The organism is Streptomyces sp. NBC_01571 (assembly GCF_026339875.1).
In the GTDB taxonomy this organism is placed as follows: domain Bacteria; phylum Actinomycetota; class Actinomycetes; order Streptomycetales; family Streptomycetaceae; genus Streptomyces.
Window position 1 is genome coordinate 6167178 of sequence record NZ_JAPEPZ010000001.1, and the last position, 115343, is coordinate 6282520.

Annotated in this window: 87 protein-coding genes, 3 pseudogenes and 2 riboswitches (2 of these 92 cut by a window edge); of the genes and pseudogenes, 54 read left to right on the forward strand and 36 right to left on the reverse strand. The window is 72.2% G+C overall.

Annotated elements, in window-relative coordinates:
• The 4 genes from OHB41_RS27980 to groL form a co-directional block, all read left to right on the forward strand.
• Positions 1-196: the 3' portion of a hypothetical protein gene (locus OHB41_RS27980; protein ID WP_266700881.1), read on the forward strand. Its footprint begins 62 nt before the window's first position; only the last 196 of its 258 coding nucleotides appear in the window; its start codon lies off the left edge, out of view; it ends in the stop codon at positions 194-196.
• A 29-nt stretch (positions 197-225) separates the two neighbouring features.
• Positions 226-1002 carry a polysaccharide deacetylase family protein gene (locus OHB41_RS27985; RefSeq protein WP_266700882.1) on the forward strand — a complete coding sequence of 259 codons (777 nt, stop codon included), beginning with the start codon at positions 226-228 and terminating at the stop codon, positions 1000-1002.
• Positions 1003-1428: 426 nt separating this feature from the next.
• Complete coding sequence (gene groES, locus OHB41_RS27990) at positions 1429-1737, forward strand: co-chaperone GroES (RefSeq protein WP_060901476.1); 309 nt, start codon at positions 1429-1431, stop codon at positions 1735-1737.
• 114 nt (positions 1738-1851) lie between these two features.
• Entirely contained in the window at positions 1852-3480 is a 1629-nt protein-coding gene (gene groL, locus OHB41_RS27995; RefSeq protein ID WP_266700883.1) for a chaperonin GroEL, read from the forward strand.
• 184 nt (positions 3481-3664) lie between these two features.
• On the opposite strand, the gene OHB41_RS28000 is transcribed toward groL, so the two are convergent.
• Both OHB41_RS28000 and OHB41_RS28005 read right to left on the reverse strand, forming a co-directional pair.
• Positions 3665-4438: an SDR family NAD(P)-dependent oxidoreductase gene (locus OHB41_RS28000; protein ID WP_168529723.1), complete on the reverse strand. Its 774-nt coding sequence runs from the start codon at positions 4436-4438 to the stop codon at positions 3665-3667.
• A 129-nt stretch (positions 4439-4567) separates the two neighbouring features.
• Complete coding sequence (locus tag OHB41_RS28005) at positions 4568-5236, reverse strand: MOSC domain-containing protein (protein WP_266700884.1); 669 nt, start codon at positions 5234-5236, stop codon at positions 4568-4570.
• 79 nt (positions 5237-5315) lie between these two features.
• On the opposite strand from OHB41_RS28005, the gene OHB41_RS28010 reads away from it, so the two are divergent.
• On the forward strand, positions 5316-6212 hold the full coding sequence (locus OHB41_RS28010) for a LysR family transcriptional regulator (protein WP_266700885.1): 897 nt from the start codon (positions 5316-5318) through the stop codon (positions 6210-6212).
• A gap of 136 nt (positions 6213-6348) precedes the next feature.
• On the opposite strand, the gene OHB41_RS28015 is transcribed toward OHB41_RS28010, so the two are convergent.
• Positions 6349-6678, reverse strand: a complete 330-nt coding sequence (locus OHB41_RS28015; protein ID WP_153289078.1) for a WhiB family transcriptional regulator — start codon at positions 6676-6678, stop codon at positions 6349-6351.
• A 390-nt stretch (positions 6679-7068) separates the two neighbouring features.
• On the opposite strand from OHB41_RS28015, the gene OHB41_RS28020 reads away from it, so the two are divergent.
• The 4 genes from OHB41_RS28020 (at position 7069) to OHB41_RS28035 (ending at position 11757) form a co-directional block, all read left to right on the forward strand.
• Positions 7069-7680: a response regulator transcription factor gene (locus OHB41_RS28020; protein ID WP_003948568.1), complete on the forward strand. Its 612-nt coding sequence runs from the start codon at positions 7069-7071 to the stop codon at positions 7678-7680.
• Positions 7681-7936: 256 nt separating this feature from the next.
• Positions 7937-8512, forward strand: coding sequence for a sigma-70 family RNA polymerase sigma factor (locus tag OHB41_RS28025; protein WP_148010063.1), 576 nt, complete (start codon positions 7937-7939; stop codon positions 8510-8512).
• A 472-nt stretch (positions 8513-8984) separates the two neighbouring features.
• Positions 8985-10493 carry an IMP dehydrogenase gene (gene guaB / locus OHB41_RS28030; protein ID WP_266700886.1) on the forward strand — a complete coding sequence of 503 codons (1509 nt, stop codon included), beginning with the start codon at positions 8985-8987 and terminating at the stop codon, positions 10491-10493.
• Positions 10494-10632: 139 nt separating this feature from the next.
• Entirely contained in the window at positions 10633-11757 is a 1125-nt protein-coding gene (locus OHB41_RS28035; RefSeq protein WP_266700887.1) for a GuaB3 family IMP dehydrogenase-related protein, read from the forward strand.
• A 68-nt stretch (positions 11758-11825) separates the two neighbouring features.
• On the opposite strand, the gene OHB41_RS28040 is transcribed toward OHB41_RS28035, so the two are convergent.
• Both OHB41_RS28040 and OHB41_RS28045 read right to left on the reverse strand, forming a co-directional pair.
• Positions 11826-12449 (reverse strand): hypothetical protein, encoded by a 624-nt coding sequence (locus OHB41_RS28040; RefSeq protein ID WP_266700888.1) that lies wholly within the window; start codon positions 12447-12449, stop codon positions 11826-11828.
• 123 nt (positions 12450-12572) lie between these two features.
• Entirely contained in the window at positions 12573-13781 is a 1209-nt protein-coding gene (locus OHB41_RS28045; protein ID WP_266700889.1) for a nucleotide sugar dehydrogenase, read from the reverse strand.
• A gap of 261 nt (positions 13782-14042) precedes the next feature.
• On the opposite strand from OHB41_RS28045, the gene OHB41_RS28050 reads away from it, so the two are divergent.
• Positions 14043-15749 carry a glycerol-3-phosphate dehydrogenase/oxidase gene (locus tag OHB41_RS28050; RefSeq protein WP_266700890.1) on the forward strand — a complete coding sequence of 569 codons (1707 nt, stop codon included), beginning with the start codon at positions 14043-14045 and terminating at the stop codon, positions 15747-15749.
• Positions 15750-15818: 69 nt separating this feature from the next.
• Here the strand turns inward: OHB41_RS28050 and OHB41_RS28055 are convergent, their stop codons facing one another.
• Positions 15819-17093 carry a serine hydrolase domain-containing protein gene (locus tag OHB41_RS28055; RefSeq protein WP_266700891.1) on the reverse strand — a complete coding sequence of 425 codons (1275 nt, stop codon included), beginning with the start codon at positions 17091-17093 and terminating at the stop codon, positions 15819-15821.
• A 149-nt stretch (positions 17094-17242) separates the two neighbouring features.
• Between OHB41_RS28055 and OHB41_RS28060 the strand changes: the two genes are divergently transcribed.
• From OHB41_RS28060 to OHB41_RS28070, 3 genes are all read left to right on the forward strand, one after another.
• A complete protein-coding gene (locus OHB41_RS28060) occupies positions 17243-19516 on the forward strand; it encodes a serine/threonine-protein kinase (RefSeq protein WP_266706182.1) in 2274 nt (757 codons plus the stop codon).
• A 205-nt stretch (positions 19517-19721) separates the two neighbouring features.
• Positions 19722-23120, forward strand: coding sequence for a serine/threonine kinase C-terminal domain-containing protein (locus OHB41_RS28065; RefSeq protein WP_266700892.1), 3399 nt, complete (start codon positions 19722-19724; stop codon positions 23118-23120).
• 166 nt (positions 23121-23286) lie between these two features.
• Positions 23287-24963: a serine/threonine-protein kinase gene (locus OHB41_RS28070; RefSeq protein ID WP_266706184.1), complete on the forward strand. Its 1677-nt coding sequence runs from the start codon at positions 23287-23289 to the stop codon at positions 24961-24963.
• Between the two features lie 651 nt (positions 24964-25614).
• Here the strand turns inward: OHB41_RS28070 and OHB41_RS28075 are convergent.
• Positions 25615-26025: a hypothetical protein gene (locus OHB41_RS28075; RefSeq protein ID WP_266700893.1), complete on the reverse strand. Its 411-nt coding sequence runs from the start codon at positions 26023-26025 to the stop codon at positions 25615-25617.
• Between the two features lie 635 nt (positions 26026-26660).
• Between OHB41_RS28075 and OHB41_RS28080 the strand changes: the two genes are divergently transcribed.
• Together OHB41_RS28080 and OHB41_RS28085 are read left to right on the forward strand one after the other, a co-directional pair.
• On the forward strand, positions 26661-28334 hold the full coding sequence (locus tag OHB41_RS28080) for a serine/threonine-protein kinase (RefSeq protein ID WP_266700894.1): 1674 nt from the start codon (positions 26661-26663) through the stop codon (positions 28332-28334).
• 114 nt (positions 28335-28448) lie between these two features.
• The gene (locus OHB41_RS28085) at positions 28449-30326 is read left to right on the forward strand and encodes a serine/threonine-protein kinase (RefSeq protein ID WP_266700895.1); all 1878 of its coding nucleotides are present in this window, start codon (positions 28449-28451) and stop codon (positions 30324-30326) included.
• A gap of 52 nt (positions 30327-30378) precedes the next feature.
• Here the strand turns inward: OHB41_RS28085 and OHB41_RS28090 are convergent, their stop codons facing one another.
• Positions 30379-30792, reverse strand: coding sequence for a hypothetical protein (locus OHB41_RS28090; protein WP_266700896.1), 414 nt, complete (start codon positions 30790-30792; stop codon positions 30379-30381).
• Positions 30793-30825: 33 nt separating this feature from the next.
• On the reverse strand, positions 30826-32823 hold the full coding sequence (locus OHB41_RS28095; protein WP_266700897.1) for a glycosyltransferase family 2 protein: 1998 nt from the start codon (positions 32821-32823) through the stop codon (positions 30826-30828).
• A 471-nt stretch (positions 32824-33294) separates the two neighbouring features.
• Here OHB41_RS28095 and OHB41_RS28100 point away from each other — a divergent pair, with 471 nt between their 5' ends.
• Both OHB41_RS28100 and OHB41_RS28105 read left to right on the forward strand, forming a co-directional pair.
• Positions 33295-34932: a succinic semialdehyde dehydrogenase gene (locus tag OHB41_RS28100; protein WP_266700898.1), complete on the forward strand. Its 1638-nt coding sequence runs from the start codon at positions 33295-33297 to the stop codon at positions 34930-34932.
• A 68-nt stretch (positions 34933-35000) separates the two neighbouring features.
• Positions 35001-36854 carry a GMC oxidoreductase gene (locus tag OHB41_RS28105; RefSeq protein ID WP_526024969.1) on the forward strand — a complete coding sequence of 618 codons (1854 nt, stop codon included), beginning with the start codon at positions 35001-35003 and terminating at the stop codon, positions 36852-36854.
• A 226-nt stretch (positions 36855-37080) separates the two neighbouring features.
• Here the strand turns inward: OHB41_RS28105 and OHB41_RS28110 are convergent, their stop codons facing one another.
• Positions 37081-38100, reverse strand: a complete 1020-nt coding sequence (locus tag OHB41_RS28110; RefSeq protein ID WP_266700899.1) for an LPXTG cell wall anchor domain-containing protein — start codon at positions 38098-38100, stop codon at positions 37081-37083.
• A 215-nt stretch (positions 38101-38315) separates the two neighbouring features.
• Here OHB41_RS28110 and OHB41_RS28115 point away from each other — a divergent pair, with 215 nt between their 5' ends.
• On the forward strand, positions 38316-39521 hold the full coding sequence (locus OHB41_RS28115; protein ID WP_266700900.1) for a hypothetical protein: 1206 nt from the start codon (positions 38316-38318) through the stop codon (positions 39519-39521).
• A 654-nt stretch (positions 39522-40175) separates the two neighbouring features.
• Here the strand turns inward: OHB41_RS28115 and OHB41_RS28120 are convergent.
• Positions 40176-40469 (reverse strand): chorismate mutase, encoded by a 294-nt coding sequence (locus OHB41_RS28120; protein ID WP_266700901.1) that lies wholly within the window; start codon positions 40467-40469, stop codon positions 40176-40178.
• A 538-nt stretch (positions 40470-41007) separates the two neighbouring features.
• Between OHB41_RS28120 and guaA the strand changes: the two genes are divergently transcribed.
• A complete protein-coding gene (gene guaA, locus OHB41_RS28125; protein WP_266700902.1) occupies positions 41008-42588 on the forward strand; it encodes a glutamine-hydrolyzing GMP synthase in 1581 nt (526 codons plus the stop codon).
• A gap of 9 nt (positions 42589-42597) precedes the next feature.
• Here the strand turns inward: guaA and OHB41_RS28130 are convergent, their stop codons facing one another.
• Positions 42598-43074: a pyridoxamine 5'-phosphate oxidase family protein gene (locus OHB41_RS28130; RefSeq protein ID WP_266700903.1), complete on the reverse strand. Its 477-nt coding sequence runs from the start codon at positions 43072-43074 to the stop codon at positions 42598-42600.
• A gap of 376 nt (positions 43075-43450) precedes the next feature.
• Between OHB41_RS28130 and OHB41_RS28135 the strand changes: the two genes are divergently transcribed.
• Positions 43451-44245, forward strand: coding sequence for a class II aldolase/adducin family protein (locus tag OHB41_RS28135; RefSeq protein ID WP_153289062.1), 795 nt, complete (start codon positions 43451-43453; stop codon positions 44243-44245).
• Here the strand turns inward: OHB41_RS28135 and OHB41_RS28140 are convergent.
• The gene (locus OHB41_RS28140) at positions 44238-45131 is read right to left on the reverse strand and encodes a DUF4429 domain-containing protein (RefSeq protein WP_266700904.1); all 894 of its coding nucleotides are present in this window, start codon (positions 45129-45131) and stop codon (positions 44238-44240) included. The two genes, OHB41_RS28135 and OHB41_RS28140, sit on opposite strands and share 8 nt — an antisense overlap.
• Before the next feature lie 257 nt (positions 45132-45388).
• On the opposite strand from OHB41_RS28140, the gene OHB41_RS28145 reads away from it, so the two are divergent.
• Both OHB41_RS28145 and OHB41_RS28150 read left to right on the forward strand, forming a co-directional pair.
• The gene (locus OHB41_RS28145; RefSeq protein WP_266700905.1) at positions 45389-46702 is read left to right on the forward strand and encodes a hypothetical protein; all 1314 of its coding nucleotides are present in this window, start codon (positions 45389-45391) and stop codon (positions 46700-46702) included.
• A 357-nt stretch (positions 46703-47059) separates the two neighbouring features.
• Positions 47060-47599, forward strand: coding sequence for a DoxX family protein (locus tag OHB41_RS28150; RefSeq protein WP_266700906.1), 540 nt, complete (start codon positions 47060-47062; stop codon positions 47597-47599).
• 224 nt (positions 47600-47823) lie between these two features.
• Here OHB41_RS28150 and OHB41_RS28155 read toward each other — a convergent pair whose 3' ends face one another.
• A complete protein-coding gene (locus tag OHB41_RS28155) occupies positions 47824-48084 on the reverse strand; it encodes a hypothetical protein (protein ID WP_266700907.1) in 261 nt (86 codons plus the stop codon).
• Entirely contained in the window at positions 48071-49441 is a 1371-nt protein-coding gene (locus tag OHB41_RS28160; RefSeq protein ID WP_266700908.1) for a PspC domain-containing protein, read from the reverse strand. Before OHB41_RS28160 ends, OHB41_RS28155 begins: the two co-directional genes overlap by 14 nt.
• A gap of 142 nt (positions 49442-49583) precedes the next feature.
• Between OHB41_RS28160 and OHB41_RS28165 the strand changes: the two genes are divergently transcribed.
• Together OHB41_RS28165 and OHB41_RS28170 are read left to right on the forward strand one after the other, a co-directional pair.
• The gene (locus OHB41_RS28165; RefSeq protein WP_266700909.1) at positions 49584-50909 is read left to right on the forward strand and encodes an ATP-binding protein; all 1326 of its coding nucleotides are present in this window, start codon (positions 49584-49586) and stop codon (positions 50907-50909) included.
• Entirely contained in the window at positions 50906-51724 is an 819-nt protein-coding gene (locus OHB41_RS28170; protein WP_266700910.1) for a LuxR C-terminal-related transcriptional regulator, read from the forward strand. The genes OHB41_RS28165 and OHB41_RS28170 overlap by 4 nt, the downstream gene beginning before the upstream one ends.
• A 156-nt stretch (positions 51725-51880) precedes the next feature.
• On the opposite strand, the gene OHB41_RS28175 is transcribed toward OHB41_RS28170, so the two are convergent.
• Positions 51881-52513, reverse strand: coding sequence for a hypothetical protein (locus OHB41_RS28175; protein ID WP_266700911.1), 633 nt, complete (start codon positions 52511-52513; stop codon positions 51881-51883).
• Between the two features lie 117 nt (positions 52514-52630).
• Positions 52631-53701, reverse strand: coding sequence for a C40 family peptidase (locus tag OHB41_RS28180; RefSeq protein ID WP_266700912.1), 1071 nt, complete (start codon positions 53699-53701; stop codon positions 52631-52633).
• 405 nt (positions 53702-54106) lie between these two features.
• On the opposite strand from OHB41_RS28180, the gene OHB41_RS28185 reads away from it, so the two are divergent.
• Entirely contained in the window at positions 54107-54460 is a 354-nt protein-coding gene (locus OHB41_RS28185; RefSeq protein WP_266700913.1) for a hypothetical protein, read from the forward strand.
• Here OHB41_RS28185 and OHB41_RS28190 read toward each other — a convergent pair.
• Positions 54438-55415, reverse strand: a complete 978-nt coding sequence (locus OHB41_RS28190; protein WP_266700914.1) for a tellurite resistance/C4-dicarboxylate transporter family protein — start codon at positions 55413-55415, stop codon at positions 54438-54440. The genes OHB41_RS28185 and OHB41_RS28190 overlap by 23 nt on opposite strands.
• A 314-nt stretch (positions 55416-55729) precedes the next feature.
• Positions 55730-56890, reverse strand: a pseudogene (locus OHB41_RS28195) (C40 family peptidase).
• Between the two features lie 8 nt (positions 56891-56898).
• A riboswitch (cyclic di-AMP (ydaO/yuaA leader) is annotated at positions 56899-57070 on the reverse strand.
• A 317-nt stretch (positions 57071-57387) separates the two neighbouring features.
• Between OHB41_RS28195 and pcrA the strand changes: the two are divergent.
• Complete coding sequence (gene pcrA, locus OHB41_RS28200) at positions 57388-59952, forward strand: DNA helicase PcrA (RefSeq protein ID WP_266700915.1); 2565 nt, start codon at positions 57388-57390, stop codon at positions 59950-59952.
• Between the two features lie 98 nt (positions 59953-60050).
• On the opposite strand, the gene OHB41_RS28205 is transcribed toward pcrA, so the two are convergent.
• Positions 60051-61613 carry a peptidoglycan DD-metalloendopeptidase family protein gene (locus OHB41_RS28205; protein WP_266700916.1) on the reverse strand — a complete coding sequence of 521 codons (1563 nt, stop codon included), beginning with the start codon at positions 61611-61613 and terminating at the stop codon, positions 60051-60053.
• A gap of 277 nt (positions 61614-61890) precedes the next feature.
• A complete protein-coding gene (locus OHB41_RS28210; protein WP_266700917.1) occupies positions 61891-62766 on the reverse strand; it encodes an esterase/lipase family protein in 876 nt (291 codons plus the stop codon).
• A 494-nt stretch (positions 62767-63260) separates the two neighbouring features.
• Between OHB41_RS28210 and icmB the strand changes: the two genes are divergently transcribed.
• Entirely contained in the window at positions 63261-63677 is a 417-nt protein-coding gene (gene icmB / locus OHB41_RS28215; RefSeq protein WP_099942951.1) for a coenzyme B12-dependent isobutyryl CoA mutase small subunit, read from the forward strand.
• A gap of 151 nt (positions 63678-63828) precedes the next feature.
• Here icmB and OHB41_RS28220 read toward each other — a convergent pair whose 3' ends face one another.
• Together OHB41_RS28220 and OHB41_RS28225 are read right to left on the reverse strand one after the other, a co-directional pair.
• The gene (locus OHB41_RS28220) at positions 63829-65475 is read right to left on the reverse strand and encodes a DUF5691 domain-containing protein (protein ID WP_266700918.1); all 1647 of its coding nucleotides are present in this window, start codon (positions 65473-65475) and stop codon (positions 63829-63831) included.
• A gap of 88 nt (positions 65476-65563) precedes the next feature.
• Positions 65564-66919: an SWIM zinc finger family protein gene (locus tag OHB41_RS28225; protein WP_266700919.1), complete on the reverse strand. Its 1356-nt coding sequence runs from the start codon at positions 66917-66919 to the stop codon at positions 65564-65566.
• 134 nt (positions 66920-67053) lie between these two features.
• Between OHB41_RS28225 and OHB41_RS28230 the strand changes: the two genes are divergently transcribed.
• From OHB41_RS28230 to sucD, 6 genes are all read left to right on the forward strand, one after another.
• Positions 67054-68253, forward strand: coding sequence for an ATP-binding protein (locus OHB41_RS28230; protein ID WP_266700920.1), 1200 nt, complete (start codon positions 67054-67056; stop codon positions 68251-68253).
• 179 nt (positions 68254-68432) lie between these two features.
• On the forward strand, positions 68433-70964 hold the full coding sequence (locus tag OHB41_RS28235; RefSeq protein ID WP_266706188.1) for a DUF5682 family protein: 2532 nt from the start codon (positions 68433-68435) through the stop codon (positions 70962-70964).
• On the forward strand, positions 70961-72241 hold the full coding sequence (locus OHB41_RS28240) for a vWA domain-containing protein (protein WP_266700921.1): 1281 nt from the start codon (positions 70961-70963) through the stop codon (positions 72239-72241). The genes OHB41_RS28235 and OHB41_RS28240 overlap by 4 nt, the downstream gene beginning before the upstream one ends.
• Positions 72242-72397: 156 nt before the next feature.
• Complete coding sequence (locus OHB41_RS28245) at positions 72398-73660, forward strand: hypothetical protein (RefSeq protein WP_266700922.1); 1263 nt, start codon at positions 72398-72400, stop codon at positions 73658-73660.
• Between the two features lie 530 nt (positions 73661-74190).
• Positions 74191-75369 (forward strand): ADP-forming succinate--CoA ligase subunit beta, encoded by a 1179-nt coding sequence (gene sucC / locus OHB41_RS28250; protein ID WP_266700923.1) that lies wholly within the window; start codon positions 74191-74193, stop codon positions 75367-75369.
• 21 nt (positions 75370-75390) lie between these two features.
• Complete coding sequence (sucD, locus tag OHB41_RS28255; RefSeq protein WP_168529780.1) at positions 75391-76275, forward strand: succinate--CoA ligase subunit alpha; 885 nt, start codon at positions 75391-75393, stop codon at positions 76273-76275.
• A 54-nt stretch (positions 76276-76329) separates the two neighbouring features.
• Here sucD and OHB41_RS28260 read toward each other — a convergent pair whose 3' ends face one another.
• The gene (locus OHB41_RS28260) at positions 76330-77649 is read right to left on the reverse strand and encodes a helix-turn-helix domain-containing protein (protein WP_266700924.1); all 1320 of its coding nucleotides are present in this window, start codon (positions 77647-77649) and stop codon (positions 76330-76332) included.
• A gap of 126 nt (positions 77650-77775) precedes the next feature.
• Here OHB41_RS28260 and OHB41_RS28265 point away from each other — a divergent pair, with 126 nt between their 5' ends.
• Positions 77776-79473, forward strand: coding sequence for a cell division protein PerM (locus tag OHB41_RS28265; protein ID WP_266700925.1), 1698 nt, complete (start codon positions 77776-77778; stop codon positions 79471-79473).
• Between the two features lie 725 nt (positions 79474-80198).
• Here the strand turns inward: OHB41_RS28265 and OHB41_RS28270 are convergent.
• Entirely contained in the window at positions 80199-81065 is an 867-nt protein-coding gene (locus OHB41_RS28270; RefSeq protein ID WP_266700926.1) for a hypothetical protein, read from the reverse strand.
• A gap of 383 nt (positions 81066-81448) precedes the next feature.
• On the opposite strand from OHB41_RS28270, the gene purN reads away from it, so the two are divergent.
• Both purN and purH read left to right on the forward strand, forming a co-directional pair.
• The gene (gene purN, locus OHB41_RS28275) at positions 81449-82069 is read left to right on the forward strand and encodes a phosphoribosylglycinamide formyltransferase (protein WP_266700927.1); all 621 of its coding nucleotides are present in this window, start codon (positions 81449-81451) and stop codon (positions 82067-82069) included.
• Entirely contained in the window at positions 82066-83655 is a 1590-nt protein-coding gene (gene purH, locus OHB41_RS28280; RefSeq protein WP_266700928.1) for a bifunctional phosphoribosylaminoimidazolecarboxamide formyltransferase/IMP cyclohydrolase, read from the forward strand. Before purN ends, purH begins: the two co-directional genes overlap by 4 nt.
• A gap of 196 nt (positions 83656-83851) precedes the next feature.
• Here the strand turns inward: purH and OHB41_RS28285 are convergent, their stop codons facing one another.
• Positions 83852-84454, reverse strand: a complete 603-nt coding sequence (locus tag OHB41_RS28285; RefSeq protein ID WP_266700929.1) for a proline-rich domain-containing protein — start codon at positions 84452-84454, stop codon at positions 83852-83854.
• A 275-nt stretch (positions 84455-84729) separates the two neighbouring features.
• On the opposite strand from OHB41_RS28285, the gene OHB41_RS28290 reads away from it, so the two are divergent.
• The 8 genes and pseudogenes from OHB41_RS28290 (at position 84730) to OHB41_RS28325 (ending at position 94064) form a co-directional block, all read left to right on the forward strand.
• On the forward strand, positions 84730-85584 hold the full coding sequence (locus tag OHB41_RS28290; protein ID WP_037626775.1) for a bifunctional methylenetetrahydrofolate dehydrogenase/methenyltetrahydrofolate cyclohydrolase: 855 nt from the start codon (positions 84730-84732) through the stop codon (positions 85582-85584).
• A gap of 52 nt (positions 85585-85636) precedes the next feature.
• On the forward strand, positions 85637-86278 hold the full coding sequence (locus OHB41_RS28295) for a DUF3017 domain-containing protein (protein ID WP_266700930.1): 642 nt from the start codon (positions 85637-85639) through the stop codon (positions 86276-86278).
• 277 nt (positions 86279-86555) lie between these two features.
• Positions 86556-86870 (forward strand): annotated as a pseudogene (locus OHB41_RS28300) (helix-turn-helix domain-containing protein); the annotation flags it as partial.
• A 717-nt stretch (positions 86871-87587) separates the two neighbouring features.
• On the forward strand, positions 87588-88835 hold the full coding sequence (locus OHB41_RS28305) for an XRE family transcriptional regulator (RefSeq protein WP_266700931.1): 1248 nt from the start codon (positions 87588-87590) through the stop codon (positions 88833-88835).
• Positions 88836-89611: 776 nt separating this feature from the next.
• Positions 89612-90601, forward strand: a complete 990-nt coding sequence (locus OHB41_RS28310; protein WP_266700932.1) for a malate dehydrogenase — start codon at positions 89612-89614, stop codon at positions 90599-90601.
• 232 nt (positions 90602-90833) lie between these two features.
• The gene (locus OHB41_RS28315; RefSeq protein ID WP_266700933.1) at positions 90834-92639 is read left to right on the forward strand and encodes a collagen-like triple helix repeat-containing protein; all 1806 of its coding nucleotides are present in this window, start codon (positions 90834-90836) and stop codon (positions 92637-92639) included.
• On the forward strand, positions 92632-93009 hold the full coding sequence (locus tag OHB41_RS28320; protein ID WP_323138404.1) for a hypothetical protein: 378 nt from the start codon (positions 92632-92634) through the stop codon (positions 93007-93009). Before OHB41_RS28315 ends, OHB41_RS28320 begins: the two co-directional genes overlap by 8 nt.
• A 2-nt stretch (positions 93010-93011) precedes the next feature.
• Positions 93012-94064: a serine/threonine kinase C-terminal domain-containing protein gene (locus OHB41_RS28325; RefSeq protein ID WP_266700935.1), complete on the forward strand. Its 1053-nt coding sequence runs from the start codon at positions 93012-93014 to the stop codon at positions 94062-94064.
• 16 nt (positions 94065-94080) lie between these two features.
• On the opposite strand, the gene OHB41_RS28330 is transcribed toward OHB41_RS28325, so the two are convergent.
• Positions 94081-94920, reverse strand: coding sequence for a bifunctional helix-turn-helix transcriptional regulator/GNAT family N-acetyltransferase (locus tag OHB41_RS28330; RefSeq protein WP_266706190.1), 840 nt, complete (start codon positions 94918-94920; stop codon positions 94081-94083).
• A gap of 269 nt (positions 94921-95189) precedes the next feature.
• On the opposite strand from OHB41_RS28330, the gene OHB41_RS28335 reads away from it, so the two are divergent.
• The 5 genes from OHB41_RS28335 to OHB41_RS28355 are packed head-to-tail and all read left to right on the forward strand — an operon-like array spanning position 95190 to position 102315.
• Positions 95190-96710, forward strand: a complete 1521-nt coding sequence (locus OHB41_RS28335) for an aldehyde dehydrogenase family protein (protein WP_266700936.1) — start codon at positions 95190-95192, stop codon at positions 96708-96710.
• A 50-nt stretch (positions 96711-96760) separates the two neighbouring features.
• Complete coding sequence (locus OHB41_RS28340) at positions 96761-98284, forward strand: GMC family oxidoreductase (RefSeq protein ID WP_266706192.1); 1524 nt, start codon at positions 96761-96763, stop codon at positions 98282-98284.
• The gene (locus OHB41_RS28345) at positions 98284-99402 is read left to right on the forward strand and encodes a quaternary amine ABC transporter ATP-binding protein (protein ID WP_266700937.1); all 1119 of its coding nucleotides are present in this window, start codon (positions 98284-98286) and stop codon (positions 99400-99402) included. Before OHB41_RS28340 ends, OHB41_RS28345 begins: the two co-directional genes overlap by 1 nt.
• Positions 99402-101360 carry an ABC transporter permease gene (locus OHB41_RS28350; protein ID WP_266700938.1) on the forward strand — a complete coding sequence of 653 codons (1959 nt, stop codon included), beginning with the start codon at positions 99402-99404 and terminating at the stop codon, positions 101358-101360. The genes OHB41_RS28345 and OHB41_RS28350 overlap by 1 nt, the downstream gene beginning before the upstream one ends.
• A gap of 1 nt (position 101361) precedes the next feature.
• Entirely contained in the window at positions 101362-102315 is a 954-nt protein-coding gene (locus tag OHB41_RS28355; RefSeq protein WP_266700939.1) for an ABC transporter substrate-binding protein, read from the forward strand.
• 6 nt (positions 102316-102321) lie between these two features.
• Here OHB41_RS28355 and OHB41_RS28360 read toward each other — a convergent pair whose 3' ends face one another.
• Together OHB41_RS28360 and OHB41_RS28365 are read right to left on the reverse strand one after the other, a co-directional pair.
• On the reverse strand, positions 102322-103035 hold the full coding sequence (locus OHB41_RS28360) for an isocitrate lyase/PEP mutase family protein (protein WP_266700940.1): 714 nt from the start codon (positions 103033-103035) through the stop codon (positions 102322-102324).
• Between the two features lie 79 nt (positions 103036-103114).
• Positions 103115-103645 (reverse strand): carboxymuconolactone decarboxylase family protein, encoded by a 531-nt coding sequence (locus tag OHB41_RS28365; RefSeq protein ID WP_266700941.1) that lies wholly within the window; start codon positions 103643-103645, stop codon positions 103115-103117.
• A gap of 46 nt (positions 103646-103691) precedes the next feature.
• On the opposite strand from OHB41_RS28365, the gene pdxR reads away from it, so the two are divergent.
• Positions 103692-105107: a MocR-like pyridoxine biosynthesis transcription factor PdxR gene (gene pdxR / locus OHB41_RS28370; protein WP_266700942.1), complete on the forward strand. Its 1416-nt coding sequence runs from the start codon at positions 103692-103694 to the stop codon at positions 105105-105107.
• Positions 105108-105214: 107 nt separating this feature from the next.
• On the opposite strand, the pseudogene OHB41_RS28375 reads toward pdxR, so the two are convergent.
• Positions 105215-105562 (reverse strand): annotated as a pseudogene (locus OHB41_RS28375) (chorismate-binding protein); the annotation flags it as partial.
• 1 nt (position 105563) lies between these two features.
• Positions 105564-106403, reverse strand: coding sequence for a DMT family protein (locus OHB41_RS28380; RefSeq protein ID WP_266706195.1), 840 nt, complete (start codon positions 106401-106403; stop codon positions 105564-105566).
• 133 nt (positions 106404-106536) lie between these two features.
• On the opposite strand from OHB41_RS28380, the gene OHB41_RS28385 reads away from it, so the two are divergent.
• The gene (locus tag OHB41_RS28385) at positions 106537-106893 is read left to right on the forward strand and encodes a hypothetical protein (protein WP_266700943.1); all 357 of its coding nucleotides are present in this window, start codon (positions 106537-106539) and stop codon (positions 106891-106893) included.
• A gap of 58 nt (positions 106894-106951) precedes the next feature.
• On the forward strand, positions 106952-108136 hold the full coding sequence (locus OHB41_RS28390) for a glutathionylspermidine synthase family protein (RefSeq protein WP_266700944.1): 1185 nt from the start codon (positions 106952-106954) through the stop codon (positions 108134-108136).
• A 12-nt stretch (positions 108137-108148) separates the two neighbouring features.
• Here the strand turns inward: OHB41_RS28390 and rocD are convergent, their stop codons facing one another.
• The gene (rocD, locus tag OHB41_RS28395; protein ID WP_266700945.1) at positions 108149-109354 is read right to left on the reverse strand and encodes an ornithine--oxo-acid transaminase; all 1206 of its coding nucleotides are present in this window, start codon (positions 109352-109354) and stop codon (positions 108149-108151) included.
• 123 nt (positions 109355-109477) lie between these two features.
• Positions 109478-109565: riboswitch (ZMP/ZTP riboswitch) on the forward strand.
• A 31-nt stretch (positions 109566-109596) separates the two neighbouring features.
• Between rocD and OHB41_RS28400 the strand changes: the two genes are divergently transcribed.
• Positions 109597-111042, forward strand: coding sequence for a glycine hydroxymethyltransferase (locus tag OHB41_RS28400; RefSeq protein WP_266700946.1), 1446 nt, complete (start codon positions 109597-109599; stop codon positions 111040-111042).
• Positions 111043-111070: 28 nt separating this feature from the next.
• On the opposite strand, the gene OHB41_RS28405 is transcribed toward OHB41_RS28400, so the two are convergent.
• From OHB41_RS28405 to OHB41_RS28420, 4 genes are all read right to left on the reverse strand, one after another.
• The gene (locus tag OHB41_RS28405) at positions 111071-111646 is read right to left on the reverse strand and encodes a hypothetical protein (protein ID WP_266700947.1); all 576 of its coding nucleotides are present in this window, start codon (positions 111644-111646) and stop codon (positions 111071-111073) included.
• 640 nt (positions 111647-112286) lie between these two features.
• Positions 112287-113015, reverse strand: coding sequence for a hypothetical protein (locus tag OHB41_RS28410; RefSeq protein ID WP_266700948.1), 729 nt, complete (start codon positions 113013-113015; stop codon positions 112287-112289).
• Positions 113016-113121: 106 nt separating this feature from the next.
• Complete coding sequence (locus tag OHB41_RS28415; RefSeq protein WP_266700949.1) at positions 113122-114024, reverse strand: hypothetical protein; 903 nt, start codon at positions 114022-114024, stop codon at positions 113122-113124.
• Positions 114017-114631 (reverse strand): RNA polymerase sigma factor, encoded by a 615-nt coding sequence (locus OHB41_RS28420; RefSeq protein ID WP_266700950.1) that lies wholly within the window; start codon positions 114629-114631, stop codon positions 114017-114019. The genes OHB41_RS28415 and OHB41_RS28420 overlap by 8 nt, the downstream gene beginning before the upstream one ends.
• 117 nt (positions 114632-114748) lie before the next feature.
• Between OHB41_RS28420 and trpS the strand changes: the two genes are divergently transcribed.
• Positions 114749-115343 carry the 5' portion of a tryptophan--tRNA ligase gene (gene trpS, locus OHB41_RS28425; RefSeq protein ID WP_266700951.1) on the forward strand. 419 nt of this gene lie beyond the right edge of the window, so only the first 595 of its 1014 coding nucleotides appear in the window; the start codon lies at positions 114749-114751; its stop codon lies beyond the right edge, outside the window.

Below are 115343 nucleotides of genomic sequence, written 5' to 3' on the forward strand. Positions count from 1 at the left end.
CGCCGTCATCGGCCTCGCGTCGGGCTGTGCCGGCGGCGGGGCCGCGGGGGTGAGGCCCGCGCCCGGCCGGCGTCAGGCGCTGCCCGCGCGGGTCGCCGCGGCCTGGAGGGATGCCGGGCCGGACATGATCCGCCGGTTCCGGAAGAAGGTCGCGGGCGGGGGCTGCGCGGTGGCGCGACTGGAGGGCCACCTGTGAGAGGGGGGTGGCCGGCCCCGGGTGCCCGGGTGCGTGCGCGGGTGGCCGCCGCTCTGACCGCGGTGCTGGCCGCCGTCCTGCTGGGCGGCTGCGCCCAGTCGGTCGACCCGATCGAACGCCTGGGCAAGAAGGCCGCACAGGAGGTGGGCAGGGTCCGCCCGCACGGTCCGACCTCGGCGACGTACCGGCGCTGGGGGCTGTCCGCCCCGCTCGCTCCGCCGCCTCGACCGCCCGCGCGTGGCGGCGTGCGCCGCGAGCGGACGGGGCTGGTTCCGGTCGTCGGTCGGGTGCCCACCCGGGACAAGGTGGTCTTCCTGACGTACGACGACGGCGTCGAGCGCGATCCGAGGTTCGTCGACATGGTGCGCGAACTGCGGCTGCCGGTCAGCGTGTTCCTCACGGACAACGTCGTCGGGCCCGGCTACGGGCACTTCGCGCGGCTGCGGGAGGTCGGCGCGAGCGTGCAGAACCACACCCTCGACCACGCCTCGCTGCGCGGACTGCCGTACGCCGGCCAGCGGGCCGAGATCTGCGGCCAGCAGGAGAAGCTCAAGGCCCGCTTCGGCATCCGCCCGCGGCTCTTCCGGCCCCCCTACGGCACCTACGACGCCACGACCCTGCGCGCCGCCGCCGACTGCGGGGTCGCGGCCGTCGTCCTGGGCAGGGCGGCCGACGCCCGCCGGCTGCGCCCGGGTGACATCCTGTCCGGCTTCGAGGAGCCGAACCTCACCGCGGCGACCACCCGACTCCTCCGCCGCATCCAGGCGGAGGGCTTCACCCCGGCCCGCCTGGAGAACTACCTCTGAACTTCCGGCGCGGGCGGCCGTCTTCGGCGGGTCGGACTCACGGCGCGGACCGGGCATCCCCGGCCGGTGCGGCTTTCGGCGCGGGCCGGCACTTCGGCGAGCGGGCCTGCGCCTCCCGGCGAGGGCCGGCATCTTCAGCCCGTCCGGTGTTTGAGGACGAGGCCGTTCAGGCCGGAGCGGGGGCCTGGGGGCGGCAGCCCCAGAGGCGCTCACACCGGCGAACGGTGCCCGAACCCCACGCCACGCCGGAGGCATTTGGCACTCCGCTTGACCGAGTGCTAATCGCGGTCATAGTCTCAGGCCTGGCACTCCCCACTGGAGAGTGCCAATAGCGACGGGCAGGTCCGGCACCCGCGACGACGGATCCACCTGGTCGCCACCTCAGACAGTTAACCCCGTGAGATCTCCGAAGGGGGAGGTCGGATCGTGACGACCACCAGCTCCAAGGTTGCCATCAAGCCGCTCGAGGACCGTGTCGTGGTCCAGCCGCTGGACGCCGAGCAGACCACGGCCTCTGGCCTGGTCATCCCGGACACCGCGAAGGAGAAGCCCCAGGAGGGCGTCGTCCTCGCCGTGGGCCCGGGCCGCTTCGAGAACGGCGAGCGCCTGCCGCTCGACGTCAGCACCGGCGACATCGTGCTGTACAGCAAGTACGGCGGCACCGAGGTGAAGTACAACGGCGAGGAGTACCTCGTCCTCTCGGCCCGCGACGTGCTCGCGATCATCGAGAAGTAATTCACCACAGTTCTGCAGTGAACTGCGCCCCTGGCCCCCGCGACCTTATGAAGCCGGGCGCTGGGGGCGCGGTTCGTTTTCACCCACGTTTTCCGAGAGGGCTGAACCGCTCCCATGGCGAAGATCCTGAAGTTCGACGAGGACGCCCGTCGCGCCCTTGAGCGCGGCGTCAACAAGCTTGCCGACACCGTCAAGGTGACGATCGGCCCCAAGGGCCGCAACGTCGTCATCGACAAGAAGTTCGGCGCCCCCACCATCACCAACGACGGCGTCACCATCGCCCGCGAGGTCGAGCTCGACGACCCGTACGAGAACCTCGGCGCCCAGCTGGTGAAGGAGGTGGCGACCAAGACCAACGACATCGCGGGTGACGGTACGACCACCGCCACCGTGCTGGCCCAGGCGCTCGTCCGCGAGGGTCTGAAGAACGTCGCCGCGGGTGCCTCCCCGGCGCTGCTCAAGAAGGGCATCGACGCCGCGGTCAAGGCCGTGTCCGAGGAGCTCCTCGCGACCGCCCGCCCGATCGACGAGAAGTCCGACATCGCCGCCGTCGCCGCCCTGTCCGCCCAGGACAGCCAGGTCGGCGAGCTCATCGCCGAGGCGATGGACAAGGTCGGCAAGGACGGTGTCATCACCGTCGAGGAGTCCAACACCTTCGGTCTGGAGCTGGACTTCACCGAGGGCATGGCCTTCGACAAGGGCTACCTGTCGCCGTACTTCGTGACGGACCAGGAGCGCATGGAGGCCGTCCTCGAGGACCCGTACATCCTCATCCACCAGGGCAAGATCTCCTCCATCCAGGACCTGCTGCCGCTGCTGGAGAAGGTCATCCAGGCCAACGCCTCCAAGCCGCTGCTGATCATCGCCGAGGACGTCGACGGCGAGGCGCTGTCGACCCTGGTCGTGAACAAGATCCGCGGCACGTTCAACGCCGTCGCCGTGAAGGCCCCCGGCTTCGGCGACCGCCGCAAGGCCATGCTGGGCGACCTCGCCACCCTCACCGGCGGTCAGGTCATCGCCGAGGAGGTCGGCCTCAAGCTCGACCAGGTCGGTCTGGACGTGCTGGGCACCGCCCGCCGCGTGACGGTCACCAAGGACGACACCACCGTCGTCGACGGCGGCGGCGAGCACGACGCCGTCGTGGGCCGTGTCAACCAGATCAAGGCCGAGATCGAGAACACGGACTCCGACTGGGACCGCGAGAAGCTCCAGGAGCGCCTCGCGAAGCTGGCCGGCGGCGTGTGCGTGATCAAGGTCGGCGCCGCCACCGAGGTGGAGCTCAAGGAGAAGAAGCACCGTCTGGAGGACGCCATCTCCGCGACCCGCGCCGCGGTCGAGGAGGGCATCGTCTCCGGTGGTGGCTCCGCGCTCGTCCACGCCGTCAAGGTCCTCGAGGGCAACCTCGGCAAGACCGGCGACGAGGCCACGGGTGTCGCGGTCGTCCGCCGCGCCGCCGTCGAGCCGCTGCGCTGGATCGCCGAGAACGCCGGCCTGGAGGGCTACGTCATCACCTCCAAGGTCGCCGAGCTCGACAAGGGCCAGGGCTTCAACGCCGCCACCGGCGAGTACGGCGACCTGGTCAAGTCCGGTGTCATCGACCCGGTCAAGGTCACCCGCTCCGCTCTGGAGAACGCCGCCTCCATCGCCTCCCTGCTCCTCACGACCGAGACCCTGGTCGTCGAGAAGCCGGCCGAGGAAGAGGCCGACGCGGGCCACGGCCACGGCCACGGGCACTCCCACTAGGCACACGGCCGGACGTCCGCGACGGCGGACGTCCACACCGGGTGACAGCACTGAGGCCCAGCACCCTCCGGGGGTGCTGGGCCTCAGTGCTGCGGCAAGCCCGAACTCGCCTTACCTGCCGTACCGTCCTGCTGCTCTACCGCCTTGCTGCCCTACGGCCCGGCTGCCATGCGGCGCCGCTGCTCTACTGCGGCCCGTACTTGCGGCCCGTCTTCGAGGTGATCCCGCCCAGCAGCCCGCGCGGCGCCACCTTCACCACACCCATCAGCGCCTTGTAACGCGGGTCGGGGATCGACAGCGACTTCCCGCGGGCCAGGTCCGCGAGCGCCGCCGCGACCAGCTTGTCCGCGTCGAGCCACATCCAGTTCGGGATGTTGTCCGTGCCCATCCCGGCGCGCTGGTGGAACTCGGTGCGCACGAAGCCCGGAGCCAGCGCCATCAGCCGTACGCCGCTGCCCGCCAGATCCCTCGCCGCGCCCTGCGTGAACTGCACGACCCACGCCTTGGACGCCCCGTACGTACCCCGCGGTACGAACGCGGCCACCGACGCCACATTGACGACCCCGCCCCGGCCGCGCTCCCGCATGGCCGCGGTCGCCGCCGACGTCAGCCGCAGTACCGCCTCGCAGTGCACCTTGAGCATCGTCAGCTCGTCGGCCATCGACACCTCGAGGTAGCGGCCCTTGTTGCCGAAGCCGGCGTTGTTGATCAGCAGGTCGACCGGGTTCCTGCGGTCGCTCAGCCGCCGGGCCACCGTCTCGATGCCGTCGTCCGTCGCCAGGTCCGCCGTCAGCACCTCCGCCTCGATGCCGTGCCGGTCGTGCAGTTCCGTCGCCTGCTCGGCCAGGCGCTCGGTGTCGCGCGCCACCAGTACGAGGTTGTGGCCGTCAGCCGCGAGGCGGCGCGCGAAGGCGGCGCCGATGCCCGCGGTCGATCCCGTAATCAGAGCCGTTGTCATGGCCCAAGGCTAGTGACCTGACCAGGCCCACCGCGCCCCGCCTCCCGGTGCCCGGCCCCGCTCCGCACGCACCGCGCGGCCGGCACCGCGGCCGTCGCGGGGCGTGTCCCGCGCGTGCGGTCCCGGCCGCTACCCGCCCTGCTGCGCCACGTACTTCTCCGCCGCCGCCAACGCCTCCGGATGCAGTGCCCGGCCCGCGGCCAACAGCCCTGGCAGCAGGTCGCGTTCGGTCGTCATGGCGCGGAACTCGACCTCGACCGTCACCTCGTGCTCCGGCCGGTGCACGACCTCGATCGGGTCGCCCGCGCGGATCTCGCCGGGCTCGATCACCCGCAGGTACGCGCCGGGCGCGGCCTTCCGGGTGAACCGCTTCACCCAGCCCCGCTCCCCGAGATGTTCCTGGAACGTACGGCAGGGGATGCGTCCGGAGGTCACCTCCAGGACCAGCACGGAGCCGACGCGCCAGCGCTCACCGATCCGCGCGCCGGACACGTCCAGCCCCCGCGTGGTGAGGTTCTCGCCGAAGGCGCCGTTCACCAGCTTCCGACCGAGCTCGCGCTCCCAGTCGTCGAGGTCCTCGCGCGCGACCGCGTAGACGGCCTGGTCGTCCCCGCCGTGATGGCGCAGGTCGCACACCGTGTCCCCGGCCAGACCGCTCGTGCCGACCCCCTTGGGCCCAGGGGCGGTCACCCGCACCGGCCCGGCCACCGGCCGCTTGTCGATGGCGGTCACACCCGCGGGCTGGTCCGTGTACGGGACGGCGCGCGGGCGGCCCAGGTTCAGCGACAGAAGCTGCATGGCAGAACGCTAGGCGATGCAGGCCAAAGCGTCGACGCGATATTCGCCACCATGTCCAAGCCTCGCTTATGCTCTAGGGGTGATCGAGGCCCGTCATCTCCGTGTTCTGCGCGCCGTCGCCGCCACCGGTTCCTTCTCGGCGGCGGGACGCGAACTGGGCTGCACCCAGCCGGCCGTCAGTCAGCAGATGAAGGCGCTCGAATCGTCCGTCGGCACACCGCTGCTGATCCGCACGGGCCGTGAGATGCGCCTGACGCAGGCGGGCGAGGCGCTGGTCCGGCACGCGGCCGGCATCATCGCGGGGCTGACCGCCGCCGAGGAGGAGGTCGCCGCGATCGCGGGTCTGCGCGCGGGCCGGGTCCGGCTCGTCTCCTTCCCCAGCGGGAGTTCGACGCTCGTCCCCACGGCCCTGGCCGCCCTGCGCGCCGCGCATCCCGGCACCCGGGTCTCCCTGGAGGAGGCCGAGCCGCCCGAGTCCGTCGACAAGCTCCGCGACGGCGACTGCGACATCGCGCTCGCGTTCCGCTACGAGGGAGCGGCGGGCGTCGAGGAGTGGGACGACCTGGTCGTACGGCCGCTGCTGCGCGACCGGCTCGTCGGTCTGGTCCCCGAGGGGCACCGGCTCGCCCGCGCGGGGTCGGTCGCGATCGGCGAACTCGCCGGGGAACCGTGGATCGCGGGCTGCCCGCGGTGCCGGGGGCAACTGGTCGAGGTCTGCCGCCGCGAGGGTTTCGTGCCCCGCATCGACTTCGCCACCGACGACTATCCGGCGGTGGTCGGCCTGGTCGGCGCGGGTCTCGGGGTCGCGGTGCTGCCGGAGCTCGCGATCGAGTCCGTGCGCCCCAAGGGCGCCCGCGCGGTGTCCGTGGAGCCGCCGGTGCGGCGGGAGATCGTCGCGCTGACGCTGCCGGATCTCTCCCAGGTGCCGGCGGTGGCGGCGACGCTGGACCAACTGGCCCGGGCCGCGGCCCGCTGACGGCGGCGGACAGCCGGCGCCGCACACAGATCAGGGACGCGCGTGCGCGCGCCCGTACGAGGGCATGCCAACGCGCGCCCGTTCAGGGACACACCTGTGCGCCCTGCTCCGGACTCATCAACGCAGAAACGTTCCTTCAAGTGTTCGAAGCGGAACCGCTCCCGGTGGCCGACGCCGTCACCAGCCGGTTGCGTGCCCGTCCCATGAGTTCTTCGCGCTCGTCCTCGGTCAGGCCGCCCCACACCCCGTACGGCTCGCGCACCGCCAGCGCGTGAGCGGCGCACTGGGCGCGTACCGGGCATCGCATACAGACCTCTTTGGCCGAGTTCTCGCGAGCGCTCCGTGCCGCACCGCGCTCGCCCTCCGGATGGAAGAAGAGCGAGCTGTCGACTCCACGGCATGCCGCGAGGAGCTGCCAGTCCCAGAGATCCGCGTTCGGACCGGGAAGGCGGGAGAAATCTGCCATTGCGTGTCCCCTTGTTGCCGTTCTGGGATGCTCTGTGCCCACCGACCGTACATCTACGATCTAAGGAGATGAAAATATGACTCATTGCGAATCTAGCCGCAGACACCAGTAAATGGGAAGAAAACAGGCTGAATGGGGCATAGGTTGTGTTGAAAGATTGAGGGTCCGTTGCGCATGTCTGCACCGTGTCCGTGCCCTCACGTAGAGTGCCGAAGATGACCGGCTGCCCCGTAACTCTTTCGAGTGACCATCGTTGAGAGTGCGGAGGCGGTTGAAGGAACAAGCGCTCGGGCAGACGGCAGTTTCCGTCGGCGAGTGTCGACCGCACAGGTGACGATTCGTACCAGCCTGGAGGCTCAAGGTGACGCGCATCAGCTGCGGAGGGCGGCCATGACATCCGTCCTCGTCTGCGACGACTCCCCGCTTGCCCGAGAGGCGCTCCGCCGTGCGGTGGCGACCGTGCCCGGCGTCGAGCGCGTGACGACTGCGGCCAACGGAGAAGAGGTGCTCCGCCGCTGGGGCGCCGACCGTTCGGACCTGATTCTGATGGACGTACGCATGCCCGGTCTGGGCGGCGTCGAGACCGTTCGGCGGCTGCTGTCCGCCGACCCCGGTGCGCGCATCATCATGCTCACCGTGGCCGAGGACCTGGACGGTGTGGCGCTCGCCGTCGCCGCCGGGGCCCGCGGTTATCTGCACAAGGACGCCTCCCGGGCGGAGCTGCGCGCGACTGTGACCCAGGCGCTCGCCGACCCGACCTGGCGGCTCGCCCCGCGCAGACTGCGCTCGGCCGAGATGGGTGCCGCGCCCACACTCACCGCGCGCGAGATCCAGGTCCTCGAGGGCATGAGCCACGGCCGCTCCAACGCGGAGATCGGCCGTGAGCTGTTCCTCTCCGAGGACACCGTGAAGACGCACGCCCGGCGGCTCTTCAAGAAGCTCGGCGCCTCGGACCGCGCGCACGCCGTGGCGCTCGGTTTCCGGTGGGGTCTGGTCCGCTAGGTGAGCCGTCGCGGGGGTACGACGCACCCCGCCTGCCGTGTGGCGGGCGGGGCCGACAAGGGGGCGCGCCGGGTGCCCGCTGCTCGTTTCGCCGCCGATGCCGCATCCTTGAGGTGTGGAGTTCCTCGGGGACAAGTCGGTCGAGCGGAAGGGGAGGGCGCAGGAGATGAGTTCCGGCGCACCTGCTCATAACGCTTCGGTGCACAACTACGGACGCGGTGCCACGGACAGAACGACGCCAAGGCACCATGGACCGATGCGTGACGACGAGACGACGGTGATCGGCGCGCTCGTCCATCGCGCGGTCGACGGCGACGAGCAGGCCACGCACGACTTGCTCGCTCACGTTCACCCTCTGGCATTGCGCTACTGCCGCACGCGTCTGTCCCGGCTGCCGGGCGACGCGCGGCACTTCGTGGAGGACCTGGCGCAGGAGGTCTGCGTCGCGGTGCTCCTCGCCCTGCCGCGCTACAAGGACACCGGGCGGCCCTTCGAAGCCTTCGTCTTCGCAATCGCCGCGCACAAGGTCGCCGACCTGCAGCGCGCCGCGATGCGCCATCCCGGGTCGACGGCGGTTCCCTCGGACGAGATGCCCGAGCGCCCCGACGACTCCCTCGGCCCCGAGGAGCGCGCACTGCTCAGCAGTGACGCCGAATGGGCCAAGAAACTGATGGCCAATCTCCCCGAGAACCAGCGCGAGCTGCTTCTGCTGCGTATCGCGGTGGGCCTCACGGCCGAGGAGACGGGCCAGATGCTGGGGATGTCGCCGGGAGCGGTCCGGGTGGCCCAGCACCGGGCACTGAGCCGGTTGCGGGCGCTGGCGGAACAGTAGGCGCGGTCGTCGGCGTGCGCGCGAGTGGCCGGCGTGCGCGCGAGTGGACGGCGTGCGCGAGGGCGGTCGAGGGCGCGGGCGTGACGCGGGGAGTGCGGGCGTGCGCTCCGTGACGTTCGCCGCGCCGCTGATCTGCCGCGTCGGTGTCGGCGCGTGCTCGATGTCGCGCCGTGCGGCGGTGCTCGGTGTCCGGCTTCGCCGTGCCCCGGCACCAGGTCGCCGGTTTCTTGCCGCGAACGTGAGAACGGACACGGCGGAATGCGGCATGGCCGCCCGGGGAGCCGTACGGCACCGCGGTGGCGGAAAGGCGAACCCCGGGGACCAGGCTGTCGAGCCGACCGATGAACGGTCGCGGCGTGCCACCCGTAGGAACCTACGAAGCCAGAGGGCGATCCGAACCGTGGAATGGGAGACCCTTGCTTCCCGTTAGCATGGACATCCGCACCGATCAAGGCCATTTGGGGAAGGTGTCATGACTGCCAACGTCGACGGAGTGCCCGCCAAATTCGCGACACTCGGGCTGACCTACGACGACGTGCTGCTGCTGCCGGGCGCGTCGGACATGGCGCCCGACGAGATCGACACCGCCTCGCACATCTCGAAGAACGTGCGGGTGAACATCCCGCTGCTCTCCGCGGCCATGGACAAGGTGACCGAGTCCCGCATGGCCATCGCGATGGCCCGCCAGGGCGGTGTCGGCGTGCTGCACCGCAACCTGTCCATCGAGGACCAGGCCAACCAGGTCGACCTGGTGAAGCGCTCCGAGTCCGGCATGGTGACCGACCCGATCACGGTCCACCCGGACGCGACGCTCGGCGAGGCCGACGCGATCTGCGCCAAGTTCCGCATCTCCGGCGTGCCGGTGACCGACGGCGGCGGCAAGCTCCTCGGCATCGTCACCAACCGTGACATGGCCTTCGAGACCGACCGTTCGCGCCAGGTGCGCGAGGTCATGACGCCGATGCCGCTGGTCACCGGCAAGGTCGGCATCTCCGGCACCGACGCCATGGAACTGCTGCGCCGCCACAAGATCGAGAAGCTTCCGCTGGTCGACGACGCGGGTGTCCTCAAGGGCCTCATCACGGTCAAGGACTTCGTGAAGGCCGAGAAGTACCCCAACGCCGCGAAGGACGCCGAGGGGCGCCTGCTCGTCGGTGCGGCCGTCGGTGTGGCCGGTGACGCCTTCGACCGCGCCCAGGCACTCATCGAGGCGGGCGTCGACTTCATCGTCGTCGACACCGCGCACGGCCACTCCCGCCTGGTCGGCGACATGGTCGCCAAGATCAAGTCGAACTCCGCGGGCGTCGACGTCATCGGCGGCAACATCGCCACCCGTGACGGCGCGCAGGCCCTCATCGACGCGGGCGTCGACGGCATCAAGGTCGGGGTCGGCCCCGGTTCCATCTGCACGACCCGCGTGGTCGCCGGCATCGGCGTACCCCAGGTCACCGCCATCTACGAAGCCTCCCTCGCCGCCAAGGCGGCGGGTGTCCCGGTCATCGGCGACGGTGGCCTGCAGTACTCCGGCGACATCGCCAAGGCCCTGGTCGCCGGCGCCGACACGGTGATGCTGGGTTCGCTCCTGGCGGGCTGCGAGGAGTCGCCGGGCGAGCTGCTCTTCATCAACGGCAAGCAGTTCAAGTCGTACCGCGGCATGGGCTCCCTGGGTGCCATGCAGTCCCGTGGCGAGCAGCGCTCCTTCTCCAAGGACCGCTACTTCCAGGAGGGCGTCGCCTCCGACGAGAAGCTGGTACCCGAGGGCATCGAGGGCCAGGTGCCGTACCGCGGCCCGTTGTCCGCGGTCGTGCACCAGCTGGTCGGCGGCCTGCGCCAGTCGATGTTCTACGTCGGCGGGCGCACCGTTCCCGAGCTCCAGGACAACGGCCGGTTCGTCCGGATCACCTCGGCGGGCCTCAAGGAGAGCCACCCGCACGACATCCAGATGACGGTCGAGGCACCGAACTACAGCCGCAACAAGTAACGGTCACCAAGCAGCCGTACAGAGCTCCACGCGTGCGTGAAGCCCGAACAAGGGCGGTCCCGGAGGTTCCGGGGCCGCTCTCGTCGTAGGCGTCGGGGATACTGGAAGGCGCAGAACCGAAGAGGGAAAGGCCACACACGTGACTGAGATCGAGATCGGGCGCGGCAAGCGCGGCCGCCGGGCGTACGCCTTCGACGACATCGCCGTCGTCCCGAGCCGCCGTACGCGGGACCCGAAGGAGGTCTCGATCGCCTGGCAGATCGACGCCTACCGCTTCGAGCTGCCGTTCCTGGCCGCCCCGATGGACTCGGTCGTCTCCCCGGCCACCGCGATCCGCATCGGCGAGCTGGGCGGCCTGGGTGTCCTCAACCTCGAAGGCCTGTGGACGAGGTACGAGGACCCGCAGCCGCTGCTCGACGAGATCGCCGGGCTGGACGTGGACACCGCGACCCGTCGTCTGCAGGAGATCTACGCGGCTCCCATCAAGGAGGAGCTGATCGGGCAGCGCATCAAGGAGGTGCGCGACTCCGGAGTCGTCACCGCCGCGGCGCTGTCGCCGCAGCGCACGGCGCAGTTCTCCAAGGCCGTGGTCGACGCGGGTGTGGACATCTTCGTCATCCGCGGTACGACGGTGTCGGCGGAGCACGTCTCGGGCGCCGCCGAGCCGCTGAACCTCAAGCAGTTCATCTACGAACTGGACGTCCCGGTCATCGTCGGCGGCTGCGCCACGTACACCGCGGCCCTGCACCTGATGCGCACCGGCGCGGCGGGTGTCCTGGTCGGCTTCGGCGGCGGCGCCGCGCACACCACGCGCAACGTGCTGGGCATCCAGGTTCCGATGGCCACCGCCGTCGCCGACGTGGCCGCGGCCCGCCGCGACTACATGGACGAGTCCGGCGGCCGGTACGTGCACGTCATCGCCGATGGTGGGGTCGGCTGGTCCGGCGACCTCCCCAAGGCCATCGCCTGCGGCGCCGACTCGGTGATGATGGGCTCCCCGCTCGCCCGTGCCACGGACGCGCCCGGCAAGGGCCACCACTGGGGCATGGAGGCGGTCAACGAGGAGCTGCCGCGCGGCAAGAAGGTCGACCTCGGCACCGTCGGCACCATCGAGGAGATCCTCACCGGCCCGTCGCACATCCCGGACGGGTCCATGAACATCTTCGGCGCCCTGCGCCGCGCCATGGCCACCACCGGCTACAGCGAGCTCAAGGAGTTCCAGCGCGTCGAGGTGACGGTCGCGGACTCGCAGCACAAGCGGTGACACCGCGCTCGACCTGAGCGAGGGGCCCGGACCGGCATCGGTCCGGGCCCCTCGCGTGTGCCTACGGGTTACCGGCCGGCCTTCCGCGTGCTGGAGAACGCCACATAGGCGGCGATCGCGAAGAAGAGGAAGGTCAGGGGGTCGGCGTCGGCCTTCCAGGCTTCCTGAAGGACGTCGAAGTGCTGGAAGAACAGCTCGTTGAAGCCGTATGGGGTGTCTTTGGCACCGATGACGCCCTCGCCCACGATCTGGCCGAGGCAGACCGGGCCCGCGGACAGGAGGACGGCGGCGATGGGCAGGACGGGGTTGCGGCCGCCGACTCGGCCCGCCACGAGACCGATCAGGAAGCCGCCGCCCACGGCGGCCCAGCCGATCTCGTGCCGGGTGAGGCCGATGACGGCGCCGTAGAGGCCCGCCGCGACCACGGCGGTGCCCGCGGCGGCCGCGAGGCCGAGAACGAGGCTGTTGCGCACGGGGGCGGCCGGAACGGCGGGCGCCATCGGGTGGCCGGGCTGCGGGAGGCGCTGCTGCGGGTGGCCCTGCTGCGGGTGGCCCGGCTGCGGGGCGGCCGACTGGGCGGTGCCCGGCTGCGCGGAGGCCGGTTGCGCGGAGGCCTGCTGGTCGGCGTACGGGTTCGGGCCGGCGTACGGGTTGTCGACCGGTGGACCGGACGGCGGCGGCGACTGAGTCATGTGGATCCCCCCGGGGACGTGAGCGCACACCTGAGAGCGCCCGGGACGCGGGCGTACGTGTGTGCGAGAGCGGACGCACATCAACAGGCGGCAGTGACATCGGGTCCGGGGATTTCGGTGAGGTCAGAGCCGGTGTGCCGCTCCCGTGGGAGTCGCCCCGCGGGTGTCCAGGAGGAGCTGGGCCTTCACGGACAGGCCCTGGAGGTCGTACGTCCGGTGCTGCTGGAGCAGGATCGTGAGGTCGGCGTCGGCGGCGGCCTCGTAGAGGGAGTCGGCGCGCGGGACGGGGTGGCCGAGGACGTTCCAGGCGGGGACGAGCGGGTCGTGGTAGCTGACGGACGCGCCGAGTTCCATCAGACGCAGGGCGATCTCGTGGGCGGGCGTGCCCTGTTGGTCGGCGAGATCGGCCTTGTAGGTGACGCCGAGCAGGAGCACGCGCGCGGCGCGGGCCGATTTCCCGTGCTCGTTGAGGAGGGCCGCGGCGCGCCGGATGACGTACTGCGGCATGTGGCTGTTGACCTGCTGGGCCAGTTCGACCATGCGCAGGGAGCGGGGCGCGCGGCCGGTCAGGTCCTGGGGAATGCCGTGCCCGCCGACGCCGGGGCCCGGCCGGAACGCCTGGAAGCCGAACGGCTTGGTCTCGGCGCAGCGGATGACGTCCCACAGGTCGACGCCGAGGTCGTGGCAGAGCACGGCCATCTCGTTGACCAGGGCGATGTTCACGTGCCGGTAGTTGGTCTCCAGAAGCTGCACCGTCTCCGCCTCGCGTGGTCCCCGCGCGCGGACGACCTTGTCCGTGAGGCGTCCGTAGAAGGCGGCGGCCGACTCGGTGCAGGCGGGCGTGAGTCCCCCGATGATCTTGGGGGTGTTGGCCGGGGTGAAGTCGCGGTTGCCGGGGTCGACCCGGCTGGGCGAGTAGGCGAGGTGGAAGTCGCGTCCCGCCCGCAGCCCGGACCCCTCTTCGAGGAGGGGGCGCAGGAAGTCGTCCGTGGTCCCGGGGTGCACCGGTGACTCCAGGATCACCGTGGTGTGCGGGCGCAGGTGCGCGGCCAGGGTGCGGGCGGCGGAGGCCACCTGGGCCAGATCGTGCGCGCCGTCCGGGCCCGGCGGGGTCGGGGCGCAGATGACGGCGGTGCGGACACGGCCGAGTTCGACCGGGTCGGTGGTCGGCCGGAAGCCCCCCGAGAGCATCCGGCGCAGTTCGGCGGGGGTCAGCGAGCCGCCTTCCGGCCCGGTCTTGTAGCCGAGCGTGGAGATGCCGGCGGCGACGGCGGCCTGGGCCAGGGGCAGGCCGAGATGACCGAGTCCGATGACGGCGAGATCTGCGGGCATGGCGTGGGCCGTCCTTCCCAGTAACCGAAGCGGGACAGGTGCGCAAGTCCTGTGGACAGGATGGACGAGCGCAATGTCAGACTAGGAGTAAATATGACCGATTTGTGGGATTGGTCGGGCGCGTTTCCGCGAGTGTTGTCCACAGGCTGAGGGTGCGTGGTGGCCGAAGAAGGGCAAGACGGTCAGACTTTGGGCAGGGGGCATGTGAGCCGGGCGTCGCCGGACAGGCGCGGCCAGCGCGACAGACAGCGGGAGGCAGCGGTGAGGACAGCGAAACTGGGGCCGGCGGAGCGTGCCGAGTCCCTGGCGGGAATGGCCGAGCGCGAGCTGGACGTGCTGGTCGTGGGCGCGGGCGTGGTCGGTGCGGGCACCGCGCTCGACGCCGTGACACGCGGCCTGTCCACCGGCCTGGTCGAGGCCCGTGACTGGGCCTCGGGCACGTCGAGCAGGTCCAGCAAGCTGATCCACGGCGGCCTGCGCTACCTGGAGATGCTCGACTTCGCCCTGGTGCGCGAAGCCCTGAAGGAGCGTGGACTCCTCCTGGAGCGGCTCGCACCGCACCTGGTGAAGCCCGTGCCCTTCCTCTATCCCCTCCAGCACAAGGGCTGGGAGCGGCTGTACGCGGGATCGGGCGTCGCCCTGTACGACGCCATGTCGATGACGAGCGGCCACGGACGCGGACTGCCCACCCATCGCCACCTCTCCCGTGGCAAGGCCCTGCGCGTCGCCCCCGCGTTGAAGAAGGACGCACTGGTGGGCGCGCTGCAGTACTACGACGCGCAGGTGGACGACGCCCGCTATGTGGCGAACCTGGTGCGCACGGCGGCGGCGTACGGAGCGAAGGTCGCCAACCGCGCCCGCGTGACCGGCTTCCTGCGCGAGGGCGAGCGCGTGGTCGGCGCCCGGGTGCAGGACGTCGAGGGCGGCGGGGAGTACGAGATCCACGCCAAGCAGATCGTCAACGCCACCGGAGTGTGGACCGACGACACCCAGGCCATGGTCGGCGAGAGGGGCCAGTTCCACGTACGCGCCTCGAAGGGCATCCACCTGGTCGTGCCGAAGGACCGGATCAACTCCTCGACCGGCCTGATCCTGCGCACCGAGAAGTCCGTCCTCTTCGTCATCCCCTGGGGACGGCACTGGATCATCGGGACCACGGACACCGACTGGGACCTCGACAAGGCCCACCCGGCGGCGTCCAGCGCGGACATCGACTATCTGCTGGAGCACGTGAACTCGGTGCTCTCGGTACCGCTGACCCGCGACGACGTCCAAGGGGTGTACGCGGGGCTGCGGCCGCTCCTCGCCGGCGAGTCGGACGCCACCAGCAAGCTGTCGCGCGAGCACACGGTGGCCCATCCGGTGCCGGGACTCGTGGTCGTGGCGGGCGGCAAGTACACGACCTACCGGGTGATGGCCAAGGACGCGGTCGACGAGGCGGTGCACGGACTCGACCAGCGTGTCGCCGAGTGCGTCACCGAGGACACCCCGCTGCTCGGCGCCGAGGGGTACCGGGCCCTGTGGAACGCGCGGGCGCGCATAGCGCAGCGCACCGGACTCCATGTGGTCCGCGTGGAACACCTGTTGAACCGCTACGGGACGCTCGCCGAGGAGGTCCTCGACCTCATCGCCGCCGACCCGGCGCTGGGGGAGCCGCTGCCGGCCGCCGAGGACTATCTCAAGGCCGAGATCGTCTACGCCGCCTCGCACGAGGGCGCCCGCCACCTGGACGACGTGCTGACCCGGCGGACCCGCATCTCGATCGAGACCTTCGACCGCGGGACGCGCAGCGCGCGCGAGGCCGCCGAGCTGATGGCGCCGGTCCTCGGTTGGGACAAGGACCAGATCGAGCGCGAGGTGGAGCACTACGAGAAGCGGGTCGAGGCCGAGCGGGAGTCCCAGCGTCAGCCGGACGACCTGACGGCCGACGCGGCGCGGCTCGGTGCCCCGGACATCGTGCCCATCTGACCTGCGGTTTCCGGCACATCACCCGAACGGGTGCAGTGATCCGGGATCTCTGTTCGGGTCCTGCCCGTTCTACCGGGTGCGGGGGCAGAACTCGGCGGAGAGCAGGGCGGGTTCGAGACGAGGATCGGCGATCTTGTCCGTGTTCACGCGGAAGGTGAGGACATGACGGCCGTCGACATCGGCCGCGGTGCGCACATAGCTGCCGGATATGCGGCCGTTGTGCCCCCACACCGTGATGCCGCAGGCCAGCTTCACGGGATAGAGGCCCATGCCGTACACACCCTGTGCGGTGCGGGTGTTGAGCATCTCGCGCAGCTGGTGGGGCGGGAGCAGCTCGCCGCCGAGGAGGGCCGCGTAGAAGCGGTTCAGGTCGGCGAGCGTGGTGACGAGCTCACCCGCCGCACCGGCCACGCGCGGGTCGAGTTCGGTGACGTCCCTGCCGTCGGCGGCGTACGAGCGGCCGTGCGGCGAGGGCAGTGATCTCAGGCCGCCGGGGAAAGAGGTACCGGTCAGACGGAGCGGGGCGATGACGCGCCGCTCGGCCTCGGTGGCGTACGAATGGCCGGTGACCCGGTGAATGACCAGACCGAGCAGGACGTAGTTGGTGTTCGAGTAGGCGAAGCGGCCGCGGGCGGCCGGGGGGTGGGTGAGCGCGAGGTGTACGGCACGGAGCGGCGTGAGGGGAACGGTGCCTCCGGTGTCCGCGGTGAAGTCGTACAGACCGCTGGTGTGGGTCAGCAGGGAGCGCAGGGTCAGCCGGCGGCCGTCGTTGCCCGCTCCGCGGACCAGACGCGGAAGATGAGCGTCCACGGAATCGGACAGCGACAGCCGGTGTTCGGCGGCCAGTTGCAGCACCACGGTCGCGATGAGCGTCTTGGTGACGCTGCCCGCACGGAAGTGGTCGGCTCGGGCGATTCCCCGGCCGGCGCCGGCGAAGCGTGAGCCCGTGCCGTCGTAGGACAGCAGGGCCGCGGCCGGGGCCCCGCCCCGGGTGACGAGACGGACGAGGGCGGCACCCGTGGCCCGGGAGACGGACGTTGGCGAGCCGGCCGGCGCGACGGAGACGAGGGGGTACGAGGTGAACGGCGTCGAAGAACCGCGGGCTCGCGAGGCCTTCGGCTCGGGAGGAGCGGGCGGCGGCGAGTCCGTCGGCGCGGACGGCGGGACCGTCCTCGAACCGCCCGGGCGGGGTGGCGTGGGACCTGAGGGACCCACCGACGCCAGGGAGACGAAGGAAGGCGAGAAGGACGGGTTCAGGCCGAACAGACCGGCCGAGGCCAGTACCACGAGGGTCAGGGACAGTGGTATGACCAGGAGTGTCCGAGGTGTCCGGCGCGGTGGCATCGGCGGTCCTTCCTTCTCGCCGTCCATCATGCGGGACGCCGCGGTCCCGGCACCGGGCGGACCCCTTCCGAGGGGCACCCTGGGCGCTGAGCGCTTGTCGGGTGAGGGACAATGAAGGCTCTGTCAGGGCGGGTTGCATGAGGGGACGCATGTCGGACGCGGAGCGGGCGGGAGCATCCCGTCAGGACAAGAGCGAACGTCTCCTCGCCGGGCGGTACCGGCTGGGGGATGTTCTCGGCCGCGGCGGCATGGGCACGGTCTGGCGGGCCCAGGACGAAACGCTGGGCCGCACGGTCGCCGTCAAGGAGCTGAGGTTCCCGTCGAGCATCGACGAGGACGAGAAACGGCGGCTGATCACGCGCACTCTGCGTGAGGCCAAGGCGATCGCGCGCATTCGCAACAACGGCGCGGTGACGGTCTTCGACGTGGTCGACGAGGACAACAGGCCGTGGATCGTGATGGAACTCGTCGAGGGCAAGTCGCTCGCCGAGGTCATCCGTGAGGACGGCCTCCTCACACCTAAGCGCGCCGCCGAGGTGGGGCTCGCGATACTCGACGTACTGCGGTCGGCGCACCGCGAGGGCATCCTGCACCGCGACGTGAAGCCGTCGAACGTGCTGATCTCCGACGACGGCCGGGTCGTGCTGACCGACTTCGGCATCGCCCAGGTCGAGGGCGACCCGTCGATCACCTCGACCGGCATGCTCGTGGGCGCGCCCTCCTACATCTCCCCCGAGCGGGCGCGCGGTCACAAGCCCGGCCCCGCGGCCGACCTGTGGTCGCTGGGCGGGCTGCTGTACGCGTCGGTCGAGGGCGTTCCGCCGTACGACAGGGGCTCCGCGATCGCGACACTCACCGCGGTCATGACCGAACCGGTGGAACAGCCGAAGAACGCGGGTCCGCTGGAGACCGTGATCTACGGCCTGCTCGCCAAGGACCCCGAACAGCGGCTCGACAACGAGCGTGCGCGGGCGATGCTCAGCGAGGTGATCCGCGCCCCCGAGCCCAGGGCGGCCGTCCCCGAGCCGGTGGACGCGACGAAGGTCGTGTCGTTGCCGCCGCTGCCGGACGAGGACTCCCGCAAGGGGAGTTCGGGCGGCTCCGGCGCCAAGCGGGGCGAGGAGGCCGGCGAGCGGTTCCGCGGCGCGCTGCGTTCCGTGCGGAAGGCCGCTTCCGCGGCCGGTGCGGCCACCGCGGCGGCGACGGCGCGCGCCAAGTCCACGGGTACGACCGGCCCGGACACCGGCACCGGCACGGGCGCGGTGGGCACCGAGGGCACGGAACCGAAGACGCCGACGGCTCCGCCGGCCGCGACCCCGTCGAAGCCCGCGGACGGGAAGGCCGCGACGGCCGGCTCGGGCACGTCGGGCGCGGTCACACCGGGCCCGCGCACCGGAGCGGCGGACGTCTCCCGCAAGCCGGGCGCCCGCGACGGCGCGGCGGTGGGGCTGAGCTCCGGCCCGGTCGGCGGATCGGGTGCGAAGGACACCGCAGGCTCGGCGGATTCGACGCGTGTGGTGGGCGCGGCCGGTTCGAGCGGGACCGCGGGCGGCTCGGGCTCGGGGGGTTCCCAGGGTTCAGGATGGCCCGTGGCGCCCGAGCGGCCGCCGCGGCCCGCGCCGAGGGCGCCGCTCACCGATGTGGTGCCGCGGCGGACCCTGGTCGTCATCGCGGTGGTCCTGGCGCTCGTGGTGATCGGGACGGTGCTGGCCCTCACCCTCGGCGGCGGTGACGACAGCGGCTCGAAGGGCGGCAAGACCGACGACACCAAGTCGGCCGCGTCGAGCGGGGCGAACGCCGGCAGCGGCGGCAAGGACGCGAGCAAGGGCGCGCACACCGACAACGGCGACAAGAAGGACGGCTCCTCCGGGTCGGACGAGGGCAGCGCTTCGGGCGCAACGCCGAGCACGGGCGCCTCCGGTGACGGGAGCGGCTCGGACGGCGACAGCGTTTCGGGCGGCGACGGCAAGGAGGCCGGCTCCGCGGGCTCCACCGCCGAGTCGAAATACCAGGGAAGCCAGGGGTTCTCGATCGGGCTGCCCAAGGGCTGGAAGTACCGGTCCACGGACGATGCGGGCGCCCGTTTCACCGGCCCCGACGGGCAGAAGCTCCTCGTCGGCTGGACGGCGACACCCAAGAACGACCCGGTGGCGGACTGGGAGAACCAGGCGCGGTACATGACGCGCTCGCAGTATCAGAAGATCCGCATAGAGGCGGTGGACTATCGCGGCTGGAACACCGCCGACTGGGAGTTCACCTACCAGGACGGCGGGACGAAGTACCGGTCGATCGACCGCGGATTCGTTGTCAACGCCCATCAGGGGTATGCGTTGATGTACACGGCGAAGGCCTCCGCCTGGGACAGCGATCTGCGCAAGGACACCTGGCAGACGTTGACGAAGACGTTCCAGCCGAAGTCGTGAGACGCGGGCCCGAGCCCGAGTCGTGAGGTTCGGGCCGGTTCGCCCGGGGTGTCTGATGTAGGGCTCGGTCACGGGCTGGTGACATCTCGCATCCTCACATTGCGGGTTGCCTCCGGCACGTATCGTGAGTGGTTGCGGACCGTACCAAGCCGTAACGGGACGCAAGGCGAACGGAATTGACCACCGGGCGGCCGGGGGAGGCATCGTGGACGAGTACGCGGGTCGGGTACTGGCCGACCGCTACCGCCTGCCGCTGCCGCCGTCCGACGAGTACGAGTTCGCCGAGAGCCGCGCGTTCGACACCTACAGCGGGCAGGAAGTCCTGGTCCGGCAGGTGCCGTTGCCGGAGGTCGTCGAGGCCGAGGTGCTCGACGCCGACGGGTTGCCCGAGGGCTACGTGGCGCGGGACGGCGGGGTGCGCCGCGCCTCCGCGCGCACCACGCGCCGGCCGGCCGAACCCGCCGTGCGACGGGCGATCGAGGCCGCGCAGGCCGCCGCCCAGATTCCCGACCACCCCCGGCTCGACCAGGTCTTCGACGTGTTCGCCGAAGGTGGCTCACTGTGGATAGTGAGTGAACTGGTGCCCGCGAAGCCGCTGGCCGCGCTGCTCGCCGAGAAGCCACTGAGCCCCTACCGCGCCGCCGAGGTCGCCGCCGACGTCCTCACCGCGCTGCGGGTGCTGCACGCGCACGGGTGGGTGCACCGCAACATCACCGCGCGCACGGTACTCGTCTGTGACGACGGCCGGGTGATGCTGACCGGGCTGGCGGCCGGGGCCGCGGAGGAGGCGCTGTGCGGGTACGACCCGGTACCGGTACGGGACTTTGAAGGTCCGGCGGGCGCGCCGGGCGATCCCGGAGGGCCGGGGGTGCCCGGAGCGCCGGGGGCCCCGGGGCCCGGTGGGACGCGGACTTCCCGGGTGTCGCAGGTGGCGCAGGTCCCGCCGGTTCCCCGAGGTTCGAGGGCTGCCGGGGGTGAGGGCGGTGGGGGCACCGGGCCGGCGTGGAACGCCGGTTCGCCGGGCGCGCCTTCCGGCACGGGCCCCGGGGCGGGCGCCTCGCGGGGCGTGAGCGGTGCGGGAGCCGGAGCTCCGGGGGCCACGAGTCCCGGGGGCACGTTCGGTGCCGTGGTCGCCGGCGCCGAAGGGATCGATGCGGAGGCCGCGCGGCGGGCCGCGATCGAGGCGCGCGCCGAGAACGGTACGCCCGTGGCGGAACCACCGGCCGCAGGCAGCGCGGCCCTGGCCCGCCGGGCACTGGAGACCGGGGGCGACGCCCGGGCTGCGCGGGCCGGAGCCATCGCCGCGTACCGCGCCGGAGCGCGCGCCGCCGCCCGCGTGCACGAACAGCAGCGGGGTGGCCCCGCCGCCCTGCCCCCGCCACGCCCCGCCCCGCCGGCCGACTCCTCCGCACCGCCCGCCGAGGCGTCCGGACACATCGTGGAACAGCGGCCGGAGACCCCGCCGCCCGGTCAGATCGCCGACCCGTACGGCGTGGCGCACACCAGCGCCTGGCACGGCGCCCAGCCCCGCCCCGGCACCGTGGGCCCCGGCCAGGGCGTCGCCCCGGGTCCCGGACAGGATTTCGACCAGAGCACCGGCCGACGAACCGGCCACAACCCCGGCCAGGCGGCCGGCCAGAGCGAGACTGGTCGGTCTCCCGGCCAGACCGCGGGTCAAGGCTTCGGTCAAGGCGCAGGTCAAGGCTTCGGCCAGGGCCCAGGCCAGGGCTTCGGTCAGAGCGCGAGCCGGGAAATCGAGCACAACACCGGCCAGGGCCTCGTCCAAGGCACCGGCTCCGACACCGCCCAAGGCACCGGCCACCACCCCGGTCAGGGCCTCGGCACCCACCCCGGCCAGGGCTTCGGCCAAGAAGCCGGCACCGGCACCGGCACCGGCCAAGGCTTCGGCACCGGCACCGGCACCGGCCAAGGTTTCGGCGAGGGCACCGGCCAGGGCTTCGTTCAAGGTGTGGGCCAGGGAGGCGATCACAACGCGGGCCGGGGTGTCGGCCGACACGTCCCCGCTCAGGGCATCGATCCCGGCGGCGTCACCCGGGGCCACGGCCACGACACCGGTCGGACCCCCGGAACCCCCACCGCACAAGACCTCGGCCAAGGCGGCGGCCAGGCGCGTACGGCGCTCCCGGGCGGCGGCGCCGGACACGGTCGCTTCGCCCCGGAACTTCCCGGCGGCGGCGCATCCGCCCCGGTGCCCGGACAGCGGCAGTCCGCGGTTCCCGTGCCTCCGAACGGCCGCTGGGACGAGCTCGTCGCCGGTGCGCCGCCACGCCGCGGACCCGCCACGGCGCTCGCCGCGGAGCGGGCCCGGCAGGCGCGGATGGCGGTCGTCGGCCCGGTCACCGAGCGCTGGGCGCCGGAGCAGGCCGGACCGGTCCACGAGAACTGGCAGCTGGCGGCGCCGATCGGTCCCGCGACCGACCTGTGGGCCCTGGGTGCCCTCCTCTTCCGGGCCGTGCAGGGCCACGCGCCCTACCCGGAGGAGAACACCGCCGAGCTGGTGCAACTGGTGTGCGCCGAGCCGCCCGCGTTCGCGGAGGAGTGCGGGCCCCTGCGGCCCGTCGTGGAGTCGCTACTGCGTCAGGACCCCACGGAACGGCTCGGCTTCGAGGAGCTGCGCGGCTGGCTGCGCTCGCTGGTGCGGTCCGCGCCCGAGCCGGAGGCGGGCGCGCACGTCGTCGCGGCGCCTCCGGTCGATCCCAGCCGGCTCCCGATCGTGCGCAGGAGGGGCGAACTCGTCCGCCGGCGCCGCGCCGGACTGCCCGCGACCAGCCCGCACGCCCGTCACAAACGGGCCAGGAGCGACCGACCGGTCCGCCAGCCGAGCCGGACCGGCCAGGACAGGCCCCGACGGCTCGGGCGCAACCTGGTCCTGCTGGTCCTGCTTCTGCTGGTCGCGGCGGTCGCGTACGCGATGGTCTTCATGCCGAAGAACGACCGGACGAACGGTGCCGGCGACCGGCCCGCCGGCTCCGGCGGACAGCTGAGCCCCGCGCCGGAGAACTCCTCCGGCACCGGCGCCGACGGAAGCGCGAGCAGCGAGCCGCGGCCCGACCAAACCTCTCCCGGCGGTGACAAGGACCCCTCAGGGAAAGCCAGTTCGCCGGCCTCCCAGAGCAACGCACCGGGCGTCGCGGCTGGCTTCACGCTCCGCAAGGACTCCGCGGGCTTCCAGGTCGCGGTGGCCGACGGCTGGGACCGCTCGCCCAAGAACGAGCGCGGCCAGGTCGTCTACTCCCACGGCGACTTCGAGCTCATCGTCGTGCCCGGCCGGGACAGCACCGCGACCTACGGCAGTGATCCACTGACGTACCAGCGCGAACGGGAGAGCGAGTTGCAGCCGTTCCGCGACTCGACATGGGCGACGTCCAGCGGGATGCGGCGGATCGACGTCGGCGGACGGACCATGGCCGAGGGGCAGTTCACCTGGCAGAACTCCGCGGGACAGGAGCTGTACGTCCGCAATCTCGTGATCGTCGTCGGCGGGCACTACCACATCGTGCAGATGCGCGGCCCGGAGGCCGAGATGGACGAGGTGACCCGGCTGTACGAACAGGCGTCGTCGACGTACCAAGTCACCGGCTGAGCACACCGCCTGACACCTGCGCACGCTGAACGCGGAATGGTTCCCTTCCGTACCGGGAAGGGAGAACCGTCACAGTGCGGTCTCCGTACGACCCCGCCGGTTCCCTGTGGGGTGACCGCTCTTTAGTCTGACCCTGTCAAGACCATTGCGGGGAAACGTGAATCAGATGCAGGGCCTGCTCCTCGCGGGCCGCTACCGACTTGTCGAATCCATCGGCAGCGGCGGCATGGGCCGCGTGTGGCGTGCGCACGACGAGGTGTTGCACCGCGCGGTCGCGGTCAAGGAGCTGACGGCCGCGCTGTACGTCACGGAGACCGACCGGGCCGTGCTCCTGGCCCGTACCCACGCGGAGGCGCGGGCCGCGGCCCGGATCAACCACTCGGCCGTCGTCACCGTGCACGACGTGCTGGACCACGACAACCGGCCATGGATCGTCATGGAGCTGGTCGAGGGCAACTCGCTGGCCGACGCGGTCAAGGAACAGGGCCGGATCGAACCGGCCGAGGCCGCGCGGATCGGGCTGTGGGTGCTCCGGGCCCTGCGGGCCGCGCACACGGCGGGAGTGCTGCACCGTGACGTGAAGCCCGGCAACGTGCTGCTCTCCGCCGACCGGCGGGTGCTGCTGACGGACTTCGGGATCGCGCAGGTCGAGGGCGACACGACCATCACGCGTACGGGTGAGATCGTCGGCTCGGTCGACTATCTCGCGCCCGAGCGGGTGCGCGGCCAGGACCCCGGTCCGTCCTCCGACCTGTGGGCGCTCGGCGCGACGCTGTACACGGCCGTGGAGGGGCGCTCGCCGTTCCGGCGGACCTCGCCGCTGACGACCATGCAGGCCGTGGTCGACGAGGAGCCCGCGCCGCCGCGGTACGCGGGTGCGCTGGGTCCCGTCATCACCGCGCTGCTGCTCAAGGATCCCGCCGTACGGCCCGGCGCGGAGGAGGCCGAGCAGATGCTCGCCGAAGCCGCGGATGGACGCCGCCCGAGCGCGGCGCAGGCGTATGTGCCAACCCAACATGTGGACGCCACGAGAGGTGCGCCCACGCACTCTCCGGCGGGCGCATATGGAACGACCACACAGGGCACCACGGCACATGGCACGGCCAGACATGGCACAACGGGATATGACGGGACGGGACATGGCACGGCCGCCCAGGGATACGGCGGGCCGCCCCACGGGGCGACATCGACGCTGAACGGACCGGCGTCCGGACCCGCGGCCGGTGTTCCCGTCGGCGCCGGGAAGCGCCGCCGCGGACGGACGATCGCCCTCGTCCTCGCCTTCGCCGCGCTCGTCGGCGGTGGCGGTGCCGTGGCCATGAAATACCTGTCCGACCGGCACGGGCACAGCAATGCCTCGACCGGCAAGGACACCACCGGCAAGAAGACCACCGGCTGGAGGCAGGTGCCGGACCCCGAGGGGTTCAGCCTCCCCCTGCCCGACGGTTCATGGAAGCGGAAGGCCAACGGCGACCAGGTCGACTACACGCCCGACGGCGGCAAGCACTTCGTCCGCATAGCCGTCGACGCCTCCCCGGACTTCACCGACCCGCACGCGCACCAGCTCGACCTGGAGCAGCAGTTGACCAAGCTGGTCGCCTACAACAAGGTGGTCTTGGAGTCCAACACGTTCCGCGACCGGCCCGGCTCCCTGTGGGACTTCACCTGGACCGCGCTCCCGAAGCAGACGCCGTTCCCGGGTCCGCGCCGGGCGATTGAGGAGACATATCTCAGCCGGGACGGAGTCGAGTACGCGATCTACATGTCCGCGCCCGCGGCCGACTGGGCCACCGCGCGGAAGCAGTTCGACGTGATCCTGCGCGGCTGGCTCCCGAAAGCATGAGGACGCCTGCCGGATCCGGCAGGTCTGACAAGGCCGGATAACAGCCACCGTCGAAGACGGATCCCGGAGGGCGTCCGTCCGGTGCGGCATGATGGGGCGTAGGGGGACCGAGAGGGAGAACGTCCGCGTGATCGCCGGGCGTTACCGGCTGGAGTACAAGTGGACGGCGCGGGTGCAGGGTTCACGCCCCTCTGGGGGCGTACGGAGCCGCCGACCTGATGTATATCGCCCGGAGCGGGGTTGATTACGCGATCTGCATGGCCCGCCGCTTGATGCTCTCACCGCTTGATTTCGCTCTCTCGCCAGCCCTGCAGTACGGTCTCAAACGCAAGTCGGCTCCAGCAGCATCAAGGAACCCGAGATCAACACTTCAGGCTGGGACGATCCAGGCACTCGCCGAGGCCCTGGCTGCCTGACCAACATAAACATCTCACTCCGGGCGATTCGCCGGAGAGTGGATTCATGTTCTCGGATTATCAGGGGATTACCCTGCTGGGTCCGTGCAACATCCTCAAGAGCAGAGTGAAGTGATCAGTCTTTCACGAGTGCTCTCCACCGTTTGAATTCGCTCGGTTCTACCGCAAGCCTTTGATGAAAATCCGTATAAGAGCTCGGCCGAACAGGCCGTGAAGATGGCTCGGATTGTTGCGCTCAGGCCCAATCGAAGCAAGTCCTGACTATCTTGTCCCCTTCCCAGACCGCCACGTTCACGCCGATATAGCGGAGCCAACCGTTGGTGTTTGACGCGTGAGTGGTGAAGGAGAGTTTCGATCCCTCTCCGTCGTATTCGTGATGCCAGGGCCATGGATAGTTTTGAGCACTACCATCGGTGGAAAGAAGTTGAATGGCCACATGGTGGCCATCGGCAGCGGTGTCCTTTACCCAGCCACTGACGTCCACGTAATTGTCTGACCAGTTGGTGAATGTGAGACTTCCCGAGGCGCCGGTCGTAGAGCACGCGGCGCCGCCACTCGCTGCGCTGGCATTGGTCACCGTGGTCGTAGCGAATATTGCCACCGCCGCAACACTCGTGACGGAAAGGCGCTTCAATGTGTTTCCCATAAAGAAAGTATAAGGGCTTCCATGATTCACGTGACAGCATGATTCCAGCCGCTCATTCTGCCCTGTGTGGTGCGTATCCTTTGGTGATTTGCCATGCTTTGTATATTGTTCAGAGCAGGTTACGGCCGAAAATGATCGCCACTGGCCCGCCCGGGCCGCCCCGGTCACGCACGCCGACGAACTGGCCGAACTCGCCGCCTCCCAGGAGCCGTCGCGGACACCGGGGCCCGTCGGCGTGCCAAGCCGGTTGCTCCCGGATCTTCGTAGACAAGGCGTCCTGCAGGAACACGGTCCAGTCGGACCTCGGCAAGGCGCTGGACCACCTCCGTGAGGGCGACTTTGCCGGTGGTGAAGCCCGGATGCGCTTCGCGCAGGACCTTCCGCAGACCCAGAGGGCGTTCGGCGAGCAGGTGGGTGACCGCGTGCGTGCAGACGTGGGCGGCGGGCTCGCTGATCCCGACCCCGGCAGCGAGTGTTGAGGCGCCCTTTCGTCGCGGTGGCCCCGTCGATTCCGTCCCGCATGGTCCGCGCCGAGGCCTGAGTTCCCTGGTGGATGCCACCGGCTGTCCTGGGCAACGGCACTTGGCCGGTCGCCGCCACGGAGGGCGTCCGTCCGGTGCGGCATGATGGGACGCATGGGGACCGAGGGGGAAAACGTCCGCGTGATCGCCGGCCGGTACCGGCTGGAGGCCAGGATCGGGCGGGGCGGCATGGGTGTCGTCTGGCGGGCCGCCGACCAACTGCTCGGCCGTCAGGTCGCGGTGAAGGAGCTCGTCCTCGACCACTCGCTGTCCGCGGACGAGGCCCGTCAGCAGAGCGATCGCACCCTGCGCGAGGCCCGCGCGGTCGCCCAGCTGCACCACCCGCACATCATCGTCGTGCACGACGTCGTGGAGGAGGCCGAACGCCCCTACATCGTGATGGAGTTGATCGACGGCGGCTCGCTCGCCGAGCGGATCTCCGCGGACGGCCCGGTCGACGCACGCGAGGCCGCCCGGATCGGCATCGCGCTCCTCGGGGCGCTGCGCCGCGCGCACGACGCGGGGATCCTGCACCGCGACCTCAAGCCCGCGAACGTCCTGATGGAGGCGGGCACCGACCGGGTCGTCCTCACGGACTTCGGCATCGCCCAGGTCGCGGGCGCGACGACACTCACCGAGAGCGGCTCCTTCGTCGGCTCGCCCGAGTACACCGCGCCCGAGCGGATGTCCGGGGCGAGGACCGGGCCCGAGTCCGACCTGTGGTCGCTGGGCGCGCTGCTGTGCACGGTGCTGAGCGGCGAGTCGCCGTTCCGCCGCGACTCCCTGGGCGGCATCCTGCACGCGGTCGTCATGGACGAGATCAGGCCGCCGACGCAGGCCGCGCCCCTGCTCCCCGTCGTACGGGGGCTGCTGGAGCGCGATCCGGACCGGCGGCTCGACGCGGTGGAGGCGGAGCGGCTGCTGCGGGCGTTCCGGCAGACCGGCCGCACACCGCGGCCCGCGCCGCCCGGGTACTCGGCCACGCAGCGCGACGTACCGAAGCGCAGGCCCGTGCCGCCGGACGCCGCACCCCCGGTGCCCTCCGCCGGCTCGGCCTCCACCGCCGTGCCGGAGCCGACCGCGAAGCGCTCCGCGCGGGGCCTGCTCGTCGCCGCGCTGGTCGCCGCGATGGCGGGTGCGGGGGTGTCGGCGGCCGCACTGCTGATGCACGACGGCCGGAACGGGGACGGCGGTGGTGGGGGCGGTACGCCGGCCACGTCGGCGAGTGCGGCGCCGGGGGCCTCGGCGAGCGCGTCGGCGTCCGTGAGCGGCCAGGTGTCCCCGACTACCCCGCACCCCACGGTCACCGTCACCCGGGAGCGGACGCCGACCGCCGCCGACCGCACCGCGCCGGCCGGTTACCGGACCGTGCGCGATCCGGACGGGTACGCGCTCGCCGTCCCCGACGGCTTCACACGCGATCCGCAGGGCGAGCGGATCTTCTACATGTCGCCGGGGCAGACCTTCCGGATCGGCATCAAGGTGTCGGACCCCGTGGTGGGCGGCCCGCTCGTGGTGATGCGGAACGCGGACGCCGACGGGCCGTCCACGAACCCGGGTTACCACGACGGCACGGTCACCTCCACCACGCACGCCGGACGTCCCGCCGCGCTGTGGGAGTTCACGTGGGAGGGCTTCACCGAGGCGGAGGGGCCGCGGCACACGTACGACCTCTGCTGGGAGGAGCGCGGCCGGATGTACGACGTGTGGGTCTCGGCGCCGGTCGGGAGGATGACGGAGGCGAAGAAGTACTTCGACGTGGCGGTGGGCACCTTCACCGCCGCGTGAATCGCTCCTAGGCGGTGCAGAAGCGGCATATCGGCGGTGTGGCGCGTCACGGGTCTGTGACCGGTACGCGACGGGTCTGGATGCCGGAGCGCGGGCCGCGATAGGGATGGACCCATGAGCAGTGACGGGGGAGTCCCGCAAGGCACCGACGAGCCGACCAGTTTTGCCCTGCAGCCACCGCGGCGGGTGACGCCCGCGGGGCAGCAGAGCGTGCCCTACCCGGGCAATCCGTATGCCGAGCCGACCGGGACCGCCCCGCGGACGCAGGCCGGCCCTCCACAGCAGCCGCAGCCCGCACAAGCGCATCCGCAGCCCGCACAGCCACCGACCGCGCAGCCGCAGTCCGCGCGCCAGGGGAACGCGCATCCGCCGTCCCAGCAATCACCCCGTCCTCAGCTCGCGCATCCACAACCGCCACAGTCTCCGCGGCCCGGACCTCCGCAGTCCCCACCGGGATCGTCCCCGCAGGACCCCGGCACCGGGCGGCTCGTCGCCGGCCGCTACCGGCTGCTGGCCAGACTGGGTCACGGTGGCATGGGGACGGTCTGGCGGGCCAAGGACGAGACGGTGGACCGCGAGGTCGCCGTCAAGGAACCCCGGCTCCCGGACCACCTGCCCGAGCGTGAACGCGCCAACGCCTTCGAGCGGATGCGCCGCGAGGCGCGCGCCGCGGCCCGGCTCGACCACCCCGCGGTGGTGAACGTCCACGACGTCGCGGTCGTGGACGGGCAGCCGTGGATCGTCATGGAGCTGGTTCGGGGCCGTTCGCTGGGCGCCGCCCTCGAAGAGGGCACGCTCGGTGCGCGGGAGGCGGCGCGGATCGGCCTGGAGGTGCTCGGCGCTCTGGAGGCGGCGCACGCGGCGGGCATTCTGCACCGTGACGTCAAGCCCGACAACGTCCTGCTCGGCCCGCACGGCCGGGTGGTCCTCACCGACTTCGGCATCGCGCAGATCGAGGGAGAGACCAGTCTGACGGACACCGGCGGCTTCGTCGGCTCGCCCGAGTTCATCGCGCCCGAACGGGTGCTGGGCCAGCGCCCGGGCCCGTCCTGCGACCTCTGGTCGCTCGGCGTCGTTCTCTACGCGGCCACGGAGGGCGTGTCGCCCTTCCGGCGCAGCAACACCCCGGCCACCCTGCAGTCCGTGCTCAACTCCACCCCGGCGCCGCCCGCTTCGGCGAAGGGACCGCTGGCGGAGGCGATCAACGGGCTGCTGGACAAGGACCCGTCCCGACGCCTCGGGGCCGACCGGGTGCGCCCGCTCCTGGCGGCGGCAGCCGACCCGCCCGTCCAGGCGCCCACGCAGATCGTGCGGGTTCCCGAGGACGGGGGGACCGGCGGGACGACGCGGAACGTCGGGACGGGACGCGACGGTGTCCGGGTCCCTCGTGTGGCCCTGTTCGGGCTGGGCGCGGCCGTCGTCGCGGCGGCCGTGACGGCTTACCTGGTGATCGCGAACCCGTTCGCGGGACCGCTGCCCGACGACTGGCGGAAGCACCACGAGAAGGACGTCACCGCGACGCTCGCGGTGCCCGCGGGCTACCAGAGGACGACCCCGGACCGGACGTCGGACAAGGGCCACTGGGTCATGTACACCGACTGGAGCGGCGGCGTCTGGATAAGCCTCGGTGTGGCCCGGAAGTCCGAGGACACGTCCCATCAGATCAAGGACTCCTCGGCCGCCCAGATGTACGCCGACAACGGCGACTTCAAGCAGAGCGGCGCGTACGCCCTCGACATGCCCGAGGGGCCGAGGACGACGCCGAAGGAGACCACGTACCACGGCAGGCAGTCCGCGGAGAACACCGTCGTCTACACGACGAACGACAGCCAGGACCCGCGCCCGCGCGAGCTGCGCGTGTTCTATTACAAGTCGTCCGCGGGAGACATGTACAAGCTCACGATCAGCTATCCGGGCAAGGGCGACTTCACGGCCCGCGGCCGTGCCGTCGCGAGGACGGCGATCGCGAACCTGGACATCGACAAGGGGTAGGAGTCCGAGAGCCGACCCCGCCGTCTTCGTGGTGACCCGGGGCCGCCGCCCGTCACGGCTTCATTCTGGCGACGACGGCTCTGGCCAGGTTCGTTTTCGCCACCTGCAACGCGAAGTCCGCCGCGCCGGGTACCGGCTTCGCGTACCAGGGCAGTCCCCGGCGGCGCCACTTGGCCGGCACGGACTTCCTGGGGAAGGCCGGCAGGGGCGACGACCACGGGCCGAGGCGGAGCCGGCCGGTCCACTCGCCGGCGGGGAGCTGTGCGACCGGCACCCGTACGGTGAAGGTGCCGTCGGCCGCGGGGCGGCCGGCCGCGAAGGACACGCTCCTGTCGTGCCCGTCGTCCAGAACGGCCCGCAGCGCGCCCTCCGGATGGGCGGCGAGCGTGCACCGCCCGGTGAACTCCAGCTCGGTGGGGGCGCCGGGAACCCAGCGGACACCGTCCAGCCGGAGGTGGGACAGCACGTCGTGCTTCTTCTCGCCGGCCGGCCCGTTCCCTCAGGGCTTGAGCCGGCCCGCGACCGCCTTGACGAGGTCGGTCTTGCCCACCCGCAGAGCGAACCGCTCGGCTCCGCCGGACAGCGGCTTGGCGTACCAAGGGGTGCCCCGGCGGCGCCACTTGGCCACGGCCAGGTTCTTCGGGAGCGGCGGAAGGGCCACGGACCAGCCGGAGAGCCGCAGTTGCCCGCTCCAGACTCCTGCGGGGAGATCGGTGGCCGGCACCCGCGCGGTGAAGGTGTCGCCGTGCGGGGTGCGGACGGCGGGGAAGACGGCCGTCGCACCGCCGTCGCAGGCGAGCACCAGCTCCAGTGGTCCGTCCGGGTAGACGCCCAGCGTCCACCGGCCGGAGATCAGCAGCTCGGTGGGGGTGCTGGCGTTCCAACGGGCCTGGGCGAGCTTCAGGTGCGACAGCACCCGGTGCTTCTTCTCCCCCAGGTCCAGCGTGAAGTTGCCGTGCGGCTTGGTGGTGTAGAGGGTGACGGCGCGGACGCCCCCCGCGGTGCCCACGAGACGGCTGTCCGCCGCGCCGGGCACGTCCTCACCCCGCTTGCTGCCGATCCGTACCTCTCGCGAGAGCCCCTGGGCCCCGACCGCCAGGGAGATGTCCCACAGCCCGTCGTCGAGCGGCGCCGCGCCGGCGGCGGTGTCGATGTCGACGGAGACCTCGAATCCCGCCCTGTCGTACGTGTACCGGCCGTCGTCCTCGTACGCGCCCAGCCCCGGGGTGGCGGTGTGCGTGACCGGGAGGCGGTGCTCCGTCCCGCTCTCGCGTTCGCGCAGCACCAGCTCGGTGGTGACGTCCTCGGTCGCCACGCGGTGCAGGTACGCGTAGCCGGCCAGGCGCAGTACGGTGCCGCGCAGTTCGGCGCGGGAGACGTGGTGCCGGGTGCCGACCTGGGCGGTGACGTCGTAGCAGTCGTCGGGGACGGCGTGTGCCGGGTCCCGGAAGAAGGGGTACCGGGCGTAGGCGCGGCCCTTGTCGACGACCAGCGGGGTGGCCACGCCGGACTTCTTCGACTCCTCCTCGAAACGGTCGAGTTCGAGGAGTTCCCCGGCCATGCCGCGCTGTATGAGGTGGAGGCGGAGCCAGGCCATCGCGGAGAGTTCCGCGCGCAGGCCGTCGTGGAGCAGCGGGGTGATGATCCGGGTGAGACGGGCCAGGGTCTCGCGCTGCTGCTCGCGGGTCTCCAGCCCGAGGTGGCGGTGGACGAGCGACCGCACCTCGACCGTGAGGTGGCGGTGCGCCATGCGGTCGCGGCCGGGGCCGGGCGGGACGTTGTCGGTGATGAGGTCGACCATGCGGGCGAGGTAGCGCAGGCGGGGCTCGGAACCCGAGGTGGTCGCGGTGATGTTGTTGCCGTCGTCCCGCAGGAGCCAGAAGACGCAGTCGTAGTCGGCGACCACGGAGATCCCCGAAGCGTGGAGATAGGCGGAGGCCACGAACGGCTGGTCCTCGCCCGTGGGCAGATCGGTCGGGAAGCGCAGCCCGTGCCGTTCCACCAGCTCACGGCGGAACAGCTTCATCGGGCTGAGGGTCCAGTAGACGCGGGAGGTGAAGACGTCGGTCTTCGGTTCGTTGCGCCGGAACATCGACGTGGGTGCCTCGCGACCGCCGACGCCGACCATCTTGCCGAGGACGACGTCGGTGCCGTTCTCCTCTGCCATGGCGACCATGCGTTCCAGGGCCTCGGGTCCCAGGTGGTCGTCGGCGTCCAGGAAGAAGACGAACTTGCCGCGGGCGAGGTCGAGTCCGGCGTTGCGGGGTGCCGCGGGGCCGCCCGAGTTCTCCTGGCGGACGATGTGCAGAAGCCCCGGGTGCACGCCCGCGAGTCGGTCGAGTTCGGCCGCGGTGCCGTCCGTCGAACCGTCGTCGACGACGATGACTTCCAGCCGTTCCGCGCCGATGGTCTGCTCGGCGACGGAGGAAATCGTGCGCGTCACGTAGGGCATGGCGTTGTATGCCGCGATGATCACCGAAACGGTGGGCGTGGCCATCTTCACGTTCTCCAAGCAGGGTGGGGCACCCCCCGGTTCTCTGGCATGGCGTTGGCCATGTGCGGAGGTGCGCGCCATTTTCGGGAATACGTGCCGACTGTCCTGTGAAGATACCGTGAGCCGCTTATGCCTTCAAGGTAAGGGTGAGGTTAAGAAACCGTCGCACGGTGGAGCGAATAATGCTCCGATGTCTCTTTTGCAGTCTATTCCTCCAGGGTGGGCCTTTCCTGTTTGTGGGCAGGGAGAAGCGCCGGGAAACCCGCCGCCGAGTGGACGTCCTGGGCGCGGGCGGCTCCTGACCGCAGGTCACGCTCCCCTCCTGTTCGGCGGCGGCGATGGAGCGGGTGCGCCCCGGACAACGCCCTGATCAGCGCATTCGCTGCCAGTGCTCACTGGCGTGGTGTGTGCACCCCGTGAAAGGGGGTTACCAACGGGTACCCAAAGCCCTCGCGCCGTCATACCCTGCGCTTCATGACGGACTCGCAGGCCCCGGAAATCCTCGGTACGGACCAGCCGGAAAAGACCGGCACCAACCCCCTCGCCCCCGCCCCCGCGGGCGCCCGCACCGCTGCCGATGTGGTCACGCCCGAGCTGGTCGCGCAGCTCACCAAGGGTGTCGTCGGCTCCGGACGCACCGCCAACCACACCCCGTTCACCGGCGAGAAGCTGGCCGACCTGCCCGAGTCCACCCCCGAGGACGTCGCCACGGCCTTCGAGCGGGCGCGCCAGGCGCAGACGGTCTGGGGCGCCACCCCGGTGCGGCAGCGCGCCGCCGTCCTGCTGCGTTTCCACGACCTGGTGCTCGCGCGGCAGGCCGAGGTGCTGGACCTCATCCAGCTGGAGACGGGCAAGGCCCGGCTGCACGCGCACGAGGAGGTGCAGGCCGTCGTCGTGGCCGCGCGCCACTACGGCCGCAAGGCCCCGGCGTACCTGCGCCCCAAGCGGCACGCCGGTGCGATGCCCACCCTCACCAAGGTCACCGAACTGCGGCACCCGCGCGGTGTCGTCGGTCAGATCGCGCCCTGGAACTACCCGCTCGAACTCTCCGTCGGTGACGCCCTTCCCGCGTTCGTCGCGGGCAACGCGGTCGTCATGAAGCCCGACACCGAGACCTGCCTCACCGCGCTCTGGGCGCGCGACCTGCTGATCGAGGCCGGGCTGCCCGCCGAGGTCTTCCAGGTGGTCATCGGGGACGGTCCGGTCGTCGGACCCGAGGTCGTCAAGCACGCCGACTACGTCTCCTTCACCGGGTCCACCCGTACCGGCCGTGAGGTCGCCCAGGGCGCCGCGGCCCGTCTCGTGGGCGTCTCCCTCGAACTCGGCGGCAAGAACGCCATGGTGGTCCTGGAGGACGCCGACATCGACAAGGCCGCCGCGGGCGCCGTCCGCGCCTGCTTCTCCTCCGCGGGACAACTCTGCATCTCGATCGAGCGGTTGTACGTCCACGAGTCCGTCGCCGACGTGTTCGCGGAGCGTTTCGCCGCCCGCACCAGGGCCATGCGGCTCGGCACCTCCCTCGCCTACGGGGCCGACATGGGCTCGCTGGTGGGGGAGCGGCAACTGGAGACCGTGACCCGGCACGTGGAGGAAGCGGTCGCGAAGGGGGCGAGGGTCCTCGCCGGAGGCGTCGCCCGTCCCGACGTCGGGCCCTACTTCTACGAGCCCACCATCCTCGACGGCGTCGAGGCGCCCATGGCCGTCTGCAACGAGGAGACCTTCGGGCCGGTGGTCTCCCTGTACCGCTTCAGGACGGAGGACGAGGTCGTCGAACTCGCCAACTCCACCGCGTACGGCCTCAACTCCTCCGTCTGGACGAAGGACGGCCGGCGCGGACGCGCGGTCGCCGCCCGGCTGCGCACCGGGACCGTGAACGTCAACGAGGGCTACGCGCCCGCGTACGGCAGCGTCCAGTCGCCCATGGGCGGCATGAAGGACTCGGGGCTCGGCCGGCGCCACGGCTCCGAGGGCATCCTCAAGTACACCGAGGCGCAGACCGTCGCCCAACAGCGGCTGCTGCCGATGGCGCCGTCGCTCGGGATGGACGACGAGAAGTACGCCGCGTTCATGAGCCGGAGCCTCCAGGTCATGAAGGCGCTGCGGCTTCGCTAGTCCCGCGACAGGCACCGGCCCCGGTCCTTTCGCGCGTCCGCACCCGTTCTCGACGAGGAGAGCAGCACGTGTCACAGGAGAACTCCGCCCAGGAGCAGCACGACGACTCCCCGCACGACTCGGCGCGCGACTCGGCGCACGACGCGCGCGACTCGGCGTACGACTACGACGTCCTCGTGGTCGGCTCCGGGTTCGGCGGTTCCGTCACGGCCCTGCGCCTGACGGAGAAGGGCTACCGCGTCGGAGTGCTGGAGGCCGGCCGCCGCTTCACCCGCGACACGCTGCCGAAGAACTCCTGGGACATCAGGAACTACCTCTGGGCCCCGCCGCTCGGCATGTACGGCATCCAGCGCATCCATCTGCTGGGCAACGTCATGGTGCTGGCGGGCGCCGGCGTCGGCGGCGGCTCCCTCAACTACGCCAACACCCTCTACGTACCGCCGAAGGCCTTCTTCGACGACCCGCAGTGGAAGGACATCACCGACTGGCAGGAGGAGTTGGAGCCGTACTACGACCAGGCCCGGCGCATGCTCGGCGTACGGCTCAACCCGACGATGACCCCGTCCGACGTCCACCTCAAGGCGGCCGCGCAGCGGATGGGCGTCGGTGACACCTTCCACATGGCGCCGGTCGGTGTCTTCTTCGGGGACGGGCAGGACGCGGACGGCACGGCCGAGGCCGGGCCCGGCGGCGAGGTCGCGGACCCCTACTTCGGCGGCGCCGGACCCGACCGCAAGGCGTGCACCGAGTGCGGTGAGTGCATGACCGGCTGCCGGCACGGCGCGAAGAACACCCTCAACGAGAACTACCTGTACCTGGCCGAGAAGGCGGGCGCGGTCGTGCACCCGATGACGACCGCCGTGTCCGTCACCGACGACTCGCGCGGCGGGTACGCCGTCGCCACCCTCCCCACGGACGGGAAACGCAAGAGCGCGGGCCGGATGTTCACGGCACGCCGGGTCGTGATCGCCGCCGGTACGTACGGCACGCAGACCCTGCTGCACCGCATGAAGGCGGGCGGCCAGCTGCCCCGTCTGTCGCCGAGGCTGGGTGAGCTGACCCGCACCAACTCGGAGGCGCTGGTGGGCGCGCAGACGGACAACCGCCGGTACCGCAGGGCCACCGGTGCGCCGAAGGTCGACTTCACCCGGGGCGTCGCCATCACGTCCTCGATCCATCCCGACGAGAACACGCACATCGAACCGGTCCGTTACGGCCGGGGATCGAACTCGATGGGCAGTCTCTCGATCCTCCAGGTCCCGTACGCGGAGGGCTCGTCGAGGGCTCTGGGCTGGCTGGCCAACGCCCTGCGGCACCCGCTGCTGGTGGCCCGTTCGCTCTCCAACCGGCACTGGTCGGAGCGGACCATCATCGGCCTGGTGATGCAGTCGCTCGACAACTCGCTGACCACGTACCTGAAGCCGAAGGGCGCGGGCAAGGGGCTGTTGACTGCCCGTCAGGGACACGGGGCACCCAACCCCAAGCAGATCAGGGCGGCTTCGCAGGCCGCCTCCACCATTGCCGCCGAGATCAACGGCTTCGCCGGCAGCAACGTGGGCGAGCTGATGGGCACGCCGCTGACCGCGCACTTCCTCGGCGGCTGCCCGATCGGCGCGAGTGCCGACGACGGCGTGATCGACGCCTACCACCGGCTGTACGGCCACCCGGGGATCTCGGTGGTCGACGGCGCCGCCGTCTCCGCGAACCTGGGCGTCAACCCGTCGCTCACCATCACGGCCCAGGCCGAGCGCGCGATGTCGTACTGGCCCAACAAGGGCGAGGCGGACCCGCGCCCGGCGCAGGGAGCCGCGTACGAACGGCTGAAGCCGGTCGAGCCCCTTCGGCCCGCCGTCCCCGCGGACGCCTTCGGCGCTCTGCGGCTGCCGTTCCTGGGGATGCCGACGGTGCCACCGAAGAAGTAGGACGCGGCCGGGCCCACCGGCCGCGGGGAGAAGCGGCCAGAGGCAGGCGGGCGCGGGAAGACGCCGGCCGGCGCGGGAACGCGAAAAGGGACCTGTGCCCCCCTCCGAGCCCAGGTCCCTCTTCTTGCACCTGTACGAGTTCCTGTACCGAGTTCCAGTACCGGGTTCCTGTACGTGTACTGCTGGGAGGCGTGCCGTCTGCGCGGCCCGTCCCCGGTGTACCGCCTTACGCGGCCGCGCCACCCGACTTGCGACGACGCACCGTGAACACCGCGCCGGCGCCCGCGACGACGGCGATACCGCCCACGAGCGCGATCGTCGGCAGGGCGGACGAGGAACCGGTCGAGGCGAGGCTGCCGGTGGCCGGGATCTCGTCGGCGCCACCCTGCGGCTTCGTGCCGCCGGACGGCTTGTCGCCCTTGCCCGGCTTGGGCTTGCCCGGGTTCTCGTTGCTGCTGCCGGCCGCGAGGACGGTGAGCTCGTAGAACGCGAAGGAGCTGTGGACGCAGTCCTTCTCCTGGTCCACGTAACCGCCCAGGCCGAGGGCGTAGCCGTCGCCGGCCGGGGCCTTCGAGCTGATGTTGACACGCAGCTTGATGGCGACCGTCTGCTTGCCGCCCAGCGTGGTCTCACCGAAGTAGATGCCGTTGCCGACCTCGTCCGCGATGGACTCCCACGACTTGCTCGTGGGGTTGAAGTACTCGAGCTGGGCGTACGTGCTCAGCCAGTCGTTCTCGTCGTCGCTGTCCGAGTAGTTGTCGACCGTGGCGAGCCACTGGACCTGACCGAGGTCCTGGTCGCTGTGGTTGGCGGCGGAGAGCGTGAAGTTGTGCCAGCCGCTGCCCGCGACGATCTTGCCGGGCAGCCCGGAGACGGCCAGCGACAGCTGCGAGCCGGCGTCCACACCGTCGTCGTCGACGGGGCAGTCCTCCGTCGGCCACGCCGACGGCTCCGCGGACTGCGACGGAGTGGCGGACGCGGACGGCTTGCCGGACTCGCTGGCGCTGGCGCTCGCACTGCCGCTCGGGGCCGGAGCGGACCCGCTCGCGGACTCGGAGGCGCTCGGCGCGGGAGCGGAGTCGCTCGACGACGCGGACGCGGACGCCGACGCGCTCGTGGACTCGGACACCGACGCGCTCGGGGAGGAGCTGTCGTCCGACGCGAATGCGGTCGGCGCCGAAAGCAGTGCCAGCGGAGCTATGGCTGCCGTCGCGGCCGCTACGGCCATGGCACGGCGAAGCTTCATGAAGACCTCAAAAAGTCCGGTGTACCGCGACGCCGCGGTACGCGTATGGGGTGAGGCCTCCGCGTGTGGGGCGCGGGTGTGGCCGTTGGTTCAGCAGGTGTGACCCGTGGAACCCGCGAAGGGTTGTGCCGTCATTCACATAATCTTTATGTGTGCTGGGTCACATGCGGGTACGGCTTGTGGACACCCGTTCTATCCGCTTAGAACTGACCCTCGTGTCTGAGAAGCAGCCCGAAAGGGCAGGTGAGCCCGAGCGGCCGGAGGAGTCCTCCGTTCCTGACGAGGTGTGGGAGCGGTTCATCCGCGACTCCGAGCGGGACATCCGGGCCTCGGCCCCCAAGGAGCCGTCCGCCCGCGCTCGCATGGTGACCGAACGGCTGCGGCAGCGGGAGGCCCGGGGAGTCGAACCGGAGGGGTGGCGGACCGGGCCCGCCTGGCAGGAGATGCGGAAGGCGGAGGGCCGCACGGCCCGGCGCCGACGGCTGTGGGCGATCTTCGGCGTCCCCGTCGCGGCCGCCGTGGCGCTGGTGGCCGTACGGCCGTCGCTGCTGCCTGGCGATCCCTTCGGAACCTCTTCCGGCAGCTCCTCCTCCGGACGGACGTCGTCCGACGACGCGGGGCCCGTCGCCGAACTGCCCGCCGAGACCGCGGCCCCGACCGCCGCGCCCTCGGAGGTCGCGCCCGGCACACCCACCCTCGACCGGCCGTTCGCCGGATCACCCGCCGAGCGGTACGCCGACGGCGCGGCGGGCATCGTCGTACCGGAGGCGAAGCCGGTCGGCCCGCTCACCAAGGAGCAGGTCGCCAGGGCACTGCGGCGGACCAAGGCGCTGCTCGTCGGCGCGAACATCGACCGGAAGACACTGCTCGGTGGCCGTCCGACGAGCGTGCTCGCCCTCCTCGACCCCCAGCAGCCGAAGATGGTCGACGACGTGAACAGCTGGCTGCGCAAGCCGGACGTGAAACACGATCCGCTCTGGCTCTTCAGCCGGTTCGACCCGCACGAGGTTCGGCTCGTCGGGGACGTGGTCAAGACCCGCGGCCGTATGACGTTCAAGGCGGGCACCCGCGCGTCCGTCGTCATCCACGCCGACTACACCTTCGTCTATCCGCTGGCCCAGGCGGACCGGGACTCGACCGAGGTGGCCCGCACCATCGTGCGCCGTGTCCTGGACATCGAGGTCTCCGACCCGGCGAAGTACCGGGTCACCCCGGGCAAGCTGGCGCTCCTCGCCTACGACGAGGACCTCTCGAACTCGGCCTGCTTCGTCTACGACGGCTTCCTGCACCCGCAGTTCGACTCGGCCGCCCCGACCGGGGCGACGCCCAGCGGACCCGCGGTCGATCCGTACGACCGGAGCCGGCCCCTCCATCACTCCGACTCCGACTCCGCGTCCTGCGGTTCCGTCTCCCGGACCTGAGCGGATCGGTCTCCCGGACCTGAGCGGATCGGTCTCCCGGACCCGGGCGGATCGGTCTCCCGGACCTGAGCCGGAGGGCATCCGGACGCACGCGCGAAGGGCCCCGCGGGACGGAAGCCGCGGGGCCCTTCTGCGTCAGCACCGGCGTCAGGGCGGCGCCGGTGCCTGGGGCGCGGCGCCGGAGGGGGTGCGCCGCGGGTCATGGAAGGAGGTCGTTCGTCCACGGGGACATGGAACTGGTGTCGCGGCAGGAGCCGGGACCCTGGGACGTGGGGGTGGGTACCTTCTTCGGGTGGGGTCCGTCGAAGGGCCTCGGTTCCGCCGGCCGGTCGGACGATTGCGCCGGTCGGCCCCGGGCGTCCCCGGAGCCGACCGTTCTCTTGAGTGACCGGGCCGCTGTCCCCTGCCGTCCGGTCACACCCCTGGGGCGAGGTCCCACGACGCACGGCACGATCCGTACGTCTCATCGCCCCAGCGGAGCCACGCGTGGTTGTTTCGGGCCCGCCCCTGGCTGGCACGGACACCGGGACCAACGAAGGCCGCCGCACCCCGGTCACGCGCCGTACGGGTGAGACGGCATGCGTACGTGCGTACGCGGCGTGACGGGATGCACGGGACGGACCGGGCGCACGTGACACGAGCCGGGCACGGGGTTCAGATGCGGCCGCGGCACAGCTCGAGCAGGGTCATGGCCAGCGCTGTGCCCGGCTTGCCCAGCGCCTCGCGGTAGCGGCCGAGGACCTCCATCTCGCGGGAGAGGTTCACGCGCCGGCCACCGGACTCGATCCGGGCCTTCTGGATCACCGCGGAGACGGCCATGCGTTCCTGGACGAGGCCGATGATCCGGTCGTCGAGGGCGTCGACACGGTCGCGGGCGTCGGTGATCACGTCAGCGGCCTCGTCGGTGCGGGCGCCGGTCTTGTCGAGTACGTCGGCTGCGTCGGCCATGGTGGGGCTCCTTCGGATCTGTGGAAGGGGTGCCCCGGGGCGGTCCGGCCCGGAAACGGCAGGCGCCCCGGGCCTTGTCGGCCCGGGGCGCCTGGGGAGTCGCTTGTCAGTTGCTCAAGCAGCACGACCATGGCAGCCGGTGGGCCGGTTGCCATAGGTAAACGCGAAGGTGTGATGCGTGAGCACGTGACCAGTATGCCCGCGCCTCCGGAACGGGCCAAGCCGGTTCGGATACTGAGACAGTCGTCCGGTTCCGGGTGCGGGTGGTCGAGGACTTCTCCAGCCCGTCCGGAACCATCCAGCGCGCGCCGCATCTCCAGCCCGTCCGGCGCTTGAGGACGAGGCCGTCCAGGCCGAACGGGGGTCTGGGGGCGGAGCCCCCTGGTACGGATGACGGGGGTCCCCCCTGTTCGAGCGAAGCCGAGAGCTTGGGGGAGGGTAGGGGCGGCGGGGGCGAAAACGGCGGGACGGCACCCCCACGCGCACCCCCGGTAGACTCGACACCCCACACCCCCTGCTCACCGCCGGAAGGCAAACCGTGCCAGAAGCGTCCCCCGCCGCCCCCGACACCGTCCTGGTCGTCGACTTCGGTGCGCAGTACGCCCAGCTCATCGCCCGTCGCGTCCGCGAGGCCCGGGTCTACAGCGAGATCGTGCCGAGCACCATGCCGGTCCAGGAGATGCTCGCCAAGAACCCGGCGGCGATCATCCTCTCCGGCGGCCCCTCGTCGGTGTACGCCGAGAACGCCCCCCGCCTCGACCGTGAGCTCTTCGAGGCAGGCGTCCCCGTCTTCGGCATGTGCTACGGCTTCCAGCTGATGGCGACGGCCCTCGGCGGCACCGTCGACAACACGGGCGCCCGCGAGTACGGCCGTACGCCCCTGCACGTCTCGAAGTCGGGCTCCACCCTGTTCGAGGGCACCCCGGACGAGCAGTCGGTGTGGATGTCGCACGGCGACGCGTGCAGCGCCGCCCCCGAGGGCTTCACGGTGACGGCAGCCACGGACGTCGTCCCGGTCGCGGCCTTCGAGAACGACGAGAAGAAGCTGTACGGCGTCCAGTACCACCCCGAGGTCATGCACTCCACGCACGGCCAGCAGGTGCTGGAGCACTTCCTGTACCGCGGCGCCGGCCTCAAGCCGGACTGGACGACCGGCAACGTCATCGAGGAGCAGGTCGCCCTCATCCGCGAGCAGGTCGGCGGCAAGCGCGCCATCTGCGGTCTGTCCGGCGGTGTGGACTCCGCCGTCGCCGCCGCCCTCGTGCAGAAGGCCATCGGCGCCCAGCTGACCTGCGTGTACGTCGACCACGGTCTGATGCGCAAGGGCGAGACGGAGCAGGTCGAGAAGGACTTCGTGGCCGCGACCGGCGTGCAGCTGAAGGTCGTGGACGCGCAGGAGCGGTTCCTCGACGCGCTCAAGGGTGTCTCGGACCCCGAGGAGAAGCGGAAGATCATCGGCCGGGAGTTCATCCGGGTCTTCGAGCAGGCCCAGGCGGAGATCGTCGCCGAGGCCGCGGAGGGCGAGGACGTCGCCTTCCTGGTGCAGGGCACCCTCTACCCGGACGTGGTGGAGTCCGGCGGCGGCACCGGCACCGCCAACATCAAGTCCCACCACAACGTCGGCGGCCTCCCCGAGGACCTCGAGTTCGAGCTCGTCGAGCCGCTGCGCAAGCTGTTCAAGGACGAGGTCCGGATGGTCGGACAGGAGCTCGGCCTGCCGGACGAGATCGTCCAGCGCCAGCCCTTCCCGGGTCCCGGCCTCGGCATCCGTATCGTCGGCGAGGTCACCAAGGACCGCCTCGACCTGCTGCGCGAGGCCGACGCCATCGCCCGCGAGGAGCTGACGGCGGCCGGCCTCGACCGCGACATCTGGCAGTGCCCGGTGGTCCTGCTCGCCGACGTCCGCAGCGTGGGCGTCCAGGGCGACGGCCGTACGTACGGCCACCCGATCGTGCTCCGCCCCGTGTCGAGCGAGGACGCGATGACGGCCGACTGGTCGCGCCTCCCGTACGACGTCCTCGCCAAGATCTCCACCCGGATCACGAACGAGGTCGCCGACGTCAACCGTGTCGTCCTCGACGTGACGAGCAAGCCCCCGGGCACGATCGAGTGGGAGTAGTCCCTCCCGTCAGGTCCGCCTGAGAGTCCGCACCGGCTCCGAGGGCTTCCAGACCTGGACGACCAGATACGTGTCGTTCTCGACGAAGGTCCGTACGACCTCCGTCAGCTCGGTGCGGAAGAGGTGGAACGGCTCCGGCGGTTCCACCTCTTCCACGTACGCCCGTTTCAAGTCGCCGTCGGTGACCTCCACCGCCCGGCCGCTGATCCGTACGTCGCCCCCGCCCATCGCGGTGCCCGGCCCCGGGTTCGCCTGGAGCGCGAAGCGCGGGTCGCGACGCAGGTCGAGCGCCTTGAGCGAGTCCGGCATCATGCCGAGCCACAGCTCGCCGAGCAGGAAGCGTGTCTCGATGCCGCTGGTGCGGGGCGCGCCGTCCTTGCGGAGGGTCGCGAGGACATGGTGGGTGAACGCTCCGAAACGCTCCTCGGCCGGCCGGGCGAGTTCGGGTGCGGAGGCGGTGAAGGCGGCCCAGTTCGTACGACTCATGCGAGGAGTGTCGCGTCGATACCCGACATCTCCTGTCACGTATGGGGAGGTTCTCGGCGGCAATCCCCGCGGGCACCGGGCACCGGGCACCGGGCACCGGGAACCGGGGACGCGGGGCGCCGATCGGAGCGCCCGCCACGAACAGACCGGAAGGCTGTCCGGGTACCGGGCCGCACGACTGTCCGCGAGACCGCTTACATACCGGACGCGGGACCGCTCACGTACCGGCCGCACGACTGCCCGCGAACCGACCGGACGGCTCCCACGACACTCCCGCGTAACGGTTGCGCACTCTCTTCACCGAACGGCCCTGTTCTCCTACGGCGCCCGGAGGTAACTTCCGCTGCGTATCGGACACGCCAGTGCTGGAGGACATATGCAAGGGCCCACACCGCCCCTGCCCCTACCGACCGACCAGCTCCAGTTCGCCATGCCGCCGATGTACGACTCGCCGGACGACGAGCGACGCCACCGCAAGGAGCGGCTGGCCGGAGCGCTGCGGATCTTCGGGCGGCTCGGATTCGAGGACGGGGTCTCCGGCCACATCACCGCGCGCGACCCGGAGTACAGCGACTGCTTCTGGGTGAACCCCTTCGGGATGCCCTTCAAGCACGTCACCGTGAGCGACCTGGTCATGGCCAACCAGGACGGGCAGGTGGTCGAGGGCCGCTACCACGTGAACCAGGCGGCGTTCACCGTGCACGCCCAGGTCCACGCCGCCCGCCCCGACGTCGTCGCCGTCGCCCACTGCCACTCGGTGCACGGCCGCGCGCTCTCCGCCCTCGGTGACCTCCTCGACCCGATCAGCCAGGAGAGCTGTGCCTTCTACGAGGACCACGCGCTCTACGACACCTACAGCGGTGTCGCCGTGGACACCGAGGAGGGCCGCCGGATCGCCGGCGCGCTCGGCACCCGCAAGGCGCTGGTGCTGCGCAACCACGGACTGCTCACCGTCGGCGACTCGGTGGACGCGGCGGCCTGGTGGTTCCTGTCGATGGAACGCTCCAGCCAGGTGCAGCTCACCGCGCAGGCCGCGGGCCGCCCGGTCCTCATCGACCACAAGCAGGCGGTCGCGACCCGGGAGCAGCTCGGGGGCGACCTGGTGGCGTGGATCAACTACCAGCCCCTGTGGCAGGACATCAGCAGGAGCGAGCCCGATCTCCTCAGCTGAAGCCCTTCAGGACCGCCGCCTTCGTCGCCGTGAACTCCTCGTCCGTGAGCACCCCGTCCCGGTGCAGCTCACCCAGCTCGCGCAGCCGGCGCAGGAGTACGTCGTGATGGTCGGCCTGGGCCGGTACCGGCGCGCCGGCGGGCGGCTGCGGGGGCCGGCCGGTGAACTCGCCCGCCCGGACCGACGGATGCGGCAGCCGGGCCGTCACCGCGGCGGCGACGAGTGCCGTGAGCAGGTCACGGCGCGCGCTGCCCCACAGGTCGAGCGCGAACGGATCCTTCTCGGGCGGCAGTTTGGAGAACACGGTCTCGCGCGTGACGAAGCGCAGGAACCCGTCCTCGTAACCGGAGTTGGGCAGCCATTCCACCTGCACCAGGTCGCCGACGGCGATGATCCGCGGGCCCGTCGCGCGCTTGACCCGGTCGGAGGTGTCCGCCCAGTCGATGCGTACCTGCGCGCCGTCGAAGGAGACCGTGCCGTCACTGGACCGTACGGAGACGGGCACCGGCGGCCCCGCGAGCAGATAGGTCTTCGCCGGTTCCTGGGGGACCTGGTCCAGGAGCAACGCACGGCGGATCTCCTCGGCGACGTACCCGGCGACCCCGGAGCGGTCGGCGTCGACCGTCAGCCGGTACGGATCGGCCGCGTCCGGAAGCCGTCCCCCGGTCGCCTGGAGCAGCGGATCGGCGCCTTCGCGCAGCCTCAGGCGCAGCCGGCCGCGCTTGCGTTCCGGTTCGTGGACGATGCCGGACACCGCTTCCAGGGGAACCGTGATCTCCCCGTACGTCTGCCGGAACAGGGGCACGGAACGGTGCAGCCCCGGCGTGATCCTGACCGTGCTGCCGTCGAAGGCCCAGGTCCCGTCGCGCTGGATGATCTCGGCCATGGGGGAATTCTCGCAGCCGGGTCAACACGGGGTCCGGCACTTCACCCGCGCTGACCCAGACCTGCCGGACGCGGGTGCTGTTGCGTACGGCACAATTCGCTGTCATCGCGGGGCAGTTGTAAGGCAGTTGTACGGGAGTCAGGCGTGCGGGGCGTACGGAGACGTACGACTCCGCGTGAGGACGTACGCAGGCGTACGCAGACGTACGAGGATCTGGCCGCACGGGAGTTCCCGGTGCGGGGAAGGCGGCAACGGGCGTGGCGGTGCAGGAGGCGAGACACGGCGCGGAGCGCGGTGCGGGGCGCGGTGGCGGGCTCGGCGCCGGGCAGGGCGCGCATGGTGGCGGCTGTACCTGCGGGGACTGTCCGCACGGGGCGCGCGAGGGACACCGGCGGGCCGTCGCCGCGTTCCTCGCCAAGCGCGACGAACTGGCGTCGGGACAGGGACTGCCGGCTGCCGTCGCGCACTCGGCGTCCGCGTCCCGGCAGTGGGTCTCGGACGAACTCACCCAGTCCGCCGACCTCGTCGCCGAACGCGGCCGCGTCGACGGCGAGGCCTGGCTGGGGCGCCTGTGGCGGCGTACGGCGTTCGCGGTGTGGGGAACCGTCGTGGCGCTGCTGCTCGTGCAGGCGCTCACCGCGATCGGCGCGGGGTGGTCGGCGGCGCGGACGGCGGGGCTGGTCGCCGCCGCCGTGGTGGCCGGCGTGCTGACCGGTGCGGGTTATTTCCACCGGGCGCGCGGCGGTGCCCTCGCGCCGGTCATCGGCGAGGACAACCGTCTCTCCACCTCGCGTGCGATGGCCGCCGCGTGGGTGCTGTTCGTGGTGTACGCGGTGCTCGTCCTGGTGGGTCAGCTGGCGGCGGCCTCCGCCCACGGCAGGCGCGACGACCTGATCGCCGGGCTGGAACTCGCGCGGGGCGCCGGTGTCGTGACCGTCGTCGCGGTGGTGTGCGGGATCGCGGTGCTGGTACGCCGTGTGGTGGGCGTGCGGGTCCTCGGGCAACGGCTGCAGAAGGTACGGGCCGACCGGCCGCGCGCCGCCGACCTCCTCACGGACGACTCGGGCAAGGGCAGCTTCGCCGACATCCAGTACGTCGTCATCGGCGCCGTCGCCCTGGTCTTCGCCGCGGTACGGCTGGCCCGGCGGCCGGAACAGCTGCCCGACCTGCCCTGGGGCCTGGCGCTGCTCGTCCTGGTCTCGGCGGCCACCTACCTCTCGGGCAAGTACGCCGAGGGCGGCCGGCCCGTGATCCTCTCGGTCGTCCGCTCCCGCGAAGCCGGTGACCTCGACGCTCCGATCCGCACCGGGGACGACATCGAGATCCGGGGGGCCGGTTTCGTCCCTCCGGGCGCCCAGACCGCGGACCGGCTCTCCCGCATGGTCGTCCGCATCGGCGCGGTCCATGTGCATGTACCGCTGGTCCCGGTGCCGGGCGGCTTCAGCAGTCCCACTGACGCCGTGCTCACCGTGCCGGGGCCGGTCGACGTGGAGCCGGGACGCGTGGAGGTCCAGGTGGTGACGGCGGCGGGTGTGGAGACCAACCGCTGCGTGATCGACGTGACGGACTGAGAGGTGCCGGACCGACGGACCGGAGCTGACGGTCCGGAGGGGCGACGGGCCGAGGGAGCGACAGGCCGACCGGAGGGTGAGAAGCCCTGGACTGAGGGAGCGACGGGCCCAGGGGGCCGCGACACCGGAGTGCCGCGGGAGCGGGTCACCGGGTCATCGGGTCACCGGGTCACCGGTTCGGCGGTGGCGGGCGGAGGCGGAATCCTCGCCCGGCCGCACCGGTACTCCGGGGCCGGAAGGCGGCCGGGAGGTGTCTCCGGGCAAGAAAACCGGTCCCGGCCATTGAGCGCGGACCCACTCTCGTACGTATGGTCTGTTGAGGGGTCAACGGAATACGGGTGAGAGGCGGCGAGAGCGATGACTCACGGTATGCGGACGGATACCCAGAGCTCCTATGTCGACAACGGCGGACGGGGCGGATGGCGCGAGACGGCCACGCGCTACGCCCTGTTGCCGCTGCGGATCTTCCTCGGTGTCACCTTCATCTACGCGGGGATCGACAAGCTCACCAACAGCGCCTTCCTCTCCGCCTCGGGCTCCGGCTCGATCGGGGACTTGATGCGCACGGTGCGGGACTCCTCGGCGATCCCGGCCCTGGTCGACCTCGCGCTGAAGAGCCCCGTCGGCTTCGGCTACGCCATCGCCCTCGGCGAGCTGGCCGTCGGCATCGGCACCCTCATCGGACTGCTGGCGCGCCTCGCGGCGTTCGGCGGCGCGCTGATCTCCCTCAGCCTGTGGCTGACCGTCAGCTGGGCCTCCGACCCGTATTACTACGGCAACGATCTCGCCTATCTCATGGCCTGGCTGCCCCTGGTCCTCGCCGGCGCCTCGGTCTTCTCGCTCGACGCGGTCTGGCGGGCGCGACGAGGGCAACGGAGCGGGGAGTACCGCTACTAGACGGGACGATTCCGGCTGCCGGCCGGGGGACCGGCCGGCAGCCGGCAGGCCGGGTGGACCGCCGCCTGCCGACCGCCCACCGGCCGCGCGTCCGACCCACCCGGTCCCGTCGGCCCGTACGCGGGTCCCGGCCGGCACGAACCACCGCACACACAGGACCGTGAGGCCGCGGCGCCGGTGCCGAAGGCCGAGCGGTCCGTTCGTGTGCCGAAGCACCTGCCGGGTCAGCCCGCCACGTGCGAGTCCCCGGGGCCTCTGTTCGCCGCCCCCGAGGCCGCCCGCCGTGCGCCCGCCCTGCGTCGCCGTATGCCGTGGGTCAGGAGCGCCACCGCTCCGGCCAGACAGAGTCCGCCCGTGACGAGCGGGATCATCACGAACCACGGGGTGTCCCACCAGCCGCCCGCGTCACCGGCGTACACGACGCCCGCGGTGGCGAGGAAGAAGCCCGCGACCAGCTTTCCCGGCTGGAACTCATGACGTGCCACGGGTCACCTCCGCCTGGCCGACACCGACGTGCAGGTCGAGGTCGAGGGTTCCGCCGTGCCCGGTGCCGGCCGCGGGGGCCAGCGTCACCTGCTTGAACTTGCCGGGCTCCACGTCCACGTCCTTCTTGCCGTCGCCGGGCAGCTGGATGTCTCCGAGACCCACGTCGATGTTCAGTCTCACGGTCGCGTCCTTCGGGACCACCACTTCGAGGCGGCCCGCCCCCACCTCCGCGCGCGTCGTCACCGTCTGTCCCTTGGCGAGGTCGAGCCGGCCGAGGTCGAGGGTGCCCACGCCGGAGCCGAGTTCGTAGTTCTTCTGTACGTCGGTGACGGCGGCCGGTGTCCAGTCGGTCCGCTTCCAGTGCGTGCTGATGTCCCTCGGCAGGGCCACCGAACCGGCCAGCAGGGCCGCCGTGACCACGGCCAGGAAGAGCGAGCCCGCGCTCGTACGCCCCACGAACGCGCTGAGCGCGATGCCCAGGCCGAAGACGACGAGCGCGCATGACAGACCGATCTGCAGGCTCGAACCGAGCGGCCGGTCGTGCCACGTCAGGCCCGAGCCGAGGCCGCCCGCGACGAGCGCGAGCAGGAACACCCAGCCGCCGATCCAGCGCGGCCCGCGCGGCCGCGGCTCCCTTGCCGCGCGCAGGTCGGGACCCGGTGTGCCGCGGGCGATGTTGACCGCAGCCGCGACATCCCGGTCCCGGGCGTCCCGCGGGCCCCAGAGATAACCCGTGCCGCCGACGTGCGAACCGTCCTTGACGATCGGGTCGCGCCACCAGGAGGGGTAGGAGGCGGGGACGGGCGGGGCCTGCGCCTCGGGCGGGGCGTCGGCCACGGCCTGCGCGGCGAGCGGGTCCGGGTCGGGAGCGCCGCGCTGCTGCGACCAGTACCCCGCGCCCGCGAGGAGCAGGGTGAGGACCACGGCGAAGGTGAGCACCCCGCCGTTGTTGAGCATGGAGAGGAAGACACCGCAGCCGACAAGGGCGAAGAGCACGGCCGTCAGCGCCTGGCCGTCCACGCGGCCGGTGAGGAGCTTGCGCACCTCGTTCTCGTCCTCGTCGTCGTACGGGACGAACAGCCAGAAGAAGCCGTACAGGATGAGGCCGATGCCGCCGGTCGCGGAGAGTACCGCGAGCACGATCCGGAAGATCACCGGGTCCATGTCGCACTGCCGGCCGAGGCCCGCGCACACACCGCCCAGCATCCTGTGCCGCCGGTCGCGCCGGAACCTGTGCGGGGCTTCGGGCGTCACCACGTCGTCGTGCGCGCGCGGCTCACCACCCGTGGCGGTGCCCGGTGGCGGGGCGCCGGAGCCACGGGGCGGCTCCGCTGCCGCGCGCTGCTGATCTGTCATGTGTCCATGGTGACGGGCGGGAAGGCGCGACGGGAGTCGGGACGACCCTGGCCGAACCCTGATATCGGCCCTGACGGGTGCGCGGGGAGCCGTTCGAGGACCGGCTCGTCGAAGATCAGGGGAGTCTCGGGGGTCGACCCTGATGCTCCGGTCGCCCGGCCGTGTGAACATCGTTGGCATGCCGGAAGCCGCAGCAGTGCCTCTCGACGAGCCGCGGCCCCCGCGCAAGCTCTACCGCAGCAGCGACGGACGCTGGCTCGGCGGTGTGGCGCGGGGGCTCGCCGGGCACCTCGGGCTGCCCGTCATCTGGGTGCGGCTGGTGTTCGTCGGCCTGTTCATGGCGGACGGTCTCGGCGCGCTGCTCTACGCCGCCTTCTGGTTCTTCGTGCCGCTGGGCGTCGGCGGGGTCGACTCCGAGCGCGCGTCGGCCTTCACCACCGAGACCGCTGCCGACGGCCGCCGCAGACTCGTCGCCCGCAAGCCGGACCGGGGCCAGATCGTCGCCCTGCTGCTCATGGTCGTCGTGGCCATGGTCTTCGTCGGCAACGTGAACCTCGGAGGCGGAGCCAAGGCGTATCTCTGGCCCACCGTCCTCGTCGGCGCGGGCGTCGCCCTGGTCTGGCGCCAGGCGGACAACGCGCGGCGGGCCCGCTGGGTGGAGGTCGGCCGCCGCCGCCGGACGCTCACGCTGCTGCGGTCCGCGGCCGGTGTCCTGCTCGTCACCGCGGGCGTCACCGGGATATTCGTCCTCCAGGGGTCCGCGGCCCACCTCGGCTCCGTCCTGCAGGCGGCGCTCGCCGTCCTCGTCGGCACGGCGCTCCTCGCGGGCCCCTATCTCGTCCGCATGACGCAGGACCTCTCCGAGGAACGCCTGATGCGCATCCGGGCCCAGGAGCGCGCCGAGGTGGCCGCCCATGTCCACGACTCGGTGCTGCACACCCTGACCCTGATCCAGCGCAACGCGGAGAACGCGAACGAGGTGCGCCGGCTCGCCCGGGCCCAGGAGCGCGACCTGCGGGCCTGGCTCTACAAACCGGAGGGCACCGGCAAGGACGAGGCCGACGAGCCCGCCACCCTCGCCGAGGCGGTCCGCCGCAACGCCGCCGAGGTCGAGGACAAGCACGGCGTCCCCATCGAGGTCGTCGTGGTCGGCGACTGCCCGCTCGACGAGGGCCTGACCGCACAGATGCAGGCCGCACGGGAAGCCATGGTGAACGCCGCCAAGTACGGTGGCGAGGGCGGCGCCGTACAGGTCTACGCCGAAGTCGAGGGAAGGACGGTCTTCGTGTCCGTCCGCGACCGCGGCCCCGGCTTCGACTTCGACGCGATACCCGCCGACCGCATGGGCGTCAGAGAATCGATCATCGGCCGCATGGAGCGCCACGGCGGCACGGCGCGACTGCGCGCGGTGCCGGACGGCGGCACGGAGGTCGAGCTGGAAATGGAGAGGGCGGAGAAGACGTCATGAGCGACGCGAACGGGCCGACCGGACAGACGGCCGGGCCCACCGGCCCGAAGGAACCGAGCGACACCGCGACCGGAGCGGGGGCGGTCGCCGGGTCCCCAGGGGCGAGCGGGCCGGCCGCCGCCGACACCGCCGTGCCGTCCGGAGCCACGGGCGGGCGTCATGTGCGGGTCGTCCTCGTCGACGACCACCGCATGTTCCGTACGGGGGTGCAGGCCGAGATCGGACAGACCGAGCGGACCGGCGTCCAGGTGGTCGGCGAGGCCGCGGACGTCGACCAGGCGGTCACGGTCATCACGGCCGCCCGGCCCGAGGTCGTGCTGCTCGACGTCCATCTGCCGGGCGGCGGCGGTGTCGAAGTGCTGCGCCGCTGCGCCCCGTTGATGGGTGACGCCGAGCAGCCGGTCCGTTTCCTCGCGCTGTCCGTGTCGGACGCCGCGGAGGACGTCATCGGCGTGATCCGCGGCGGCGCCCGGGGATACGTCACCAAGACGATCACCGGGACCGACCTGGTGGACTCCATCTTCCGTGTCCAGGAGGGCGACGCGGTCTTCTCGCCCCGCCTGGCCGGATTCGTCCTGGACGCCTTCGCCTCCACCGACGCCCCGCCGGTCGACGAGGACCTCGACCGTCTCACCCAGCGCGAGCGCGAGGTGCTGCGCCTCATCGCCCGCGGCTACGCGTACAAGGAGATCGCCAAGCAGCTGTTCATCTCCGTCAAGACGGTCGAGTCCCACGTCTCGGCGGTCCTCAGGAAGCTCCAGCTCTCCAACCGGCACGAGCTGACGCGATGGGCGACGGCGCGGCGCCTGGTGTGACACGCCGTCCGCCGGGCCGCGCGGACGGCGGAGATCCCTCGGCGTTCCGCGGCGGACGCACCCCGGCTGTTGCTGGGTGTCCCGCGGCGGACGCCCGAATGTCGCCGGTGTCTGCCGGGGGGCTTCCGCCGGTGTTCTGCGGTGGGTGCCGGACGCCTACCGGTGTTCCGCGGCGGGCGCCGGTCCCAGGATGCGCAGCGCCCACCGGTAGTGGCGTACGGCCTTGGCGATTCCGATGAGACCGGTCATCCACAGGATCAGGCCGATTCCGACGCCCTGGACGACATCGCTGTACAGGCCGTGACCCGCCCCGGCCGGTGCCGCCGCGTCGTAGGACGTCCAGACGCCGATCGCACAGACGCCGAGCGAGGAGAGCAGCCAGAAGAGGCTGAGCCCGGGGGAGCGGAGCCGGGAGTCGGTCGCGGGGTGGCGGTCCAACTCGGTCCAGGCCTGCAGCAGTTCGTGCAGGCGACGGTCGCTGCGGACGGACAGGGCGACGGCGAGGATTGTTGGGGCGAGCGCGGCCAGGCCCAGCAGGGCGAACAGCGGCCCCAGGACGACACCGGTGGGGTCGCGCTGCTCGATCTGCTGCAGCGGCAGCACCAGCAGGGCCCAGCCGACGATCGCCGCGAGCGCCAGCAGCCAGAGCAGCAGCACCCGGTGCACCCCGAGGCTCCGTCCGCGCAGTTCCTCCAGTGCCCGCCCCCGGTCGGCCAGCAGTGTCGCCCGGTCCGGCCAGGAGCGGATGTGCGCGGGCGGCGGAGGCGGCGGCAACAGGAAGCCGGGCATCAGGACCTCTCGGACGACGGAACGGAGTCCGCGTCGACGCTACCGCGATCCACCCCCGCGCCCCCACCCCGCCCATCCGCTCCGGTGTCTTCGCGCCACCCGGGTGGACCTGTGCCCTCAGGCCACCCGGGTGGCTCCCGCGAACGGCATCTCGTCGACGGGCGCGAGACGCACCGGCGCGGTGGGGTTCGGGGCGTGGATCATCATCCCGTTGCCCACGTAGATCCCCACATGGCTGATGCCCGAGTAGAAGAACACAAGGTCACCGGGGAGGAGTTCGGAGCGGGAGACCCGTCGGCCCGCGTTGATCTGGGAGTACGTCGTGCGGGGCAGCTGGACGCCCGCCGAGCGGTACGCGGCCTGGGCCAGGCCCGAGCAGTCGAAGGCGTCGGGACCGGTGGCACCCCAGACGTAGGGGCTGCCGAGCTTCCCGTAGGCGTACGAGACGGCGGCGGCCGCACGGGAGTTGGGGGCCGCGACGGAGCCGGCCGAGGGTGAGGCGGACGCCGGGCCCAGGTCCCGCGCGGCGGACCGGGAGGCGTGCCGCGCCGTGCCCGCCGCCCCGAGGCGCGCCCGCTGCTCGTCGGTGAGCCGTGACAACAGCTGCCGCGCGGAGTCCAGCTTTCCGGTGATCGTCTTCTTGGCCCGCTTCAGCTCCGCCTGACGCGAGGTGAGCGACGTCAGCTCGACGTGTGCGGCCCCGCGCAACTGCTCGATCTCCCGCAGCTGCTTGCGTACCCGGGCCACCGCCCCCGCCTGCCGGTCGCCGACCCGCTCGGCGAACGCGGCCCCGTCCAGGTACTGGTCGGGCCGGTCGGAGAGCGCGAGCTGCAGGGCGGGGTCGAGGCCCCCACTGCGGTACTGCGCCGCGGCGATCGAACCCAGCGCGTCCCGCGCCGCGTTGAGCCGGTCCTCCTTGCGCGCCGTCTCGTCGCGCAGGTCGCGCAGCCGCCGTGACGCCTGGTCGGCCTTCTCCTTCGCCCCGTCGTACTTCTCCGTGGCGACCTCGGCCTCTTCGTACAGCTTGTCGACCCTGGCCTTCACCTGCGCCGGGGACAGTTGCGGCTCCGCGTGCCCCGTGCCCTCGAATCCGGCCGTCGTCGCCGCGCCGGCGAGGGCGATGGTCGCGGCCGTGCGGACCGTATGGCCGCCGAGTGAGCGCTGTCTGGGCTTGCGGTGCGCTGCCACGAGGGCCCACATCCTTCCCGGGGGACGTGACCGCCGAGGAGAGCGCGGTCATCGGTGACGCGTCCGGCGACGGCCCGCACAGGGGGAGCGGGTCGCCGCCGGACCTTTCTCGGCGGTGGTGTCCGACTGCCGCCCCTGGCCCGGGCGGCGGTGGGGAGCCGGGCACCTGGTGGAGGACGCTAAACCTGAGTGTGAGGGCTCGGTAACACCATGTACGGAACTGGCCTAACTGGATCGCTGGGTGACCGTATGTGACCGTGATCCGCGCTCGGCGCCGGCGACTTCACGCAGGGTGATGACCGATGGGAAGGTTCCGGGCCAACCGGGGGTCCTCAGGTGCTACGGGTCCCGAGGGGGTGGGCCGGTGCGAAGGGGGACACCCACCGCCGATTAGGCTCCGGCCCCATGGACGTACTCATCCATCTCTTCGTGGGCCTGCACATCATCGGCATCGCCTCGCTGCTCGGCGGCTTCCTCACCCAGATGAAGGCGATGGGCCGGGGCACCGCCCGGTTCGTCCCCGCCATGCTGCACGGCGCGCTGACCATGCTGGTCACGGGTGTCGTCCTGGTCGGTCTCAACCAGGCCGACGACCACTCGGTCAACACCGTCAAGATCGGCGTGAAGCTGGCCCTGCTGATCGTGATCCTCGGACTGGTCTATGTGAAGCGGGACGACGAGAAGGTCGACAAGGGCCTGTTCGGGCTGGTCGGGCTGCTGACGACCGCGAACGTCTTCATCGCGGTGCTGTGGACCTGAGGGTTCCGGCCGCCACCAGCAGCCAGGCCGCCACCGAGATCCACAGCAGTACCTGCCCGAGCGTCCTGAGCCAGGAGAAGCCGACGGCGTCCGCGACCGTCAGGGCCGCCACCGCCGTCATGGCCATCGGGAACACGGTCGCCCAGCGCCGCACGTCGTACCGCGGACGCCGCCACAGCAGCTCCGCGACGGCCAGCACGGCGTACCAGGCGAGCGTCACCATGATCAGCGCCTGGGTCACCCAGCGCATCACGCCGTTGTCGTCGTAGTTCCACAGATAGATGTCCGCCTGGTAGGCGAGGACCAGTTTCGAGGCGGCCAGCGCCGAGATCGCGAGCGCGCCGCCCGCGATCCAGTGGTCGCCGCCCCCCGTGGCCGTCTCCCGGAAGTCGAAGCACGTCAGCGCCACCACGTAGAGCACCAGGAACCCCAGCCAGAACAGCACCAGCGCCGCGTACGCGAGCCAGTCCGCGCGCGCGGCCCCGGCGAGGGACGCGGCGAGCACCGCGAGGGCCTGTGTGGCCACGCACCCGAGGAACACGCTTCCGGGCATCCGGAGCCGCAGGTTTCGGAGGAGCAGGTAGAGCAGCCCCGGCCACAGCACCGCGGCGAGCGCGAGCAGCACCTCGGCGGCCCCGAGCCACCCCAGGTCGGTCAGCCGGGTGCCGATTACGGCGGTCGCGGCGACCCCGGTGAGCGCGCTCGGCGTGCCGGCCTCCTCCCACCACCGCTCCCGCTCCCGCATCAGGCGGACCGTGAAGTCCACGGCGAACCCGAGCCAGGCGACGGCCGCCAGGACCAGCGCGATCCGGGACACGATCTCGTCACCGGTCTCGTACAGCCCGACCGAGAGGATGCCGGTGGCCAGGACGACGGCCGCGGCGGCGGGCGGGCTCTCCGCCCACCAGGTGCGGAGTCGGACCCACGGGCTGCGGGGCGGCGAGGTGGCTGACATGGCCCCGATGCTAGGGATCCGCGAGCGGGTTGCCCGGGGGGCGCGCGCGTGCTTCACGAATGCGGGGTCGGCCGGACGGGTGCGCGGGGTCCCGGGCGCGGGAGTACAAGTGCGCGGGCGTACGGCGGTACCGGCCCGCGGTGGTGCGGGCGCCGGCACGGGGTGGCAGGAGAGGGCGAGAGCTGTCGCCCTCCCAGGCGGGAGAGGGAGACGCCGGCGCACGGGAGAGGTGGGCGCGGATGGTACGGGCACGCGTGAGGGCACGCGCGCGTGGAGCCCGGGAGACCTCACGCGCGCGTGCCCCGCGCCGGGGCTCACGCCGGGCGCACCACGCTGTGGATGATCGACTCGCCCGCGTAGAAGATCGACTCCTCACGGACGTACGCACCCGGCTTGGGGGCGTGGATCATCATCCCGTCGCCGATGTAGAGGCCCACGTGGCTGATGTCGTCGTAGAAGAAGACGAGGTCTCCGGGCTCGATGGCGGAGAGGGAGACCGTGGTGCCCGCGTTCACCTGGTCGTAGGTGGTCCGTGGGAGGGTGACGCCGGCGGCCTTCCAGACGGCCTGGGTGAGACCGGAGCAGTCGTACGAGCCGGGCCCGGTCGCGCCCCACACGTACGGCTTGCCGATCTGGGCGCGGGCGAAGGCGATGGCCTTGCCGGCCTTGGTGGCGTACGAGGAGTCGGTGGCCGGGGTCCCGGAAGTCCCCGTGGTTCCGGCCGGCGTGCCCGGCTGCCGGGCCGTCTCCCGGGCCTTCCTCTCCGCCGCGGCCCGCTCGGCAGCCAGTTCGGCCGCTTCGCGGTCGGCCGCTTCCTGCTTCTTCTACGCGATCGCGGCGAGCCGCGCCTTCTCGTCGGCGGTCAGCTTCGAGAGCAGGTCGCGGGCCGCGGCGAGCTTGCCCTGGACGTCCGCCTTGGAGGTCTTGAGCGCGTCCTGCGACGTGGTGAGCGTCCGCAGGCTCCGGGAGGCCTCCCCGCGTTTCTTCGAGGTGGCGGCCTGTTCGGCGGCGTAGTCGTCGACGGCCGCCTTCTGGCGGGTGGTCAGACGGTCCATCAACTGGGTCTGGTCGAAGTAGTCCTGCGGGTTGTCGGCCAGCAGCAGACTCGCGCTGCCGGGTGCGGACGCCCCGGTGCGGTACTGCGCCGCGGCGAACGAACCCAGCTCCTCGCGCGCGGCGTTGAGTCTCTCGGTGCGCCGGGCCACGTCGTCGAGGAGGGAGTCGACCCGCTTGCGCTGCTTGGCGGTCTTCTCCCTGGTCGCGTTGTACTTCTCGGTGGCCGTCTCGGCCTGGTGGTAGAGGTCGTCGACCTTCTTCTCGACCTCTTCGAGGCTGGGCCGGGGCTCGGCCGGGGGTGCGGCGTTGGCCGTCTGCGAGAGCAGGGCCACGGAGGTCAGGGCGGCCGTGGCGAGGGCCGGGGTCCGTACGCCCGTCCTGCGCGGGCCGGGGGGACTCCACTTGCGGTGCGACGCCAAGAGAGGCGACTCCTTCCGTCATCCGCCTACCGGGTTAGCTGTCGGGTTCGGGCGGGTACTTCCGGAAGGTTTGCCCTACGGTCCTTGCCCCAGGGGCGGCTGGACCGATTCACCCCAAAGTCGGTTGGGTCCCCGGCTCCGGTCGCCGCACGGGCGCGCCGGACTCGGCGGAGGCCGCTCGGCCCGGCGACGTTCGCCGGTTGCCGTCGAGCGGTCTGCCCGGCACGCTAGCCAACGCGTAAGTGTTCTGTGAAGTTTGATGTGCGATATGCCCGATACATTTTCGTGACCTGAACCGCCGGGGCGCCCGGAGTGGCCGACCGTAGTGGGGCGGTGCCGCAAGGTGAGGGCGCATCGGGGCGGGAGGGGCGGCCCGTTTTCCGTGGGCGCGCCGGACCGGACTCCGTGGTGGATCCAGCCTGGACTCCGTGGGAAATCCGGCCCAGTTTCCGGGGTGGCGGCGGGTTGTCAGTGCGGCCGCCTAGACTCGGAGAGCGATGAGCAGCCTCTTTGATGACAGCTTCCTGGCGGACCTCAGGCCTTCCGGGGCCCATGAGGAAGAGTCCCCGCCGCCGCCCGAGGACGAGGCGGCGGAGCCGCTTCCGGACGACCTGTTCGGCGGCCGCTTCGACGTGCCCCCGGACCGCGACGCGTACTACCGCGACGGCGCCCACCGGCCCGCCGTCGACCCGGCGGCCCTGCTGGACGGGCTGAACGAGAACCAGCGCGCGGCCGTGGTGCACTCCGGCTCCCCGCTGCTCATCGTGGCCGGCGCCGGCTCCGGCAAGACCCGGGTGCTCACGCACCGGATCGCGCACCTGCTGGGCGAGCGCCATGTCCACCCCGGCCAGATCCTCGCGATCACCTTCACGAACAAGGCCGCGGGCGAGATGAAGGAGCGCGTCGAGCAGCTCGTGGGCCCGCGCGCCAACGCCATGTGGGTGATGACCTTCCACAGCGCGTGCGTGCGCATCCTGCGCCGCGAGTCGAAGAGGCTCGGCTTCACATCCTCCTTCTCGATCTACGACGCCGCCGACAGCAAACGCCTGATGGCCCTGGTCTGCCGTGACCTGGACCTCGACCCGAAGCGTTTCCCGCCGAAGTCGTTCAGCGCCAAGATCTCCAACCTGAAGAACGAGCTGATCGACGAGGAGGACTTCGCCGGCCAGGCGGCGGACGGCTTCGAGAAGACCCTCGCCCAGGCCTACGCGATGTACCAGTCGCGGCTGCGCGAGGCCAACGCGCTCGACTTCGACGACCTGATCATGACGACGGTCAACCTGCTCCGCGCCTTCCCGGACGTCGCCGAGCACTACCGCCGCCGCTTCCGCCACGTCCTGGTCGACGAGTACCAGGACACGAACCACGCGCAGTACGCCCTGGTCAGGGAGCTCGTGGGACCGGCGAGCGGCGATCGTCCCGAGGACGTGCCGCCGGCCGAGGGCGACCTCGGGCCCGCCGAGCTGTGCGTCGTGGGCGACGCCGACCAGTCGATCTACGCCTTCCGCGGTGCGACCATCCGCAACATCCTCCAGTTCGAGGAGGACTACCCGGACGCGACGACGATCCTCCTGGAGCAGAACTACCGCTCCACCCAGACGATCCTCAGCGCGGCCAACGCGGTCATCGAGCGCAACGAGTCGCGCCGCCCCAAGAACCTGTGGACCAACGCGGGCGCGGGGTCGAACATCACGGGCTACGTCGCCGACACCGAGCACGACGAGGCACAGTTCGTCGCCGACGAGATAGACCGTCTCACCGACGCGGGCGAGGCGAAGGCGGGCGACGTCGCGGTCTTCTACCGGACGAACGCCCAGTCCCGTGTCTTCGAGGAGATCTTCATCCGCGTCGGCCTGCCCTACAAGGTCGTCGGCGGTGTCCGCTTCTACGAGCGCAAGGAGGTCCGGGACGTCCTGGCCTACCTGCGGGTCCTGTCCAACCCCGAGGACTCCGTCCCGCTGCGCCGGATCCTGAACGTCCCCAAGCGAGGGATCGGCGACCGCGCCGAGGCGATGATCGACGCCCTCTCGCAGCGGGAGAGGATCAGCTTCCCGCAGGCTCTGCGCCGCGTCGACGAGGCGTACGGCATGGCGGCGCGCTCGACGAACGCCGTGAAGCGGTTCAACACGCTCATGGAGGACCTCCGTACGATCGTCGAGTCCGGCGCGGGCCCGGCGACGGTCCTGGAGGCGGTCCTCGAGCGCACCGGCTATCTCGCCGAGCTCCAGGCCTCCACCGACCCGCAGGACGAGACCCGCATCGAGAACCTTCAGGAACTCGCGGCCGTGGCGCTGGAGTTCGAGCAGGAGTCCGGTGGGGGCGAGGACGGTGCCGGAGCGGCTGCCGGGACCGCGGCGGCCGACGAGGCTGGAGCGGCCGGCGGGGCTGGAGCGGCCGGGGCGGCCGGCGGGCTCTCCGAGTTCCTGGAGCGGGTCGCGCTCGTCGCCGACTCCGACCAGATCCCCGACGAGGACGACGGCAACGGCGTCATCACCCTGATGACCCTGCACACCGCCAAGGGCCTGGAGTTCCCGGTCGTGTTCCTCACCGGCATGGAGGACGGGGTCTTCCCGCACATGCGTGCGCTGGGGCAGGTCAAGGAGCTGGAGGAGGAGCGGCGGCTCGCGTACGTCGGCATCACGCGCGCGCGGGAGCGGCTCTATCTCACCCGCTCGTCCATGCGCAGCGCGTGGGGCCAGCCCTCGTACAACCCGCCCTCCCGCTTCTTGGAGGAGATCCCGGACACGCATCTGGAGTGGAAGCGCACGGGCGCGACGGCTCCGGTGTCCTCGGGGCCCGTCTCGGGGGTGGCGGCCTCGCTGTCGTCCTCGCGCTCGCGGTCCGCGGCGTCCGGGGCCTCCGGTTTCGCGACGCGCCGCGGGGCCTCCGAGAAGCCGGTCGTCTCGCTGGCGGTGGGCGACCGCGTCACCCACGACCAGTTCGGGCTCGGCACGGTGGTCGGCGTGAAGGGCATGGGGGCGAACGCGGAGGCCACGGTCGACTTCGGAGAGCCCAAGCCGAAGCGGCTGCTGCTGCGGTACGCGCCGGTGGAGAAGCTCTAGCCCACGGGGTTCGGGGCCGGGCGGGGGTTCTCGTCCGGTCGCGGGCCCAGGAGCTGGATCACGACGAGCGGGTCACGGCGAGTGGGTTGCGGTGGTGCTCACGTCGGGTCCAGGCCGTGGCTGCGCAGCCACGGCAGGGGGTCGATGGCCGAACCGCCCGCGGGCCGGACCTCGAAGTGCAGGTGCGGGCCGGTCGAGTTCCCGGAGTTCCCGGAGAACGCGATCTGGTCACCGGCCTTCACGACGGTGCCCGACGGCACCGTGTAGCTGGAGAGGTGGCAGTACCAGGTCTCCGTGCCGTCCTTCGCGGTGAGGATGGCCATGTTCCCGTACGCGCTGTTCCACTGCGTCCGTAGGGTTCCGTCCGTCGCGGCCATCACCGTCGTGCCGTACGACACGGGGAAGTCGATGCCCGTGTGCACGGACATCCAGTTGACCCCCGCCTGACCGAAGTAGGCGCTGAGTCCTTTCTGCGTGACCGGCAGGACGAACTTGGGCCGCAGCCGCTCCTTGCGGGCCGCCTCGGCCACCGCCTTCTGCCGCTCGGCGGCCTGCTGGGCCTTGAGGTCGATGCGTTCCTGGGTCCGGCTGGCCCGGTCGGCGAAGTCGTCCGCACCCGCGGACAGGCTCTGGAGCTGGGTGTCCAGCTTGTTGTTGGCGGTGGACGGCTTCACCGCGGTCGCGTCGGACGCGCTGGCCGTCGTGTTCTTGGTGTCGTCCCCGCCCATGGTGCCCACGGAGGCGGCGGCGATACCGGCGACGCCCATCACGCAGGCCGAGGGCACGGCGACGGTGAGCAGCGCGGAACGCTTGGCCGGGGAGCGGCGACGGGAGCGGGAGGCCGGCCGGTTCGCGGCACGGGGGGCCGGAGTGACCTCTTCCATGTCGTCGAGCAGCGGCGTCTCGTGCGCGGGATCGGCGTCCTCGAAGTCGTACGCGTCCGGCAGTTGCTCGAAGGTGGCGGTGGCCTGCTGGTCGAAGGGCTCGGGATCGGCCTGCTGCTCGTACGGGTCGGCGGAGGGCTGGTGTTCGTACGGGTCCGCCGCGGCCTGGTGCTCGTAGGACTCCGCCGCGACCTGGTGTTCGTACGGGTCGGCGGCGCGGTGCTCGTGCGACTCGCCCTGCTGGGGGTGCTCGTAGGCCTCGTACGGGTCGTGTTCCCCGACGGTGTTCCACTGCGTGGCGTCGTAAGCGCCCGTCTCCTGGGTGGGGGCGCTCCACTGCTGCGTCTGGCCGGCCTGCTCGGCCTGGAGCCAGGCGGCCGCGTCCCACTGGCCCGTGGCGTCGGGGCCCGGATGCTGCGCGGGGATGTCGGCGAGCTGCTGGTAGCCGGTCGCCCAGGCGGTGGTGTCGTAGCCGCCGGTGTCGTACGCGGTCTGGTGCTGCGCGGCGTACGGGTCGTAGGACGGTGTCTGGTGGCCGCCGGTGTTCCACTGCGTCGCGTCGTACGAACCCGTGCCGTCGCCGCCCGACATGTCGCCGAAGAGGGGGTCGGTCTCGAAACTCGCGGTCGCGTAGGCGCCGGTTCCGTTGTAGCCGTCGTGCATGGTGAAGTCGCCGTACTGGACTTCCTGGCCGGCGTACGACGCGTAGTGCGCCGAGGCGGCATCGGAAGCCGGAGCCGGGGGGGTCACGGTCCCCGACGGGTGACGGTCGTTCACCAACTTCTCTTTCGCCTCGACAACAGGGGCTGGCAGAGCAGTGCGGCGACTGTACCCGGCGGTATGCGGGCGCGACAATCTTCGGCAGGTTTCCTCCTCTCAGGAAACGGGCATTCGGCCGTCTTTCGGGGGAGTGCGGGCACGGGCTTGGCCTGGCGTTCGATGAACGTTCGAAATTGTGGCGCCTTCTGGCCCGTGTCCGACTCCTGTCCGACCCTCGCCCGGGCCCTCTCCTGACGGTCGGAGAGGGCCCGGGCGAGGGTCGGACAGGACGGCGTCACGCCACGGTGAGGCCACCGGCTTCGGCCACGGCCTCCGCGGCGGAGGTGCGGACGGCCGTCTCCTCGCTGTCGAGCGCCTGGCGTATCCCGGTGGCGACGGCGGGGTGGACCGGCAGGGCGAGATGCCCGATACCGCTCACCTGGACGCTCTGTGCGAGCAGGTCGGGGTGGTCGATGGCGGCGGTCTCCAGCGGGTCCATCAGATGGTCGAGGTCGCTCCAGAAACTCACGAAACGCGTGCGGCAGTCGGGCGCGGGCTCGCGCAACTCCTTGATCACTTCGGAACCCGGGCGCATCTGACGGACGATCGGGTGTGCGTTCATCAGCGGGACGACCCGGGTGCCCGAGTGCGGTGTGCCGAGCGTGACCAGCGTGCGGACCCGCAGGTCGCCGCCGAGGCGCTGCACGTAGTAGCGCGCGATCAGTCCGCCGAGGCTGTGTCCGACGATGTCCACCTGGTCGCGCCCCGTGCGCTCGCAGATGTCCTCTATGTGCCGGCCGAGCAGCTCCGCCGCGGTGCGGATGTCGTACGTCAGCGGTGAGTAGTTGAGCGATTCGATGTGCTGCCTGCCGTGCTGCGCGAGGTTGCGGCGCAGCAGGACGAAGACCGAGCGGTTGTCGATGAAGCCGTGCAGCAGGACGACCGGGGGCTTGGTCTCGGTGGGCAGCCGGGTGGCGTCGGACGGGGCGGGCGCGGGAGAGGTGCGGCGCTCCTGGACGATGCCGGAGGGATAGAGGAGGAGGTGCCCGGCGAGGATCGCGATCTCCAGAGCCGTCGCCTTCAGCAGGGCCACCGAGAGGCCTGTCAGCCTGCCTGGCAACAGGCGCTGACGGAGCGGGAGAACGGGCGACTCTGTCCCGGTGACCTTCATGGCCGACCTCCAGTCGACACGCGAAGGGACCGCTCTGTCCCCCGTGTGCCCTTGTGGAAAGCCGGGGTGGCGGAGGCCGACGGTGCGTTCGCGACGCGTGGTGCGCCGGTGGCGCGGCGGGAATCCCTGCCGTCGTGCTCCCGCCGGTGTGCCGCACCGTCGTCGCGCCTCGTCGGCGCGGTGCCGGTGCCGCCACCTGCTGGCGGCTCTCCTTGCGCAGGCTCCGGTCGTGGCCCGCGCGACGCAGGTTCCTGCGGCGCGTGTGCCGCTGAAGCGCGGAGCGATGCGCGGCGAATGTGTCCCACCGTGTGATTTCCCCCTCGCTCTTCAGCGGGAAACTGCGGTTTGCACGGATCTGACGATAACGTTCGTTCACTTCCCCGGCCGGTGCGGTGCGGGGCGCCTGTGCCGCAGAGGTGCGTCCCGTGCGGCGAGCGGCGGAATGTTCGATACGTGTCGGTACGGGTCGTTGTGGTCCGTTCATGGAGGCAGTGATGGGTGTGGCAGCCGGTCCGATCCGCGTGGTGGTGGCCAAGCCGGGGCTCGACGGCCACGATCGGGGGGCCAAGGTGATCGCGCGGGCGCTGCGCGACGCCGGTATGGAGGTCATCTACACCGGGCTCCATCAGACCCCCGAGCAGATCGTCGACACCGCGATCCAGGAGGACGCCGACGCGATCGGTCTCTCCATCCTCTCCGGCGCGCACAACACCCTGTTCGCCGCCGTGATCGATCTCCTCAAGGAGCGTGACGCGGAGGACATCAAGGTCTTCGGCGGCGGGATCATCCCGGAGGCGGACATCGCTCCGCTCAAGGAGAAGGGTGTCGCCGAGATCTTCACGCCGGGTGCGACGACCGGGTCGATCGTGGAGTGGGTACGGGCGAACGTACGGCAGCCCGCGGGAGCGTAGCGCCTGGCCGGCGAGGGGCGGGCCGTGCGGGTTTCTGCCCTGGTCGCCCTTGACCGTCCCCGGGTGGGGGGTCGTTGTCCGCGGGTGGGTGGGGCCGGCCGCGCAGTTCCCCGCGCCCCTGCCGGGGCGCTGGGGGCCCCGGCCCCGGTGTTCATGGCATTGTCGGAGCCCGCTCGGGTTCCGGCACCGCCAGCTCCGCGGTCATCTCCGCGCGCAGCCGCAACGTGGTGACGAGGCGCTGGAAGGCCTCGGCCCAGTAGCCGCCGGCCCCCGGCGCCGCGTTCTCCGTCTCGTCGGGAATCGCCGTGAGCGCGTCGAGCCGACCGGCCTCGAGCGGATCCAGGCACCGCTCTGCCAGCCCCATCACCCCACTGAAGCTCCATGGATAACTCCCCGCGTCGCGTGCGATGTCGAGCGCGTCGACCACCGCACGCCCCAGGGGCCCCGCCCACGGCACCGCACAGACCCCCAGCAGCTGGAACGCCTCGGACAAGCCGTGCGTGGCGATGAACCCCGCCACCCACTCGGCCCGTTCGGCCGGACCCAGCGTGGCGAGCAGCTTCGAACGCTCCGCCAGCGACACCGCCCCCGGTCCGCCGGCCTCCGGCGCGGAGGGCGCGCCGAGGAGCGCCCGGGACCACCCGGGGTCCCGCTGCCGTACCGCCGCCCGGGACCACGCGGCGTGCAGTTCGTTCCGCCAGTCGTCCGCCACGGGAAGCGCGACGATCTCCTCCGGTGTGCGTCCCCCCAGCCGCCGCGGCCATGTCCCGAGCGGCGCTGCTTCGACCAACTGGCCCAGCCACCACGACCGTTCCCCTCGTCCCGCCGGAGCTTTCGGTACAACACCGTCCCGCTCCATGCTCGCGTCGCACTCGTGCGGCGCCTCGACGACGATCGAGGGCGTCCCCTGCGTGCGGTCGACGGCCACGCACGAACCGGCCCGTGCCGCCATCCGGGCGGCCAGCGCCGAACCGGGCAGCGCGGACAGCAGCTCCGCGGCCGTGGCCCGGACATTGCGGCTGCGGTCGGTGAGCGCCCGCTCCAGGAACGGCTCGTCGGCCGGCCCCAGCCCTGACCGCAGCGAGTCGAGGAACATCAGCCGGTCCTCGGCCCGCTCCGCCCCCCAGGTGGTGGCGAGCAGCTCGCGCGCGGTCGCCGGACGCCGGGCCCGCAACGCTGTGAGCAGCGCGACCCGCTCGGCGAACAGGCCCTCCTGCCACAGCTGTTCCGTACGCTCGGGCTCGTCGGGCCCGGGCAGCGCGGCGCCGCCCCCCGGCAAGGAACGCAAGGCGAACCGCCAGTCGGGGTTCAGCCGGGCCAGCCACAGGGCGCGCGGTCCGGCGAAGGTCAGCGCGGCCGGCCGCAGATCCGTACGGCCCCGGGCCGCGTCGAGGAGTGCGGGCAGCGCTTCCGGAGGAGCCGCGAAACCGTGCGTGTTGGCCAGCGCGAGCCACTGGGGCAGCAGTTCCACGAGGTCGGGGGCCGCGCCCCGGCGGCCACCTCCGGTGCCGGGCCGGTCGGCCAGCAGCACCGCGAGGCGGTGGGCCGCGGCGGGCGGGAGGGGGTGTCGCGGGTCCGGCGCCGCGGGCTCGGGCCGGGCGGCCGCCCGGCCCGGCCGCATCCCGGCCCGCCGCCGCAGGGTCGCCGCGGCGGCCGCGTCCAGGACGGCCACCGGCACCTCGCGCCCCGCCGCCCACGCGGGCGGTGTACGCCGCTCGGTCCCGAGCAGCGCCACGGTGACGAGCTCGTCCCAGGAGCCCTCGACGGGCGCACCCGTCGAGGCGGAGGTCGCGTTCATGAACGTCCTTTCCGTACGGAGGCACGGAGCCGGGGAAAGCGGGCGGTGCCCGGGACGGGGAAGCCGGTGGTGGACGTGGTGTCGCGGGTCAGCACAGCCGTACCGCCTCGCCCGCGCCCTCGGGCCAGGCCGTGAGCGGAGCGAAGCCACGGTGACCGCACTCGCCGAAGACCGTGACGGGGGCGCCGCCGGAGAGGGCGGCCAGCCGCCACAGCCCGGGGCCGGAGAGCGCCGAGGGCGTGAGGGGGAGCGCGCAGTCACCCTCCGCGTCAGCGAGTTGCCAGGTGTCTCCGTCCGGGGTGGGTATGACCCGGGACAGCGTGACCGGGCAGGCGTCGAGCCAGGGATCGTCCCGCAGGGCCTCGCCGTAGCGGGCCGCCGCGCGGAGTGTGCTCACTCCCGGCGGGCGGGTGCGCGTGGGTGCCGGGAGGGTGAACCGCTCGCCCAGGGACGCTCGTTGCTGCCCCGTGCCCGGGTACGCCGACACCTCCGCCTCGAAGGCCAGGCCCACCGGCAGGGTCAGCTGCGGCGCGCGGCCGGCCGCCCCGTAGGAGAGGACCCGGACCGTGCGGCCGGACTCCGCGCCGTACAGCCAGATCCTGCGGGTGGTGAGCCGGCTGTCCGCCGTGTCGTACTGGGCGAGGACCAGCCAGCGGTCCCGCAGCGGGGGGCCGCCCGCCGGGCCGGACAGACCGACCCGGGAGCGGACCGTCGCGGCCAGGCCGTCCGGCAGCGACTCCCGGCGCAGCCAGCCCTGGTCGAGGAGATGGAGCAGCGCGCACTCCTCCAGCAGCCGTACGGGCCAGCCCGGCCCGGAAGCGGGGACCGCCCCCAACTCCCGCACCCGCGCGGCCAGTCCGGGCGCCTGCGCGTCGACCATGCGGGCCGCCGTCTCCTCCCACATCCCGTACCCCGCCTGCTCGGCCGCGGCGAGGCCGCCCCGCAGCAGGTCGGCCAGCCGCCGCTCCAACTCCCCCGCCCCGGCGGTGATCCGCGCGGCCCGGCGCTCCGCCCTGCGCCGGGCCGCCTCCGGGTCAGCCGGTGACGCCGTCCCAGATGCCGCGTCCGTCGTCCGAGTCGCCGCCGCTCGCTCCCTTCTCCCCTCCGTCCATCGCTCCGCCCAGTCCGGCACGGGTCCCCGCGGCACCGTGCCCTCCTCGCCCGCCCAGAGCAGGAGCAGTCCCAGCGTGTGTTTGCACGGGACCTTCCGGCTCGGACAACTGCATGTGCACGCGGGCCCGGTGGAGTCCGCGATGTCGACGACCGTCCGATAAGGCGTGCTGCCGCTTCCTCTGCACAGTCCCCATAGCGTCCCCTCGTCAGAACTGCCTGTTTCCGACCACGGTCCGGCGGTGCCGAGCTTGCTGCCCGCTCTGCGTGACGCCACGTCAGGCGCCAGTGCCAGCACCTGATCCGCCGTCCAGCGCACCCCCTGCTGAGTCATGTCGTCGAAGGTAGGTCCCACCACTGACAATCGACCTTCGCGAGCGCGTCCGTGCAGGTCAGAGCGGATTGTCAGTGGTGTGGTGCACGGTGGGACCAGATCCGAACCGGCCGAGCAGGAGGGGGGACCGAGCCATGACCGTGTCCATCGAGTCCGTGGAACCGACGTCCGTCGATACGCCGGCGGGACAGGCCGGGGGAGCGGCCCCGGGCGACAGCGCCGACGGGAGCGCGGGGGGAGCCGGCGGGACCGCGGGCGAGGTGCTGCGGCCGCACGCCGAGCACGCCTTCGCCGCCGAACTCGCCGCGCTGGCCGCGCAGGACGACCGGCCCCGCCCGGCCCGCTGGCGGCTGTCGCCGTGGGCGGTGGCGACCTATCTGCTGGGCGGCACCCTGCCGGACGGCACGGAGATCACACCGAAGTACGTGGGCCCGCGCCGCATCGTCGAGGTCGCGGTCACCACCCTCGCCACCGACCGCGCCCTACTGCTGCTCGGCGTGCCCGGTACCGCGAAGACCTGGGTGTCCGAGCACCTGGCCGCGGCGGTCAGCGGCGACTCGACCCTCCTGGTGCAGGGCACCGCCGGCACACCGGAGGAGGCGATCCGCTACGGGTGGAACTACGCGCAACTGCTCGCGCACGGCCCCAGCCGGGACGCGCTCGTGCCCAGTCCGGTCATGCGCGCCATGGCCGAGGGCATGACGGTCCGCGTCGAGGAGCTGACCCGTGTCCCGGCCGACGTACAGGACACGCTGATCACGATCCTGTCGGAGAAGACCCTGCCCATACCGGAGTTGGGCCAGGAGACCCAGGCCGTCCGCGGCTTCAACCTGATCGCCACGGCCAACGACCGCGACCGCGGTGTGAACGAGCTGTCCAGCGCCCTGCGCCGGCGCTTCAACACGGTGGTGCTGCCGCTGCCGGAGAGTGCCGAGGCCGAGGTGGACATCGTCTCGCGCCGCGTCGACCAGATCGGCCGCTCGCTCGACCTCCCGTCGGTCCCGGACGGCGTCGACGAGATCCGCCGGGTCGTCACCGTCTTCCGTGAGCTGCGCGACGGAGTGACGGCGGACGGGCGTACGAAACTCAAGTCGCCCAGCGGCACGCTGTCCACCGCCGAGGCGATCTCCGTCGTCACCGGCGGGCTGGCGCTGGCCGCCCACTTCGGCGACGGCGTTCTGCGCGCCTCGGACGTGGCCGCGGGCATCCTCGGCGCCGTCGTCCGCGATCCGGCGGCCGACCGGGTGATCTGGCAGGAGTACCTGGAGGCGGTCGTCCGCGAGCGCGAGGGCTGGAAGGACTTCTACCGGGCCTGCCGGGAGGTGAGCGCGTGACCGGACCACGGGAGGGGGCGGGTGAGGAACGCGTCCCCGGAGTGCGGGAGGGGACGCAGAGCGAGGAACTCGGCCTGCGAGAAGGGACGGAGAGGGAGGAACCCGCCGTCCGGGAAGGGGCGGAGGAGCCCGGTGTGCGGGAGGGGACGCGGCGCGCGGTCGGGGCGGGGCCGGATCGGGTGCCTCCCGCGCGGGCGGGCGGGCCGCTGCTGCTGGGGGTGCGGCACCACGGCCCCGGCTCGGCGCGTGCCGTGCGGGCCGCGCTGGACGCGGCGACACCCCGGACCGTCCTGATCGAGGGACCCCCGGAGGCCGACACGCTCATTCCGCTCGCCGCCGACCCTGACATGCGTCCTCCGGTCGCGCTCCTGGCCCATGTGGTGGACGAGCCGGGCCGCTCCGCCTTCTGGCCGCTGGCCGAGTTCTCCCCGGAGTGGGTGGCGATCCGGTGGGCGCTGGATCACGGTGTCCCGGCCCGCTTCATCGACCTGCCGGCGACGCACACGCTGGCATGGGGGAAGGAGGAACCGCCCCGGTCACCCGCCGAACCCGCCGAACCCGCGGGCGACGCCGTGCGGATCGACCCGCTCGCCGTGCTCGCCGAGACAGCCGGTCACGACGATCCCGAGCGCTGGTGGGAGGACGCGGTCGAGCACCGGAGCGGGACCGGTACCGATCCGTTCGCGCCGTTCGCCGTGCTGGAGGAGGCGATGGGCGCACTGCGGGAGGCGTACGGGGGCGGCGGACACGACCGCGATCCGGAGCGGGAGGCGTACATGCGGCTCCAGGTACGCGCGGCACAGCGCGAGTTCGGGGACGACGTGGCCGTGGTGTGCGGAGCCTGGCACGTACCCGCGCTGCGCCGCAGAACCACGGTCGCCGCCGACCGGGCGCTCCTCAAGGGGCTGCCCAAGGCCAAGGCCGACATGACGTGGGTGCCGTGGACGCACCGCCGGCTGTCCCGGGCCGGCGGGTACGGCGCGGGCATCGACTCGCCGGGCTGGTACGGGCACCTCTTCGGCGCCCCCGACCGTCCGGTCGAGCGGTGGATGACGAAGGTGGCCCGGCTGTTGCGCGACGAGGACCGGATGGTCTCCTCCGCGCACGTCATCGAGGCGGTGCGGCTGGCCGACACGCTCGCCGCCGTACGGGGCCGCCCGCTGCCCGGGCTGACCGAGGCCACCGACGCCGTACGGGCCGTGATGTGTGAGGGCTCGGACGTGCCGCTGGGGCTCGTGCACGACCGGCTCGTGGTCGGCGATGTGCTGGGCGAGGTGCCGCGGTCCGCACCCGCGGTGCCGCTCCAGCGCGACCTCGCCCGGCTCCAGAAAAGGCTGCGGATCAAACCGGAGCCGCTGGAGCGGGAGTTGGAGCTCGACCTGCGGGGCGAGAACGACGCGGGGCGGAGCCGGCTCCTGCACCGGCTGCGGCTGCTCGGCATCGGCTGGGGCGAGGCCGCCGCATCCCGCGGCAGCACCGGCACCTTCCGGGAGACCTGGCGGCTGCGCTGGGAGCCGGAGCTGTCCGTGCGGGTCGCCGAGGCCGGGGTGTGGGGCACGACCGTGCTGTCCGCGGCGACCGCCAGAGCGGAGGCGGACGCCGTCGCCTCGCCGGCCCTGGCCGACGTCACGGCACTCGCCGAACGCTGTCTGCTCGCCGGACTCACGGACGCCCTGCCCGTGGTGATGCGGGTCCTCGCCGACCGGGCCGCGCTGGACACGGACGTCGGCCACCTCGCACAGGCGCTGCCCGCGCTGGTCCGCGCCCTGCGCTACGGGGACGTTCGCGGCACGGACACCCACGCTCTCACCGAGGTCGCCGCGGGCCTCGCCGAGCGGATCTTCGTCGGTCTCCCACCGGCCTGCGTGGCACTCGACGCCGACGCCGCCGAGGACATGCGGCGCCACGTGGACGCGGTGCACGGCGCGGTGGGACTGCTGGGAGAGACGGGACTCCGGGGAGAGACGGGACTGTTGGGAGAGACGGTCGCGGTGCGACCGTCCGTCGACGGACCGCCCGGCACGCGGATGCGCGGTCGGTGGCACTCCGTGCTGCGGGTGCTGTCCGGCCGCGACACCGTTCCCGGTGTGCTCCGTGGACGGGCCGTGCGGCTGCTGCTGGACGACGGCGAGCTGGGACAGGAGGAGGCCGCCCGGCTCATGGGGCTCGTGCTGTCGCCGGGCACGGAGCCGGGGGACGCGGCCGCGTGGATCGAGGGGTTCGTCGGCGGCGGCTCCGGCGGAGGCATGCTGCTCGTGCACGACGAGCGGCTGCTCGGATTGGTCGACGCGTGGCTGACGGGGGTACCGGCGGAGGCGTTCACCGATGTGCTCCCGCTGCTGCGGCGCACGTTCTCGGCGTACGAGGCCGGGGTGCGCAGGACGCTGGGGGAGCTGGTCCGGCGCGGCCCGGGGGCGCGGGGGAGCGCCGCGGCCGCCGCTTCCGGCATACCCGGGTTCGCCCCCGAGCTGGACGCCGGGCGCGCCGACGCCGTCCTGCCGGTGCTGCGCCTGCTGCTCGGGCAGGACGACAACGAAACCAACGAAACCACTGGCGCCGACGAATCCGCCGACGCGGACGCCGACGAAACCGGCGCCGATCAAGCCGCCGACGCCGACGCCGATGAAGCCGCCGACGCCGACGCCGACGCCGATGAAAGCGACGGCGACGAATCCGCAGACGCCGACGACCTCGTGGGGGCGGACCGATGACCTCAGTACCGCTGGACCCGGCCGACGCGCCCCGACCTGACAGCGCGCCCCGGCCGACGGACGCACACCAGACGGTCGACGCCCCCCGACCGGTCGACGCACCGCGGCCGGTCGGTGTGCGCCGTGCGAACGCCTCGGCCGGCGAGCGGCTGCGGCGCTGGCGGCTCGTGCTCGGGGGCGACGAGGCGGACGGCACCGGACACGCGCTCGCCGGGCAGGACGCGGCGATGGACGGCGCGCTCACCGCGTTGTACGGGAAGGGGAGCGGGACGCAGTCGGGGCGGGACCGTTCGGCGGGGCTCGGGGCGTCCGCACCGTCGGTCGCGCGCTGGCTCGGGGACATCCGGACGTACTTCCCGTCGTCCGTCGTGCAGGTCATGCAGCGGGACGCGATCGACCGGCTCGGGTTGTCCGCCCTGCTGCTGGAGCCCGAGATGCTGGAGGCGGTGGAGGCCGACGTGCACCTGGTGGGCACCCTCCTCTCCCTCAACAAGGCCATGCCGGAGACGACGAAGGAGACCGCGCGGGCCGTCGTGCGCAAGGTCGTCGAGGACTTGGAGAAGCGGCTCGCGACCCGCACCCGGGCCTCGCTCTCCGGCGCCCTCGACCGCAGCGCCCGCATCAACCGCCCCCGCCACCACGACATCGACTGGAACCGCACGATCGCGGCCAACCTGAAGCACTACCTGCCCGAACACCGCACGGTCGTTCCCGAGCGGCTGATCGGTCACGGACACGCCTCGCAGTCCCTGAGGAAGGAGGTCGTCCTGTGCGTCGACCAGTCGGGCTCGATGGCCGCGTCCGTCGTCTACGCGTCCGTCTTCGGGGCCGTCCTCGCGTCGATGCGGTCCATCGCCACCCGGCTCGTCGTCTTCGACACGGCCGTCGTCGACCTCACCGACCAGCTCGACGACCCGGTCGACGTCCTCTTCGGCACGCAGCTCGGCGGCGGTACGGACATCAACCGGGCGCTCGCGTACTGCCAGTTGCAGATCACCCGGCCCGCCGACACCGTGGTCGTGCTCATCAGCGACCTCTACGAAGGGGGCATACGCGACGAGATGCTGAAGCGGGTAGCGGCGATGAAGGCGTCGGGGGTGCAGTTCGTGACGCTGCTGGCCCTGTCCGACGAGGGGACGCCGGCCTACGACCGTGAGCACGCGTCGGCACTCGCGGCGCTGGGCGCACCGGCGTTCGCCTGCACACCCGATCTGTTTCCCGACGTGATGGCGGCGGCGATCGAGAAGCGTCCGCTTCCCGTGCCCGACGCCGTGTGACGAGAGCCGAAAAACCGGACATGAATACCCATCGGTAACAGGGGGCTTGCGCAACCGCGGGAGTCCCGTGCGAGGATCATCGCCTCTTCGAATCGAACGGTGCGCCGAGTTCTGTCCCGTACCGTCCGGCCCCGCCGCACGGAGGCTCTCCCCGTCTTGCTCCCGACCGCCGCACCGCCCGTCGCCGGTGCCGCTCTGCGCCTGCTGCGCACGGCGGCGGGGCGGCGCGCGCTGCAGGCTTCGTTGCTGGTGGGCGGGGTGTTCGCGCTCGGCTTCCTCTGCGGGGAACAGGCACGCGCGGCGGACGGCCGGACGCCCACGGCTCTGACGACGCAGGTGGCTTCGGCGGCGGAACGGGCCGCGCAGCCGCTCCTCGCCGCGACCACCGGGGCACCGGCCGGGCAGCCTGCGGGCAACTCGGCCGAGCGGAACCGGAAGCCGCAGCCGGACCACTGGCCCCAACCGAACGAGAAGCCGCAGCCGGGCCTGAAGCCCGACCCGAACGAGAAGCCCCACCCGAACCAGAAGCCGCAGTCGAACCAGAAGCCGCAGTCGAACGAGAAGCCCCACCCGAACCAGAAGCCGCAGTCGAACGAGAAGCCGTATCCGAACCAGAAGCCCGAGTCGAACGAGAAGCCGCGGCTGAAGCCGGAGTTGTTCCAGAAGCCGGGGGAGCGCGGGGAGCCGCGGCAGAAGCAGCTCGCGGCACCGACGAAGGCGCCCCGGGTACCGGCGTCGGCCGACCGTGCCGGCTCCCTGGTCGCCGAAGCCGTCGGCAGCGTCGTACGACCGGTTGCCGACACCGCCGTACGGCCGGTCGGTGATCTCGTGGAGACGCTCACCGGGGAACTGACCACCTCCCTGCCGGAGACTCTGCCGCCCCTCCCCGCACTCCCGGCAGTGCCGCCGGTGGGGGCAGTCCCGTCGCTTCCGTCCCCGCCCTCGCCTCCCGGCGTGTTCCCGCCCGCGCCGAGCAGGGGGGACAGGGAACAGCTTCCGCCCGCGGATCCGGACCACCCGCAACATTCGGGCGCGGTGGGCGCGCCGGTCCCGCACCCGGTGGCACCCCGCGCCGCCGGGAGGGAGCCGGGTTCCACGGCTGTCCTCGCGTACGGTCCCGCGTCCCTCCGTGTGGACGTCCGGGCGGGTGCCACGCACGCGGGACATGGTCACGACGGCCACCATGGCGGTCGTCAGGTCACAGGACCGGCTCGCGCACGTCAGGCGCCGGTCGGTGACTCCTCGGGCGCGCCGGGTGACCGGCCCGCTGTCGACGGCGGGGTGTCGCGGCACGGCGACGCGTATGCCGTCGCCCCGGACCACCGCGCGCCGCTGCGGCTCGTGTCCGGCACGTCCGAGGCCGTGACCGCGGCCGGGACCCGGGACAGGTACCGGGACATTCCGCTTTTCCCCGGCTAGGACCCTCCTACCCCGGTCGGTGACCCGCCCGCGCGAGGACGGCACGCGTACCTCCCATCGCCCCCCGAGGGGGGATGTCCGGGGCATGACCGAGCCGGCCGTCCCGCGCACCAGGCACACCTGACTGGTCCGTACACACCTGAGACTCCGCGGGGCCGCAGCCCCGGACGGCCGAAAACCGTCGGACCCGTCCGGCCGTACCCCGCGGACGGGACAGGTGGTCCCCATTGGGGTGGGGAGCACCTGTCCCGGGCCCCTCAAGGGCCTGTTCAAGGGGCCTCACCGGGCCAACCCCAGCCCGGTGAGGCCCTGCCCCGCCAAGGGCCCGGCGAGATCTGTGACAGGTATCACCGCTCAGGTGTGATCTGCGATTTAGGGACCCACGTCCTGCGGCGATAACCTGCGGGACGGACATGCCGCGCGCTCGGACACCGTGTGCGCCTCCCTAGTGACAGCGGACGTCACGTTGCCCTTCGCGGCACGCCCACGCATCCAACGAACCGCGAGATCACTGATAGGGACGGACGCGCGTGGACCTGTTCGAGTACCAGGCGAGGGACCTCTTCGCCAAGCACGGTGTACCGGTGCTGGCCGGTGAAGTCATCGACACGCCTGAGGCAGCCCGCGAGGCGACCGAGCGTCTTGGCGGCAAGTCCGTCGTCAAGGCCCAGGTGAAGGTCGGTGGCCGCGGAAAGGCCGGCGGCGTCAAGCTCGCCGCCACCCCGGACGAGGCCGTCGCCCGCGCGACGGACATCCTCGGCATGGACATCAAGGGCCACACGGTCCACAAGGTGATGATCGCCGAGACCGCGCCCGAGATCGTCGAGGAGTACTACGTCTCGTACCTCCTCGACCGCACGAACCGCACCTTCCTCGCCATGGCGTCCGTCCAGGGCGGCGTGGAGATCGAGGTCGTCGCGGAGGAGAACCCCGACGCCCTCGCGAAGGTGCCGGTCGACGCCAACGAAGGCGTGTCGATCGAGAAGGCCCGCGAGATCGTCGCCCAGGCGAAGTTCCCGGCCGAGGTCGCGGAGCAGGTCGCCGAGATCCTGGTGACGCTGTGGGACACCTTCATCAAGGAGGACGCCCTCCTCGTCGAGGTGAACCCGCTCGCCAAGGTCGCCTCCGGCAAGGTCATCGCCCTCGACGGCAAGGTCTCCCTCGACGAGAACGCCGAGTTCCGCCAGCCGGACCACGAGGCGCTCGTCGACCACGCGGCGGCCAACCCGCTCGAGGCCGCCGCCAAGGCGAAGAACCTCAACTACGTCAAGCTCGACGGCGAGGTCGGCATCATCGGCAACGGCGCGGGTCTCGTCATGAGCACCCTGGACGTCGTCGCGTATGCCGGTGAGAACCACGGTGGCGTGAAGCCCGCCAACTTCCTCGACATCGGCGGCGGCGCCTCCGCCGCGGTCATGGCGAACGGCCTGGAGATCATCCTCGGCGACCCGGACGTCAAGTCCGTCTTCGTCAACGTCTTCGGTGGCATCACCGCCTGCGACGAGGTCGCCAACGGCATCGTCCAGGCGCTGCAGCTGCTCGCCGACAAGGGCGAGGAAGTCACCAAGCCGCTGGTCGTGCGTCTCGACGGCAACAACGCCGAACTGGGTCGCAAGATCCTCTCGGACGCCAACCACCCGCTGGTCCAGCGCGTGGACACCATGGACGGCGCGGCCGACAAGGCCGCCGAGCTCGCGGCTGCGAAGTAAGGGACGAGGGACTAAACAGCCATGGCTATCTTCCTCAACAAGGACAGCAAGGTCATCGTCCAGGGCATGACCGGTGCCACGGGTATGAAGCACACCAAGCTCATGCTCGCGGACGGCACGAACATCGTCGGTGGCGTGAACCCGCGCAAGGCGGGCACGTCCGTCGACATCGACGGCACCGAGATCCCCGTCTTCGGCACGGTCGCCGAGGCGATCGAGAAGACGGGCGCCAACGTCTCCGTCCTCTTCGTGCCGCCGGCCTTCGCGAAGGCCGCCGTCGTCGAGGCGATCGACGCGGAGATCCCCCTCGCGGTCGTCATCACCGAGGGCATCGCCGTCCACGACTCCGCCGCCTTCTGGGCGTACGCGAAGGCGAAGGGCAACAAGACCCGCATCATCGGCCCGAACTGCCCCGGCCTCATCACCCCGGGCCAGTCCAACGCCGGCATCATCCCGGGCGACATCACGAAGCCGGGCCGCATCGGCCTGGTCTCGAAGTCCGGCACGCTGACGTACCAGATGATGTACGAGCTCCGTGACATCGGCTTCTCGTCCGCCGTGGGCATCGGCGGCGACCCGGTGATCGGTACGACGCACATCGACGCGCTCGCCGCGTTCGAGGCCGACCCCGACACCGACCTGATCGTCATGATCGGTGAGATCGGCGGCGACGCCGAGGAGCGGGCCGCGGACTTCATCGCGAAGAACGTGACGAAGCCGGTCGTCGGCTACGTCGCGGGCTTCACCGCGCCCGAGGGCAAGACCATGGGCCACGCCGGCGCCATCGTCTCCGGCTCCTCCGGTACGGCCGCCGCGAAGAAGGAGGCCCTCGAGGCCGCCGGCGTCAAGGTCGGCAAGACGCCGACCGAGACGGCGAAGCTGGCGCGCGAACTGCTCAAGGGCTGACACGCGACAGCGAGACGGGCCCGCACCCCCTGGGGTGCGGGCCCGTCCGCGTTCTCACCGCGGATCCGGGACCAGCCGCTCCGGACCGCTCGCCGTCGCCGCCTTGAGCCGGGCGCGCAGGGCCAGCTCCTCATGGGACAGCGGCCCCGGAGCGATCCGCGGCGGCAGACCGGTCACCGTCGCCCCCGGGGCGAGGGGCGGTTCGTAGTGGTCGGGGGCGGCCCTGAGGGTCAGCGAGGTGATGCCGATGAAGACGGCGGTGAAGGCTATCGCCGCACGGGTCCAGCGCTGCACCCGGCGCTCGCTGCTCCAGCGGACCATGAAGGGTTTCCCGGCCCGCAGCCGTTCCGTCCCGGCGACCTCGGCTAGCCGCCGGTGCAGATGCTCGGGCGCCGCGAGCTCCGGCAGCCGGGCGGCCACGGTCGCGCGCGCGTGCAGCAGCCGGTTGGCCGCGGCCGGCGTGCTCGCCTCCGTCTCGGCCGCCGTCTCCGGCAGGTCGAGTCCGACACCGTCGTAGAGCAGCAGGGTCCGCCGGTGCATCGGCGGCAGTTCCAGGAGTACGGAGAGCAGCTCGCGGTCGGCGGGGTCTTCGGGCGATGGCTCCTCGTGCCGGTACCGCGGGCGGATCCGGTGCCAGGGCGAGAGGGCGTACTCGTACGCGACCGCCCGCACCCACCCCGCCGGATCCCGGTCCACGGCCACCTCGGGCCACCGCTGCCAGGCCGACTGGAAGGCCCGCTCCACCGACTCGCACGCCAGCTCGCGCCGCCCGGTGAGCAGATAGGTCTGCCGCAGGAGCGCGGGAGCGCAGAACCCGTAGAGCGCGTCGAAGGCCTGAGCGGGCGTCAGGCCGACAGACGCGGGCTGGAAACCGGGGCCCCATCCGGGCCCGGCCGCGGGACTCGCCTCGGAGTCGGCGTGTGCCGCCGGCGGCCGCGGCGGCCTGGGGAGCGGCTGTTCGGGGCCGGCGGCGACACCGGCCAGGACGGGGGCGGCCTCGTCCTGCGCGTCGCCCGGACGTGCGTGCCGTACGCCGTCGCCGTCGCCGCGACGGCGGGGGCTCCGGCTGCTCCGACGTCCGCTCCGGCGGTCGCCGCGCGCGCCGGGGCTGTCCGGGACGCCGGGGCCATCGGCGACGTCGGGGGCGACGCGGACATCCCCCTGACGGCCGGTCACCTCATGGGAGGTCAGCAGCTCGGCGTACGCCTCCCGTTCGCGGCCGCACGGCGTCGCACGGCCGGACTCCCACGAGCGTACGGTCGCGGCGGTGACGCCCACCGCGGCCGCGATGTCGGCATGGGTCAGCGACTTGGCCTCGCGCAGTCGGCGGCGCTCCTCGCGGCCGGGCAGGGGAGTCGCGGAGTCTCCTGTCATCGTGGACCCCACAGGGCTGCCCTTCCGTACGAAAAGGTACATAGCTGCATATTGAGCGACACATCCAAGCTTTCCCTGTTACGACGAGAAAGCGCGTGTCGTTGGGAGCATGACGGGGTGACACAGATGACCGACCACAGGCTTTCGTTGTCGCTCCTGATCACGCGGATGCGTCGCCGATCCCCCGGACTGGCCGCCGGATTCCTGGGCGGTGCGCTCGCGGCGGGGCTCGGGCTCGGCTCGCTCGCCGTCCTCGTCATGATGCTCTGGATCAGCTCGCCGTACCCGGACAGCGGACCCGGCGGCGCGCTGCACGTCGCCGCCGCTCTGTGGCTGCTCGCGCACGGAGTGGAGCTGGTCCGCACCGACACCCTGTCGGGACTGCCCATGCCGGTGGGTCTCACCCCGCTGCTCCTGGTGCTGTTCCCCGTATGGCTGCTGCACCGCGCCGCGCGCGACGCCGCGGACGCCGACGCGGGGGCCTCGGCACGCACCGTGTGGGCCGGGACCGTCGCGGGCTATCTGACCCTGAGCGCGGCGGCGCTGCTCTACACCGCGGGCGGCGAACTGCGGCCGTCCTGGGCGTGGTCGGGTCTGTGCCTGCCACTGCTCACCGCGAGCGCGGCCGGGGCCGGGGTGTGGACGGCGTACGGGCACCCGCGCGGGCCGGTCCCGTTCTGGGTGGGCCGGGCTCTCGGCCGCCGGCCGTTGCCCGCCGGGGTACGCCGCTGGGCCACCGGCGAGCTGCCTGCGCCGTGGGCCGGGCGATGGCTCGGCGCGTCGGCACGGGCGGCGGTCGCCGGGGCGGCGGTGCTCGTCGGGGGCGGGGCACTGCTGGTGGGGGCGTCGCTGGTGTGGCACGGCGATCTGGCGCGGGAGTCCTTCCAGCAGCTCACCGCGGTGTGGTCGGGGCGGTTCGCCGTACTCCTGCTCTGTCTGGCACTGGTGCCGAACGCGGCGGTGTGGGGGGCCGCGTACGGACTCGGGCCCGGTGTGGTGCTGGGGGCCGGACACGTCGCGGGGCCCTTGTCCGCGGCTGCGCCGGGGCCGTTGCTGCCGCCGTTTCCGCTGCTGGCGGCGGTGCCGGAGGCCGGGGGGCCGTGGAGCTGGGCGGCGGCGGGGGTGCCGGTGGCGGCCGGGGTCACGGTGGTGTGGTTCCTGCGGAAGGCGGCCGGGGGCCGCGGGGGTGCGGCGGACGGGGCCGGGACCGGGGCAGGGCCAGAGGAAGGGGGCGAGGGCTGGTCCCGGGGGCGGGTCGTCGCGGGGGTGGGGGTCGCGGGTGTCCTGTGCGGTCTGGTGATGGCGCTGCTCGCCGGGCTGGCGGGCGGGCCGCTGGGGGTTGGAGCGCTGGCCCACTTCGGGCCGGTGTGGTGGCAGGTGGGGGGTGCCGTGATGGTGTGGACGGTGGGGGTGGGGGTTCCGCTGGGGGCGGTGGTGCCGGGAATCGGGCAGGGGCGTCGGCGGCTTTCCTGGGCGTCTTTGGTGCCTGTGGTGCCTGTGGTGCCCGTGGTGTCTGTGCCGGCGTGGTTGTCGTGGTCTTCGTGGCGGGCGCGTGGTGACGGGGCGCAGGTGTCGGCGTCGAGGCCGGGGGTGGGATCGGTGGGATCGGTGGTGTCGCAGGCGGTCGGGGAATCGGTCCTCGTGCCGGAGTCGGAGGGTGAGCGGGATCCCAGTCATGCGCCGTACGACCTTCTGCCGTCCGACGACGACATGGGGATGGCGTCGTGGCACGAGGATGTGGTGCGGGAGGCGCGGTGGGCGGCGTTGCGGGAGGCGTCGTCGTCGGTGGACCTACGGGAGCCCGATCCGGACCCGGAGGGCTGAGGTAACGCACGGTTTCTCGCCCCCGCCGCCCCTACCCTCCCCCAAGCTCTCGACTTCGCTCGAGCAGGGGGACCCACATCGTCCCCGGGTCTCCGCCCCGGACCCCGCCAGGGGCGCTGCGCCCCCTGGACCCCCGCCGTCGCCCGAAGGGCTCGTCCTCGAACGCCGGACGGGCTGACATGCGTGACCCCGAGCGTCAGCCTTCGAGGGTGCCCCATCAGCGCGGGCCCGCACCCCCAGCCCGTGCGGGCCACCCCGCCTGTGCGGAAACATCCAGCCCGTGCGGGCCATCCCGCCTGTGCCGAACCATCCAGCCTGTGTCGAACCATCCAGCCCGTGCGGGACCATCCCGCCTGTGCCGAACCATCCAGCCCATGCCGAACCATCCAGCCCATGCCGAACCATCCAGCACATGCCGAACTCTGCAGCCCATGCCGACATCTCCAGCGCACGCCGGAGTCCAGCGCATGCCCACATCTCCAGCGCTCGCCGGAGTCTCCAGCGCGGGCCCGCATCTCCAGCCCGTCCGGCGTTTGAGGACGAGGCCGTTCAGGCCGAACGGGAGTGTGGGGGCGGAGCCCCCAGGGGCGGCAGGGGCGGCAGGGCCAACGGACCTCTTGCGCTGAAGATCTCCAGCCCAGGCCCGCATCAACAGCCCGTCCGGCAAGGCCGTTCAGGCCGGAGCGGGGGCCCCGGGGGCGGCAGCCCCCGGAGGCGGGGACGCGCTAGTTCTGCGTCCCCAGCACGCCCCGCAGCTCCTTCGGCAGAAGCTGGTTGCAGGACTGCTTGGCCGCATTGGTGAGCGCGTCGTTCGTGCACGAGTAGTAGTCGCTGTAGACGAGCTGCGCGGAGAACATCGCGGCGACCATGGCGATGGCGAGGGACGCGGTGACGAGACCGCTGACGGCCGCGGTCGTCTGCGGGCGGCTGTTCGGATCGGGTGCCGGCGCGTCCGGGTCCGGCTTGCGGGGCTTGGCGCGCAGGGCGCTGACACCCCAGTACAGCGCGAGCGCGCCGAGCAGCAGGGCCACGTACGGCCAGCTGAACAGGGCGAAGAAGAAGGCCCACATGCCGGAGAGCAGCGCGTAGCGCGCCCGGCGCTGGGCGGGGTCCGTCGGGTCCCAGCGCATTCCGGAGCCAGGACCGCCACCGGGTCCTTCCGGGCCGCCCTGGCCCTGCGGGGCCCCGGGCCGCTCGCCGAAGCCGCCGCCGCTCGAGCGGCCCGGCTGCTGGTCGCTCCACTGGCTGCCCCAGGGGGAGTGCTGTCCGGAGCCGCCGCCGTTCTCGTCCGGGCCCTGTCCGCCGCCCTGTCCGCCCGCGGGCCGTCTGGGCTGCCAGGGCCGGTCGGGCGTGCCCTCCGGCGGCGGAGCGAACGGATTGTGGTCGTCGGAGCCGGAGCCGGAGCCGGAGCCGGGGCCTGACCCGGACCCCGAGCCGCTCCCACCTGCCGAGCCGCCCCCGACCGAGGAGTCGCGTCCGCCCGGGGAGTCGCCCTTGCCCGAGGGCGCGTCCCCGTTCTCCTGCGGCGGGGTGGGCGAAGGGCGCCGCTCGCGCAGCAGGAGCGGAGGGAGTCGGAGACTGCGGTCCGGCATCAGGTGTGCGTCTTCCCCTTGGTGGTTCTGGCGGGCGGCGTGTCCGCACGGCTTCGTGCTCGCGACGCGTACCCCGGGTTTCCTGTCCAGGACTCGCACCCAGGGCTCGTACCCCGGACGTTCGTCCCCGGGGCGTCCGCCCCGGATGTTCCTGCCCGTCCCTGGTCAACGTCCCGCAGACACAGGGCGTTCCCCATGCCGAACGGTGTTCCCGGGAGGGTCCTCCCCAGACGCTACCTTCCGGCCACGCCCCCGTCCCGTGGGGGCTGCCCGGTGTGCCGGTATCGTTGCTGACGGTCGGCCGGTTCGTAGACTTCCCCGTATCCCGGGGCGCGAAGCATTCGTACGACCGTACAAACGCTCCCCCGAGAAAGGGCCCCGTCGTGGCCAAGGCCAAGCGCCTCGTCGTGCTGGTCTCCGGATCAGGCACGAATCTGCAGGCACTGCTCGACGCCGTCGCGGAGGCCGGCCCCGAGGGCTACGGGGCCCGGATCGTGGCCGTCGGCGCCGACCGTGACGGCATCGAGGGGCTCGCGCGCGGTGAGCGGGCGGGGCTGTCCACCTTCGTCCGGCGCGTGAAGGACTACGGCACCCGGGACGAGTGGGACGCGGCGCTCACCGAGGCGGTCGCCGCCCATGAGCCCGACCTCGTGATCTCCGCCGGGTTCATGAAGATCGTGGGGAAGCAATTCCTCGCCAGGTTCGGCGGGCGGTTCGTCAACACGCACCCCGCCCTGCTGCCGAGTTTCCCGGGGGCCCACGGCGTGCGCGACGCGCTCGCGTACGGCGCGAAGGTCACCGGATGCACCGTCCACTTCGTCGACGACGGCGTCGACACCGGACCGATCATCGCTCAGGGCGTGGTCGAGGTCCGGGACGAGGACGACGAGAGCGCTCTGCACGAGCGCATCAAGGAAGTCGAGCGAGAACTGCTCGTCGATGTCGTGGGGCGGCTCGCCCGCAACGGCTATCGCATTGAGGGACGAAAGGTAGTTATCCAGTGACCGCCGACAGCACAGTCACGGCCGAGGGCACTGCGGGCACCAGGCGGGCCATCCGGCGCGCGCTCGTCAGTGTCTACGACAAGACCGGGCTCGAAGAGCTCGCGCGCGGGCTGCACGAGGCCGGTGTCGAGCTGGTGTCCACCGGCTCCACCGCCGCCCGCATCGCCGCGTCCGGCGTCCCCGTCACCAAGGTCGAGGAACTCACCGGCTTCCCCGAGTGCCTCGACGGCCGCGTCAAGACCCTGCACCCCCGGGTACACGCGGGCATCCTCGCCGACCTGCGCCTCGACAGCCACCGCGAGCAGCTCGCCGAGCTCGGCGTCGAGCCGTTCGACCTCGTCGTGGTGAACCTCTACCCCTTCCGTGAGACGGTCGCCTCCGGCGCGACGCCCGACGAGTGTGTCGAGCAGATCGACATCGGCGGTCCCTCGATGGTGCGGGCGGCCGCCAAGAACCATCCGTCCGTCGCCGTCGTCACCAGCCCGGACCGGTACGCCGCCGTCCTGGCCGCCGTCGGGATGGGGGGCTTCGACCTCACCGCCCGCAAGCGGCTCGCGGCGGAGGCCTTCCAGCACACCGCCTCGTACGACGTCGCCGTCGCCTCCTGGTTCGCGGACGACTACGCCGCGGCCGACACCAGCGGCTTCCCCGACTTCCTCGGGCACACCTACGAGCGGAAGAACACCCTTCGGTACGGGGAGAACCCGCACCAGGGTGCCGCGCTGTACGTCGACGGCACGGGCGGCCTCGCCGAGGCCGAGCAGCTGCACGGCAAGGAGATGTCGTACAACAACTACACGGACACGGACGCCGCGCGCCGTGCCGCGTACGACCACGAGGACCCCTGCGTCGCGATCATCAAGCACGCAAACCCGTGCGGCATCGCGGTCGCCTCGAACGTCGCCGAGGCGCACCGCAAGGCGCACGCCTGTGACCCGCTGTCCGCGTTCGGCGGCGTGATCGCGGTCAACCGGCCGGTGACCAAGGAGATGGCGGAGCAGGTCGCGGACATCTTCACCGAGGTCATCGTGGCGCCGGAGTACGAGGACGGCGCGCTCGAAGCCCTCACCAAGAAGAAGAACATCCGGGTCCTGCGCGCCCACCGGGCGCCCGCCAACCCGGTCGAGATCAAGCAGATCGACGGCGGCGCGCTGCTCCAGGTCACCGACCGGCTCCAGGCCGACGGCGACAACCCGGCGAGCTGGACCCTGGCCACCGGTGACGCGCTCGGCCATGGCGAGCTGGACGAACTGGCCTTCGCCTGGCGGGCCTGCCGCGCGGTGAAGTCCAACGCCATCCTGCTCGCCAAGGACGGCGCGTCGGTCGGCGTCGGCATGGGTCAGGTCAACCGCGTCGACTCCGCGAAGCTGGCGGTCGAGCGGGCGGGCGCCGAGCGTGCCCGCGGTGCGTACGCCGCCTCGGACGCGTTCTTCCCCTTCCCCGACGGCCTGGAGATCCTTGCCGAGGCGGGTGTCAGGGCCGTGGTGCAGCCGGGCGGTTCTGTCCGTGACGAGCTGGTGGTGGAGGCCGCGAAGAAGGCCGGCATCACGATGTACTTCACCGGGACGCGTCACTTCTTCCACTGAGCGCGGGCTGCTGCTCACTGGCTGCTGCTCACTGACCATTGATCGCTGATCGTGCAGGCCCGGCGGCGGTTTCCGGCTCCCTTCCGGGAGGGCTGGAAACCGCCGTCTGCGCGTCGGCGGACCGGTGTCGGTGGCAGCGAACAGCAAACAGTGGGCAGCAGGCGGTGCGCGGTGCGCGGTGGGCAGTGGGCGGAGCTCAGTACTTCGGCCGGTTGAACCAGGCCTCGCCGTCGGCCTTGCCGACGAACACCGCGATGAGGATCGCGAGCACGGTGTGCGCCAGTCCGATGACGATGAACGGGTAGATGCCGAGGATCGCGGTCAGGATGCCGAACACCATCGTGGTGATGCGCACGCCGTTGCCGCCGTTGGCGCACTTCACCCCGAGCCAGATCGCGAGGACACCCCAGGCCAGCACCGCGACCGTCACACCCCACAGGGCGCCGGCCGAGTAGTCGGCGAGCTGCTGGAACCGGACGTCGTCCTTGAGCTCCGCGTTGTTCTTCGCGGCCGAGACGGCCACCGCGGAGAACGCGATCAGAATGGCGCCGAGTATCTGGAGACCGCCGATGACGAACAGCATCACGCGTGCGGACTTCACCCCGCCGGGCATCACCATCGGGCCGCCGGGGTAGCCGCCGTACGGCGACTGCTGGACCGGCGGGGCCTGCGGGTAGCCGTATCCGGGCTGCTGCGGGACGTCCTGGGGGTAGCCGTAGCCGGGCTGGCCCTGGGGCGGGTAACCCGACGGCTGGCCCTGCGGGGGACCGTAGGGGTTGTTCGGGTCGCCGAAACTCATGGCGGGGATTCCTCCGTTGCCTGGTGCAGGGACGAGGCGCGGCACGGTGCGGAGGAGAGTTTCTGCAGAGCGGTCCGTCCCCCCGGTACTGCCCGCGGCACTGTGTCGTTCATCGTTCTCAATGCCTTCCTTATTTGTCCAGAGTGCTTCCGGGTGCGTTGTGCATGTGTTGTGCAAGTGCAACATCGCTGATCACGGCGGGATCGGGGGAGACGAGGGCGCATGGGAGGCGCCCGGATTGGAACCAGGAGCGGGTCATCCGCGAGGATGGGACCATGACCGCCCAGATTCTCGATGGCAAGGCCACCGCAGCCGCGATCAAGTCCGATCTGACCGTCCGCGTGGCGGCCCTGAAGGAGAAGGGCGTCACGCCCGGCCTGGGGACCGTCCTGGTGGGCGACGACCCCGGCAGCCAGAAGTACGTCGCGGGCAAGCACCGCGACTGCGCGCAGGTGGGCATCGCCTCCATCCAGCGTGAACTGCCCGCGACCGCCACGCAGGAGGAGATCGAGGCGGTGGTACGGGAACTCAACGAGGACCCCGCGTGCACCGGCTACATCGTTCAGCTCCCGCTCCCCAAGGGCATCGACGAGAACCGCATCCTGGAGCTGATGGACCCGGACAAGGACGCGGACGGACTGCACCCGATGAACCTCGGCCGCCTCGTGCTGAACGAGCCGGCCCCGCTGCCCTGCACCCCGAACGGCGTCCTCACCCTCCTGCGCCGCTACGGCGTGGAGATCAAGGGCGCCGAGGTCGTGGTCGTCGGCCGCGGGGTGACCATCGGCCGTCCGATGCCGCTGCTGCTGACGCGGCGCAGCGAGAACGCGACCGTGACCCAGTGCCACACCGGTACCCGGGACCTCTCCGCGCACCTGAAGCGCGCCGACATCATCATCGCCGCGGCCGGCTCCGCGCACCTCGTCCGCGCCGAGGACGTGAAGCCGGGCGCCGCCGTCCTCGACGTCGGCGTCTCGCGCAGCGCCGAGGGCAAGATCGTCGGCGATGTCCACCCGGACGTCGCCGAGGTCGCGGCGTGGATCTCCCCGAACCCGGGCGGCGTCGGTCCGATGACCCGTGCCCAGCTGCTCGTCAACGTGGTGGAAGCGGCGGAGCGCAGTGTCGGCTGACGGCAGCTCCGAGAGGGCCGACTCCGCATCGGCCGTACGGGAAGCGGAGGCAGTGGCGGAAGCCGCCGTACGGGCCGAGGGGTCCGCACGGACGGACGGGGCCGCACGGACGGAAGGGGCCCCGCGGACGGATGCGGCCGCACGGGCCGAGGGGGCCGCGCCGGCCGTGACGGGGGCGCGGGCCGAGGCCGGGGCCCCGGACGGCGCCGGGTCCGGGGACGACGCGAGGTCCGGGGGCGACGCCGAGGAGGGCGACCCCGGGGTGATCGACGCCGTGAGTGCCCCGGACGCCGAGGGGCGGCCGCGCCGCACCACGCGCCGCTTCCCGCTGTTCACGAAGGACACCGCGCGGCCCGAGGGCGGCGGCCGGGCGGCATCGGGCGACGCCCCGGCCCCGGCCCGCCAGTGGCCCATCCTGGCCGTGCTGGGTTCCGTCGGGCTCGGCCTGCTGCTGGTCGCGCTGGACGCGTTCCGGTTCGGCACGATCCTGATCGGCGCCGCCTTGCTGGCCGGTGCCGTGATGCGCTGGATGCTGCCCGACGTGGGCATGCTCGCGGTCCGCTCCCGCTTCACGGACATGGTCACGTACGGCGTGCTGGGCCTCGCCATCGTCCTGCTCGCGCTGATGGCTCAGCCCAATCCGTGGCTGGTGATCCCGTTCCTGGACGACACGCTGCACTTCACGGTCCGCTGAGACCCCCGCGCCGTCCACGCACGGCGCCGCGACCCGTCCTCTCCCCCGAGTAAGGACGGGCCGCGGCCGGGCGGCCGTGCCGCCCGGGGACAACCCTTCTGCACCGGAACGGGCCTTACAACAGCCGGCAGTTCGCTGTGGCACGGAAGTGACCGTTCCGCCACCGTGTCCGCGTCGCGTGACGGGAACCGTCCCACCGTCCGGCGCCGTCCCTCGCTCACAGGGAACGCCGGAGGCGGACGAACGTCTCCGGAACGCCGCGGGAGGTGGGTGAGCGATGGGTGCCTGGCAGCCGCTGCCGGGGGAACTTCCCGCGGAGGTACGGGACTTCGTCGAGCAGGTACGGCTGCTCAAGGACAGCACCGGGCTGAGCCTGGTCGCGCTGGGCGCGCGCACCGCGTACAGCAAGTCGTCCTGGCAGCGCTACCTCAACGGGACCCAGCCGCCACCCAGGCAGGCGGTCGCGGCCCTGTGCCGGGTCGCGGGTCTCACCGGCGCCGACGCCGAACGCTTCGGCGTGCGCTGGGAGCTGGCGGTACGGGTCTGGCCCCGCGAGCCCGCGCCCTTACGTCTCCCGGTGGGCGGACCCGTCCCCGGCGGGCGTGACGGCGCGCAGGACGGACGCGGCGAGCACGACGAACACGACGGACGCGACGAACACGACGGACGCGACGAACGCCACGAGCACGACGAACACGACGAGCACGACGAGCACGACGGACGCGACGGACACGGTGGCGCGGCGCAGGGTGCGGACGACCGTGCGGGCGCGTGCGGGTACGAGGAGGAGCCCACGCTTCCGTGGTGGGACCTGCTCGACGAGGAACCCCCGCCCGGTCCGCGCACGGGACGTCTCCTCCTCTACGCGGCCCTGCTCGTCCTCGCGCTCCTCCTCGTCGCTGTCGCGGGTGCCGTCGCTCTCGGGTGACCCGAGTTCGTTGACGACCGGCGGGGGAGCACCCGTGTTCCCGCTGTGTCGACGTCCTGACAGGTTCGACGACCGGGCCTGATCCGTCCCGACCGACACTTGTGCGGAGGTCGAGAGTCCGTCTGGCCGGCGCGGGGGAAATGGGACACTGGGACCGCGGCCCGACGGGCGTGCAACGGCGCATGCCCCGGCCCGAACGCTCCTGTGCGCCCCCGTTCCGGGAACTGAGGTCCTGGCCGGACGCATCCCTGTGGGTAACCAGAACGGGGACTCGGCGGCGATGGGCCACTCCCTTGCCCGCACGCGGGGGAGAGCCCGGGGGAGCCGCGCGGGGGGAAATGTCAGGCACGCACGGGGGGAAAGAAGCAGGGGGGAACAGCAATGCCTCGTTGGAAGGCCTTGCCGGATGAACTCGATCCGCAGGTCAGGGAGTTCGCCGGCCAGCTGCGCCGATTGGTCGACCGGAGCGGGCTGAGTGTCGCCGCCCTGGCCGACCGTACGGGCTACAGCAGGACGTCCTGGGAGCGTTACCTCAACGGCCGGCTTCTCGCTCCCAAGGGTGCGATCGTCGCCCTGGCCGAGGTGACCGGGAGCAGTCCCGTTCATCTGACCACCATGTGGGAGCTCGCCGAGCGTGCCTGGAGCCGTTCGGAGATGCGCCACGACATGACCATGGAAGCGATCCGCATCTCCCAGGCGCGGGCCGCGCTCGGGGAGTCCGGGGCGTCCCCGGCGAACGGGGGCGACGGCCAACAGGCACGCAAGGGCCGCAGCGCGACCGTGACGCCCGGGGTCGCCGGGCCCGCGGGTGTGGCGCCGTCGGTACCGCCGCAGCCGACCGCGGCGGACGTGGAGGACTCGGTGTCCGGGGCCTCGTCGCCGAACGCGGGTGGTGTGCGCGGGGGTTCCCCGTCCGGTGGCTCCTCGTCCGGAGGGGCTTCGCGGGGCGCTGGGGGCGGTGGCTGGGGGGCCGTCGCCACGCCGTCGTCCGGGAGCCCGGGGCGGTTCGGGCCGCCGGTGGCGGCCGGTCCGGCGGGGCCCGCCGCGTCCGCCGACGGTCCGCCGGCGGGTGGCCGGCCGGCCGCCGGGAAGCCTCACGACGGGGCGTCGCCCGGCGGAGCCGGGGCCGACGGGGCGCGGCGCAAGCGGCGGTTGACGATGTTCCTCGCGGGTGTCGTGGGTGCGCTCGTCGTCATCGCCGTGGCCGTCCTCCTCACCGGGGGTGGCGGTGACAAGAAGGAGCAGAGCACGCCCGGGACGCCCACGACGTCCGCCGCCGTCCATCCCGACCTGCCGGCCGGGGTGAAGTGCAGTGGCAGCGACTGCACGGGCAAGGACCCGGAGAACATGGGCTGCGGGGGGCAGTTGGCGACCACCCCCACCAGCATCACCGTCGGTACGACACTGGTCGAGGTCCGCTACAGCAAGACCTGTGCCGCGGCCTGGGCCCGTATCACGCAGGCCGTGGCCGGTGACTCGGTCGTGGTCTCCGCCGCCGGTGTGCCTCAGCAGACCGGTTCGGTGGACACCGACACCGACGCGTACACCCCGATGGTCGCCGTCAAGGGGGCCGGTGAGGCGAAGGCGTGCGTGACGTTGAAGTCGGGGCAGCGGGGGTGTACGCGGTGAGGTAGGAGGGGCTGGGGTGGTGCGGGGAGGTCGGGGGAGGTTTCTTCGCCCCCGCCGCCCCTACCCTCCCCCCAAGCTCTCGGCTTCGCTCGAGCAGGGAACCCCCGTCATCCGTACCTGGGGCTCCGCCCCGGACCCCGCCAGGGGCGCTCCGCCCCCGGACCCCCGCTCGCCCGAAGGTCTCGTCCTCAAACGCCGGAGGGGCTGACATGCATGACCTGGGCGTCAGGCTCTGAGGGTGCCCCATCAGCGCGGGCTCGCCTCTCCAGTGCAGGCCGGCATATCCAGCCCGTCCGGGCGCTTGAGGGCGAGGCCGTTCAGGCCGGAGCGGGGGTCTGGGGGCGGCAAGCCCCCAGGTACGGACGGGTCGGGTAGGGGTGGCGGGGCGGATGACGGTTGGTGGGGGCGCTCGGAAATCGGGGGGAATGGTCGCGCCCGCTGCGGGCAGGCGGACAGACAACCCCCACGGGATCCGGCGACGTCCGGGAGGGGCGGGACGTGCACCCGCCCCCGGGACGGACCCCGGCACCCCCTCGGCGGCCGCCGCCCTCTTCCCCCCGGGGCCGGCGGCCGCCCGTTCGGGGCCTCTGTGGGGTGGGCCACACGGGACCCGGCCGTCGGGCGTATCGGATGCGCGATAGCCTGACGGCGGATCTCTCTTGACGCCGAGAGATCGATCATCGGCACCTTTGATCGATCATTGCGGTGGACGCAGGGGACGATCCTGCACCCCGGGGCAGGGACGCCCCACCGCCAGCTGTCATACGGAGAACGCCATGACCCGCACTCCCGTGAACGTCACCGTCACCGGCGCTGCCGGCCAGATCGGTTACGCCCTGCTCTTCCGCATCGCCTCCGGCCAGCTGCTCGGCGCGGACGTGCCGGTCAAGCTGCGCCTCCTGGAGATCACGCCGGCGCTGAAGGCCGCCGAGGGCACCGCCATGGAGCTCGACGACTGCGCCTTCCCGCTCCTCGCGGGGATCGACATCACGGACGACCCGAACGTGGCCTTCGACGGCACGAACGTCGCCCTGCTCGTCGGCGCCCGCCCGCGTACCAAGGGCATGGAGCGCGGCGACCTGCTGTCGGCCAACGGCGGCATCTTCAAGCCGCAGGGCAAGGCCATCAACGACCACGCCGCGGACGACGTCAAGGTCCTCGTCGTGGGCAACCCGGCGAACACCAACGCCCTCATCGCGCAGGCCGCCGCCCCGGACGTACCGGCCGAGCGCTTCACCGCGATGACCCGTCTGGACCACAACCGCGCGCTGACGCAGCTCGCGAAGAAGACCGGCACGACGGTCGCGGACATCAAGCGCCTCACCATCTGGGGCAACCACTCCGCCACCCAGTACCCGGACATCTTCCACGCCACGGTCGCCGGCAAGAACGCCGCCGAGGTCGTGAACGACGAGAAGTGGCTCGCCGAGGACTTCATCCCGACCGTCGCCAAGCGCGGTGCCGCGATCATCGAGGCCCGTGGCGCCTCCTCCGCCGCCTCCGCGGCCAACGCCGCCATCGACCACGTGCACACCTGGGTCAACGGCACGGCGGACGGCGACTGGACCTCCATGGGCATCCCGTCGGACGGTTCGTACGGCGTCCCGGAGGGGATCATCTCCTCCTTCCCCGTCACCACCAAGGACGGCCGGTACGAGATCGTCCAGGGCCTGGACATCAACGAGTTCTCCCGCGCCCGCATCGACGCCTCCGTCAAGGAGCTCGAGGAGGAGCGCGACGCGGTCCGCGGTCTCGGTCTCATCTGAGCCCTCGCACCCCGCCGCACCTCGCGGTACCTCACGCAGGCCCCGCCCGGGTTTCCCGGGCGGGGCCTGCGCCGTTCCTGTGAATAAACGCGGCAGGGATGCCACACGACCCCTATGCTGTGACGCCGGACACACCAACGCGTGTGCGGAACACGGCAGTTCACGCCTCGGGGGAGCAGCGTTGACGCAGACATTCCAGTTACCTCAGCAACCACAGCCACCACGGACCACCGTGACCGGCGAGCCCGGTGTGCCGCCGGGGGCGAGTGAGGCGACGCGGCTGCTCTGCGCGGGCACCTACCTGGACGCGGGCTACCGCGACGCGGTGATCGAGGAGCTGTACGTCCACGAGGAGCGCCTCGCCGCCCCCTCGCTCGGCCATGACGCGGCGCGCGTCCTGGCCCACGCCCTGCGCGCACGCCGGCTCGAAGGGGGCTGGGCGGCCGCGATCCTGGGACTGTGGGCGGTGGGTTTCCCGCTCTCCAACTACCTGCTGGCCGCCCTTCTGCTTCCGTGCCTGGTGCTCGCCACCGCCTCCTGGATCCGGGGCGCGCAGGAACGTCCCCCGTGGTACCGGAGATTCCCCGCGTGGTGGCTGCGCTGGTGGGGGCGGATTTTCCTGATCTACGCCTCGGTCACGACGGTGCGCGCGGCCTTCGGCGTCGTGGACCAGCGGGAGCTCTTCGAATTCTTCGACGCCTTCCTCCCCACCCCGCTGGCGACGGCACTCTTCGAGAACGGCGGGGTGCGCATCCAGCCGGTCAACGCCTGGTCCGCGCTGCTCGTCCTGCTGCTGGTGGCGGTGTGCGTCGCCCTGCAGCGCGGTCAGTTCGCGCGGGCGCTCGGGCACGAGCTGCACCCGGCGCGTTTCGGGGACATGGCCGCCGACCCGGCCGAACTCGCCGAGGGGCGGCGCTTCCAGCGGCTGCGGCAGCGCATCCGTGTCGAGCAGCACTCGCCCCTGGTGATGTACCACGCGGCGCACCCCTTCTGCGGTGCCGGGCGGGCGTACGACACCTGGAGTCTCGCCGTCGAGCTACGGCCGGACCCGGAGCGCCGGGAGCCGCCGCTGCCCATCAACAACCGGGTGATCCTCGACCGGATCCACGAGCTGCTGGCGCGGTTGCGGCTGCCGTCGCCGCACGCCGGGGGCGCGGTCCGGGACCGGCTGCGCCGCCTGGAGATCGACGAGTGCGTGTTCCTGCCGGTGACGGGGCTGCCCCGCAGGGACCTCGCGCCGTACCACCAGGACGCGTTCGTCCTGCACAGCGCCGAGTCGGTCGAGGAGGGCGGCGAGACCCGCCGGCACTTCCTGCGGGCACGGGTCGGCGGCTGGGAGGAGGAGGTCGTCACCACCGTCTTCGTCCGCGTGCACACCCAGGGCGGCATGCTGATGCTGGAGATCGCCCCGCACGTCCTGCTGCCGGTCCGCGCCGACTTCGAGAACGCGGACCGCATCGCCCACCAGCACCGTCACAACAGCCCGCTGGGCAAGGCGGTGTGGGCGCTGGCGCGTACGCCTCGCTCGGCGCCTCTCGCGGCCGCGACAGTGGGCCGGGGAGTGGCCCTGACCTGGCGGATCCTCACCGCGGGCTACGGCGCGGCGATGCCGGACGGGCCCGCCCGGTCGGTGCGCGAGCTGGGCTCCGGGGACAGCGCCTCGCTCTTCCAGGACATGGACGTCACCCGCTATCTCAAGTCGATCCAGGACCGGGTCGCGCAGGGAGTGCGGCAGGTTCTGAAGGACTCGGGCTACCGGACCGACGAGTTCGCCCAGAAGGTCGTCAACGTGAGCGGCGGCAGCACCCTGATCGAGAACGCGCAGGGGGCGTTCGCCCTCGGTGACAACAACGTCGTCACCAACAGGGCGCCGAGTACGTCGGGTACGCCAGGCGAGCCGAGTGCGCCGAACACGCCGGGCGCGCCGAACACGCCGGGCGCGCCGAGTACGTCCGGTGCGCCGGGCCCGTCGAACGCGCCGGGCACGCCCAGCACACCGAGCACACCGAACGGGGCGGGAGGGGATGGCAATGGCTGACGAGCAGGCCGCCGGAAGAGGATCCATCAACATCAGCGGTGTCAGCGGGGCCTTCGCGATCGGCGACGGCAACAACGTCGTCAATCAGCCGGGCGCCGGAGTGCCGGGCCGCGACCCGGCGCACGAGGAGCTGCTGCGGCAGGTGCGTGAACTCCGCGCCGACCTGGGGCGGCTGGTCGCCAGCAGCCAGACGGCCGGCCTGGACGCCGAACTCGCCGTGGCCCAGGCCGAGATCGAGGAGTCGGGCCGGGCGGGGCAGAGCCGGCTCGCCCGGCTCCGGCAGGCCCTCACGGACGCCGGCGCGCTGACCGGGCTGCTGGCCTCGGCGGGCGCGGTGGCCGAATCCGTCGCCGCGCTGCTGGGGAACTGACCGTGGCCGGCAAGGACGAGGTCCACTGGAACGCCGAGACGCAGAGCTGGGAGACGGGCGGCGCGCCGCGGGGCCGCTACACCCCGCCGCCTCCGCCGCGCCCGGAGTTCGAACCGGTCCACCCGCCCGCGCCCGCCCCCGCGCCGGGTCCGGGTCCTGCCCCGGGCCCGGAGGACGGCTCCGGCCCGGGTTCCGGCTCCGCCACCGGTTCCGGCACCGATTCCGGCCCGGGTCCCGACCGGCGGAGCCAGTATCCGGCCCCCGCCTTCTTTCCCGGTCCCGATCCGGGCGCCTACCCCCCGGCCCATCCGGCCTACTCGACTCCTGGTCCCCTTCCCGCTCCGGGTCCCGCCTCGCGGCCCTCGGTGCGCCGCGTGGTCGCGGTGCTGACCGCGGCCCTGCTCGTCGGCGGGGCGGCGGGGTTCGGCGGCTGGTACCTGTGGAGCGGGGACAGCGGCGGTACGCACAAGGACGACGCCCGCACCAAGGTGTCCACCGCGCCCACCGGCCGGAGCGCCCAGGACCCCACGCCCGTACCCACGCCCACACCGACCCTGGACGCCACCTCGGCATCCCCCTCGCCGAGCGCTCTCCCGGCCGGATACCACCGGGTGTCGAACGGCGAGTTCGATACCGCCGTACCGGACGGCTGGCAGCCGGAGACGCAGAGCGGCAAGAACGGCGTCACGATCTACTTCTTCCGGGAGTCCGGCGGAGGACCCCGCTATCTCCAGGTCTTCCGGGTCAGCGAGGACGACCCCACCCCGCGCGGCACGCTCACGGCGGCCGAGAAGGACCTCAGGAAACAGCTGCCGGGTTACCACCGCAACAGCCTCACGACCGTGCCCGACGCCCGGGGCGAGGCCGCCGAGCTCGACTACTCCCACCCCAGCCAGAAGTGGGGCGTCGAGGTGCGCACCCTGGACCGGGTCGTCCCGGCCGGCGGCGGTGAGCTGTACGTCGTCCTCACCTCGGGACCGGCCGACGCATGGCCCGCGCAGCGGCAGGTCCAGGAGACGGCGGTGACGTCGTTCTGCCTGGCCGGCGCCTGCTGAACCAGGGCACCGCCCGTCACGGGAGCGGCTTCGGGCACGCTCGGAGTCGCTTCTCGAACCAGTGAGCGGCGTAGACGTTGTCGTCGTACCGGGGGATCTCCTCGTATCCGCACGCCCGGTACATCGACTGCGCCTCGGTGAGCACCGCGTGCGTGTCGAGCCGTACGACGGCGCAGCCGCGTCCGGCGGCCTCGCGCTCCAGCCCGTCGAGGATCCGTCGCGCGAGACCGAGCCGCCGGGCCCCCGGACGCACCCATACATGGCGGATCTCGCCGACCCCCGGCTCCAGGAGCCGCAACGCCCCGCACCCCACGGGACGCCCCTCCTCGTACGCGACGAGGAAAGCACCCGAGTCCCCGGACACCTCGTCGGGCCGTACGAGGGCGGCGGGGTCGAACCCTTCCGGGAACCGCTGGTCGATGTCGGCGGCGTACCCGGCGAGGCAGTCGCGCGCGTCGTGCGAGGCGCCGTCGACGGACTCGACGGTGATGCCCGCCAGCCGCAGCAGCCGCTCGGCGGCGCCGATGGCGGCGGTGAGTTCGTCGCGCTGCCGCTCGTCGAGCCCGCCGAGCAGACCTTCGGCGAGCGCGTCGGCCCGCCGGTTCTGCTCCTCGACCTCGTCGCGGCCGGCCGGCGTGAGCTCCGCGACCCGTAGCCGGCTGTCCTCGGCCGGCACGCTCACCCGAACCAGCCCCTGCGCCTCCAGCGCCCGGACCATCCGGCTCAGATATCCGGCGTCCAGGCCGAGCCGGCTCCGCAGCTCGCGCAGGGACACCCCGCCCCCGAGCTCGAACAGCAGCCGTGCCTCGCCGAGCGGCCGGTCCTGTCCGAGGTAGCGGTCGTCCAGGACTCCGATGCGGCGGGTGAAGTACCGGTTGAAGCGCCGAAGGTCATTCTTTGACCGTAGTCAAAGAAAGGGGAAGGAGGGAAGGAGGGCAGGCCGGGCCGACCACCCTGTCATGCGTCGCTTCTGGTCGTATTTCTGCTGATTTTTCAGTGACACGGCGCACTTCCGGTCACCGATCGTGCATGCAATCCGGGCCGGGGGGCATGCGCTCCCGGTCCCTGAGAGTGACACGTACGTGACACAGGGGAACGGATCAGGAACGGAAGGCAGCACCGACCATGGCCGGACACCGGGCTCAGCAGGCAGAACAGACGCTCCACGTGGGCGGGGAGTGGCGCGCGGCCGCATCCCGCGCGACCCGCGAGATCCTCGACCCCGCGGATGCCAAGCCGTTCGCCGTGGTCGCGGAGGGTGACGAGAGGGACACCGACGCGGCCGTCGCGGCCGCCCGCGACGCCTTCGACACAGGCCCGTGGCCGCACACCCCCGTCGCCGAGCGCGCGGCGTTGCTGCGCCGCGTCGCCGACCTCCTGGTCCGCGACCGTGAGGAGCTCGGGCTGCTGGAGAGCCGGGACGCGGGCAAGACGGTCGAGGAAGGGCGCGTCGACATCGACTGCGTCGCGGACGCCTTCCGGTACTTCGCCGATCTCGTCGTGGGGGAGGGCGGCGGCCGGGTCGTCGACGCCGGGTCCGAGGACGTCCACAGTGTCGTCGTGCACGAGCCGGTGGGCGTCTGCGCACTGATCACACCGTGGAACTATCCGCTGCTGCAGGCCAGTTGGAAGGTCGCGCCCGCCCTGGCCGCCGGGAACACCTTCGTGATCAAGCCGAGCGAGATCACGCCGCTGACGACGATCGCGCTGCTGCGGCTGCTCGTCGAGGCCGGTCTGCCGGCCGGGGTCGCCAATCTCGTCACCGGGCCTGGACACACGGTCGGCGCCCGCCTCGCCGAGCACCCCGACGTCGACCTCGTCTCCTTCACCGGTGGCCTGGTCAGCGGCACGAAGGTGGCCAGGGCCGCCGCCGACACCGTCAAGAAGGTCGCCCTCGAACTCGGCGGCAAGAACCCCAACGTCGTCTTCGCGGACGCCTGCGCGACGGACGAGGACTTCGACACCGCCGTCGACCAGGCGCTCAACGCCGCCTTCATCCACAGCGGCCAGGTCTGCTCGGCGGGCTCGCGTCTCATCGTCGAGGAGTCCGTGCGCGAGCGCTTCGTCGCCGAACTCGCGCGCCGCGCCGGGCGGATCAGGCTGGGCCGCGGCACCGAGGAGGGTGTCGAGTGCGGCCCGCTGGTCTCCGAGCAGCAGCGGGAGAAGACCGAGGCGTACGTCGCCTCCGCGCTGGCCGAGGGTGCGGTGCTGCGGGCCGGCGGGCAGCGTCCGGAACCCTCCGGCAGCAGGCCCGCCACCGGCTACTTCTACGAGCCGACCGTTCTCGACCAGTGCCACCGCGGGATGAAGGTGGTCCGCGAGGAGGTCTTCGGGCCCGTCCTGACGGTGGAGACCTTCCGCACCGAGGAGGAGGCCGTCGCGCTCGCCAACGACACCGAGTACGGGCTCGCGGGTGCCGTCTGGACCACCGACGCGGGCCGTGCCCGCCGGGTCGCCGGACGGCTGCGGCACGGCACCGTCTGGATCAACGACTTCCACCCCTATCTCCCGCAGGCGGAGTGGGGCGGCTTCGGCAAGAGCGGTGTGGGGCGCGAACTGGGCCCGGCGGGCCTCGCCGAGTACCGCGAGACGAAGCACGTCTACCAGAACCTCGCGCCCAAGCCGGTCCGCTGGTTCGCGGGCTGATCCCAGTGACGCAACCCTCCACCGCACACAGCACCCTGGAGCACGACCACATGCACGAGAACACGTACGACTACGTCGTCATCGGAGGCGGAACGGCCGGCTCCGTGATCGCCTCCCGGCTCACCGAGAACCCCGACGTCACCGTCGCCGTCATCGAGGGCGGCCCCAGCGACGTGGGCCGCGAGGACGTCCTCACCCTGCGCCGGTGGATGGGCCTGCTCGGCGGCGAGCTCGACTACGACTACCCGACGACCGAGCAGCCCCGCGGCAACTCGCACATCCGGCACAGCCGGGCCCGGGTGCTGGGCGGCTGCTCCTCGCACAACACGCTCATCGCGTTCAAGCCGCTGCCCTCCGACTGGGACGAGTGGGAGGCGGCCGGCGCGGAGGGCTGGGGCGCGGTGCCGATGGAGGCGTACTTCGCGCGGCTCCTCAACAACATCGTCCCGGTCGACGAGAAGGACCGGAACGCCATCGCCCGCGACTTCGTGGACGCCGCCCGGTCCGCGCTGGGTGTTCCCCGCGTCGAGGGCTTCAACAAGCAGCCGTTCACCGAGGGTGCCGGCTTCTTCGACCTCGCCTACCACCCCGAGAACAACAAGCGGTCCAGCGCGTCGGTCGCCTATCTGCACCCGGTGATGGACGAGCGGCCCAACCTCACGCTGATGCTGGAGACCTGGGCGCACCGGCTGGAGCTGGCGGGGACGCGCGCGACGGGCGTGCACGTCCGCACCAAGGACGGCGAGGAGATCCTCGTACGCGCGAAGCACGAGGTCGTGCTGTGCGCCGGCGCCGTGGACTCGCCGCGGCTGCTGCTGCACTCCGGCATCGGACCGGCCGCCGAGCTGGAGGCGCTCGGCATACCCGTCGCCCACGACCTGCCCGGCGTCGGTGAGAACCTGCTCGACCACCCCGAGTCGGTGATCGTGTGGGAGACGGACGGCCCCATCCCCGAGAACTCCGCGATGGACTCCGACGCGGGTCTCTTCGTGCGCCGCGACCCCGGACACGCGGGCCCCGACCTGATGTTCCACTTCTACCAGGTCCCGTTCACCGACAACCCGGAGCGGATCGGCTACGAACGCCCCGCGCACGGCGTCTCGATGACCCCGAACATCCCCAAGCCGCGCAGCCGCGGACGGCTGTACCTGACGAGCGCCGATCCGGCGGTCAAGCCCGCCCTCGACTTCCGTTACTTCACGGACGAGGACGACTACGACGGCCGCACCCTCGTCGACGGGATCCGTATCGCCCGCGAGATCGCCGCGACCGAGCCGCTCGCGGGCTGGCTCAAGCGTGAGGTGTGCCCCGGTCCTGACGTCACGGACGACGAGGAGCTGAGCGCGTACGCGCGCCAGGTCGCGCACACCGTGTACCACCCGGCGGGCACCTGCCGGATGGGGGCGGCGGCGGACACCGACGCCGTGGTCGACCCCGAACTGAGGGTGCGCGGTCTCGACGGCCTGCGTGTCGCCGACGCGTCCGTCTTCCCGACGATGCCCGCCGTGAACCCGATGATCGGAGTGCTCATGGTCGGGGAGAAATGCGCCGAGCTGATCGGAGGCGGTGCGTGATGAGTACGACTGCCAGTAGTGCCAGCAGTGTCAGCAGTGTCAGCAGTGTCAGTGGTGCGGGTGCCGCCGAGGGTCCCGTCTTCTCCGTCGACGGTCTGTGGAAGGTCTTCGGACCCAGGCCCGAGCGGGTCCCCGCCGACCCCGAGCTCACCGCCCTCACCCCCGCCGAACTCCGCTCCCGCACCGGCTGCACCGCCGCCGTCCGCGACGTCGGCTTCGACGTGCGCAAGGGCGAGGTCTTCGTCGTCATGGGCCTGTCCGGCTCGGGCAAGTCCACCCTCGTACGGTGTCTGACCCGGCTCATCGAGCCGACCGCGGGCACGATCGCCATCGACGGTGAGGACGTACGCGCCATGGACCGGGGCCGGCTGCGCGAACTGCGCCGCCACCGCGCCGCCATGGTCTTCCAGCACTTCGGCCTGCTCCCGCACCGCTCCGTCCTCGACAACGTCGCCTACGGCCTGGAGATCCAGGGCGTCGGCAAGGCGGAGCGCCGCGAGCGGGCCGCCGGGGTCGTCGCCAAGGTCGGCCTCGAAGGCATGGAACACCGGAAGCCGGGCCAGCTCTCCGGCGGCCAGCAGCAGCGCGTCGGGCTCGCCCGGGCCCTCGCCGTCGACCCCGAAGTGCTGCTGTTCGACGAGCCGTTCAGCGCACTCGACCCCCTCATCCGGCGTGACATGCAGGAGGAGGTCGTCCGCCTCCACCGCGACGAGGGCCGCACGATGGTCTTCATCACCCACGATCTGAACGAGGCCCTGCGCCTGGGCGACCGCATCGCCCTGATGCGCGACGGCCGCATCGTCCAGCTCGGCACACCCGAGGAGATCGTCGGCTCACCCGCCGACGACTACGTCCGCGAGTTCGTCCGGGACGTGCCGCGCGAGCAGGTCATGACCGTGCGCACGGCGATGCGGGCCGCGTCCGCGGACGAGGCCGCGCGAGGCCCGGCCGTGGCACCGGAGACGACCGTCTCGCAGGCCATCGAGGCGGTGGCGCGCTCCGGCGACCCGGCACGCGTCATGGAGAAGGGACGCTGCCTCGGGGTCGTGGACTCGGCGGCGCTGCTCGGGGTGGTGGCCGGGACGGACTCCGCGGCCCGCGGTGAGGAGGTGGCCTGATGGCTGCCGTCACCGCGACCGTCGGACACACCGGCGTCTCCGCCCTGCTCAAGAGCGCCACCCGGCACCGCGCCGTGGCCAAGATCCTGCTGCTCGCCGTCGCCGCGGCCGTCCTCGTCCCGGTCCTCGACTCCCGCTGGGCCAGCGGCACCTGGCCGCACGCGCTCACCGTCGACCTCGCCGGTCCCCTCGGCAGAACCAGCGACTGGATCATCGACAACCGGGACAGCCACCCGCTGTTCCTGTACTTCTTCGGCTACGTCAGCAACGCCGTCGTCCTCTGCGTACGCGCCGTCTACCTGGTGCTGCTCGCGGCGGGCTGGGCCGGCGTCACGGTGGCCGCGGGACTCGTCGCCTGGCGGGCCGCGGGCATCCGGCTCGCGCTCGGAACGACCGCCGCCTTCCTCGCCTGCGGGCTGCTCGGCATGTGGGTGCCCACCCTCCAGACGCTCGCGCTCATGGTGGTCGCCGTCCTCGCGTCCGTCGCCCTCGGCGCGCTGCTCGGCCTCGCCGCCGGGCTCTCCGACCGCACCTACCGCGCCCTGCGCCCGGTCCTCGACACCATGCAGGTGCTCCCGGCCTTCGCCTACCTGCTGCCCGTCGTCCTGGTCTTCGGCATCGGCGTCCCCGCCGCCGTCCTCGCCACCGTCGTGTACGCGGCGCCGCCCATGGCCCGTCTCACCGCGCTCGGCCTGCGCGACGCCGACACCGGTGTGATGGAGGCCGTCACCTCGCTCGGTGCCACGGCCCGGCAGCGGCTGCTGACCGCCCGTCTCCCGCTGGCCCGCAAGGAACTCCTGCTGGGCCTCAACCAGACGATCATGATGGCGCTGTCGATGGCGGTCATCGCCTCCGTCATCGGCGCGGGCGGCCTCGGCGACCGCGTCTACCAGGCCCTCGCCTCCGTCGACGTGGGCGCCGCGCTCGCCGCCGGCATCCCGATCGTGCTGCTCGCGGTCGTCCTGGACCGGGTGACCGGCGCCGCGGGCGAACGCCTCGGCACCCGCGCCGGGGGAACCGCCCTGCTCTGGGTGTACGTCCTCGCCGCGGCCGTCGCCGTGGCGCTCGCCGGACGCCTCACCGACCGGCTCGACTGGCCCGGCACCTGGACCCTGCACATCGCCGAGCCCGTGAACCGCGTCGTCGGCTGGATGACCGACCACCTCTACTCCGGAGTCCCCTACCTCGGCGGCACCGCCGACTGGGCCGGCCACTTCACCACCTGGGTCCTGGACCCCCTCCGCGACGGCCTCCAGTCACTGCCCTGGTGGTCGGTCCTGCTGATCGTCGCCGCTCTCGCCTGGCTGATCGGCACCTGGCGCACCGCACTCACCGCGGTCCTCGCGATGGCCGCCATCGGGGTGCTGGGCGTGTGGAAGCCCTCCCTGGACACGCTCTCGCAGGTGCTCGCGGCCGTCGCCGTGACCCTCGTCCTCGGATTCGCGACCGGTGTGGCGGCGGCGCGCAGCGAGCGTGTCGAACGGTTGCTGCGGCCCGTCCTCGACGTCTTCCAGACGATGCCGCAGTTCGTGTACCTCATCCCGGTGGTGGCGCTGTTCGGTGTCGGCCGCGCGCCCGCCGTCGCCGCGGCCGTCGTCTACGCGCTGCCCGCCGTGGTCCGCATCACCACCCAGGGGCTGCGCGCCGTCGACCCCGCCGCACTGGAGGCGGCCCGCTCGCTCGGCGCCACGGGCGCCCAGCAATTGCGCCAGGTCCAGCTCCCGCTGGCCCGCCCCGCACTGCTTCTCGCCGTCAACCAGGGGGTCGTGCTGGTCCTCGCCGTCGTCATCATCGGCGGCCTGGTCGGCGGTGGCGCGCTCGGCTACGACGTCGTGTTCGGCCTCGCCCAGGGCGACCTGGCGACCGGCCTGGTCGCCGGAGCGGCGATCGTCTGCCTCGGCCTGATGCTCGACCGGGTGACCCAGCCGACCCGGCGGCCCACGAAGAAGGGAGCGTGACATGCGACTTCGTACGATGTCGGTGACCGCCGGTGTGTCCGCCCTGCTGCTGACCGGCTGCGGCGCGGCCGACATGACCAAGCAGGCCTCGCCCTTCGCGGGCGCCCAGGGCGCCGGGACGGTGACCCTGTCCGTGCAGTCCTGGGTGGGCGCGCAGGCCAACGTGGGGGTCGCGCAGTACCTGCTGGAGCACAAGCTCGGCTACCGCGTCGACACCGTGCAGGTCGACGAGGTCCCCGCGTGGGACGCGCTCAGCCAGGGCCGGGTCGACGCCATCCTGGAGGATTGGGGCCACCCCGACCAGGAGAAGCGGTACGTCGAGGACAAGAAGACGATCGTCCCGGGCGGCGGGCTGGGGGTCACCGGGCACATCGGCTGGTACGTGCCCACGTACTTCGCACGGCAGCACCCGGACGTCACCGACTGGAAGAACCTCGACAAGTACGCCGGCCGGCTCCGCACCGCGGAGAGCGGCGGCAAGGGCCAGCTGCTGGACGGCTCCCCTTCGTACGTCACCAACGACAAGGCCCTGGTCGGCAACCTGAAGCTCAACTACCAGGTGGTGTTCGCCGGTTCGGAGGCCGCGCAGATCACCCAGATGAAGCAGTTCGCGAAGGAGAAGAAGCCCTTCCTCACGTACTGGTACTCACCCCAGTGGCTCTTCGAGAAGGTCCCGATGACGGAGGTGAAGCTGCCCGCCTACAAGGAGGGCTGCGACGCGGACGCGGCGAAGGTCGCCTGCGCCTATCCGCACACCCCGCTCCAGAAGTACCTCAACACGGACTTCGCGAAGAACGGCGGCAAGGCGGCCGCCTTCCTGAAGAAGTTCAAGTGGACCACCGAGGACCAGAACGAGGTCTCCCTGATGATCGCCAACGACAAGCTGTCGGCGCAGGAGGCGGCGAAGAAGTGGGTGGACAGCCACGCGTCGACCTGGCGCGCGTGGCTGTCGTGACCCCGGTCATCTCAGTCCTGTGACGAACTCCCGCATCGCCTCCGCCGCGCGGCGCTGCACTCCCGGTCCGAACGTGATCCGGGTGGCTCCTCGCTCACCGAGCTCGGTGAGGGAGGAGCCGTCGGGCCTGGCCAGCACGTTGACGGGTCCTTGAACGCCCGCCCTCAGCAGGGGGAGCACGCCGACGGGCGCGCCGATCGGATACACGCAGTCGGCGCCCGCGGCGACGTACAGCGCGGCCCGTTCGAGGGCCCGTTGCGGATTCCCGTCCCCGTGCACGAAGACGTCGACGCGGGCGTTGACGAAGAGCCGGTCACCGGCGGCGGCCCGTACCGCCGCCAGCCAGTCGGCGTGCCGTACCGGGTCCTTGAGGACACCCCCTTCGGAGTCCTCGAGGTTGCAGCCGACCACGCCCGCCGCCAGCAGCCGTTCCACCAGCTCCCCGGGCGTCAGCCCGTAACCGCCCTCCACGTCCGCGGAGACGGGCACGTCGACGGCCCGTGCGATCCGGGCGACCGCCGCGAACATCTCGTCGGCGGGCGTGGCCCCGTCCGCGTACCCGAGCGAGGCGGCGACACCCGCGCTCGGCGTGGCGAGCGCGGGGAAACCGGCGTCCGCGCACACCCGCGCGCTGACAGCGTCCCAGGGGCCGGGCAGGACGAGCGGGTCACCCGGGGGGCGGCCGTGGTGCAGGGCCCGGAAGGTCTCGACTCCGCTCATGACGGGAAATCCCCCGGCGGCATCCCGGTGCGCGCAGGCCACGGCACGGGAGCCGAAGCTGCCACCGTCACCGTCACCGTCACTTGAACTGCCCCGGCGTGTAGTGACCGGGCACGAGGCGGCAGGTCACCCCGAACCGGTTCCATGCGTTGATGACCGTGATCGACGCGATCAGCTGCGCCAGCTCGGCCTCCTCGAAGTGGCGGGCGGCGCGCGCGTAGACCTCGTCCGGCACGAAGCCGTCGGTCAGTACGGTGATCGCCTCCGTCAGCTCGATCGCCGCGAGCTCCTTCTCGGTGTAGAAGTGCCGGGACTCGTCCCACGCGCTGAGCTGCACGATCCGCTCGACGCTCTCGCCCGCGGCGAGCGCGTCCTTGGTGTGCATGTCGAGGCAGAACGCGCAGTGGTTGAGCTGTGAGGCACGGATCCGCACCAGCTCGCCCAGCTTCGGGTCGAGCCCCTGCTGGGCCGCCGTGTCGAGCCGGACCATGGCCTTGTAGACGTCGGGGGCCAGCTTGGCCCAGGCCAGACGGGGGCTGTGCTCGGGGGCGTACTCCTCGGTCGCGTCGGCGCCGGCGTGGGCGTCGGTGGGGACTTCGTTCGTCGTCATGCCGCGACCCTACGAACAAGGCAGCCCAGGAGTATGGTCCATTTCCATGGCAGAATCCTGGGCCACTTTCGGGATCGACCTCCATGTCGAGCCGACCGGATCCGGTGTCCGCAGGGGCCTGACGGACACCCTGCGGGAGGCGGTCCGCGGCGGCCGGCTGGCGCCGGGCACCCGGCTGCCCTCCTCCCGCTCCCTCGCCGCCGACCTGGGCATCGCCCGCAACACGGTCGCGGACGTGTACACCGACCTGGTGGCGGAGGGCTGGCTCACCGCACGCCAGGGCTCGGGCACGGGCGTCGCCGAACGTCCGGTGCCCGCGCCGTCGGCCGCCCAGGAACCGCGCCGCGTCCCCTCCCGGCCGGCGTACGACCTGATCCCCGGCACCCCGGACCTGTCCTTCTTCCCCCGCGCGGCCTGGCTGAAGGCCTCCCGCCGGGCGCTGGCGACGGCTCCGTACGACGCCCTCGGCTACGGCGACCCGCGGGGCCGGGTGGAACTGCGTACCGCCCTGGCCGGCTATCTGGCGCGGGCCCGCGGAGTCCGCGCCGACCCGGAACGCATGGTGATCTGCTCCGGGTTCGCGCACGGGCTGATGCTGCTCGGCCAGGTGCTGCACGGACGAGGAGCACGGGCGCTGGCCGTGGAGCCGTACGGGCTGGACGTGCACTGGAACCTGCTGGAACGAGCCGGCCTGCGGACGACACCGCTCGGATTCGACGAACTGGGCACGCGCACGGAGGAGTTGACGTCCGGTGATCTCGCCGGGGTGCGGGCGGTGCTGCTGACCCCCGCGCACCAGTTCCCGATGGGGGTGCCGCTGCACCCCGAACGGCGGGCCGCGCTCGTGGACTGGGCGCGGCGCGGCGACGGGCTGATCCTGGAGGACGACTACGACGGGGAGTTCCGCTACGACCGCCAGCCGGTCGGCGCGCTCCAGGGCCTGGACCCCGACCACGTCGTCTACCTGGGCACGGCGAGCAAGTCCCTGGCCCCGGGCCTGCGGCTGGGCTGGCTGGTGCTGCCGCCGTCGATCGGGCCGGAGGTGATCGCGGCCAAGGGCGAGGCGGACTGGTCCTGCGGGGTGCTGGACCAGCTGACCCTGGCGGAGTTCCTCACCTCGGGCGCGTACGACCGGCATGTCCGCGCGGCCCGGCTGCGCTACCGCCGTCGACGGGACGCGCTGGTGGCGCAGCTCGCGGCGCGGGCTCCCGGGGTCCGTGCGACCGGGATCGCGGCGGGTCTGCACGTGGTGCTGCGGCTCCCGCAGGGCACGGAGCGGCCCGCGCTGCGGGCGACCGCCTGGCACGGTCTCGCCGCCCACGGACTGGAGCGCTACCGCCACCCGGACTCGACGGCCGGGCGGACGGACGCGCTCGTGGTGGGCTACGGGACACCACCGGACCACGCGTGGGCCGGGGCGCTGGAGGCACTGTGCGCGGCCCTGGCCTCCGCCGGCGGATAGCCCGGAACCGCATTCCGGGGCGGAGCGGCTCTTCGTACCGAGCCGAACCGAGCCGAGCCGAGCCGAGCGGCAGCGGCAGGGGCAGGGGCAGGGTCAGGGGGGCAGGGTCAGCGACGGGTGGCGTTCCGACCGGGGCGGACACCTTCCGAGCTGTGCCCGTCCTGCTCGCCGGGTCCGCCGGGTCCGCCGTGCTCCCGATGGGCCCGCATGAGCGCCGCCGTCTCCAGCAGCATCTCGTCGTACTCGGCCGCCGGATCGGAGTCGAGGGCGATCGCGCTGCCGGCTCCCAGGTGCAGCAGCCCGTCCACCAGCACGGCCGTGCGGACGGCGAGGCCGAGGTCCGCGCCACCGCCGCACCCCAGATAGCCGAGGGCCCCGGAGTACACGCCCCGCGCCCCGGTCTCCAGCGAACCGAGGATCTCCATGGTGCGGAGCTTCGGCGCACCGGTCGTCGAGTCAGGCCTCCTCCACCGGGGCCTCCCCGAACCGCGCCAGGGCCAGCGCCCCCGCCACCGCCACCAGGAACCCGAGCACGGCCAGCCACTCCAGCCCCTCCCGCGTACGGTCCCCCAGCCAGACCACCCCCACCAGGGCCGGCCCGATGGTCTCGCCGATCACCAGGCCCGCGGTCGCCGTCGTCACCGAGCCGCGCTGCAGTGCCGTGGTCAGGAGCAGGAACGCGGCACCTCCCCCGACCAGCAGCGCGTACACCGCCGGATTGCGCACCAGCGTTCCGGGTGCGAGGTCGTCGATCAGCCGCACGGACACCTCGACCACCCCGAACCCGAACCCCGCCCCCAGCCCGAGCACCAGCGCCCGCCCGCGCCCCGACAGCCGGCCACCCACCAGCCCCAGCAGCAGCACCAGTACCGCGGTCCCCAGCATCGCGTACTTCAACGTCATCGAGCCCCCCCGGTCCCCCTCGGCCCCGGACGCCAGCCCGAGCATCCCCAGCCCCGCGCACACCACTCCCACCGCGGCCCACTCCGTCCCGCTGAGCCGCACCCGCAGCAGCCGCGCCGCCACCACCGCGGTCACCGCGAGGCTCGACGCCAGCGCGGCCCCCACCGCGTAGATGGGAAGCGACCGCAGCGCCGCGATCTGGAACACGAACCCGAGCCCGTCCAGCGCCAGACCCGCGAGATACCGCCACTGCCGCAGGGCCCGCAGCAGCAACGCCGCGTCCCCGCCCGGGCCGCCGGTGCCGGACCGGGTGCCGGCCGCCGTCCGTGCGGCGATCGCCTGCAGCACCGTCGCCGTACCGAAACAGACCGCGGCACCAAGTGCGCACAACATTCCAAAGAGCACGAAGTGACTTTAGGGGAACCCGAATCGGAGGGGGCCACCGCGTACCGGCCCCGACCGGTCTCTAATCTGAACGTCGGCGCCGAGCCGGACGAAATCGATCTGGACCAACGGGGGAGAGAACATGGCGGACACACGACGGCGACTGCGCTCCGGCACGGTCGTGCTCGGCGGCATGGGACTGCTCGCGGCGACTCTCACCGCCTGCTCCTCGGACCCCGACAAGCGCTGCGTCGACCGCGACAGCTACCAGGCGCTCAAGGGCTACAAGGTCGTCGCGGACAAGAACTGCACCTCCACCAAGTCCTCCGCCCACGGCACCTGGTACTACGGCGGCAAGAAGAAGAGCAGTTGGGTCGACGGCGGCTCGTTCACCAAGCCGGGCAAGGGATCCGGTTCCTCCGGCGGCAGCCACGGCCACGGCGTGGACCGCGGCGGCATCGGCGGGGGCAAGGGCGGAAAGGGCGGCTCCGGCGGCTGAGTGCCCCGACGCCACCGACCCCCGCACCGCCCCAGCACCCGATCGGACACATGACACCGTGCAACGCCGTCCCCTCGAACCCCGCGCCGACTGGCAGCAGACCGTCGAGCGGCAGGGCCTCGTCTACCCGCTGACCCGCTACCCGGACGACTCCCTGCGCCCCTATTGGGACGAGAGCGCGTACTACGCCTTCTCGCTCCCCGAGATCGAGGCGCTGGAGGACACCGTCGCGGAACTCCACCGCATGTGCCTCGCGGCGGCCGGGCACATCGTCGAGGAGAACCGCTTCGCCGACCTCGGCATCACCGACCCGAAGGTCGCCCGCGCGGTCGCCGAGGCCTGGCACCGCCGCGCCGAACTCCCGTCCGTCTACGGCCGCTTCGACCTGCGCTACGACGGTACGGGCCCCGCCAGGCTGCTGGAGTACAACGCCGACACCCCGACCTCGCTCGTCGAGGCCGCGAGCCCCCAGTGGTTCTGGATGGAGGACCGTTTCCCCGGCGCCGACCAGTGGAACTCCCTGCACGAACGCCTCGTCGCCGCCTGGCGGAAGCAGGCCGCTCTCCTTCCGCCGGGCAGCCCCCTCTACTTCGCGCACTCCGCGGAGGACGAGCTCGGCGAGGACCTGATGACCGTCGCCTATCTGAAGGAGACCGCCGAACAGGCGGGCCTCGACACCGACTGGATATCGGTCGAGGAGATCGGCTGGGACCCCCTGTCCGGCCGCTTCGTCGACAACCGGCTCGGCTTCATCCGCAGCTGCTTCAAGCTGTACCCCTGGGAATGGCTCACCACCGACCGCTTCGCCGACCACGTCCTGGACACCCTCGACAACGGCGGCGGTACGGGCTCGACGATGTGGATCGAGCCCGCCTGGAAGATGCTCCTCAGCAACAAGGCGCTCCTGGCGATCCTCTGGGAGCTGTACCCGGGCCACCCCAACCTTCTGGCCGCCCACCTCGACGGCCCGCGGGAGCTGGCCGCGACCACGGGGTACGTCGCCAAGCCCCTGCTGGGCCGCGAGGGCGCCGGCGTCACCGTCCACGAACCCGGCGCGGACCCCGTCCTGCGGGACGAACCCTGCTGCTACCAGGAACTCGCCCCGCTGCCCTCCTTCGACGGCAACCGTGTCGTACTCGGCGCCTGGGTGGTGGAGGACGAACCGGCGGGACTCGGTATCCGCGAGTCGACAGGCCTGATCACCGACGAGTACGCCCGCTTCCTGCCCCACGTGATCGTCTGACCGGGACAGCCCTCAGACACCCAGCACGCCACGCAGCTGCGCCAGCCCCCAGTCCAGGTCCTCCTCGCCGATCACCAGCGGCGGGGCGATCCGGATCGTCGGACCGTGGGTGTCCTTGACCAGGACGCCCCGGTCCATCAGCTGCTCGGAGACCTCGCGGCCCGTCCCGAACGCCGGGGCGATGTCCACGCCCGCCCACAGCCCGCGCCCGCGGACCCCGGTCACCCGGCCCGTGCCGGCCAGCAGCCCCAGCTCCCGGTGCAGACGGGTCCCGAGCTCCGCCGCCCGCCCCTGGTACTCGCCCGTCCGCAGCATCGCGATCACCTCCAGGGCCACCGCACAGGCCAGCGGATTCCCGCCGAACGTGGACCCGTGCTCACCGGGCCGGAACACGCCGAGCACCTCACCGCTCGACACCACCGCCGACACGGGCACGACCCCGCCACCGAGCGCCTTGCCGAGCACGTACATGTCCGGCACCACCCCCTCGTGCTCGCACGCGAAGGTCTTCCCGGTCCGGCCCAGACCCGACTGGATCTCGTCCGCGACGAACAGCACGTTCCGTTCCCGTGTCAGGGCCCGTACCTCGGCGAGATAGCCGGCCGGCGGCACCACCACCCCCGCCTCGCCCTGGATCGGTTCCAGCAGCACGGCGACCGTCTCGTCGGTGAGCGCCGCCCGCAGCGCGCCCGCATCCCCGTACGGCACGATGTCGAAGCCCGGCGTGAACGGACCGAAGTCCGCCCGCGCCTCCCGGTCCGTGGAGAAGCCGACGATGGTCGTCGTACGGCCGTGGAAGTTGTCGGCCGCCACCACGATCCTCGCCCGGCCGTCGGGAACGCCCTTGACGCGGTACCCCCACTTCCGGGCCGTTTTCAGGGCCGTCTCCACCGCCTCCGCGCCCGTGTTCATCGGCAGCACCATCTCCATGCCGCACAGCTCCGCCAGCTCCGCGCAGAAGGCGGCGAACCGGTCGTGGTGGAACGCCCGGGACGTCAGCGTCACCCGCTCCAGCTGCGCCTTGGCCGCGTCGATCAGCCGCCGGTGGCCGTGCCCGAAGTTCAGCGCCGAGTAGCCGGCCAGCAGATCGAGATAGCGCCGGCCCTCGACGTCCGTCATCCAGGCGCCGTCCGCCGTCGCCACGACGACCGGCAGCGGACGGTAGGTGGGCGCGGCGTGCGCGTCGGCCTCGGCGATGAGGCGTTCGGTGAGGGTCACGGAGTCTCCGTCTCCTGCGGCACGAGGGCCTTTCTCCCATCGTCGCTCTCCCGGGGCGCCGGCGGCGAGCGCTCGCCCGGCGACGTCGCGTGGCCCAAGATCCGCCGTGCCCGGTAGGCTGACCGGCGGGGCCGTGACTGGCGCGCTGGGATGGGACCGACCATCGGGGAGCGGCTCCGTGAACTGTGTGCCGTGCGCCTGGGCCGACCCGTGAACGCCGAACGCCACGTCCGGAGGCCGTCATGTCCGAGCCCCTGTCCACCGAGTCCACCGCCTTCCGCAGCGCCCTCGACGTGATCCGGGCGGTGGAGCCCCGCGTCGCGGACGCCATCGGCCAGGAGGTCGCCGACCAGCGCGCCATGCTCAAGCTGATCGCGTCCGAGAACTACGCGTCCCCGGCAACCCTGCTGGCCATGGGCAACTGGTTCAGCGACAAGTACGCCGAGGGCACCGTCGGCCGCCGCTTCTACGCCGGCTGCCGCAACGTCGACACCGTCGAGGCCCTCGCCGCCGAGCACGCCCGCGAACTCTTCGGCGCCGAGCACGCCTACGTCCAGCCGCACTCCGGTATCGACGCCAACCTCGTCGCCTTCTGGGCCGTCCTCGCCGCCCGCGTCGAGGCCCCGGCCCTCGCCAAGGCCGGCGTCCGCAACGTCAACGACCTCTCCGAGGCCGACTGGGCCGAACTGCGCCAGGCCTTCGGCAACCAGCGCATGCTCGGCATGTCCCTGGACGCCGGCGGTCACCTCACCCACGGTTTCCGCCCGAACATCTCCGGCAAGATGTTCGACCAGCGCTCCTACGGCACCGACCCCGCCACCGGCCTCATCGACTACGAGGCCCTGCGCGTCTCCGCCCGCGAGTTCAAGCCGATGATCATCGTCGCCGGGTACTCCGCCTACCCCCGCCTGGTGAACTTCCGGATCATGCGGGAGATCGCCGACGAGGTCGGCGCGACGCTGATGGTCGACATGGCGCACTTCGCCGGTCTCGTCGCCGGCAAGGTCCTCACCGGCGACTTCGACCCGATCCCGCACGCCCAGATCGTCACCACCACCACCCACAAGTCGCTGCGCGGCCCGCGCGGTGGCATGGTCCTGTGCGACGAGTCCCTCGCCGAGCAGGTCGACCGCGGCTGCCCGATGGTCCTCGGCGGCCCGCTCCCGCACGTCATGGCCGCCAAGGCCGTCGCACTCGCCGAGGCCCGCCGCCCCGAGTTCCGCGACTACGCCCAGGCCGTCGTCGACAACGCCCGCGCCCTCGCCGAGGGGCTGATGCGCCGCGGCGCCACGCTGGTCACCGGCGGCACCGACAACCACCTGAACCTGATCGACGTCGCCTCCTCCTACGGCCTCACCGGCCGCCAGGCCGAGTCCGCGCTGCTCGACTCGGGCATTGTCACCAACCGCAACGCCATCCCCGCCGACCCCAACGGCGCCTGGTACACCTCGGGCATCCGCATCGGTACGCCCGCCCTGACCACCCGTGGTCTGGGCACGGCCGAGATGGACGAGATCGCCGGCCTGATCGACCGCGTCCTCACCGTCGCCGAGCCCGGCACCACCGCCAAGGGCAGCCCGTCCAAGGCCCAGCACGTCCTGGACCCGAAGATCTCCGACGAGATCTCCCACCGCGCCACCGATCTGCTGGCTCCCTTCCCGCTCTACCCGGAGATCGACCTCGGCTGATCCTCGGCGGCGTCAGGCCCAGCCGGCGCTACAGGTCGATCAGCTCCTGTCGTGGTTCACGCGGCGGTCCGGCAGCGTCACGCCGGGCCGCCGCGCGGCGTATCAGACGGGTGCCGCCCGCACCGACGAGCAGGCCCACCGCCAGTCCGGTCACCGCCCACTTCGCGCACACGGCCGGACCGGCGCGCCGCGCCGCCGCGGGCACCGCCGGGGTCCCCGGGCCGAACGGGCCCCCGTGCTCCACCAGCCGGTCGAACACCGAGCGCGCCGCCCGGTGCCAGCGGATGTCGTCGTCCGCCACGTCCGGCGAGGGATCCGACCGCACCCAGGGAGTGCCGTCCGGCGCGAGGAACACCTGGTCCTCACGCTCGATGGCGACGTCTCCGCCGGGTGCCCGGCTCGTCTGCGGCCACCCCCCGACGCCCGTCATTCCCCAGATGACGGTGGCGCGCACCGGCGGATAGTCACCTGCCGCCCAAGCGTCGGGCACTCTCTCCGTTCCCGTGAAGCGGGGCGACAGCAGGCGCCAGAGCCGGGCGAAATCGCGGTCCCCGGAGTGCACGAGAGTGGTGTGTCCGGTGCCTCCGGCGACGACCAGGGCCATGTCCGGGGTATCGGCCCGCGCGGCCACCGCGGCGGGAGCGGAGGCCCGGGCCCCTTGAGCGCCGAGCGCCGCCAGCGCCAGCGATACCAGGAGCGGCAGCCACCATCGCGTACGCCCGCCCTGCCACGTCGTCCGGCCTGATGGCCACCGCCCGGTCCGGCCAATGCGCCGCCACGCCGTCCAGCCTGATGGCCGCCACCCGGTCCGGCCCGATCGCCGCCACCCCGTCCGGCCAATGCGCCGCCACGCTGCCCCCTGGTCCCGGCACGCTGTCGCCTCGCTCCGGCACGTCTCGCCCTCGCCCCGGCGTTCCGTCCCCCCGTCCCGACCCCGTATCCCTTCGGTCCGGTGCTCCGTCCTCTCGCCCCGGCATCCCGTCCCGTCCTTCCGACGCCCCGTCCCCCTGTCCCGAAGCCCCGCTCGAAGCACACACCCGTGCATCCGTCCCCCTGGGCTCCCCGTACGCAGGACCCGCCGCTTCATCCGTTCCCCCCGACACTCGTACGCCCGAACCGCCCCCTCATCCCTTCCCGGCCCCGCGCCCATCCGTGCGCCCGTCCGCCGGTCCAGGTACTTCACCCACGGTCTTCGCCCGATGGGACGCCTTCCGCCGCCTCGCCCCGCGTCCGGCCGGCGGCTTTCACAGGTCGCGCAGCTCCTGCCGGGGGCTCGTCGCACGCTGCCCTCGGCGCCTGAGCAGGAAGCCGGGACCGGAGGGGACCAGGGGGCGCAGCAGCAGGGCCACGGCGGCCCCGCCCACCGCGCCCGGTATCGCCCACCACCAACCGGTGCCGTGATCCGTCCCGGACGCGACCGTGCCGCGGGGACGCTCGGCGGGCGTGGCCGCGGGTGCGGCGGACGGCTCATCCGTGGGCAGCGGCAGGGAGGCCGGAGGGATCGCGCCCGCTCCCGCGCCCGAGGACGCGCCCATCACCCCGAGCTTCTTCAACAGGGCCCGCAGGCGCGCCGGCTGCTCCGCCCTGTGCCAGTAGCCGTTCATCGACCGCGGCACCTCGGTCGCTGTGTGGATCCAGGCCTCCTTGCTGCCCGGAACGTTCGGAAAGACGCGGTCGACGCGCCAGGGCGAGACGTCATGGACGGGCCACGTGACATTGATCTGACGGCCGCTGCCCACGGTGAGGCCCGGCGGCGCCTTCCGCGCACCCGCGCCCGGGTCGCCCAGCAGCCGCGCCAACTCCCCGTACTCCTCGTCCGCGTGGTATAGCCCGGCGGTCTCCGCGCTCTCCGGGCAGACCACCAGCACACTCGTCGGGCCGCCGGCCACGGCGGACGGCGCACCCAGCAGCACGGCCGCGAGGGCCACCCCCAACGCCCCCACCACCGCGAGCAGTTCACGAATCCCGCGCATCCGAGCCCCCCCCACCTGCCGGTCGATCGGCGCGCGGACCGCCCGCACGCCGTGTGTCACTTCTGGTACACCGCTCGACCCGCGGGGGTTCCCCTTCTCCGCCCGCCTACTTCCGCCGTTCCAGCGACTGCGCGATCTCCGTCGCGCGCGTCTTCGACGCCACCCCCTCCAGGCGGAGGGTCACCTCGCCCCCGCGCATCCACAGCAGCGTGGGACCCGCGGTCCGCTCCGAGCGTGTGAAGCGGTCGCCGGACGCGCCGATCAGCCAGAAGCTGAGCAGATGCGGCCGGGGGAACCACAACGCCGGATCACCCGGGCCGGCGTCCCCGCTCCCACTCCCGTCCCCGCTCCCGCCGCCCAGCAACACCCACTCCGGCGGCTCCCGCACCGTCTTGGCGAAGCCGATGTCGAGGCCGGCCGGATACTCGTCCAGCCGGATCGTGTGTCCGTGCTCGCGCCAGCAGAAAGTCATCAGGGACCGCACCTTCGGCTCCCGCGTCACCGTCACCGCGTCCGGCATCCCGAGGGCGTCCGGCACGAGCGGATTGAACCCCGCCCGCCGGCCCGCCTCGGCCAGGGTGAGCGACGGACCGCACCCCGGCACCTCGGCGCCCGGCGACGGCACCGCCGAAGGGTCGTACCGCACCTCGACCCCGCCGAAGCCGAACCAGTCGACGACCGCGGCGCGCACCGGAGGCGTGAGCACGAGCACCGTCAGCAGACCGCACAGGCCCGCGGCCAGCACGCGCCCCCTTAGCCGCACCCAGCGACGCACCGCGCGGACACGCTCACCGGGCCCCGGCCGGACGGCCACCGGGACCGGGATCCGCTCGGCGAGTATCCGCTCCAGCACGCGCTCGGCCATCGAGGCGTCCCCGGCCCCGCCCGGCCCGTCCAGCGACCGCCCGAGCGCGCGCAACTCCTCCGCGAGGCGCGGGGCACCCTCGCGAGCCGCTCGCTCCCGGTCGCCGGAGGGCCCCGAGCCCTGTTCCCCGTGCGGCTCAGTCATGCGCGTCACCCCCTTCCCGGGGCTCGCCCGGCTCGAAGCCCGGCAGCAGTCGGCCGAGCTTGCGCAGGGCGCGGTTCAGGCGGGATTTCACGGTGCCACGGGGCCAGCCCAGGGCCTCGGCCGTCTCCGGTTCGTCCATCTCCAGGAGATAGCGGTAGGTCACGACGAGCCGGTGCTCCTCGCTCAGCTGATCGAGGGCCGCCAGCAGGGCCGCCCGCCGCTCCGCCCCGAGTGCGGCCGCCGCCGGGTCCACCGACTCCGGTATCAGCGGGTCCGCTTCGGTGAACGCCGCCTCGCGGCCGGCCAGCGTCCGCTGCCGCGCCGCCGTGCGCACTGTGTTCCTCGTCTCATTGGCGACGATCGAGAGCAGCCACGGCTTGAACGCCGCGCCGTCCCGGAAGCGCCCCAGCGCGCAGTACGCCTTGAGGAAGGCCTGCTGCACCACGTCCTCCGCGTCCGCAGCCGCTCCGAGCGCCCGGGCCGCCCTGATCGCGATGCCCGTGTGGGCGCGGACCAGCTCCGCGTACGCCTCCGGCTCCCCGGCGCGTACGCGTGCGATCACCACGGCCTCGTCGACGACGATGCGGCCCCCCTCCCGCGTCCTCACACTCTTGCTACACCGCCGGGGGCCGATCGGTTCCCACCCGTGTCCCTCCGTTTCCCCGTGTCCCTCTCTTTCGCGCCAGTTCCGGACCGGGCGCCGACACCTGAGAGAATGGTGGGCATGGCCTCTGATCGTCCCCGCGTGCTCTCCGGAATCCAGCCCACGGCAGGCTCGTTCCACCTCGGCAACTACCTCGGCGCCGTGCGCCAGTGGGTGGCCCTGCAGGAGTCCCACGACGCGTTCTACATGGTCGTCGACCTGCACGCGATCACCGTTCCGCAGGATCCGGCGGACCTGCGCGCCAACACCCGGCTCGCCACCGCCCAGCTGCTGGCCGCGGGTCTCGACCCGGAGCGCTGCACGCTCTTCGTCCAGAGTCATGTCCCCGAGCACGCCCAGCTGGCCTGGATCATGAACTGCCTCACCGGATTCGGCGAGGCGTCCCGCATGACCCAGTTCAAGGACAAGTCCGCCAAGCAGGGGTCCGACCGTGCCTCAGTCGGCCTCTTCACGTATCCGATCCTGCAGGTCGCGGACATTCTGCTGTACCAGGCCAACGAGGTCCCGGTGGGTGAGGACCAGCGCCAGCACATCGAGCTGACCCGCGATCTCGCCGAGCGCTTCAACGGCCGGTTCGGCGAGACCTTCACGGTCCCGAAGCCGTACATCCTCAAGGAGACGGCGAAGATCTTCGATCTTCAGGACCCGTCGATCA

Coding starts and splice junctions, on each gene's coding strand:
- groL (WP_266700883.1), top strand. CDS start 1,852: ATGGCGAAGATCCTGAAGTTCGACGAGGACGCCCGTCGCGCCCTTGAG.
- OHB41_RS28000 (WP_168529723.1), bottom strand. CDS start 4,438: ATGACAACGGCTCTGATTACGGGATCGACCGCGGGCATCGGCGCCGCC.
- OHB41_RS28005 (WP_266700884.1), bottom strand. CDS start 5,236: ATGCAGCTTCTGTCGCTGAACCTGGGCCGCCCGCGCGCCGTCCCGTAC.
- OHB41_RS28015 (WP_153289078.1), bottom strand. CDS start 6,678: ATGGCAGATTTCTCCCGCCTTCCCGGTCCGAACGCGGATCTCTGGGAC.
- OHB41_RS28020 (WP_003948568.1), top strand. CDS start 7,069: ATGACATCCGTCCTCGTCTGCGACGACTCCCCGCTTGCCCGAGAGGCG.
- OHB41_RS28025 (WP_148010063.1), top strand. CDS start 7,937: ATGCGTGACGACGAGACGACGGTGATCGGCGCGCTCGTCCATCGCGCG.
- guaB (WP_266700886.1), top strand. CDS start 8,985: ATGACTGCCAACGTCGACGGAGTGCCCGCCAAATTCGCGACACTCGGG.
- OHB41_RS28040 (WP_266700888.1), bottom strand. CDS start 12,449: ATGACTCAGTCGCCGCCGCCGTCCGGTCCACCGGTCGACAACCCGTAC.
- OHB41_RS28045 (WP_266700889.1), bottom strand. CDS start 13,781: ATGCCCGCAGATCTCGCCGTCATCGGACTCGGTCATCTCGGCCTGCCC.
- OHB41_RS28055 (WP_266700891.1), bottom strand. CDS start 17,093: ATGCCACCGCGCCGGACACCTCGGACACTCCTGGTCATACCACTGTCC.
- OHB41_RS28060 (WP_266706182.1), top strand. CDS start 17,243: ATGTCGGACGCGGAGCGGGCGGGAGCATCCCGTCAGGACAAGAGCGAA.
- OHB41_RS28070 (WP_266706184.1), top strand. CDS start 23,287: ATGCAGGGCCTGCTCCTCGCGGGCCGCTACCGACTTGTCGAATCCATC.
- OHB41_RS28075 (WP_266700893.1), bottom strand. CDS start 26,025: ATGGGAAACACATTGAAGCGCCTTTCCGTCACGAGTGTTGCGGCGGTG.
- OHB41_RS28080 (WP_266700894.1), top strand. CDS start 26,661: ATGGGGACCGAGGGGGAAAACGTCCGCGTGATCGCCGGCCGGTACCGG.
- OHB41_RS28085 (WP_266700895.1), top strand. CDS start 28,449: ATGAGCAGTGACGGGGGAGTCCCGCAAGGCACCGACGAGCCGACCAGT.
- OHB41_RS28095 (WP_266700897.1), bottom strand. CDS start 32,823: ATGGCCACGCCCACCGTTTCGGTGATCATCGCGGCATACAACGCCATG.
- OHB41_RS28100 (WP_266700898.1), top strand. CDS start 33,295: ATGACGGACTCGCAGGCCCCGGAAATCCTCGGTACGGACCAGCCGGAA.
- OHB41_RS28110 (WP_266700899.1), bottom strand. CDS start 38,100: ATGAAGCTTCGCCGTGCCATGGCCGTAGCGGCCGCGACGGCAGCCATA.
- OHB41_RS28120 (WP_266700901.1), bottom strand. CDS start 40,469: ATGGCCGACGCAGCCGACGTACTCGACAAGACCGGCGCCCGCACCGAC.
- OHB41_RS28130 (WP_266700903.1), bottom strand. CDS start 43,074: ATGAGTCGTACGAACTGGGCCGCCTTCACCGCCTCCGCACCCGAACTC.
- OHB41_RS28135 (WP_153289062.1), top strand. CDS start 43,451: ATGCAAGGGCCCACACCGCCCCTGCCCCTACCGACCGACCAGCTCCAG.
- OHB41_RS28140 (WP_266700904.1), bottom strand. CDS start 45,131: ATGGCCGAGATCATCCAGCGCGACGGGACCTGGGCCTTCGACGGCAGC.
- OHB41_RS28150 (WP_266700906.1), top strand. CDS start 47,060: ATGACTCACGGTATGCGGACGGATACCCAGAGCTCCTATGTCGACAAC.
- OHB41_RS28160 (WP_266700908.1), bottom strand. CDS start 49,441: ATGACAGATCAGCAGCGCGCGGCAGCGGAGCCGCCCCGTGGCTCCGGC.
- OHB41_RS28165 (WP_266700909.1), top strand. CDS start 49,584: ATGCTCCGGTCGCCCGGCCGTGTGAACATCGTTGGCATGCCGGAAGCC.
- OHB41_RS28170 (WP_266700910.1), top strand. CDS start 50,906: ATGAGCGACGCGAACGGGCCGACCGGACAGACGGCCGGGCCCACCGGC.
- OHB41_RS28175 (WP_266700911.1), bottom strand. CDS start 52,513: ATGCCCGGCTTCCTGTTGCCGCCGCCTCCGCCGCCCGCGCACATCCGC.
- OHB41_RS28185 (WP_266700913.1), top strand. CDS start 54,107: ATGGACGTACTCATCCATCTCTTCGTGGGCCTGCACATCATCGGCATC.
- OHB41_RS28190 (WP_266700914.1), bottom strand. CDS start 55,415: ATGTCAGCCACCTCGCCGCCCCGCAGCCCGTGGGTCCGACTCCGCACC.
- pcrA (WP_266700915.1), top strand. CDS start 57,388: ATGAGCAGCCTCTTTGATGACAGCTTCCTGGCGGACCTCAGGCCTTCC.
- OHB41_RS28210 (WP_266700917.1), bottom strand. CDS start 62,766: ATGAAGGTCACCGGGACAGAGTCGCCCGTTCTCCCGCTCCGTCAGCGC.
- icmB (WP_099942951.1), top strand. CDS start 63,261: ATGGGTGTGGCAGCCGGTCCGATCCGCGTGGTGGTGGCCAAGCCGGGG.
- OHB41_RS28220 (WP_266700918.1), bottom strand. CDS start 65,475: ATGAACGCGACCTCCGCCTCGACGGGTGCGCCCGTCGAGGGCTCCTGG.
- OHB41_RS28225 (WP_266700919.1), bottom strand. CDS start 66,919: ATGACTCAGCAGGGGGTGCGCTGGACGGCGGATCAGGTGCTGGCACTG.
- OHB41_RS28230 (WP_266700920.1), top strand. CDS start 67,054: ATGACCGTGTCCATCGAGTCCGTGGAACCGACGTCCGTCGATACGCCG.
- OHB41_RS28240 (WP_266700921.1), top strand. CDS start 70,961: ATGACCTCAGTACCGCTGGACCCGGCCGACGCGCCCCGACCTGACAGC.
- sucD (WP_168529780.1), top strand. CDS start 75,391: ATGGCTATCTTCCTCAACAAGGACAGCAAGGTCATCGTCCAGGGCATG.
- OHB41_RS28260 (WP_266700924.1), bottom strand. CDS start 77,649: ATGACAGGAGACTCCGCGACTCCCCTGCCCGGCCGCGAGGAGCGCCGC.
- OHB41_RS28265 (WP_266700925.1), top strand. CDS start 77,776: ATGACCGACCACAGGCTTTCGTTGTCGCTCCTGATCACGCGGATGCGT.
- OHB41_RS28270 (WP_266700926.1), bottom strand. CDS start 81,065: ATGCCGGACCGCAGTCTCCGACTCCCTCCGCTCCTGCTGCGCGAGCGG.
- OHB41_RS28285 (WP_266700929.1), bottom strand. CDS start 84,454: ATGAGTTTCGGCGACCCGAACAACCCCTACGGTCCCCCGCAGGGCCAG.
- OHB41_RS28290 (WP_037626775.1), top strand. CDS start 84,730: ATGACCGCCCAGATTCTCGATGGCAAGGCCACCGCAGCCGCGATCAAG.
- OHB41_RS28305 (WP_266700931.1), top strand. CDS start 87,588: ATGCCTCGTTGGAAGGCCTTGCCGGATGAACTCGATCCGCAGGTCAGG.
- OHB41_RS28310 (WP_266700932.1), top strand. CDS start 89,612: ATGACCCGCACTCCCGTGAACGTCACCGTCACCGGCGCTGCCGGCCAG.
- OHB41_RS28320 (WP_323138404.1), top strand. CDS start 92,632: ATGGCTGACGAGCAGGCCGCCGGAAGAGGATCCATCAACATCAGCGGT.
- OHB41_RS28335 (WP_266700936.1), top strand. CDS start 95,190: ATGGCCGGACACCGGGCTCAGCAGGCAGAACAGACGCTCCACGTGGGC.
- OHB41_RS28340 (WP_266706192.1), top strand. CDS start 96,761: ATGCACGAGAACACGTACGACTACGTCGTCATCGGAGGCGGAACGGCC.
- OHB41_RS28345 (WP_266700937.1), top strand. CDS start 98,284: ATGAGTACGACTGCCAGTAGTGCCAGCAGTGTCAGCAGTGTCAGCAGT.
- OHB41_RS28350 (WP_266700938.1), top strand. CDS start 99,402: ATGGCTGCCGTCACCGCGACCGTCGGACACACCGGCGTCTCCGCCCTG.
- OHB41_RS28355 (WP_266700939.1), top strand. CDS start 101,362: ATGCGACTTCGTACGATGTCGGTGACCGCCGGTGTGTCCGCCCTGCTG.
- OHB41_RS28360 (WP_266700940.1), bottom strand. CDS start 103,035: ATGAGCGGAGTCGAGACCTTCCGGGCCCTGCACCACGGCCGCCCCCCG.
- OHB41_RS28365 (WP_266700941.1), bottom strand. CDS start 103,645: ATGACGACGAACGAAGTCCCCACCGACGCCCACGCCGGCGCCGACGCG.
- pdxR (WP_266700942.1), top strand. CDS start 103,692: ATGGCAGAATCCTGGGCCACTTTCGGGATCGACCTCCATGTCGAGCCG.
- OHB41_RS28380 (WP_266706195.1), bottom strand. CDS start 106,403: ATGTTGTGCGCACTTGGTGCCGCGGTCTGTTTCGGTACGGCGACGGTG.
- OHB41_RS28385 (WP_266700943.1), top strand. CDS start 106,537: ATGGCGGACACACGACGGCGACTGCGCTCCGGCACGGTCGTGCTCGGC.
- OHB41_RS28400 (WP_266700946.1), top strand. CDS start 109,597: ATGTCCGAGCCCCTGTCCACCGAGTCCACCGCCTTCCGCAGCGCCCTC.
- OHB41_RS28405 (WP_266700947.1), bottom strand. CDS start 111,646: ATGGCCCTGGTCGTCGCCGGAGGCACCGGACACACCACTCTCGTGCAC.
- OHB41_RS28410 (WP_266700948.1), bottom strand. CDS start 113,015: ATGCGCGGGATTCGTGAACTGCTCGCGGTGGTGGGGGCGTTGGGGGTG.
- OHB41_RS28415 (WP_266700949.1), bottom strand. CDS start 114,024: ATGACTGAGCCGCACGGGGAACAGGGCTCGGGGCCCTCCGGCGACCGG.